The 84124-nt window shown below is 69.6% G+C and carries 86 protein-coding genes, 1 tRNA gene and 2 riboswitches (1 of these 89 running past the window's edge); of the genes, 51 read left to right on the top strand and 36 right to left on the bottom strand.

Annotated features, from left to right (window positions below):
* Nucleotides 1-110: 110 nt before the first annotated feature.
* Entirely contained in the window at nucleotides 111-263 is a 153-nt protein-coding gene (locus CVH10_RS25630) for a hypothetical protein (protein WP_181244410.1), read from the top strand.
* A 20-nt stretch (nucleotides 264-283) separates the two neighbouring features.
* On the opposite strand, the gene CVH10_RS12820 is transcribed toward CVH10_RS25630, so the two are convergent.
* The 6 genes from CVH10_RS12820 to CVH10_RS12795 all read right to left on the bottom strand — a co-directional run bounded on the left by CVH10_RS12820 (nucleotide 284) and on the right by CVH10_RS12795 (nucleotide 5463).
* On the bottom strand, nucleotides 284-805 hold the full coding sequence (locus tag CVH10_RS12820; RefSeq protein WP_035595358.1) for a gluconokinase: 522 nt from the start codon (nucleotides 803-805) through the stop codon (nucleotides 284-286).
* Nucleotides 806-904: 99 nt separating this feature from the next.
* Nucleotides 905-1747 carry a nitrilase-related carbon-nitrogen hydrolase gene (locus CVH10_RS12815; protein WP_106488887.1) on the bottom strand — a complete coding sequence of 281 codons (843 nt, stop codon included), beginning with the start codon at nucleotides 1745-1747 and terminating at the stop codon, nucleotides 905-907.
* Nucleotides 1748-1913: 166 nt separating this feature from the next.
* Entirely contained in the window at nucleotides 1914-2795 is an 882-nt protein-coding gene (locus CVH10_RS12810) for a glycine betaine ABC transporter substrate-binding protein (RefSeq protein ID WP_035595362.1), read from the bottom strand.
* A gap of 63 nt (nucleotides 2796-2858) precedes the next feature.
* A complete protein-coding gene (locus CVH10_RS12805) occupies nucleotides 2859-3590 on the bottom strand; it encodes an ABC transporter permease (protein ID WP_035595364.1) in 732 nt (243 codons plus the stop codon).
* Nucleotides 3591-3594: 4 nt separating this feature from the next.
* Entirely contained in the window at nucleotides 3595-4752 is a 1158-nt protein-coding gene (locus tag CVH10_RS12800; RefSeq protein ID WP_106488886.1) for an ABC transporter ATP-binding protein, read from the bottom strand.
* Between the two features lie 45 nt (nucleotides 4753-4797).
* Entirely contained in the window at nucleotides 4798-5463 is a 666-nt protein-coding gene (locus tag CVH10_RS12795; protein ID WP_035595369.1) for an ABC transporter permease, read from the bottom strand.
* Between the two features lie 392 nt (nucleotides 5464-5855).
* On the opposite strand from CVH10_RS12795, the gene CVH10_RS12790 reads away from it, so the two are divergent.
* The 7 genes from CVH10_RS12790 (at nucleotide 5856) to CVH10_RS12760 (ending at nucleotide 12843) form a co-directional block, all read left to right on the top strand.
* On the top strand, nucleotides 5856-6317 hold the full coding sequence (locus CVH10_RS12790) for an SUF system Fe-S cluster assembly regulator (protein ID WP_035595372.1): 462 nt from the start codon (nucleotides 5856-5858) through the stop codon (nucleotides 6315-6317).
* Nucleotides 6318-6386: 69 nt separating this feature from the next.
* Nucleotides 6387-7829, top strand: a complete 1443-nt coding sequence (gene sufB / locus CVH10_RS12785; protein ID WP_035595374.1) for a Fe-S cluster assembly protein SufB — start codon at nucleotides 6387-6389, stop codon at nucleotides 7827-7829.
* A gap of 79 nt (nucleotides 7830-7908) precedes the next feature.
* The gene (sufC, locus tag CVH10_RS12780; RefSeq protein WP_035595376.1) at nucleotides 7909-8661 is read left to right on the top strand and encodes a Fe-S cluster assembly ATPase SufC; all 753 of its coding nucleotides are present in this window, start codon (nucleotides 7909-7911) and stop codon (nucleotides 8659-8661) included.
* Entirely contained in the window at nucleotides 8658-10007 is a 1350-nt protein-coding gene (sufD, locus tag CVH10_RS12775; protein WP_035595378.1) for a Fe-S cluster assembly protein SufD, read from the top strand. The genes sufC and sufD overlap by 4 nt, the downstream gene beginning before the upstream one ends.
* Before the next feature lie 3 nt (nucleotides 10008-10010).
* Nucleotides 10011-11252, top strand: a complete 1242-nt coding sequence (locus tag CVH10_RS12770) for a cysteine desulfurase (protein WP_106488885.1) — start codon at nucleotides 10011-10013, stop codon at nucleotides 11250-11252.
* Nucleotides 11253-11332: 80 nt separating this feature from the next.
* Nucleotides 11333-11908, top strand: a complete 576-nt coding sequence (gene sufT / locus CVH10_RS12765) for a putative Fe-S cluster assembly protein SufT (protein ID WP_173834957.1) — start codon at nucleotides 11333-11335, stop codon at nucleotides 11906-11908.
* Between the two features lie 179 nt (nucleotides 11909-12087).
* Nucleotides 12088-12843, top strand: a complete 756-nt coding sequence (locus CVH10_RS12760) for an ElyC/SanA/YdcF family protein (protein ID WP_181244409.1) — start codon at nucleotides 12088-12090, stop codon at nucleotides 12841-12843.
* On the opposite strand, the gene CVH10_RS12755 is transcribed toward CVH10_RS12760, so the two are convergent.
* The 4 genes from CVH10_RS12755 to CVH10_RS12740 all read right to left on the bottom strand — a co-directional run bounded on the left by CVH10_RS12755 (nucleotide 12764) and on the right by CVH10_RS12740 (nucleotide 15723).
* On the bottom strand, nucleotides 12764-13210 hold the full coding sequence (locus CVH10_RS12755) for a hypothetical protein (RefSeq protein ID WP_035595387.1): 447 nt from the start codon (nucleotides 13208-13210) through the stop codon (nucleotides 12764-12766). The two genes, CVH10_RS12760 and CVH10_RS12755, sit on opposite strands and share 80 nt — an antisense overlap.
* A gap of 88 nt (nucleotides 13211-13298) precedes the next feature.
* The gene (rimK, locus tag CVH10_RS12750; protein ID WP_035595390.1) at nucleotides 13299-14207 is read right to left on the bottom strand and encodes a 30S ribosomal protein S6--L-glutamate ligase; all 909 of its coding nucleotides are present in this window, start codon (nucleotides 14205-14207) and stop codon (nucleotides 13299-13301) included.
* Nucleotides 14208-14237: 30 nt separating this feature from the next.
* Nucleotides 14238-14675 carry a RimK/LysX family protein gene (locus tag CVH10_RS12745; protein ID WP_035595393.1) on the bottom strand — a complete coding sequence of 146 codons (438 nt, stop codon included), beginning with the start codon at nucleotides 14673-14675 and terminating at the stop codon, nucleotides 14238-14240.
* Between the two features lie 19 nt (nucleotides 14676-14694).
* Nucleotides 14695-15723, bottom strand: a complete 1029-nt coding sequence (locus CVH10_RS12740; protein ID WP_106488883.1) for a DUF3549 family protein — start codon at nucleotides 15721-15723, stop codon at nucleotides 14695-14697.
* A 323-nt stretch (nucleotides 15724-16046) separates the two neighbouring features.
* On the opposite strand from CVH10_RS12740, the gene CVH10_RS12735 reads away from it, so the two are divergent.
* The 5 genes from CVH10_RS12735 to CVH10_RS12715 all read left to right on the top strand — a co-directional run bounded on the left by CVH10_RS12735 (nucleotide 16047) and on the right by CVH10_RS12715 (nucleotide 19144).
* Nucleotides 16047-16805 carry an amino acid ABC transporter substrate-binding protein gene (locus CVH10_RS12735; RefSeq protein ID WP_035595399.1) on the top strand — a complete coding sequence of 253 codons (759 nt, stop codon included), beginning with the start codon at nucleotides 16047-16049 and terminating at the stop codon, nucleotides 16803-16805.
* 15 nt (nucleotides 16806-16820) lie between these two features.
* A complete protein-coding gene (locus CVH10_RS12730) occupies nucleotides 16821-17495 on the top strand; it encodes an amino acid ABC transporter permease (RefSeq protein WP_035595402.1) in 675 nt (224 codons plus the stop codon).
* A complete protein-coding gene (locus CVH10_RS12725; RefSeq protein WP_106488882.1) occupies nucleotides 17492-18238 on the top strand; it encodes an amino acid ABC transporter ATP-binding protein in 747 nt (248 codons plus the stop codon). The genes CVH10_RS12730 and CVH10_RS12725 overlap by 4 nt, the downstream gene beginning before the upstream one ends.
* Nucleotides 18239-18303: 65 nt before the next feature.
* Complete coding sequence (locus CVH10_RS12720; protein ID WP_035595406.1) at nucleotides 18304-18636, top strand: YqcC family protein; 333 nt, start codon at nucleotides 18304-18306, stop codon at nucleotides 18634-18636.
* 7 nt (nucleotides 18637-18643) lie between these two features.
* Nucleotides 18644-19144, top strand: coding sequence for a gamma-glutamylcyclotransferase family protein (locus CVH10_RS12715; RefSeq protein ID WP_106488881.1), 501 nt, complete (start codon nucleotides 18644-18646; stop codon nucleotides 19142-19144).
* 81 nt (nucleotides 19145-19225) lie between these two features.
* Here CVH10_RS12715 and CVH10_RS12710 read toward each other — a convergent pair whose 3' ends face one another.
* Both CVH10_RS12710 and CVH10_RS12705 read right to left on the bottom strand, forming a co-directional pair.
* Nucleotides 19226-19840, bottom strand: coding sequence for an OmpW family protein (locus CVH10_RS12710; RefSeq protein ID WP_046079878.1), 615 nt, complete (start codon nucleotides 19838-19840; stop codon nucleotides 19226-19228).
* Nucleotides 19841-20004: 164 nt separating this feature from the next.
* Entirely contained in the window at nucleotides 20005-20613 is a 609-nt protein-coding gene (locus CVH10_RS12705; protein WP_106488880.1) for an OmpW family protein, read from the bottom strand.
* 369 nt (nucleotides 20614-20982) lie between these two features.
* Here CVH10_RS12705 and CVH10_RS12700 point away from each other — a divergent pair, with 369 nt between their 5' ends.
* Nucleotides 20983-21198, top strand: a complete 216-nt coding sequence (locus CVH10_RS12700; RefSeq protein WP_152561232.1) for a hypothetical protein — start codon at nucleotides 20983-20985, stop codon at nucleotides 21196-21198.
* A 94-nt stretch (nucleotides 21199-21292) separates the two neighbouring features.
* On the opposite strand, the gene putP is transcribed toward CVH10_RS12700, so the two are convergent.
* The 6 genes from putP to CVH10_RS12670 all read right to left on the bottom strand — a co-directional run bounded on the left by putP (nucleotide 21293) and on the right by CVH10_RS12670 (nucleotide 28250).
* The gene (putP, locus tag CVH10_RS12695; RefSeq protein ID WP_046079876.1) at nucleotides 21293-22774 is read right to left on the bottom strand and encodes a sodium/proline symporter PutP; all 1482 of its coding nucleotides are present in this window, start codon (nucleotides 22772-22774) and stop codon (nucleotides 21293-21295) included.
* Between the two features lie 43 nt (nucleotides 22775-22817).
* Nucleotides 22818-26009 (bottom strand): bifunctional proline dehydrogenase/L-glutamate gamma-semialdehyde dehydrogenase PutA, encoded by a 3192-nt coding sequence (gene putA / locus CVH10_RS12690; RefSeq protein WP_035595413.1) that lies wholly within the window; start codon nucleotides 26007-26009, stop codon nucleotides 22818-22820.
* A 189-nt stretch (nucleotides 26010-26198) separates the two neighbouring features.
* Complete coding sequence (locus CVH10_RS12685; protein WP_035595414.1) at nucleotides 26199-26999, bottom strand: AraC family transcriptional regulator; 801 nt, start codon at nucleotides 26997-26999, stop codon at nucleotides 26199-26201.
* A gap of 62 nt (nucleotides 27000-27061) precedes the next feature.
* A complete protein-coding gene (locus tag CVH10_RS12680) occupies nucleotides 27062-27433 on the bottom strand; it encodes a hypothetical protein (protein ID WP_035595415.1) in 372 nt (123 codons plus the stop codon).
* Between the two features lie 53 nt (nucleotides 27434-27486).
* A tRNA-Gly gene (locus CVH10_RS12675) sits at nucleotides 27487-27560 on the bottom strand.
* 282 nt (nucleotides 27561-27842) lie between these two features.
* Nucleotides 27843-28250, bottom strand: a complete 408-nt coding sequence (locus CVH10_RS12670; RefSeq protein ID WP_035595521.1) for a CBS domain-containing protein — start codon at nucleotides 28248-28250, stop codon at nucleotides 27843-27845.
* A gap of 251 nt (nucleotides 28251-28501) precedes the next feature.
* Here CVH10_RS12670 and CVH10_RS12665 point away from each other — a divergent pair, with 251 nt between their 5' ends.
* The 8 genes from CVH10_RS12665 to CVH10_RS12630 all read left to right on the top strand — a co-directional run bounded on the left by CVH10_RS12665 (nucleotide 28502) and on the right by CVH10_RS12630 (nucleotide 35342).
* The gene (locus tag CVH10_RS12665) at nucleotides 28502-29056 is read left to right on the top strand and encodes a YqaE/Pmp3 family membrane protein (RefSeq protein ID WP_106488879.1); all 555 of its coding nucleotides are present in this window, start codon (nucleotides 28502-28504) and stop codon (nucleotides 29054-29056) included.
* A 68-nt stretch (nucleotides 29057-29124) separates the two neighbouring features.
* Nucleotides 29125-29994, top strand: a complete 870-nt coding sequence (locus CVH10_RS12660) for a carboxylate/amino acid/amine transporter (RefSeq protein ID WP_035598778.1) — start codon at nucleotides 29125-29127, stop codon at nucleotides 29992-29994.
* Nucleotides 29995-30059: 65 nt separating this feature from the next.
* Complete coding sequence (locus CVH10_RS12655) at nucleotides 30060-30971, top strand: NAD(+) kinase (RefSeq protein WP_106488878.1); 912 nt, start codon at nucleotides 30060-30062, stop codon at nucleotides 30969-30971.
* Nucleotides 30972-30987: 16 nt separating this feature from the next.
* Nucleotides 30988-31974, top strand: a complete 987-nt coding sequence (locus CVH10_RS12650; RefSeq protein ID WP_035598787.1) for a metallophosphoesterase — start codon at nucleotides 30988-30990, stop codon at nucleotides 31972-31974.
* Nucleotides 31975-32148: 174 nt separating this feature from the next.
* Nucleotides 32149-33009 (top strand): rhomboid family intramembrane serine protease, encoded by an 861-nt coding sequence (locus CVH10_RS12645; protein ID WP_035598772.1) that lies wholly within the window; start codon nucleotides 32149-32151, stop codon nucleotides 33007-33009.
* A 63-nt stretch (nucleotides 33010-33072) separates the two neighbouring features.
* Nucleotides 33073-33357: a YeaC family protein gene (locus tag CVH10_RS12640; protein ID WP_035598769.1), complete on the top strand. Its 285-nt coding sequence runs from the start codon at nucleotides 33073-33075 to the stop codon at nucleotides 33355-33357.
* Nucleotides 33358-33388: 31 nt separating this feature from the next.
* Nucleotides 33389-34180: a DUF2797 domain-containing protein gene (locus CVH10_RS12635; protein ID WP_052052574.1), complete on the top strand. Its 792-nt coding sequence runs from the start codon at nucleotides 33389-33391 to the stop codon at nucleotides 34178-34180.
* Nucleotides 34181-34250: 70 nt separating this feature from the next.
* Entirely contained in the window at nucleotides 34251-35342 is a 1092-nt protein-coding gene (locus tag CVH10_RS12630) for a zinc-dependent alcohol dehydrogenase family protein (RefSeq protein ID WP_369335797.1), read from the top strand.
* Here CVH10_RS12630 and CVH10_RS12625 read toward each other — a convergent pair.
* Nucleotides 35281-36771 carry a CoA-acylating methylmalonate-semialdehyde dehydrogenase gene (locus CVH10_RS12625; RefSeq protein ID WP_106488877.1) on the bottom strand — a complete coding sequence of 497 codons (1491 nt, stop codon included), beginning with the start codon at nucleotides 36769-36771 and terminating at the stop codon, nucleotides 35281-35283. The genes CVH10_RS12630 and CVH10_RS12625 overlap by 62 nt on opposite strands.
* Before the next feature lie 48 nt (nucleotides 36772-36819).
* The gene (locus CVH10_RS12620; RefSeq protein WP_106488876.1) at nucleotides 36820-38163 is read right to left on the bottom strand and encodes an aspartate aminotransferase family protein; all 1344 of its coding nucleotides are present in this window, start codon (nucleotides 38161-38163) and stop codon (nucleotides 36820-36822) included.
* Between the two features lie 201 nt (nucleotides 38164-38364).
* Between CVH10_RS12620 and CVH10_RS12615 the strand changes: the two genes are divergently transcribed.
* Nucleotides 38365-39297 (top strand): LysR family transcriptional regulator, encoded by a 933-nt coding sequence (locus CVH10_RS12615; RefSeq protein ID WP_035598761.1) that lies wholly within the window; start codon nucleotides 38365-38367, stop codon nucleotides 39295-39297.
* A 21-nt stretch (nucleotides 39298-39318) separates the two neighbouring features.
* On the opposite strand, the gene CVH10_RS12610 is transcribed toward CVH10_RS12615, so the two are convergent.
* The 3 genes from CVH10_RS12610 to CVH10_RS12600 all read right to left on the bottom strand — a co-directional run bounded on the left by CVH10_RS12610 (nucleotide 39319) and on the right by CVH10_RS12600 (nucleotide 42224).
* Nucleotides 39319-40389: a PA0069 family radical SAM protein gene (locus CVH10_RS12610; protein WP_106488875.1), complete on the bottom strand. Its 1071-nt coding sequence runs from the start codon at nucleotides 40387-40389 to the stop codon at nucleotides 39319-39321.
* A gap of 67 nt (nucleotides 40390-40456) precedes the next feature.
* A complete protein-coding gene (locus CVH10_RS12605) occupies nucleotides 40457-40888 on the bottom strand; it encodes a hypothetical protein (protein WP_106488874.1) in 432 nt (143 codons plus the stop codon).
* Nucleotides 40889-40898: 10 nt separating this feature from the next.
* The gene (locus CVH10_RS12600) at nucleotides 40899-42224 is read right to left on the bottom strand and encodes a sulfite oxidase (protein ID WP_106488873.1); all 1326 of its coding nucleotides are present in this window, start codon (nucleotides 42222-42224) and stop codon (nucleotides 40899-40901) included.
* Between the two features lie 202 nt (nucleotides 42225-42426).
* Here CVH10_RS12600 and cobT point away from each other — a divergent pair, with 202 nt between their 5' ends.
* The 11 genes from cobT to CVH10_RS12545 all read left to right on the top strand — a co-directional run bounded on the left by cobT (nucleotide 42427) and on the right by CVH10_RS12545 (nucleotide 52752).
* Nucleotides 42427-43512 carry a nicotinate-nucleotide--dimethylbenzimidazole phosphoribosyltransferase gene (gene cobT / locus CVH10_RS12595; protein ID WP_106488872.1) on the top strand — a complete coding sequence of 362 codons (1086 nt, stop codon included), beginning with the start codon at nucleotides 42427-42429 and terminating at the stop codon, nucleotides 43510-43512.
* A complete protein-coding gene (gene cbiB, locus CVH10_RS12590) occupies nucleotides 43509-44489 on the top strand; it encodes an adenosylcobinamide-phosphate synthase CbiB (RefSeq protein WP_106488871.1) in 981 nt (326 codons plus the stop codon). Before cobT ends, cbiB begins: the two co-directional genes overlap by 4 nt.
* A complete protein-coding gene (cobD, locus tag CVH10_RS12585; RefSeq protein WP_106488870.1) occupies nucleotides 44486-45616 on the top strand; it encodes a threonine-phosphate decarboxylase CobD in 1131 nt (376 codons plus the stop codon). Before cbiB ends, cobD begins: the two co-directional genes overlap by 4 nt.
* Entirely contained in the window at nucleotides 45601-46155 is a 555-nt protein-coding gene (locus CVH10_RS12580) for a bifunctional adenosylcobinamide kinase/adenosylcobinamide-phosphate guanylyltransferase (protein WP_106488869.1), read from the top strand. The genes cobD and CVH10_RS12580 overlap by 16 nt, the downstream gene beginning before the upstream one ends.
* Nucleotides 46152-46910: an adenosylcobinamide-GDP ribazoletransferase gene (gene cobS, locus CVH10_RS12575; protein WP_106488868.1), complete on the top strand. Its 759-nt coding sequence runs from the start codon at nucleotides 46152-46154 to the stop codon at nucleotides 46908-46910. Before CVH10_RS12580 ends, cobS begins: the two co-directional genes overlap by 4 nt.
* Nucleotides 46862-47500 (top strand): histidine phosphatase family protein, encoded by a 639-nt coding sequence (locus CVH10_RS12570; RefSeq protein ID WP_106488867.1) that lies wholly within the window; start codon nucleotides 46862-46864, stop codon nucleotides 47498-47500. Before cobS ends, CVH10_RS12570 begins: the two co-directional genes overlap by 49 nt.
* Nucleotides 47452-47874: a bifunctional adenosylcobinamide kinase/adenosylcobinamide-phosphate guanylyltransferase gene (locus CVH10_RS12565; protein WP_035592530.1), complete on the top strand. Its 423-nt coding sequence runs from the start codon at nucleotides 47452-47454 to the stop codon at nucleotides 47872-47874. Before CVH10_RS12570 ends, CVH10_RS12565 begins: the two co-directional genes overlap by 49 nt.
* 76 nt (nucleotides 47875-47950) lie before the next feature.
* Nucleotides 47951-48152: riboswitch (cobalamin riboswitch) on the top strand.
* 71 nt (nucleotides 48153-48223) lie between these two features.
* Nucleotides 48224-50062: a TonB-dependent receptor gene (locus tag CVH10_RS12560; RefSeq protein WP_106488866.1), complete on the top strand. Its 1839-nt coding sequence runs from the start codon at nucleotides 48224-48226 to the stop codon at nucleotides 50060-50062.
* A gap of 41 nt (nucleotides 50063-50103) precedes the next feature.
* On the top strand, nucleotides 50104-50973 hold the full coding sequence (locus CVH10_RS12555; RefSeq protein ID WP_369335798.1) for a cobalamin-binding protein: 870 nt from the start codon (nucleotides 50104-50106) through the stop codon (nucleotides 50971-50973).
* Nucleotides 50960-51958 carry an iron ABC transporter permease gene (locus CVH10_RS12550; protein WP_181244408.1) on the top strand — a complete coding sequence of 333 codons (999 nt, stop codon included), beginning with the start codon at nucleotides 50960-50962 and terminating at the stop codon, nucleotides 51956-51958. The genes CVH10_RS12555 and CVH10_RS12550 overlap by 14 nt, the downstream gene beginning before the upstream one ends.
* Nucleotides 51955-52752, top strand: coding sequence for an ABC transporter ATP-binding protein (locus CVH10_RS12545; protein WP_369335796.1), 798 nt, complete (start codon nucleotides 51955-51957; stop codon nucleotides 52750-52752). The genes CVH10_RS12550 and CVH10_RS12545 overlap by 4 nt, the downstream gene beginning before the upstream one ends.
* 1 nt (nucleotide 52753) lies before the next feature.
* On the opposite strand, the gene CVH10_RS12540 is transcribed toward CVH10_RS12545, so the two are convergent.
* From CVH10_RS12540 to CVH10_RS12520, 5 genes are read right to left on the bottom strand one after another with little or no spacing between them, the layout of a single operon-like run.
* Nucleotides 52754-52930 carry a DUF1289 domain-containing protein gene (locus CVH10_RS12540; protein ID WP_106488864.1) on the bottom strand — a complete coding sequence of 59 codons (177 nt, stop codon included), beginning with the start codon at nucleotides 52928-52930 and terminating at the stop codon, nucleotides 52754-52756.
* Nucleotides 52930-53292, bottom strand: coding sequence for a hypothetical protein (locus tag CVH10_RS12535; protein ID WP_106488863.1), 363 nt, complete (start codon nucleotides 53290-53292; stop codon nucleotides 52930-52932). The genes CVH10_RS12540 and CVH10_RS12535 overlap by 1 nt, the downstream gene beginning before the upstream one ends.
* A gap of 46 nt (nucleotides 53293-53338) precedes the next feature.
* Nucleotides 53339-54103 (bottom strand): ABC transporter ATP-binding protein, encoded by a 765-nt coding sequence (locus CVH10_RS12530; protein ID WP_106488862.1) that lies wholly within the window; start codon nucleotides 54101-54103, stop codon nucleotides 53339-53341.
* Entirely contained in the window at nucleotides 54100-55155 is a 1056-nt protein-coding gene (locus tag CVH10_RS12525; RefSeq protein WP_106488861.1) for an iron ABC transporter permease, read from the bottom strand. Before CVH10_RS12525 ends, CVH10_RS12530 begins: the two co-directional genes overlap by 4 nt.
* Nucleotides 55156-55184: 29 nt before the next feature.
* Complete coding sequence (locus CVH10_RS12520; RefSeq protein ID WP_106488860.1) at nucleotides 55185-56201, bottom strand: ABC transporter substrate-binding protein; 1017 nt, start codon at nucleotides 56199-56201, stop codon at nucleotides 55185-55187.
* A gap of 254 nt (nucleotides 56202-56455) precedes the next feature.
* Nucleotides 56456-56681, top strand: a riboswitch (cobalamin riboswitch).
* 122 nt (nucleotides 56682-56803) lie between these two features.
* On the opposite strand from CVH10_RS12520, the gene CVH10_RS12515 reads away from it, so the two are divergent.
* The 8 genes from CVH10_RS12515 to cobJ are packed head-to-tail and all read left to right on the top strand — an operon-like array spanning nucleotide 56804 to nucleotide 68387.
* Nucleotides 56804-58597, top strand: a complete 1794-nt coding sequence (locus tag CVH10_RS12515; RefSeq protein ID WP_106488859.1) for an AAA family ATPase — start codon at nucleotides 56804-56806, stop codon at nucleotides 58595-58597.
* The gene (locus CVH10_RS12510; RefSeq protein ID WP_106488891.1) at nucleotides 58594-60012 is read left to right on the top strand and encodes a cobyrinate a,c-diamide synthase; all 1419 of its coding nucleotides are present in this window, start codon (nucleotides 58594-58596) and stop codon (nucleotides 60010-60012) included. The genes CVH10_RS12515 and CVH10_RS12510 overlap by 4 nt, the downstream gene beginning before the upstream one ends.
* On the top strand, nucleotides 60009-61109 hold the full coding sequence (gene cobW / locus CVH10_RS12505) for a cobalamin biosynthesis protein CobW (RefSeq protein ID WP_035599174.1): 1101 nt from the start codon (nucleotides 60009-60011) through the stop codon (nucleotides 61107-61109). The genes CVH10_RS12510 and cobW overlap by 4 nt, the downstream gene beginning before the upstream one ends.
* Nucleotides 61109-65035, top strand: a complete 3927-nt coding sequence (cobN, locus tag CVH10_RS12500) for a cobaltochelatase subunit CobN (protein WP_106488858.1) — start codon at nucleotides 61109-61111, stop codon at nucleotides 65033-65035. The genes cobW and cobN overlap by 1 nt, the downstream gene beginning before the upstream one ends.
* The gene (locus tag CVH10_RS12495; RefSeq protein ID WP_369335795.1) at nucleotides 65032-66246 is read left to right on the top strand and encodes a cobalamin biosynthesis protein CobG; all 1215 of its coding nucleotides are present in this window, start codon (nucleotides 65032-65034) and stop codon (nucleotides 66244-66246) included. Before cobN ends, CVH10_RS12495 begins: the two co-directional genes overlap by 4 nt.
* Nucleotides 66230-66859: a precorrin-8X methylmutase gene (locus CVH10_RS12490; protein ID WP_035599166.1), complete on the top strand. Its 630-nt coding sequence runs from the start codon at nucleotides 66230-66232 to the stop codon at nucleotides 66857-66859. The genes CVH10_RS12495 and CVH10_RS12490 overlap by 17 nt, the downstream gene beginning before the upstream one ends.
* A complete protein-coding gene (locus tag CVH10_RS12485; protein ID WP_181244407.1) occupies nucleotides 66856-67608 on the top strand; it encodes a precorrin-2 C(20)-methyltransferase in 753 nt (250 codons plus the stop codon). Before CVH10_RS12490 ends, CVH10_RS12485 begins: the two co-directional genes overlap by 4 nt.
* The gene (cobJ, locus tag CVH10_RS12480) at nucleotides 67605-68387 is read left to right on the top strand and encodes a precorrin-3B C(17)-methyltransferase (protein WP_035599158.1); all 783 of its coding nucleotides are present in this window, start codon (nucleotides 67605-67607) and stop codon (nucleotides 68385-68387) included. Before CVH10_RS12485 ends, cobJ begins: the two co-directional genes overlap by 4 nt.
* Here cobJ and CVH10_RS12475 read toward each other — a convergent pair.
* Nucleotides 68345-69109 (bottom strand): cobalt-precorrin-6A reductase, encoded by a 765-nt coding sequence (locus tag CVH10_RS12475; protein ID WP_106488857.1) that lies wholly within the window; start codon nucleotides 69107-69109, stop codon nucleotides 68345-68347. The genes cobJ and CVH10_RS12475 overlap by 43 nt on opposite strands.
* 1 nt (nucleotide 69110) lies before the next feature.
* Between CVH10_RS12475 and cbiE the strand changes: the two genes are divergently transcribed.
* The 7 genes from cbiE (at nucleotide 69111) to CVH10_RS12440 (ending at nucleotide 75563) form a co-directional block, all read left to right on the top strand.
* Nucleotides 69111-70331: a precorrin-6y C5,15-methyltransferase (decarboxylating) subunit CbiE gene (gene cbiE / locus CVH10_RS12470; protein ID WP_219924703.1), complete on the top strand. Its 1221-nt coding sequence runs from the start codon at nucleotides 69111-69113 to the stop codon at nucleotides 70329-70331.
* Nucleotides 70332-70363: 32 nt separating this feature from the next.
* Complete coding sequence (locus tag CVH10_RS12465) at nucleotides 70364-70786, top strand: cobalamin biosynthesis protein (protein WP_106488889.1); 423 nt, start codon at nucleotides 70364-70366, stop codon at nucleotides 70784-70786.
* Nucleotides 70783-71604, top strand: coding sequence for a precorrin-4 C(11)-methyltransferase (cobM, locus tag CVH10_RS12460; RefSeq protein WP_106488855.1), 822 nt, complete (start codon nucleotides 70783-70785; stop codon nucleotides 71602-71604). The genes CVH10_RS12465 and cobM overlap by 4 nt, the downstream gene beginning before the upstream one ends.
* Complete coding sequence (cobF, locus tag CVH10_RS12455; RefSeq protein WP_106488854.1) at nucleotides 71601-72392, top strand: precorrin-6A synthase (deacetylating); 792 nt, start codon at nucleotides 71601-71603, stop codon at nucleotides 72390-72392. Before cobM ends, cobF begins: the two co-directional genes overlap by 4 nt.
* Before the next feature lie 148 nt (nucleotides 72393-72540).
* Complete coding sequence (gene cobO / locus CVH10_RS12450) at nucleotides 72541-73146, top strand: cob(I)yrinic acid a,c-diamide adenosyltransferase (protein WP_106488853.1); 606 nt, start codon at nucleotides 72541-72543, stop codon at nucleotides 73144-73146.
* A gap of 204 nt (nucleotides 73147-73350) precedes the next feature.
* Nucleotides 73351-74076 (top strand): 5,6-dimethylbenzimidazole synthase, encoded by a 726-nt coding sequence (gene bluB / locus CVH10_RS12445; RefSeq protein ID WP_106488852.1) that lies wholly within the window; start codon nucleotides 73351-73353, stop codon nucleotides 74074-74076.
* Entirely contained in the window at nucleotides 74073-75563 is a 1491-nt protein-coding gene (locus tag CVH10_RS12440; RefSeq protein ID WP_106488851.1) for a cobyric acid synthase, read from the top strand. The genes bluB and CVH10_RS12440 overlap by 4 nt, the downstream gene beginning before the upstream one ends.
* A gap of 243 nt (nucleotides 75564-75806) precedes the next feature.
* Here the strand turns inward: CVH10_RS12440 and CVH10_RS12435 are convergent, their stop codons facing one another.
* The 6 genes from CVH10_RS12435 to ugpB form a co-directional block, all read right to left on the bottom strand.
* Nucleotides 75807-76514 carry an inorganic diphosphatase gene (locus CVH10_RS12435; RefSeq protein ID WP_106488850.1) on the bottom strand — a complete coding sequence of 236 codons (708 nt, stop codon included), beginning with the start codon at nucleotides 76512-76514 and terminating at the stop codon, nucleotides 75807-75809.
* 137 nt (nucleotides 76515-76651) lie between these two features.
* The gene (locus CVH10_RS12430; RefSeq protein WP_106488849.1) at nucleotides 76652-77383 is read right to left on the bottom strand and encodes a glycerophosphodiester phosphodiesterase family protein; all 732 of its coding nucleotides are present in this window, start codon (nucleotides 77381-77383) and stop codon (nucleotides 76652-76654) included.
* Nucleotides 77356-78492: a sn-glycerol-3-phosphate import ATP-binding protein UgpC gene (locus CVH10_RS12425; protein WP_106488848.1), complete on the bottom strand. Its 1137-nt coding sequence runs from the start codon at nucleotides 78490-78492 to the stop codon at nucleotides 77356-77358. The genes CVH10_RS12430 and CVH10_RS12425 overlap by 28 nt, the downstream gene beginning before the upstream one ends.
* A gap of 28 nt (nucleotides 78493-78520) precedes the next feature.
* Nucleotides 78521-79366, bottom strand: a complete 846-nt coding sequence (ugpE, locus tag CVH10_RS12420) for a sn-glycerol-3-phosphate ABC transporter permease UgpE (RefSeq protein WP_106488847.1) — start codon at nucleotides 79364-79366, stop codon at nucleotides 78521-78523.
* A gap of 16 nt (nucleotides 79367-79382) precedes the next feature.
* Nucleotides 79383-80258, bottom strand: coding sequence for a sn-glycerol-3-phosphate ABC transporter permease UgpA (gene ugpA / locus CVH10_RS12415; RefSeq protein ID WP_035599132.1), 876 nt, complete (start codon nucleotides 80256-80258; stop codon nucleotides 79383-79385).
* 98 nt (nucleotides 80259-80356) lie between these two features.
* The gene (gene ugpB / locus CVH10_RS12410) at nucleotides 80357-81673 is read right to left on the bottom strand and encodes a sn-glycerol-3-phosphate ABC transporter substrate-binding protein UgpB (protein WP_106488846.1); all 1317 of its coding nucleotides are present in this window, start codon (nucleotides 81671-81673) and stop codon (nucleotides 80357-80359) included.
* 230 nt (nucleotides 81674-81903) lie between these two features.
* On the opposite strand from ugpB, the gene CVH10_RS12405 reads away from it, so the two are divergent.
* Nucleotides 81904-82488: a hypothetical protein gene (locus CVH10_RS12405; RefSeq protein WP_106488845.1), complete on the top strand. Its 585-nt coding sequence runs from the start codon at nucleotides 81904-81906 to the stop codon at nucleotides 82486-82488.
* Nucleotides 82489-82525: 37 nt separating this feature from the next.
* On the opposite strand, the gene azu is transcribed toward CVH10_RS12405, so the two are convergent.
* Nucleotides 82526-82999 (bottom strand): azurin, encoded by a 474-nt coding sequence (azu, locus tag CVH10_RS12400; protein ID WP_035599124.1) that lies wholly within the window; start codon nucleotides 82997-82999, stop codon nucleotides 82526-82528.
* A 168-nt stretch (nucleotides 83000-83167) separates the two neighbouring features.
* On the opposite strand from azu, the gene CVH10_RS12395 reads away from it, so the two are divergent.
* Nucleotides 83168-84124 carry the 5' portion of an NADPH:quinone reductase gene (locus tag CVH10_RS12395; RefSeq protein WP_106488844.1) on the top strand. It continues 21 nt past the right edge of the window, so the window shows 957 of its 978 coding nt (coding positions 1-957); the start codon lies at nucleotides 83168-83170; the stop codon falls past the right edge of the window.

The following is an 84124-nucleotide window of genomic DNA, read 5'->3' as shown; positions in this document are numbered from 1 at the left end:
TGCCCTTCATCGCCCTGCAGCTGTGCGTGCTGTTCGCGCTGCTGTTCTGGCCGAACCTCGCCATGTGGCTGGTGTAAAGGCGCTGTCCATGGCGGGGCAACGACGCCTCGATGACCCGCCATGAAATGCTGATGTCAGCGCTCTGGAAACGCGCCATATCGCTATGCGATATGGCGCGTTTTTTATTGATGCGCCTTCATGAAGGTTTTCCGATTTTTCGGCAAAAAGAAAACGGCGCCGCGGCGCCGTTTTCTTGTGGTTGACTGCCTTTGGAGGGACTGGATCAGTCTGAGGCTTCACGGGATATCGTCGCGAGAAAGTCCTCGACGATTGCCTGGGGAGGTCGACGGATGTCGGCCAGGACGGCCTCGTCCTCGCCGGGCGGCTCCAGGGTGGCGAGCTGACTGTCGAGCATGTGGGCGCCGGCGAAGAAGTGATCGTCGCGGGAACCGAGGCGCTCCAGCAGCACCTCGCGGCTGCCCGCCAGGTAGAGGATCGCCAGATCGGGGGCGGCCTCTCGAAGCTGATCACGGTAGCGGCGCTTGAGGGCCGAGCAGCCGATGACCAGATCGCGGCCCTGGTCGCGATACTGGCGATACAGGTCGGCGAGGGTCGCCAGCCAGGCGGCGCGATCGTCGTCGTTGAGGGGCTCGCCGCGGCTCATCTTGGCGATGTTGTCCGGACCGTGATGGTCGTCCCCGTCGATGAAGGTAGCCCCGAGAGAGGCGGCCAGCTGGCGCCCGATATGGGACTTTCCCGATCCGGAAACGCCCATGACGAGAAGGCTCTTGGCGGTCGTCTTCATGCGCGAGTCTGCTTTTCATGGCGTCGAAAGAATGTCGGGAATTCTAGCATTTTTTGACGGGATGGGGAGTGAAAATAGCGCTCTTTGGTCAGGGATTGTTCAGCGGTATCCGGCCATCAGCTCGCGAATGAGCGGCGTATCGGCATCGCGATGAGTCGGCAGCTCGAAGCGGGCCTGGGCGATGGCGGTACGCGACAGGGTCGCGGTGATCAGCCCCTCGCCGTCCTCGGCCTCGGCCAGGGCCTCGCCGCGCGGGCCGAGGATGCGCGAGCCGCCCCAGAAGTGGCTGCCGTTTTCCGGCCCGAAGCGGTTGGCCATGATCACCGGGGTGCCGTAGGTCATGGCGTAGAAGCGCACGTTGAGCACCCAGTTCTGCTCGTTGGAGAAGTCCTCGCTGACGATGCCCGAGGCCGAGTTGATCGGCGCGCACAGCACCGTGGGGCGGGGCAGCAGGGCGGCGTGCACCAGGGCGGGATTCCACAGGTCGGCGCAGATCAGCTGAGTCGCGGACCAGCCGGGGAGGATCTCGGCCTGGGTGAGCTCGCTGCCGTGGGTGAACCACTTGCCTTCCTCTAGCCCGCCGTAGGTGGGCAGGTTGAGCTTGCGGTGCACGGCGACGATCGCGCCGTGCTGGAGGATCGCCAGGGCATTGTAGTACTCGCCGGGGCTGGCTTCCTCGACGAAGCCGACCACCGTCTGCATCTCGCCGCAGGCGCGGGCCAGCCGGGCCAGGCGAGGATCCTCGACCGGCATGGCGACGCGCATGACCTCGCCGCCGAGCCCGTAGCCGGTCAGCGAGAGTTCGGGGAAGACCAGCAGCGCCACGCCGCGCCGGCCGGCCTCGTGGATGATCTCGAGATGGCGTTCGAGGTTGGCGTCGACCTCGCCCAGCGCGGCGTTGATCTGGGCGGCGGCCACAGGGAGTTCGTCCTGATAGTGCATGTCACGGTCTCGTCGTTGCAGCAGGAAGGCGGGCGATGCCCGGAACGTCATTCTGCCCCGGGCGGGCCGAGCAGGGCGAGCAGGCATGGCGGTCTCGTGTCAGTGAAGAAACGACTGAGGCCGCCCTGGGGCGGCCTCCGAGGCGGTCACATGACGGGGCGCCGACTCACAGCAGCTCGTTGTCGTCGAGGAAGCTCTGGGCCACGTCCTCGATGGTCTCGCGCTCGACGTCGACCCGGGCGTTGAGGGTGGCCATGGTCTCGTCGTCGAGCAGTGCGGACAGGGTGTTCATCTGCTCGGCGAGGTCCGGGTTGGCCTCGAGGGTTTCCTCGCGTACCACCGGGGTCAGGGCGTAGGCCGGGAAGAAGGCCTGGTCGTCCTCGAGGACCTGGAAGTCGAAGGCCGGGATGCGACCGTCGGTGGCGAACACCAGGCCCACGTCGACCTGACCGTCGCGCAGCGCCTGGTAGACCAGGCCGGAGTCCATGCGCTTGACCTCACCGCGGCCGACGCGGAAGTCGTAGGCCTGCTGGAGCGGGCGCCAGCCGTCCTCGCGGGCGTAGAACTCGGCGTTCATGGCGAAGGTCAGCTCCTCGCCGTCGTTGACCGCCTGGGCCAGATCGGACAGCGACTCGATGCCGGTCTCCTCGACGCTCTCCTCGCGCATGGCCAGGGCGTAGGTGTTGTTGGCCGCCGAGGGCTCCAGCCACACCAGGCCCTTCTCGCCGTCGAGCTCCTTGACCCGTTCATAGGTCTCCTCGGGCGACAGCGACTCGGTGACGTCGTTGTAGTTGATCAGCGAGGTGCCGGTGTATTCCCAGTAGAGGTCGATCTGGCCGTTCTCCTGGGCCTGGCGCAGCACGGCGGAGCCCATGCCGGCACGGGTCTCGACGTCGTAGCCGAGCCCGCTCAGGTACTGGGACGTCATGCTGGCGAGGATCTGCTGCTCGGTGAAGTTCTTGCCACCGACCACGATCTCCTCGGCCTGGGCGGTGGTCATGGCGCCGGCCAGTGCCAGGCCGGAAAGCGTCATCATCAGGCGTTTCATGGTGATCTCCTTGTGGTTGCGTCGTGGCCGCCCGGAAGCGGCCGAATCAGGAAAGCGACTTGCTCAGCTGCGCGAGGGATTGACCCCGCGCGGTACCACCAGGAAGGCGGTGGTGGCCACGATGGCATCGACCACGATCGCCAGCAGGGCGGTGGGAATGGCGCCGGACAGCATCATCACCGGGTCGTAGAGGTCGATGCCGGTGAAGATCAGCTCGCCCAGGCCGCCGGCGCCGATCAGGAAGGCCAGCGGCACGGTGCCCACGTTGATGGTCAGCGCCGTGCGGATGCCGGCGAAGATCACGTAGAGGGCGTTGGGCATCTCGACGCGCAGCAGGCGCTGGGCCGGCGACATGCCGATGCCCGAGGCGGCCTCCTTCAGCGCCGGGTTGACCCCCTTGAGACCGGCGTAGGTGTTGCGGGTGATCGGCAGCAGCGTGGCCACGAACAGCCCGAACACCGCCGGCACGGTGCCGATGCCGAGAAAGCTCATCGACAGCGCCAGCACCGCCAGCGTCGGGATGGTGGTGCCGACGTTGAGCACCTGCATGGCCGATTCGGCGACGCGCGCCATGCTGGGGCGCGACAGCAGCACGCCCAGCGGAATGGCCACCAGGATGGCCAGGCCGCCGGAAATGAGGGTCAGCCACAGGTGCTGCACGGCCAGGAACTGGACGTCGGGCAGATAGAAGATGAAGTCGTCGATGACCCCGCTGGACTGGCTCCACACGCCGAGAAAGAAGATGGCGATGAGCAGCGCAATGCGCAGGGCCCCCTTCAGGCTCCGGATCGGCATCGGCTTACTCCTTGGTGGCCGGTTCGGCGGTCGCGGCGGGTTCCGTGGGGCGGAACCGCGAGCCCAGGTGGTGGGTCATGGCGCGCTGGGTGATCTGGCCGCAGACCCGGCCGGCCTCGTCCACGCAGGACAGCCAGGTGATGTCGTTGGAGAACATCAGCGAGGCGACCTTGCGCAGGTCGTCGTCCAGCGACACGGTGGCCGGCACGTTCTGGAAATGGTCGCGGCAGTAGCCCTTGGTGGTACGCGCCTGGGAGCGGCTGATCAGCCCCACCGGCTGGCGGCGATCGTTCACCACCAGGATCGCGTTCTGGTAGCCGAAATCGTCGATCCGGGCCAGGGCGGTTTCCAGGGTGTCGCTGGGTGACACGGTGCCGATCTCGTCGGACACCACGTCGCGCACCTTGACCAGATTGAGGCGCTTGAGCGCCCGGTCCTCGCCGAGGAAGGACTCCACGAACTCGTCCTTGGGATTGGCCAGCAGTTCGTCCGGGGTGGAGTACTGCTCCAGGCGGCCGGCGCGGAAGATGGCGACGCGGTCGCCCATCTTGATCGCCTCGTCGATGTCGTGGCTGACGAACATGATGGTCTTGTTGAGTGCCTGCTGCATCTTGAGGAACTCGTCCTGGATCACCGCGCGGTTGATCGGGTCGATGGCGCCGAAGGGCTCGTCCATCAGCATCACCGGGGGATCGGCCGCCAGCGCCCGGGCCACGCCGATGCGCTGCTGCTGGCCGCCGGACAGCTCGTTGGGATAGCGCTTGAGGAAGGCGTCCGGGTCCAGCGCGATCATGTCCATCAGCTCTCGGGCGCGCTCCCGGTACTTCGCCTTGTCCCAGCCCAGCAGCTTGGGCACCACCGTGATGTTGTCCTCGATGGTCATGTTGGGGAACAGGCCGATCTGCTGGATCACGTAGCCGATGTTGCGGCGCAGCTCCTGGGTGTCCAGGCCGGTGGTGTCCTCGCCGTTGATGAACACCTTGCCCGAGGTGGGGCGCACGATGCGGTTGATCATCTTCAGGGTGGTGGTCTTGCCGCAGCCGGAGGGGCCGAGCAGGATGCAGATCTCGCCGGCCGGCACCTCCATGTTGATGTGGTCGGCGGCGGTGACCGCGCCCTTGGGGGTGTCGAAGACCTTGGTCAGGTTGTCGAGTCGAATCATGCAGGGGAATCCTTGTGTGATGTGCCGGAGTCGCGCGGGACGGGATCAGGCCGTCTCGGCGGCGCGCTCCATCCCGAGGGGCGTCAGGCGCTTCTGCAGCGCCAGCAGGCCGTAGTCGACGATGATGGCCAGCAGGCTGACCGCCACCGCGCCGACGATCAGCTGGCGGGGGTCGGACTGCGAGATGCCACGGCTGATGAAGGTGCCGAGCCCGCCGGCGCCGATGTAGGCGGCGATCGCCATCACGCCGATGTTGAGCACCACGGCGGTCCTGACGCCGGCCATGATTACCGGCACCGCCAGCGGGATCTCGACCATGCGCAGGCGCTGGTTCTGGCTCATGCCGATGCCGCGGGCCGCCTCGCGCAGCGCCGGATCCACGTTGTGGATGGCGGTGTAGGTGTTGCGGATGATCGGCAGCTGCGAATACAGCAGCACGGCGATGACCGCCGGCAGATAGCCGATGCCCTGGCCGATCAGCGACAGCACCGGGATCATGATCCCGAACAGCGCGATGGACGGCACCGTGACGATGATGGACGCCGCATAGAGCACCGCCTTGGCCAGGCGCTCGTTCTTGGTGATGGCGATGCCGATGGGTACTCCGGTGAGGGTGGCGATGCCGACGGCGACCCCGACCAGCGCGATGTGCTCGAGGGTTCTCGAGAGCAGCAGGTCGAGGTTGTCGATAGCGTATTGAATGAGTTCCAAGTCCCTATCTCCTGGTCGTTCCCATGCCGATACAGCATAGCGCTCAAGGCGCAGTGACGGCGTGGGTGGCGCCTCCGGCGGTGGCAGGGCCGCGATGGAAGGCCGTGAAGCGGTGACTCAGCTTAGCAAAGCTCCATATCTATTTGTTTTTCCATGGATGACGATGCGCAATGGGATAAATTGCGGGGGCTGATGCATGCGCTGGGCCGCGGGTTCGGGGCATAGTCCCTCCCAATGAGAACGATTGTTGTTTTTGATGTGAACGGTGTCGAACGTGTCGCCAACGGCGTGTTCGGCGGCGCAATACGGCACGGCGAGGGTTCACATCGTCGACATACAGGACTAAAATGGTCCGCAATCGATCACCAGGGGTGTTCCCGGGGAGGCCTGTCTTGCTGAAGCTGTCCAGACTGACCGACTACGCGGCGGTGGTGATGGCGCAGATCGCCCGTCACCCCGAGCAGCCACACGCGGCGGCGGAGCTCGCCGAGGCCGTGCAGGTGCCGCACCCGACGGTCAGCAAGACCCTGAAGATGCTGGTGCGCGCCGGGCTGCTGGAGTCCCGCCGTGGCGCCCAGGGCGGCTACTCCCTGGCGCGTCCCGCGTCGCAGATCACCGCCGGCGACATCATCGCGGCGATCGAGGGGCCGGTGGCGATGACCGAATGCAGCCAGGCCGAGGGCGACTGCGAACTGGTGGACACCTGCGGGGTGTCCGACAACTGGCAGCGGGTGTCGCTGGCGATGCAGACCCTGCTCCACAGCGTGACCCTGGCCCACCTGGCCGACACCACCCCCATCAAGCTGCCGGTGCAGCTGCCCATACAAGGCGTGAGTCTGGCCGCCGAGGCCTGATCACCCGCGGATTCACCACCCGAGGCGAGCCCGGCTCGCCGACCCAACCAGCCCGGGAGGGGAGACATCATGGCAAGTCAGGAAATGGAACAGCTTGTCCGTCGCGAATACAAAGAAGGTTTCGTGACCGACATCGAGAGCGATACGGTACCGCCGGGTCTGGACGAGAACACCATCGCCTTCATCTCCAAGAAGAAGGGCGAGCCGGAATGGATGCTGGAGTGGCGCCTCCAGGCCTACCACCAGTGGCTGAAGATGACGCCGCCCTCCTGGGCGCATCTGAACTACCCGCCGATCGACTACCAGGCGATCTCCTACTACAGCGCGCCCAAGCGCGACGAGGACAAGCCCCAGAGCCTCGACGAGGTCGATCCCAAGCTGCTCGAGACCTACGAGAAGCTGGGCATTCCGCTTCACGAGCGGGCGGCGCTGGCCGGCGTGGCGGTGGACGCGGTGTTCGACTCCGTCTCCGTGACCACCACCTTCAAGGAGAAGCTGCACGAGGCGGGCGTGATCTTCTGCTCGATCTCCGAGGCGATCCGCGACTACCCGGAGCTGGTCAAGCAGTACCTCGGCAGCGTGGTGCCCCAGGGCGACAACTACTTCACGGCGCTGAACTCCGCGGTGTTCACCGACGGCTCCTTCGTGTTCGTGCCGGAAGGCGTGACCTGCCCCATGGAGCTGTCCACCTACTTCCGCATCAACGCCGCCAACACCGGCCAGTTCGAGCGCACCCTGATCGTCTGCGAGAGCCGTGCCCAGGTCTCCTACCTGGAAGGCTGCACCGCGCCCCAGCGCGACGAGAACCAGCTGCACGCGGCGGTGGTCGAGCTGGTGGCCCTGGAAGACGCCTCCATCAAGTACTCCACCGTGCAGAACTGGTACCCCGGCGACGAGGACGGCAAGGGCGGCATCTACAACTTCGTCACCAAGCGCGGCGACTGCCGCGGCGACCGTTCCCACATCAGCTGGACCCAGGTCGAGACCGGCTCCGCCATCACCTGGAAGTATCCCTCCTGCGTGCTGCGCGGCAAGGACAGCGTCGGCGAGTTCTACTCGGTGGCGGTGACCAACGGCCGTCAGCAGGCCGATACCGGCACCAAGATGATTCACATCGGCGAGGGCTCGCGCTCGACCATCGTCTCCAAGGGCATCTCCGCCGGCCGCTCCGAGCAGTCCTACCGCGGCCTGGTCAAGGTGGGGCCGCGGGCCAAGGGCGCGCGCAACTATACCCAGTGCGACTCGCTGCTGATCGGCGACACCTGCGGGGCCCATACCTTCCCCTATCAGGAGATCGGCAACAGCACCGCCACCGTGGAGCACGAGGCGACCACCTCCAAGATCGGCGAGGACCAGCTGTTCTACTGCCAGAGCCGCGGCATCTCCGAGGAGGACGCGGTGAACATGATCGTCAACGGCTTCTGCAAGGATGTCTTCCAGGAGCTGCCGATGGAGTTCGCCGTCGAAGCCGAGGCGCTGCTCAACGTCACCCTCGAAGGGGCGGTCGGCTAGGCCACGTCTAGTGCGGGTTGGAAACGAATCAACTTATTGCGAGCCGCCGCGGCGGCCCAAAGATCGAAAGGTAGTCAAGATGCTCGAAGTCAAGGATCTGCACGTCACGGTCGAGGGTTCCGAGATCCTCAAGGGCCTCAACCTGACCATCGGCGCCGGTGAAGTCCACGCCATCATGGGCCCCAACGGCGCCGGCAAGTCCACGCTGTCCGCGGTGATCGCCGGCAAGGACGGCTACGAGGTCACCGCCGGCTCGATCACCTACGAGGGCCAGGACGTCCTCGAGATGGAGATCGAGGAGCGCGCCCGCGTCGGCCTGCTGCTGGGCTTCCAGTACCCGGTCGAGATCCCCGGGGTGAAGAACATCTACCTGCTCAAGGCCGCGCTCAATGCCAAGCGCGAGGCCGAGGGCCTGGGCGAGATTCCGGCGCCCGAGTTCATGAAGCTGATCAAGGAGAAGATCGCCTTCATGAAGATGGACGCCAGCTTCCTGCAGCGCGCCGTCAATGAAGGCTTCTCCGGCGGCGAGAAGAAGCGCAACGAGATCCTGCAGATGCTGGTGCTGCAGCCGAAGCTCGCCATGCTCGACGAGATCGACTCCGGCCTCGACATCGACGCCCTGAAGGTCGTCGCCGAGGGCGTCAACTCGCTGCGCGCCGAGGATCGCAGCATCCTGCTGGTGACCCACTATCAGCGCCTGCTCGACTACATCGTGCCGGATCAGGTGCACGTGCTGGTCGACGGCCGCATCGTCAAGAGCGGCGACGCCGAGCTGGCGCGCGAACTCGAGGACCGCGGCTACGACTGGCTGCTGGAGGGCTCCGCGGCATGAATGACGACGTGCAACGCTTCCTCGATCGCCTGAGCGAGCGCAGCGCCAAGCGCGGCGACGAGCCGACCTGGATCGCCGCCCGGCGCCAGGCCGGTGCCGCCCGCTTCGAGGCGATGGGCTTCCCGCATCGTCGCGTCGAGGCGTGGAAGTACACCGACGTGCGCGACATCGCCCGCACCGACTTCGCGCTGACCGACGACGCCGAGTTCTCGCCGGCCGCGGCGGCGGCGCTGACCCTGCCGCTGGACGCGCATCGCCTGACCTTCGTCGACGGCGTCTTCGCCCCGGCGCTGTCCGACCTCGGCAACCTGCCGGCCGGCGTGCAGGTGCTGCCGCTGTCCCAGGCCCTGGAAGAGAACCACGAAGCCGTGGGCGGCCCGCTCGGCCGGCTCACCGGCGTCGACTTCTCGGCCTTCGCCGCGCTCAACACCGCCTTCTTCGAGGAGGGCGCCCTGGTCCGCCTGGCGCCGCGCACCGTGGTTGACAAGCCCATCGTGCTGCAGTTCCTGTCCCGGGCCGGCGAGCAGCCGGTGATGAGCCATCCGCGCATCCTGGTCGAGGCCGGCGGTCGCAGCGAGGCGACCCTGATCGAGCACCATGCCGGTGAAGAGGGCGCGGCCAACTTCACCAACCTGGTGGAGGAGATCATCCTCGACCGCGGCGCCATCCTGACCCACTACAAGCTGCAGGAAGCGCCGCTCAAGGACCGCCACATCGCCAGCATCCAGGTGGAGCAGGGGCGCGACAGCCGCTATACCTCGTTCAACCTGAACCTGGGCGGTGGCCTGGTGCGCAACGACGTGGTCAGCGACCTCAACGGCGAGGGCGCCGAGGCGACCCTGCACGGCCTGTTCTATGGCCAGGGGCGCCAGCATGTGGACAACCATACCGAGGTCAACCACAACGCGCCGCACACCCGTTCCAGCGAGAACTACAAGGGCATCCTCGATGATCGCGCCCATGGCGTGTTCAACGGCCGGGTGGTGGTCAAGCGCGACAGCCAGAAGATCGAGTCCGAGCAGAGCAACGCCAACCTGCTGCTCTCCGACCGCGCCGAGGTCGATACCAAGCCCGAGCTCGAGATCTACGCCGACGACGTCAAGTGCGCCCACGGTGCCACCACCGGCCAGCTCGACGAGGAGGCGGTCTACGCCCTGCGCGCCCGCGGCATCGACGAGCAGACCGCACGCGGCCTGCTGACGCTGGCCTTCGCCGGCGAGGTGATGGAGCTGGTCGACCTCGACGCCGTGGCCGAGCGGGTCGAGCTCACGGTGGCCGGCAAGCTGCCGGAACGCTTCAACCTGGCCGGGCTGGTGGAAGCCGCCGCGGCGCTCAACGAGGACTGATCCATGGTCGACTTCAGCGATCTGCTGCTCGACGTGGCGCGGGTTCGCCGCGACTTCCCGATCCTCGATCGGGAGGTCCACGGCAAGCCGCTGGTCTATCTCGACAACGCGGCCACCAGCCAGACCCCGCGTCAGGTGATCGAGGTCTTCGACGAGTACTATGGGCGCTACAACGCCAACATCCATCGCGGCCTGCACACCCTGGCCGATGAGGCCACCGCGGCCTACGAGGGCACCCGGGACACCGTGCGTGCCTTCCTCGGCGCCGCCGAGAGCCGCGAGATCGTCTTCACCCGCGGCACCACCGAGGCGATCAACCTGGTGGCGGGGAGCTGGGGCCGCGCCAACCTGGGCGAAGGCGACGAGGTGCTGATCTCGCGCCTGGAGCACCACTCCAACATCGTGCCCTGGCAGATGCTGGCCGCCGAGAAGGGCTTCACCCTCAAGGTGATTCCGGTCGACGAGCGCGGCGTGCTCGACCAGGCCGCCTACCGCGATCTGATCTCCGAGCGCACTCGGCTGGTGGCGGTCAATCACGTCTCCAACGCGCTGGGCACCGTCAATCCGGTGGCCGACATGGCCAGGGTGGCCCACGAGCACGGCGCGCTGATCCTGGTCGACGGCGCCCAGGGCGCGCCGCACCAGAAGGTCGACGTGCAGGCGCTCGGCGTCGACTTCTATGCCTTCTCCGGCCACAAGGTCTATGGCCCCACGGGCGTCGGCGTGCTCTACGGCCGCGCCGAACTGCTCGAGGCCATGCCGCCCTGGCAGGGTGGCGGCGAGATGATCGCCACCGTGTCCCTCGAGGCGCCCACCACCTTCGCCGGCATTCCTCACAAGTTCGAGGCCGGCACCCCGGCCATCGCCGAGGTGATCGCCCTGGGCCGCGCGATTCAGTGGGTCGAGGAGATCGGCCTGCCGCTGATCGGCGCCTGGGAGTCGCGGTTGCTCGAGCACGCCACGCGCAGCGTGTCGCGCATCGACGGCCTGCGCATCCTCGGCACCGCGCCCGAGAAGGCCGGCGTGCTGTCGTTCGTGGTCGAGGGTGCCCATTCCCAGGACATCGGCCTTTTGATCGACCAGCTCGGGGTGGCGATCCGCACCGGACACCACTGCGCCCAGCCGCTGCTGTCCTCGTTCGGCGTCGATGCCACCTGCCGCGCCTCCTTCGCCGCCTACAACACCCCCGAGGAGGTCGATGTCTTCGTCGACGGCCTCGAGCGGGTCGTGGGCATGCTGCGCTGAGCGCCGCTCCCGGGTCACGGCCGCGGCGAGCACCCTGAAGGCTCGCCGCGGCCGCTGTGAATGAAGCTCCAAGGAGTCCTATGAGCGAGATCGACGATCCCCTGGCGAGCCTGCACAAGGGCCAGGTCCTGCCCCTGCAGCGCGACGTCGAGGTCATCTCCATTCCCTTCGGCAAGACCATCACGCTGCCCGAGGACAGCGAGGTCAGCGTGATGCAGGCCAAGGGCAACTCGGTCAGCGTGGGCCACGAGGGGCGGCTCTACCTGATCGAGGGCAGCAACCTCGACGCCCTGGGACTCGAGGCCGTGCCGCGCCCGACCCTGCCCGAGGACGCCTCCGAGGAAGCGATCGAGCAGTTCGTCTGGGATCAGCTGCGGACCTGCTTCGACCCCGAGATCCCGGTCGACATCGTCGAACTCGGGCTGGTCTATGGCTGTCGTATCGAGCGTCTGATCACCGGCGAGCGTATCGTCACCATCCGCATGACCCTGACCGCGCCGGGCTGCGGCATGGGTGACGTCATCGCCGCCGATGCGCGCCACAAGATCCTCGGCGCCCCGCAGATCAGCCAGGTGCACACCGAGATCGTCTTCGACCCGCCCTGGAGTCGTGAGATGATGAGTGACGAGGCCAAGCTCGAGCTCGGCATGTTTTAACCAAAACACGATTCATGGCTGCGCTTGATATCCTGGCCGCCGAGCGGTGCCGAGGCGTCGGACCGTCACCATCCTCCTCGAGCCAGCTGTCGACGGCGGTTGCTGCGCTCCGGCGACGGCCAGCCTCTCGTCGCTCGCTACATGAATCGTCGCTTTGGTAGGCCAATCAGGTAAGGCGGATGCCCATCTCATTGTGGAAAGGTGTCAGGGGACTGCTGATGTCGCTGGGGGGGCTCGCACTCCTGGCGATTCTGCTTTTCGTGGGCGCCAACCTGTGGGTGCTGGCCGAGACCCGCGGGCGCATCGACCACGGACTTCAGCAGTGCGGCCCGGAGCGGGTGGGCATCGTCTTCGGCACCTCCCACTGGACGCGCAGCGGCCAGCGCAATCCGCATTTCGAGGGCCGCATGCAGGCGGCGGCGCGGCTGTACCGCGGTGAGCGGGTGCAGCACCTGCTGCTGTCCGGGGACAACAGCACCCGTTACTACAACGAGCCGGTGACCATGTGGCGTGACCTGCGCGGTCGCGCCGTGCCCGACGCGGCCATGACACTGGACTACGCCGGCTTCAGTACCTTCGATACCCTGTCCCGGGCGCGCGGCGTCTTCGGCGTGAAGCGGGCGCTGCTGGTCACCCAGTCGTGGCACCTGCCGCGGGCGCTGTTCATCGCCGAGGCGCTGGGCATCGAGGCGCGCGGCTGCGCGGCGCCGGAGCGACCGTCGGAGGGCGTGCTGCGGCTGAAGGCGCGGGAGTGGGCCGCACGAGTGGCGACCCTGGGCGATCTCTATGTATGGGGGCGTGAGCCCCATTTCCTGGGGCCCGAGGAGCCGCTGCAGATCGTGCCGCGGGCGGCGCTCAGCGCCGCTGATGCTTCTTCTGCTGCCGATACAGCTCGCGAATCAGCGAGCGACAGTGCTTCCAGCACTCCTCGATGACCGACTCGATGGCGTCAGGAAGCGGGTGGGTGTACAGGGTCGACAGCGCCTGCATCAGCACCCGCTCCTGTTCCAGCAGCTCGTTGATCAGCACCTGGCTGTCGTCGCCGACGAAGCTCTTCAGGCGACTCCACAGCCACATGTAGTCGTCGCGCTCGACGTCGGCATCGCGGGGGAGGAGGGCGAGGTGCCGGCGGGCCAGTTCCTGCAGATCGCGCATCAACGCTTTCCGGGTATCGAAATAGGGCTGCAGGACGTCGCGCAGGCTGGGCCGCAGGCGCTCATGGTTGTCCTGGAAATAGTCGATGCTGTCGGCCAGCGCCTCGAGGACGCTGTCCATCGCCACCTGGCGATTATCGAGAAACATGGGCGGTCACCTCCTCCGGTGACGCAGATTGTGGGGGTGTCGTCGGCCTTTTGCCACCCCCAGCGGTCAAATATTTCGGCGTCCTGGCTTAGCCTTTCGGCTTGGGCGGTGCCTTGCGTCGCGGGGTCGAGCTCTTCTCCAGGTGCTCGATGATCAACCCGGCGATGTCCTTGCCCGTGGCGGTCTCGATGCCCTGCAGGCCGGGCGACGAATTCACCTCCATGATCACCGGGCCGTGGTTCGAGCGCAGCAGGTCGACCCCGGCCACGCGCAGGCCCATGGCCTTGGCGGCGCGAATCGCCGTGGAGCGCTCCTCCGGGGTGATGCGGATCACGCTGGCGCTGCCGCCGCGATGCAGGTTGGAGCGGAACTCGCCCTCGGCGGCCTGGCGCTTCATCGCCGCCACCACCTTGTCGCCGATCACCAGGCAACGGATGTCGGCCCCCTTGGCCTCCTTGATGTACTCCTGGACCATGATGTTGGCCTTCATGCCCATGAAAGCCTGGATCACCGACTCCGCGGCCTGGTTGGTCTCGGCCAGCACCACGCCGATGCCCTGGGTGCCTTCCAGCAGCTTGATGACCAGCGGTGCGCCGCGGACCATGGTGATCAGGTCGGGAATGTCGTCCGGGGAGTGGGCGAAGCCGGTCACCGGCAGGCCGATGCCCTTGCGCGAGAGCAGCTGCAACGAGCGCAGCTTGTCCCGCGAGCGGGTGATCGAGACGCTGTCATTGAGCACCGGGATGTTCATCATCTCGAACTGGCGCAGCACGGCGCAGCCGTAGAAGGTGATCGAGGCGCCGATGCGCGGGATCACGGCATCGAAGGGTTCGAGCTGTTCGCCCTTGTAGTGGATCGAGGGCTGGTGGGAGGCGATGCTCATGTAGCAGCGCAGGGTGTCCACCACCCGGGTGGTATGGCCTCGCTGCTCGGCGGCCTCGATCAGCCGGCGAGTGGAATAGAGCCTGCGATTGCGGGACAGCAGCGCGATATGCATAGGGCCTCCGATGCCAGGAGATGGCGGGGATCAGGGTTCGCCGTGCAGGAAGCCGGCGCCCGGGGCCACCAGCAGCCGCCGCAGGGCGCGACGCCCGAGCAGCATGGGGTGGCGCATCTGGCGACGGTCGGCGAGGGTCAGCTCGACGGGGAACTCCAGTTCGCCGAGCTGCATCGGCGTGCGGATCACGTAGCGCCACTCGGCCTGGCCGTTGGAGCTGGTGACCTGGCGCCGGTCGTACAGGTGCAGGCAGTGCACGTGGGCCGGGCTCGTCGGCCCGCCGCCACGGGTGGTGAAGCTGACCCACAGGTGGCCGTCTTCCTCGAAGGATTCGATGTCCTCGGCGTGCAGCGACGAGGTGCGCGCGCCGGTGTCGGCCTTGGCGCACAGCGTCAGGCCGAGTTCCGGCAGGGTTACCATCTCGCGGCGGCCGATGACCGCCTTGGCCTGATAGGGCAGCTCCTTCATGGCATCCTTCCTCATGATGTCATCCGCGGGACAGATCGCCCAGGCGTCGTCCGATGGCGGAGTCCGTGTCGGCCTCGCGCAGCGTCATCAGCACCGGCAGCCGCAGGCGCGGAATCAGCGCCAAGTCGCGTGCCACGGCAGCGAAGTCCGCGCGCGGCGTGTCCGCCAGCCGGGTCAGGAAGCGCGGCAGGCGTTCGCCGTCTTCCAGGTGACGCCAGCTGCGCCCGGCGATGGCCGCCAGCAGGTCCGGGCCGCAGGCCTCGGGATCGTCGAGCAGGGCATCGAGCCAGGCGCCGGCGACCTCGCGTTCGGCGCCGGACACGGCGCGCACGCAGGCGCAGAAGGTCTCGATGTCGCCGGACTCGGCGGCCGTCTCGCCCCGGGCGCGCAGCGCCTCGGCCAGCGGCCGGGGAACGTCCACATGTTCCAGACAGTAGCACAGCGAGACCAGCACTTCGCCAGGCAGGGTCGGCAGACGCGCCGCCAGGCGCTGGGCCTGGGCGTCGTCCATGCGTACGGCGACGTCGGCCAGGCCCTGCAGGCCCAGGGCTCGCCAGTCCAGCGCCTGCTGGCCTTCCAGGTAGGCCTCGGCGGGTTCCATGTGCTGGCTGGCCGGCCGGTCCATGTCGCGGCTTGCCCGGGCGTGCAGCACGGCTTGGAAGGGCAGGGAGGGCGTGAAGGCCAGCGGATTGTCCTTCATCAGGTTGTCGATCGCCTCCCCGTCCTCGCGGCCGAGACCCTGGACGTTGCGACCCAGGGTCTCCAGCAGGCGCTGCAGGAAGGCGTCGCGAGGCGCCGGGTCGAGCCGGCCCTGTTCGTCCAGCGGCAGTGCCAGGAACCAGATCAGCGGGTCTTCCATCTCGCCGAGACGAAACACCATCGCCAGTCGGGCCTTGCCCTGCCAGGGTTGCGGCCAGGGCTGCTCGTCCCGCTCCAGTGCCGTCAGCGTCTCCAGCCCGCAGGGTTCGACGCCGCGCCCCATGTGATAGAGCCAGGTCTCGGCCCCGGTGCGCGCGAAGAAATCGTGAAAGCTGTCGATCGGCTGCATGCGGTTTCCCTCTGTGACGAGCGTGCACTCTACCGTGGTGCCCCGACGCTGTCAGCCCGTGGCGACGGGCGATGATGAGCAGGCTGATCAAATCCTGAACGATCATGCTTCGCGCCCACCGTATCGGCCTCGGCGACGGCTTTCCAGTGGTTATCCACAGGAACATTCAGCGCTGCTGTGAATGAATGATCCGCTTGGCCGCTATGGCGCCCATAATGGGCCACTATTGGTCCATGACCGAGATTTCCACTATGGTCTGTGCGAAAATGAAATATTAAACAGTCGTTTTTATTCCAAAAACAGAATCCAAACGGAGGCACATCATGCTTCGTCGCTTCACTCTGACGTTTCTCGCCGCCGGCGCCATCGCCTTCTCCGGCGGCGCCTTCGCCCAGGACACGACGCTCCGGGTCGGCATGTCGGGCGGTTATTTCCCCTTCACCTTCGTCGAGCAGGACACCCTCAAGGGCTTCGAGGTCGATGTCATGAACGCGGTGGGCGAGGAGATGGGCGCCGAGGTGACGTTCGTGACCGCCAATTTCTCCGGCCTGTTCGGCATGCTGGAGTCCGGTCGCATCGATACCATCGCCAACCAGATCACCATCACCGAGGAGCGCGAGGCGAAGTATGTCTTCACCGCGCCCTACGTCTATGACGGCGCCCAGGTGGTGGTCAAGGAGGGCAACGACGCGATCGACGGCGTCGAGGACCTTCGCGGCAAGCGCGTGGCGGTGAACCTCGGTTCCAACTACGAGCAGCTGCTGCGCGAGCTGCCCTATGCCGACGACATCGATATCCGCACCTACGAGAGCAATATCGAGCAGGACACCGCGCTGGGCCGCGTCGATGCCTTCGTCATGGATCGCGTCAGTGCCAGCCAGGTGATCCAGGAGAAGCCGCTGCCGCTGCAGCTGGCCGGCCAGCCGTTCTCCGAGATCCACAACGCCCTGCCGTTCCGCGACACCGAGCAGGGACGTGCCCTGCGCGACGAGGTCGACGCGGCGCTCGAGGCCCTGCGCGAGGACGGCACCCTGGCCGATATCTCCGAACGCTGGTTCGGCAACGACATCACGCGGCCCTGAGGCGCAGCACCCGACATGAGCGTGCTCGATTTCGACTACATGCTGGGGCTCGCGCCCATCCTGCTCAGCTATCTGCCGCTGACCCTGGCGATGGCCGCGGCGGGGATGGTGCTGGCCCTGGCCCTGGCCTGCGGACTGGCTGTGATACGGGTGCTGAAGCTTCCGGGGCTGAATGGCATCACCCTGCTGTTCATCTCCTTCTTCCGCGGCACCCCGCTGCTGGTGCAGCTGTTCCTGTTCTACTACGGCCTGCCCCAGGTGCTGGCTTTCCTGACCCAGATCGATGGCATCACCGCCACCATCATGGGGCTGACGCTGCACTTCTCGGCCTACATGGCGGAGTCGATCCGCGCCGCCATCGTCGGCGTGGACCGCAGCCAGACCGAGGCGGCGCTGTCCATCGGCATGACCAACGGCCAGCTGATGCGGCGGATCGTGCTGCCCCAGGCCACCCGGGTGGCCGTGCCGACGCTGATGAACTATTTCATCGACATGATCAAGGCCACCTCCCTGGCATTTACTCTCGGCGTCACCGAGCTGATGGGGGCCACCCAGAAGGAGGCGGCGGGCAGCTTCCTCTATTTCGAGGCTTTCATCACCGTGGCGGTGATCTACTGGGCCATCGTCGAGCTGCTGGCCTGGTGCCAGCGGCGCCTGGAACGCCGACTCAACGAGGCCTATCGCCGATGATCAAGGTCAACCAACTCGTCAAGCGCTTCGGCGACAGCACAGTGCTGGACGGCATCGATCTGGAGATCGAGCGGGGGGAGATCATCGTGGTGATCGGCCCGTCGGGCACCGGCAAGTCGACCCTGCTGCGCTGCCTCAACTTCCTGGAGCGGCCCGACGCCGGCCGGCTGACCCTGGGCGACCTGGAGGTCGACGTGACCCGGGCCAGCCGCGCCGACATCCTGGCCGCAAGACGGCGTACCGCCTTCGTGTTCCAGAACTACGCGCTGTTCGCCAACAAGACGGCGCTGGAGAACATCGCCGAGGGGCTGATCGTGGTCAATCGCTGGCCCAAGGCGAAGGCCCACGCCCGGGCCAGGGAGATCCTCGAGCGCATCGGACTGGCCGACAAGGCGGACGCCTATCCGGCCTCGCTGTCCGGCGGCCAGCAACAGCGGGTCGGCATCGGCCGCGCTATGGCTGCCCAGGCCGAGGTGATCCTGTTCGACGAGCCCACGTCGTCGCTGGACCCGGAGTGGGTCGACGAGGTGCTGGCGCTGATGAAGCAGCTGGCCGCCGAGCGCCAGACCATGCTGGTGGTGACCCACGAGATGGCCTTCGCCCGGGACGTCGCCGATCGGGTGGTGTTCATGGAAGGCGGGCGCATCGTCGAACAGGGACCGCCCTCGCGGCTGTTCCAGGCGCCCGAGGACCCTCGCACCCGGGACTTCCTGCGCAAGGTGTTGCCCGCCGCCCCGGCCTGACGGGGGTGGCCCGCATCGCGCAGGCGCGGGATAATGGTCCCCTAGTCAGACCAGAGGTATCAATCATGACCGTTCACGAGGAACTCGGGCAGGCGCTTCGCGAACTCGAGTCCACCATGAAGGCATCCGAGCTGTGGCGCATGGAGCGTCCCGCGCCGGAGGCCTTCGACAGTTCCCAGCCGTTCTGCATCGACACGATGTCACTGCCCCAGTGGCTGCGTTTCGTGTTCATCGCCCGGCTCGAGGCGCTGGTGGAGGCGCGCGCGCCGATGCCGGCGAGCTGCGACGTGGCGCCCGCGGTGGACGCCTACCTGATTCAGGAAGGGGCGAAGGCCAGCCAGCGGGTGCTGATGGGCAAGGTGGTGGAGCGGATCGACCAGCTGGTCACCGAGAACTGAGTCGCCCATGCCCTATTACTTCGCCTACGGCAGCAACATGAACGCCGCCCGGATCGAGGCGCGGATCGGCACGACCCGGCGTGCCCTGCCCGGGGTGCTGCGCGACCATGCCCTGCGTTTCGACAAGGCCTCGCGGGTGCCCGGCATCAGCCACGCCAACGTGGTGCCCGCCGACGGTGAGCGGGTCGAGGGAGCGCTGTTCGAGCTGCTCGCCCCGGAGCAGATCGAGTGCATGGACCCCTTCGAGGGCTTCCCCCACGACTACGATCGGCTGCGCCTGCCCATCCACACGGGGCAAGGCCCCATCGAGGCTTGGGTCTATGTGGCCGCGCCGGGTACCACCGGCGAGGCGCTGCGGCCGGCGCGAGAGTATCTCGACCACCTCCTGGCCGGGAAGCCCTTCCTGAGTGCTGACTATCACGCCCGCCTGGCCGATGTGGAAGCCATCCACGGCCTCGACGACGAGACGCTCAAGGCGCTGGGGCTGTCGCGCCATACCGCCCGCTAGCGGCGCCGACACTCGCCACGCGGCTCGCACGCCAAAAGGCCCGCCGTTCGGCGGGCCTTTTGCATGGCATGTCGACGCGGCTCAGAAGCGGAAGCTGATGCCGCCCATCACCACCAGCGGGTCGATCTCGACGTTGCCGATGTCGGTGCCGCCGAGCTCGGCATCGGTGTCGATGTCGAGATACCAGGCGGCGGCGTTGAGGGCCCAGTGTTCGTCGATCAGGAGGTCGACGCCGAGCTGGGCGGCCGCGCCCCAGGAGTCTTCCAGCTCCAGATCGCCGCCATCGATGTGCTCGTCGGAGAAATGGGTGTAGTTGACGCCGACGCCGGCATAGGGCTGCACGCGCGCCTGGGTGCCACCCAGCGGATAGTACTGCAGGGTCAGCGTCGGCGGCAGGTGCTTGGTGGAGGCGAGGTTGGCGCCGTTGAGCTGAATGTCGTGCTCGAAGGGCTCGGCGGCCAGCAGCTCCATGCCCAGCTTGTCGGTGAAGCGATAGCCTAGGGTGAAGGCGAAGCCGTTGTCGTCCTGAACGTCGACCTCATAGGTGCCGCTGGCGAGATCGCCGTTATCGCTCTTGGGCGCGACCTTGGCCACGCCGACGCGGGTGTAGATATCGCCGGCGCCATAGGCGAGCACCTGGCTGCTGGCGGCGAGGCCGGTGGCGACGATCAGGGTGGAAATCAGGGTGCGGCGCATGAGGCTGGCTCCTCGGTGAAGGTAAGCGAGGGCTCCAGTCTACGGGGTGCGCCGCGGCGCCGATTTGACTCAAGGCAAAATGGTTCGCGGCTTGAATTGATGCACGTCAAAACAGGACGCCGGGCACGGGGCCCGGCGTCCTGGTGGTCATGGCGTGGCGCGGATCAGAAGCGGTAGGTGAAGCCGCCGCCGACGGTGACCGGGTCGACGTCGATGTCGCCGGCATCCTGGCCGTTGATCTCGATGTCGGGGCTGACATCGGCGTAGTTGGCGAAGGCGCCGACCAGCAGGTGGTCGGTCAGGGCGAAGTCCACGCCGAGCTGGGCGGCGGCGCCGTAGGAGTCATCGACATCCAGGCCGGCAACCGTCACGTCGTTGAAGTCGGTGTAGTTGAGGCCCGCGCCAGCGTAGGGCTGGATGCGCGATCCGGTGCCGCCCAGCGGGTAGTAGTTGAGCATCAGGTTGATCGGGCGGCGGTCCACGGAGCCGACGTTGGCGCCGCCGATGGCCACATCGTGCTCGATGTCCTGAGTGCCGTTGAGCTCGACGCCGAACTTGTCGTGGAACTGATAGCCCAGGCCGTAGGAGAAGCCGCGCTCGTCGGAGACGTCGATATCGTCGCCGTTGAGGGAGCCGATGTCGTCGTTGACTTCGGACTTGGCGATGCCGCCGCGCACGTAGATGTCGCCGGCCTGGTAGGCCATGGCGGACTGGGCACCGACGAGGCCGGCGGCGGCAATGGCGGTGGCGGTGATCAGACGGGTCATCTTCATGGGGAAACCTCCCTGGTTCGTCCTGGATGCCGACGCCGACCGATTCGGCGTCATCGCATGGAATGTGGTCAGTATAAAAACACTGTTTCTAAATGTCTTGTAGGATTTTTCTATCAAACCCCTGGCGGATTTCTCCTGCTTTAACGAAAGCGCCTGCCGACAGGGACTTATGATGTACAGGAGGCGTATAGCTTTCACATTTCCTGCACGGATTCGCCGATCTCGAGGTTTTCGGCTTCACTGGATCGGTGAGACAGGCGACGGCGAGAGGGAATGGCCATGCGCTTCGAGACGCGGTTTCCCGCCAGGCCGGGGGCGGGCGACAGACCGCTGGTCGCGCTGCTGACGGCGGCGGGGCTGTCGGTATGGTTGCTGTATCAACCCGCGCTGGTGCAGGGGCTCGACTGGCCCTGGCGGGCAGTGCTGGTGCTGCTGGGCATCTGGGCGCTGGGTGGCGCCTTTGCGCGGCCGGTGGCCATGTCGGTCGGTGGGCGGGGGCTGTGGCGACTCTCCGGCACGACCTGGAGCCGGGCGGCCCTGCCGCTGTTTGCCCTGGCGCTGTTGGGCAGGGGGCTGATGGGGTGATCTCGCCGCCCCGGGGACGTGACGACGGGATGACGAAACGAAAGAAGCCGCCCGCAGGCGGCTTCTTGCTTGCTCTCTCGTCCGGATGCCGCGATCAGGCGGCTTCCTCGAGGCTGTCGAACTCGGCGGTGATGTCGTCGGTCGGCGCCTCGGTCACCAGGCTCACCACCACGATGGCGATGTAGGCGAAGATCACGCCGGGCACGATCTCGTAGAGATCGAAGATGCCGCCGGAGATCTGGGCCCAGGCCACCACGGTGACGCCGCCGACGACGATGCCGGCCAGCGCGCCCCAGGTGTTCATGCGGCGCCAGAACAGCGACATGATCAGCGCCGGGCCGAAGGCCGCACCGAAGCCTGCCCAGGCGTAGGACACCAGTCCCAGCACCGTGGAGTCGGGGTTCAGCGCCAGCAGATAGGCGATGACGGCGATACCGATGACCGCGAAGCGGCCCACCCACACCAGTTCGCCCTGGGTGGCATCCTTGCGGAAGATGGCCTTGTAGAAGTCATCGGTCAGCGCCGAGGACGACACCAGCAGCTGGGAGTCGGCGGTGGACATCACCGCGGCCAGGATGGCGGCCAGCAGCACGCCGGCGATCACCGGGTGGAAGATGGCGTTGACCATGACCATGAAGATGGTCTCGCCGTCGCCCAGGTCACGCGCCATGTAGACGGTCCCGAGCAGGCCCACGGCCATGGCACCGAGCAGGCCCAGGGCGCTCCAGCTCACCGCGATGCGGCGTGCGGTGGGGATGTCCTTCTCGCTGCGGATGGCGGCGAAGCGGGCCAGGATGTGCGGCTGGCCGAAATAGCCGAGGCCCCAGGCCAGCGAGCTGACGATGCCCATCACCGACAGCGCCTCGCCGGTGGACGCGTCGGTGAACCACTTCAGCATGTCCGGGTTGGCCGCCAGGATTTCCTGGGCGCTGCCGCCCAGGCCACCCATCTCGGTCAGCGCCACGACCGGCACGATCAGCAGCGCCGCGGCCATCATCAGGCCCTGGATCAGGTCGGTCCAGGACACCGCGAGGAAGCCCCCGAAGAAGGTGTAGGAGATGATCGCCAGGGTGCCGATGGTCAACGCCAGGGTGTAGTCGAAGCCGAACACCGTGTCGAACAGCTTGGCCCCTGCCACCAGGCCGGAGCTGGTGTAGAACATGAAGAACAGCAGGATGAACACCGCCGAGATCACCCGCAGCAGCTGGCTGTTGTCCCGGAAGCGCTTGGCCAGGAAGTCCGGGATCGTCAGGGCGTCATCGGCCCGGAAGCTGTAGACGCGCAGCCGACGTGCCACCAGCAGCCAGTTGAGCCAGGTGCCGGCCAGCAGGCCGACGGCGATCCAGCCCGCGGACAGGCCGCTGGCGTAGGCCGCGCCGGGCAGGCCCAGCAGCAGCCAGCCGGACATGTCCGAGGCCCCGGCGGAGATCGCCGAGGTCCAGGGGCCCAGCGAGCGCCCGCCGAGGATGTAATCGGAGAGGTTGCTGGTGCGCTTGTAGGCGATGATCCCGATGCCGAGCATCACGATCAGGTACAGCGCGAATGTAAAGCCTATGGTGGCGTTGTTTTCGACCATGAGGGACTTCCTTCAGTTTGTTGTCGTTACCGACGAGCGGGGATCACTCGTCTCCCAGCGCAAGCAGTGACGCATTGCCGCCGAGTGCGGCGGTATTGATCGTTACCGTCTTTTCCGTGGCGAACCGCAGAAGATAGTGGGGCCCACCCGCCTTGGGGCCCGTTCCGGAGAAGCCCTGGCCGCCGAACGGCTGGACCCCGACGACGGCCCCGATGATATTGCGGTTGACGTACACGTTGCCAACGCGAATTTTCTGCGCGATCTCCTCGGCGAAGGATTCGTTGCGGCTGTGCACGCCGAACGTCAGGCCATAGCCGCGCCCGTTGATCGATTCGATCACCCGGTCGAGGTCCTGGGCCTTGTAGCGCACGATGTGCAGTACCGGGCCGAACTGCTCGCGCTCCAGGGCGTCGATGCCGTCGATCTGGAAGGCGCTGGGGGCAATGAAGGTGCCCTCGGCGGTATGCGCCGGGTCGAGCCGGGTCTCGGCCAGCAGCCGACCCTCGCCCTTGAGCCGGTCGATGTGCGCCTGCAGGCCCCGGCGGGCGTCCTCGTCGATCACCGGGCCCACGTCGGTGCCCAGGTCGCGCGGGTCGCCCACGTGAAGCTCGGCCATGGCGCCTTCGAGGATTTGGATCACGCGGTCGGCCACGTCGTCCTGGAGGTAGAGCACGCGCAGCGCCGAGCAGCGCTGGCCGGCGCTCTGGAAGGCCGAGTGGATGACGTCGGCCACGACCTGCTCGGGCAGGGCGGTGGAATCGACGATCATGGCGTTCATGCCGCCGGTTTCGGCCACCAGGGTCGGCAGCGCGGCGTTCTCGCGGTTGGCCAGGGCGCGGTTGATGACCTGGGCGGTGTCGGTGCCGCCGGTGAACACCACGCCGGTGACGCGCGGGTCGCTGGTCAGCACGCTGCCGACGGTGGGACCGTCGCCGGGCAGCAGCTGCACCACGTCGCGGGGCATGCCGGCCTCGCGCAGCAGCTCGACGACGCGATGGGCGACGATCGAGGTCTGCTCGGCGGGCTTGGCCAGCACGGTGTTGCCGGCCACGGCGGTGGCGACCATCTGGCCGCAGAAGATCGCCACCGGGAAGTTCCAGGGGCTGATCGCCGCGAACACGCCCTTGCCGCCCATCATCAGCTCGTTGGACTCGCCGGTCGGCCCCGGCAGGCGGGTCGGTTCGGCGAACAGCTCCTCGGCGCGCACGGCGTAGTAGCGGCAGAAGTCCACCGCTTCGCGGATCTCGTCGACGCCGTCGGTGAGCAGCTTGCCGCCCTCGCGGGAACACAGCGCCATCAGCTCCGCCATGTTCGCCTCCATCAGGTCGGCGAAGCGACGCAGGATGTCGGCGCGCTCGCCCACCGGCGTCGCCTCCCAGCGCGGGAAGGCCGCCCAGGCGGCGTCCAGGGCCTGCTCGGCCTGTGTCTTGGTGGTCCACAGCACCGTGCCGACGCGCTGGCGGCGGTCGTAGGGCGCGGTCACCTCGTGGGTCTGCGCCGGGTCGCTGGCCACGTCGAAGGCCAGCAGCGGGCGCGCCTCGTACACGGTGTCCATGTGCGTCGCCATGGCATCCATCAGCGGCTGGTACTGGCTGCGGATGTTGAGGTTCGCCCCCTTCGAGTTGGGGCGGCCGGGCCCGTAGAGATCGCGGGGCAGCGGAATCTGCGGGTTGGCCAGGCTATCGTACTGGCGTAGGGTCTCCGCCGGGTGCACGCACAGCGATTCCACCGGCACCTTGGGATCGACCAGCTGGTGGACGAACGACGAGTTGGCGCCGTTCTCGAGCAGCCGGCGCACCAGGTAGGGCAGCAGGTCCTTGTGGGCGCCGGTGGGCGCGTAGATGCGGCAGTAGGTGCCCTGGGGGGCGCGCTTGAGGGCCGCATCGTAGAGTGCCTCGCCCATGCCGTGCAGGCGCTGGAACTCGAAGGCCCGGTCGGCGGCGTTGGCCTGCTCGAGGATGCTGGTGATGGTATGGGCGTTGTGGGTGGCGAACTGCGGGAAGATCCGGCCGCGGGTGGCGTCGGAGAGCAGGAAGCGCGAGCACACCAGATAGGCCACGTCGGTGGCGGACTTGCGGGTGTAGACCGGGTAGCCGTCCACGCCCAGCTGCTGGGATTCCTTGATCTCGCTGTCCCAGTAGGCGCCCTTGACCAGGCGCAACGGGATCTCGTCGCCCTGGTGCTCGGCCAGGCGATTGAGGTAGTGCAGCACCGGCAGGGCGCGCTTGGAGTAGGCCTGGACCACCAGCCCGAACTTGCCCCAGCCGCGGCAGGTCTCGCTTTCGTAGACGGCGCGGAACACCTCCAGCGACAGCTCCAGGCGGTCGACCTCCTCGGCGTCGATGGTCACGGCCACGTCGCGCTCGCGGGCCATCTGGGCCAGTTCGCGCACGCTGCCGACCAGCTCGCGCAGCACCTGCTCGCGGCGGCCGAACTCGTAGCGCGGATGCAGCGCCGAGAGCTTGATCGAGATCGACGGCGTGGGCGTCTTGGCGGACAGCGTACGGCTGGTCTTGCCGACCCGCTCGATGGCGCGGGCGTAGTCGTCGAAGTAGCGCTTGGCGTCACGGCGGGTGCGGGCGGCCTCGCCGAGCATGTCGTAGGAGTAGGTGTAACCCTTGTCGAACAGCGGCTTGGAGCGCTTGAGCGCCTCGTCGATATCGCGGCCGAGGACGAACTGCTTGCCCATGACCTTCATGGCCTCGACCATGGCGCGGCGGATCACCGGCTCGCCCATGCGGTTGACCATCTTGTTGATGAAGCCGGAGGGACGGCCTTCCTGGGGCTTGTCCAGGGTCACCACGCGGCCGGTCATCAGCAGACCCCAGGTGGAGGCGTTGACCATCCAGGATTCGCTCTTGCCCAGGTGTGCCTTCCAGTCGGCGGGGCCCAGCTTGTCCTCGATCAGGGCGTCGGCGGTGGCCTTGTCGGGGATGCGCAGCATGGCCTCGGCCAGGCACATCAGCATCAGGCCCTCGTGGGTATCCAGGCTGTACTGCTGGAGCAGCTCGTCGATGGTATCGACGGCGGTATCCATCTCGCGGATCTCGCGTACCAGCTCGGCGGTCTTCTCGGCGGTGCGGGCGAAGTCCTGGCGGCCCGCGCCGAGGGCCTGAATCAGCTCCTCGACGAAGTCGTTCTCGTCGACCACGTAGTGTTCGCTGATGCGGGCGAAGAGGGTGTCGAGATCCTGACGCCAGGTGGCGTCTTCCAGCATGTTGTTGGCGTTGAGCATGTCGTTCCCCGATGGAAGCCGATCGTCACAGGGTCGTGTGTCCGCCGCCGCGTCAGGGGGAGCGCCGACGGATTCACGGTATCCTGCAAGCGTAGGGCGCCAGAGAAGGCTCTGCTTGTCGATTCCGTTGGGGGATTTGACGAATTCGCGGATGTTGCCGTCGGGTGACAGCTTTTTTACGACCTTGGTCTAAGGCATCGGTGCGTTGCTGGCGAGTCGCCTGGCGCCCGGGCGTCGCAGCTGGCTGGGGGGGTGGCCGTAGTCGCGGCGGAAGGCGCGGGAGAGGGCGCTCTGGTTGGTGAATCCGGTGAGCGCGGCGATCTCGGAGAGCGGCAGATGGCTCTCGTGGATCAGGCGTCGGGCCGTCTCCAGGCGCCGACGCATCACGTAGCGCCACGGCGAGAGGCCGGTCTGGGCGCGGAAGCGTGCCGTGAAGTGGGCTTCGCTGAGGCAGGCCTGGGCCGCCAGGTCGGCGACCCGGAGCTGGCCGCTCAGGTGCTGGTCGATGTAGCGGTCCAGGGCCGAGAGATCCAGGGGGCGCCCCGTCGACGAGGCGTCGCCGGACAGCCGGGCATGCAGCGAGCCGAGCAGGGTGGCGGCCAGGCGGTCCTGCTGCAGGTCGCTCAGGGCGCCTTGACTGGCCAGCAGGCGCAGCTCCTGGAGCACGAACTCGAGATAGCGGGCCAGCGAGGCATCCAGGTCGAAGAAGCGCGGGGCGTCGAACAGCCGGGCCAGTTCATGGTGATGGCCGGTCAGCGACAGCGCGTCCTGCGGCAGGTCGAGGACCAGCTGATGGTTGTCGCCGGTACCGGCGTAGTAGTGCATGTGATTGGCCGGGACGATGCAGCCCGAGAGCGCCGAGATCGAGCCGCCGAGGCCCTCGATCTCGAACTCCGCCTGTCCATTGAGCCCGATCACGATCTGGTGGAAGTCGTGGGCATGATGGTGGATGGCGGTATCGAGAGGAAACTGGCGGATCGCGCTGGTCATCGTCGCCCTCCGGCGCGGCGGTCACGGGATGACGCCCAGTGTACCGAATTCGTCGCCAGGCCTCATTCCCGCTCTTCGCCGTGGCGCAGGGCCGTGCGCGCGGCGAGGTGATCGCGCAGGGCGCTGAGGTCGGCGTGTCCTTCGTCGTCCAGCAGCGGCTTGCCGCGGGCCACCCGGCCATGGCGGCCGTGCTCGTCCATCAGCCGCTGGGCGCGGCGCCGCACGCCCTCCAGATAATCGTCGTGGCGAATCGGATAGCCGACCACCGCGTTCCATTCGGTCTCGCTGACCCGGCTTTCGAGGGCCTGATCGAACAGCTCGAGCAGGTGTTCGGGCTCGGTGCGATAGCGGGGCGTGCGTGCGGTCATCAGAATGGCGACCATGCCGCCGATGATCAGCAGGCAGACGGCCAGTACGGTCAGGAAGAGGGCCATGGCGGGACCTGGCGGTTCGGCTCGCGGGCGCGAGTCAGGATGTGAGAGGCCTGTGGAGCGGGTGAAGGGAATCGAACCCTCGTCTTAAGCTTGGGAAGCTTCTGCTCTACCATTGAGCTACACCCGCGAGGCGATTTCGATACTATCGCCAATGGCTTAACGCTGACAACCCCGGTCGTCAGCGGGCACCGGATAGGGAGCGTGGAATTTTTTCGTCGCCGTCTGAACTTTTCCTGCCAAGACTGTCAGAACAGGTGCAGACAACAGTAGCGATGGCAGTCGCTAGCACTGTTGATCTAGCTTGCGATTCGATCCTTGACCGCCTCATCACCGATGAGGCGGTTTTTTTATGTCCGCAAACGACGACACCCGGCGGCGCCGGGTGTCGGAAGCGAGGAGCGGTGAAGGGTCAGGAGTGGCGCATGCGCAGGATGGCGCTGAGCACGTCGCGCCGGGTCACGATGCCGACCAGGCGACCCTGTTCGGTGACCGGGTAGATCTTGGGCTTGGCGCCCAGCATCTCCTGGGCCAGGTCGGTGATGCTCTTGGACGGGGCCACGGACAGCACCTCGTTGCGCATCAGTTCGCTGACCAGCGGCGGCTCGTCGTCGAGGTAGGCGCTCTCCAGCAGCTTGCCGAGCACGTCCTGCTCGGAGATGAAGCCGATCAGCTGGTCGCGCTCGTCGACCACCGGCGCCCCGGGCAGCCGGTGCAGGGCCAGGCCCTGGGCCAGGGTGGTGGCCGACGTCTTGCCGGTGACCCGATAGCAGTCGCGCGACATGATCTCGCGTACGATGGTGGGAGCCTTGCTGGGCATGGCGGTTCTCCTCGTCCCGGTGGAACCTCGTGCCTGGTGGCCCGGCCCGGGCGCACGTCCCTTGTGATGGTTGCGTGCTGCGCCCGTCGGTCGGCCGGAGACCGCGGCGTGTCTCGCGTTCATCATAGTCGACTCACGGCGCGCCGCCTGCCGACCGCCACCAACGGTTGCTGCCCCGCCGGGAACTGGCCCCTTGAGACACCGTTCCAATGAGGCACAATGCCGCCACCGACGAGTGATGGAGTTTCACCATGGATGCCCGTGAATACCTGGCCCGCAAGGGGCTGGACGGAGAGCGTGACCGCGAGCGCCCCAATACCCTGGAAGAGAAGGCCTGGGAACGCGCCCGTGAATCCGGAGACCATCGTCCCCGGGCGGGCACCCCTCACGACTGGGAGGACTGGGAGCGCTATCACGACGAACTCGCCGAGGGCGCCGACGAGCTGACGCAGAAGATCGATCACGAGGCCCATCGTCAGGCCCTGGAGCATGAGTCGGCGCCCGCGCGGCCGGCGGCCGCCGAGGTCGGACAGTGGACGCCGGAGGCGCCATCCACGGCCTCGAGCGAGCCCGCCCGGCCGGACGCGGAACCGGCCACGCCGCCGGCCGTCGAGTCAGCCCCGACCGGCCGCGCCGAGCCCTTCGCCGCCCTGGTGGCGCTGGCGGTGCTGCTGCCGCCGCTGGCGATGGGGCTGGCCGGCGGCGGCGCGCGCCGCGTGTGGATCGCCCTGGGACTGACGCTGCTGGGCTGGCTACCCGGGGTGGCCTACGTGCTGCATGCCCTGCGGCAGCGCCGCCGGGGCTGAGCCGCTTGGCAGGCGGGATGCCGCCGGTATAATCCTCGACGCCTTGCTTTTCCAAACGGAGTGGAACCTTGGGCTATCTCGTCGGCATCACCGTCCTCTGGGCGTTCTCGTTCTCGCTGATCGGCGTCTACCTGGCCGGTCAGGTAGACAGCTACTTCTCGGTGATGACCCGCATCGTGCTGGCGGCCCTGCTGTTCCTGCCGCTGCTGCGGCCGCGCCTGCTGCGCGGGCGCCAGCGCCTGGCCCTGATGGGGCTCGGCGCCGTGCAGCTCGGCGTGATGTACATCTTCTTCTACCAGTCCTTCCTGCTGCTCTCGGTGCCCGAGGTGCTGCTGTTCACGGTGCTCACGCCGCTCTACATCACCCTGCTCGACGATCTGCTGTTCAAGCGCTTCTCGCCGTTCCACCTGCTGACCGCGGCGATGGCGGTGCTGGGGGCGGCGGTGATCCGCTATCGCGGCCTGGACGGTGACTACTGGCTCGGTTTCCTGGTGGTCCAGGGCGCCAACCTGTGCTTCGCCCTGGGCCAGGTCGGCTATCGAAGGCTCTCGGCGGGCCTGCCCGACGACCTGCCCCGCCTCTCGGTGTTCGGCTGGTTCTACCTCGGCGCCGTGGCCGTGGCCGTGCCGGCCTTCCTGTGGTGGGGCGATGCCTCGGCGCTGCCCGCCACGCCGCTGCAGTGGGGCGTGCTGGCCTGGCTCGGACTGGTGGCCTCGGGCGTGGGCTACTTCCTGTGGAACCTCGGCGCGACCAAGGTCGATGCGGGCGCGCTGGCGGTCATGAACAACGCCCTGGTGCCGGCGGGCCTGCTGGTCAACCTGTTGATCTGGAACCGTGACGCCGACCTGCCTCGCCTGGCGCTGGGCGGGGCCATCATCCTGGCCTCGCTGCTGGTCAACGACTGGTGGCAGCGCCGCCGCGCGCCGCGTGCCGCCTGAGCGGCGGTTTGCCCGGCCGGGAGCCAATCGCCATAATGAGCCGTCGCGAAGCGAAGGACCCGCTCATGCCCGCTGCCAACAACAATGTCGTCAAGCATCAGGCCTTCAGGAATATCGGCCTGATCGGCCGCCTGGGGAGCGCCAAGGTGGTCGAGACCCTCAAGCGGCTCAGCCGCTTCCTCGACGATGCCGGCTACCACGTCATCCTCGAGGATCGCACCGCCACGGTGCTGCTCGGCCACGGCCATCCCGAGGCCAGCCGCCGCCGGCTGGGCGAGCTGTGCGACCTGGTGATCGTGGTCGGCGGCGACGGCAGCCTGCTCGGCGCCGCCCGCACCCTGTGTCACAGCGGCACCCTGGTGCTGGGCGTCAACCGCGGCCGGCTGGGCTTTCTCACCGATATCTCGCCCGACGAACTCGAGGAGCGCGTCGGCGAGGTACTGGCCGGCCAGTACGAGCTCGAGGAACGCTTCCTGCTCGACGCCGAGCTCTACCGCGACGGCGAGCGGGTCGGCGACGGCGATGCCCTGAACGAGGTGGTGCTGCATCCCGGCAAGGCGGTGCGCATGATCGAGTTCGAGCTGTTCATCGACGACCAGTTCGTGCACAGCCAGCGCAGCGATGGCCTGATCATTGCCACGCCGACCGGTTCCACGGCCTATGCGCTGTCCGGCGGCGGGCCAATCATGCATCCGCGGCTGGACGTCATCACCCTGGTGCCGATGTTCCCGCATACCCTGTCGAGTCGTCCGATCGCCATCGACGCCGCCAGCGAGATCCGCATTCACATCGGCGAGACCAATCAGACCTATCCGCACATCAGCTGCGATGGCCAGACGCGTGCGGTGGCCAAACCCGACGACGTGCTGGTGATCCGTCGCAAACCGGAGCGCGTGCAGCTCGTCCACCCCGTGGGGCACAATTTCTACGAGGTCCTGCGCAGCAAGCTGGGCTGGAGCAACCGCCTGGGAGACTGAGGTGAGCAGAGCGCCCCTGGAAGGCTACGACCTGATCGGCGACGTGCACGGCTGCGGCGCGACGCTGGCGGCCCTGCTCGAACGCCTCGGCTATCATCAGCGTGGCGGCGTCTATCGCCATCCGCGACGCAAGGTGATCTTCCTCGGCGACCTCATCGATCGCGGGCCCCGCATCCGCCTCGCCGTCACCATCGCGCGGCGCATGGTGGAGGAGGGCGAGGCGCTGATCGTGATGGGCAACCACGAGATCAACGCCCTGGCCTATCACCATCGTGCGCCCGCCGAGCTGGGCCGGGAGTGGCTGCGCGAGCACACCCCGCGCCACAACCGTATCGTCCGCGAGACCCTGGAACAGTATCGCGACCATCCCCAGGAGTGGGACGAGACGCTGGCCTGGTTCCTCGACATTCCGCTGTTCCTGGAACGCGACGGCCTGCGGGTGGTGCACGCCTGCTGGGATCAGTCACGAATCGACGAGCTGCGCGCCTCGCGCCCGGACGGTCGCATCGATCTCGATTTCCTGACCGCCGCCGTGCGTCACGGCACCCGCGAGTTCGAGATCCTCGACCGGCTCACCCGCGGCAGCCACATCACGCTGCCCGAGGGCGTGCAGATCCAGTCCGGCGACGGTTTCACCCGACGCAGCTTCCGCGCCCACTTCTGGGCGCATCGGCCCCGGACCTGGGGCGACGTGGTGTTCCAGCCCGACAATCTGCCGGGCGACCTGGAGCTGCGACCGCTCAGCGCGGCCGAGGCGGAACGGCTGACGTACTACGGCCCCGACGAGCCGCCGCTGTTCATCGGCCACTACTGGTGCGAGGGCATTCCGGCCCTGCCGGCGCCCAACATTGCCTGCCTGGACTACAGCGCGGTGAAGTTCGGCCGATTGGTGGCCTATCGCTGGAACGGCGAGGCGCGCCTCGATGCCGACCGCTTCGTGTGGGTCCGCGTGCCCCGGGAAGAGCAGGCCCGGCCGCAGCCCTGGGAAATCGATTTCGACTGATACAAAACGTTACCTAACTACCGCTCAATGTTGCGAACTTGCCGCATGCGGGGCCGTCAGAGTAAGTGTTCCCTTGAACGATCCCTTGCTCTTGTCCGGCGGCCCCTTCCGCCGGACTTTTTCTTTGCGTGTCCGGCCGGCGCGGTTCGCCCCCGATTCCCCCGAGGAGACGCCATGCATCGGGTGATGCTGCTGCCCCGTGACACCGATACCCGCGAGCTGCGAAAGGCCCTCTGGGCCGAGCGCATCGGTCACTTCTTCACCGACGAGGAGGAAGGGCAGGTGCTGTGGCTGGTCGATCCCCGGCAGCAGGAGGCCATGCAGCGTCTGGTGATGCGCTGGCAGCGGGGTGAGCCACTGATGCCCGAAGGCGGCAGGGCGCGTCGCCTGCATGGCGCCGCTGGCAGAGCGGCCTGGTTGGCGCCGTTCCGCCAGGCGCCGGTGACCGCGGCCGCCATGGCGCTGTGCCTGGCGGTGTTCGCGGTGATGAGCGTGCTCGGCGATCTGGTGACCGCCGCCCTGACCATCGTGCCGGTGGGCGTGGCGGGGGGCCAGCTGGTCTTCGGCGACCTGGGCGAAACGTTGGCCTCCGGGCAGGTATGGCGCCTGCTGTCGCCGGCTTTCCTGCATTTCGGCTGGATGCATCTGGTCTTCAACATGCTGTGGCTCTGGTACTTCGGCCGCCAGGTCGAAGCCTTCCATGGCCGCGGGCGCATGCTGACGCTGCTGCTGGCCGCGGGCATCGGCGGCAACCTGGCCCAGTATGCCACCGGCACGGTGCTGTTCGGCGGCATGTCGGGCGTCGACTTCGCACTGCTCGGTTACGTCTGGCTGATGTCGCGCCGGCGCCCCGGCGACGGCTTCTTCGTGCCCCAGATGCTGGTGGTGTTCATGCTCGGCTGGATGGTCTTCACCATGACCGACGTGGCCGAGCTGTTCGGCTTCGGCAACGTGGCCAACGAGGCGCACCTGGGCGGGCTGGTCGTGGGTTTGGTGATCGGCTGGTATCATTCCCGCCACGTCCAGCGACACTGACCACCGGCTCCGCATGCCGGCGACCCGTCGCGTCCCGACCCGTTTCTTCCGAGAGAGTCCGCCATGAGCGATATGACCTTCGAGCGCATGATCCAGCAGATGACGCCGGCCATCTACGAGAGCCTCAAGCAGTCGGTGGCCCTGCGCAAGTGGCCGGACGGCCGCTTCCTGACGGCCGAGCAGACCGAGCTTTGCCTCGAGGCGGTGATGCGTTACGAGGCCGAGAACAACGTGCCCGCCGAGGAGCGCGTCGGCTATCTGGAGCGTCGTACCTGCGGCGCCGACAGCAGCGGCGCCGGCGTGTCTCCGGAGCAGGCCGGCCTCGGCCGGGACGTCGGCCGTGACTGATGCCATCGCCCTGACGGGCTGTCTGACCAAGATGGCCGTCGAGCCGGGCGCCCCGGCGCGCTACACGCTGCGCGCCGGCGACGAGCGCCTCGACCTCAATGCCCGGCTGGGTCAGCCGCTGCGGCTGACCTGGACCGGCGCCATCGCCTGCACCCACTGCGGGCGGGCGACGAAGAAGAGCTTCGGCCAGGGCCACTGCTATCCCTGCTTCAAGAAGCTCGCCCAGTGCGACAGCTGCATCATGAAGCCCGAGCAGTGCCACTACTTCCAGGGCACCTGCCGCGAACCGGCGTGGGGCGAGACCCACTGCTTCCGGCCCCACGTGGTCTACCTGGCCAACGCCTCCGGGCTCAAGGTCGGTATCACCCGGGACACCCAGGTGCCGACCCGCTGGCTCGACCAGGGCGCCGTCCAGGCGCTGCCGATCCTCGAGGTCGATACCCGTCAGCAGTCCGGTTTCGTCGAGGTGCTGTTCAAGGACGAGGTCTCGGATCGCACCAACTGGCGTGCGATGCTCAAGGGCGAGGCCACGGAGCTAGATCTGCCCGGCGAGCGCGACCGCCTGCTCGAACGCCTCGCGCCGGGGCTGCTCGAGCTGCGCGAGCGCTTCGGCCATGACGCCATCCGCGAGGTCGATGCCGCGCCCTACGCTTTCGAGTACCCGGTGCTCGAGCATCCCACCAAGGTGGTCTCCCACAACTTCGACAAGCAGCCCGAGGTGGCCGGCACTCTGCTCGGCATCAAGGGCCAGTACCTGATCCTCGACAGCGGCGTGATCAACCTGCGCAAGTTTACGGGCTACGAGGTCACCGTCGAGGCCTAGGCACCGCCAGGCCCGAGTGAGATGTGTGGCTGCGCTATGCTCGGGAGGTGATCCGCACGAGGAGCCTCCCATGAGCGAGATGCGCGCCATGCGCCTGCACGCCGCCCATCAGCCGCTGCGCCTCGAACGCGTGCCGATTCCCGAGCCCGGCCCCGGCGAGGTGCGGGTCCGGGTGCTGGCCTGCGGGGTGTGCCGCACCGACCTGCATGTGGTCGATGGTGAGCTCGCTGAGCCCCGCCTGCCGCTGGTGCCCGGCCACGAGATCGTCGGCGAGGTGGATGCGCTGGGGGAGGGCGTCGCTGGGCCCGAGACAGGGCTCGAGACAGGGCTTGAAAGAGGCCAGCGGGTCGGCGTGCCCTGGCTGGGGAAGACCTGCGGCGAGTGCGAGTCCTGCCGGGCCGGGCGCGAGAACCTCTGCGAGCGCGCCGAGTTCACCGGCTACACCCGCGACGGCGGCTACGCCGAGTACTGCGTGGCCGACGCCCGCTACTGTTTCGCGCTCGACGTCGACGATGCCCAGGCCGCCGCGCCGCTGCTGTGCGCGGGACTGATCGGCTATCGCACCTGGCGGCTGGCCGGCGGCGACGTACCTCGGCGGCTGGGCCTCTACGGCTTCGGCGCCGCGGCGCACATCCTCGCCCAGCTGGCGCGCTCCCGCGGCCAGACCCTCTACGCCTTCACCCGCCCCGGCGACACCGAGGCCCAGGCCTTCGCCCGTCGGCTCGGTGCCGCCTGGGCGGGCGGCAGCGACCAGGCCCCGCCCGAGCCGCTGGACGCCGCCCTGCTGTTCGCCCCGGTGGGCGAGCTGGTGCCGATCGCGCTGTCCCACGTGCGCCCCGGCGGCACCGTGGTCTCCGGGGGCATCCACATGTCCGACATCCCGTCCTTTCCCTACCGGCTGCTGTGGCAGGAACGCAGTCTCAAGTCGGTGGCCAACCTCACTCGCCGCGACGGCGAGGAATTCCTCGCACTCGCCCCGAAGGTGCCGATCCGCACCGAGACCGTTGCCTACCCGCTGGAGGACGCCAATCGCGCCCTCGACGACCTGCGCGCCGGCAGGCTCTCCGGCGCCGCTGTGTTGGCGATGCGTGCAGAGTGGATCAGGAGGGGAAGGAGAACTGCGCCCCTTCACGAACGCCGGTCGACGGCCAGCGCTGGGTGACGGTCTTGCGCCTGGTGTAGAAGCGCACGGCATCCGGGCCGTAGGCGCTGAGATCGCCGAACAGCGAGCGCTTCCAGCCGCCGAAACTGTGGTAGGACACCGGCACCGGCAGCGGCACGTTGATGCCGACCATGCCGACCTGGATGCGGTCGCTGAAGTAGCGGGCCGCCTCGCCGTCACGGGTGTAGATGCAGGTGCCGTTGCCGTATTCGTGGTCGTCGATCAGCCGCATGGCCTCTTCCATGGAGCCGGCGCGGACCACCAGCAGCACCGGGCCGAAGATCTCCTCGAGGTAGCAGGTCATGTCGGGGGTCACGCGGTCGATCAGGGTGCCGCCGACGAAGAAGCCGTTCTCGTGCCCCGGTACCTGCACGCCGCGGCCGTCGACGACGATCTCGGCACCCTGCTGCTGGGCGCTCTCGATGTAGCCGCAGACCTTCTCCTGGTGGGCCCGGGTGATCACTGGGCCGAAGTCGTTGCCGGCGTCATGGAAGGGGCCGACCTTCAGGGTCTTCATCTGCGCCTGCATCTTGTCGATCAGCGCGTCGGCGGCCTCGTCGCCGACGGCCACGGCCACCGACAGCGCCATGCAGCGTTCGCCGGAGGAGCCGAAGGCGGCGCCGGTCAGCGAGCTGACCACGTTGTCCATGTCGGCGTCGGGCATCACGATGGCGTGGTTCTTGGCCCCGCCCAGCGCCTGGCAGCGCTTGCCGTTGGCGCTGGCGCGGGCGTAGATGGCCTCGGCGATCGGGGTGGAGCCGACGAAGCTCACGGCCTGGACGCGGCTGTCGTCGAGCAGGGTGTCGACGGCTTCCTTGTCGCCGTTGACCACGTTGAGCACCCCGGGCGGCAATCCGGCTTCCAGGGCCAGCTCGGCGATGTAGAGGGTCGAGCTAGGGTCACGCTCGGAGGGTTTGAGGACGAAGGTGTTGCCGCAGGCGATGGCCGCCGGATACATCCACAGCGGCACCATGGCCGGGAAGTTGAACGGCGTGATGCCGGCGACCACGCCCAGGGGCTGGAACTCGCTCCAGGAGTCGATGCCGGGGCCGGTGTTCTTGCTGTACTCGCCCTTGAGCAGCTCCGGGGCGCCGCAGGCGTACTCGATGTTCTCGATGCCGCGCTGCAGTTCGCCCCGGGCGTCGTGGACGATCTTGCCGTGTTCCTGGCCGATCAGGCGGCAGATTTCGTCGGCGTGCTGCTCGAGCAGCGCCTTGAAGCGATACATGATGCGCGCCCGCTTGGCGGGCGGGGTGTCGCGCCAGGCCGGGAAGGCGTCCTGGGCGGCGGCAATGGCCTGTTCGACGGTGGCCTTGCCGGCCAGGGCGACCTGGCCGCCGACCTCGCCGGTGGAAGGGTCGTAGACGTCCTGGGTGCGCGTCGCGTCGTCGACGCGCGCGCCGTTGATCAGATGGCCAACCGTGCTCATGGAGATTCCTCTCAAAATGTCTTGTGGTGAAAAGTCGTGGTGGCGATGTCAGTCGAGTTCGTTGATGGCGTCGCCAAGGACATTGATCAGCCGGTCGATCTCTTCCCGCTCGACGGAGAACGGCAGGCCGAGCTGGATGGTGTCGCCGCCGTAGCGGACATAGACGCCCTTCTCCCAGCACTTCATGGCGATCTGGTAGGGGCGCAGGGCCGGCTCGCCCGGCGACGGTGCGATCTGCAGGGCGCCGGCCAGCCCGTAGTTGCGGATATCGCTGATGTAGCGCGTCCCCTGCAGGCCGTGCAGGCTGGCTTCGAAGACCGGTGCCATCTCGCGCACGCGATCGATCAGACGATCCTGCTCGAGCACGTCCAGGGCCGCGAGGGCCGCGGCACAGGCCACCGGGTGGCCGGAATAGGTGTAGCCGTGGGGTAGTTCGAGCATGTAGTCGGGGCCGCCCTGTTCCATGAAGGTGCGGTAGATCTCGCGCTGCACGATCACCCCGCCCATCGGCACCGCGCCGTTGGTCAGCTGCTTGGCGACGTTCATGATGTCCGGCACCACGCCGAAGGCCTCGGCGCCCGTCATCGCGCCCATGCGGCCGAAGCCCGTGATCACCTCGTCGAAGATCAGCAGGATGTCGTGGGCGTCGCAGATCTCGCGCAGCCGCTGGAGATAGCCCACCGGTGGTGGAATCACCCCGGCGGAGCCGGCCATGGGCTCGACGATCACCGCGGCGATGTTGGAGGCATCGTGCAGCGCGATCAGTTCCAGCAGATCGTCGGCCCGCTCGGTGCCGCGCTCGGGCATGCCACGGGTGAAGGCGTTCTCCGGCAGCAGGGTGTGGGGCAGATGATCGGCATCCACGCCCTGGCCGAACAGGCTGCGGTTGGCGCCGATGCCGCCCAGGCTGAAGCCGCCGAAGTTGACCCCATGATAGCCCTTGGCGCGGCCGATCAGCTTGGTCTTGGTCGGCTGGCCCTTCTTGCGCCAGTAGGCGCGGGCGATCTTCAGCGAGGTGTCGGCACTCTCGGAACCGGAACCGGTGAAGAACACGTGGTCGAGCCCGTCGGGCGTCAGCTCTCGCAGGCGATGCGCCAGCTCGAAGGCCTTGGGATGGCCGTATTGAAAGGCTGGGGCATAGTCGAGCTCGGCGAGCTGGCGCGATACCGCCTCGGTGATCTCCGGGCGGCAGTGGCCGGCGCCGCAGGTCCAGAGGCCGGAGAGGCCATCGAAGATCTGACGTCCCTCGGCATCGGTGAAGTAGTGGCCCTTGGCGCCGGTGATGATGCGCGGATCGCGCTTGAACTGGCGATTGCCGGTGTAGGGCATCCAGTAGGCATCCAGCTGTTCCGGGCTCAGGCCCGCACCGCGTGACGGGTCTCGATCCGACATGGGCTCCCTCTCTTGTTGATCTGTGACGGGCTGGTCTGTTCTGGGTGTGGCTGTTCGGATGGAACGCTCTGATGTCGACGTTAGGCCGTGCTATCGATCAGTTAAACCTATGACGTCTTACCTTCATGAAAGCATCTGGTTAACTTTGTGGTCGGGCGGCGCTATGCTCGATGTCTCCGCCATGAACACGGGAATACCGCCATGTCGCAGCACAAGCCGGCCTTCACGGGGCAGCCCAGCGATGCCGATCTTCGCCTGCTGCGGATCTATCGCAAGGTCGTGGAGTGCGGCGGCTTTTCCGCCGCCGAGGTGGAGCTGAACATCAGCCGCGCGGCGATCAGCATGGCGATGAACGATCTCGAGACGCGGCTCGGGCTGCGCCTGTGCCAGCGGGGGCGAAGCGGCTTCGCCCTGACCGACGAGGGCAGCGAGGTCTATGAGGCCACCCTGCAGCTGCAGGCGGCGGTGGAAGGATTTCGCACCCGGGTCAATGGCCTGCATGCCCGGCTCAAGGGCGAGCTCAACATCGGCATCACCGACAACCTGGTGACCATGCCCGAGATGCATATCACCCACGCGCTCAGCGCCCTCAAGGCGCGCGGCGACGAGGTGCGCATCAATATCCGCATGATCCCGCCCAACGACATCGAGCTGGCAGTGCTGGACGGTCGCCTGCATACCGGCGTGGTGCCGGCCTTGAAGACCCTGCCGGGGCTCGAGTATCGCTCGCTCTACGAGGAGGTCTCACGGCTTTACTGCGCCGAGGGCCATCCGCTGTTCGATGTCGCCGACGTGACGGAGCACCAGCTGGCGGAGTGCGATGCGGTGCTGCCCGCCTATGCCCAGGCGCCGGAGATCAAGGCGCTCCATGAATCCCTGCGCGCCTCGGCTTCGGCCACCGACCGGGAGGGGATCGCCTTCCTGATCCTCTCCGGCCGCTATGTCGGCTATCTGCCGACTCACTATGCCGAGCGCTGGGTGCGTGACGGCCGGATGCGAGCCCTGAACCCGGCGAGCCGTCAGTACCTGACCCGCTACAGCGCCATCACCCGCAAGGGCTCGCCGCCCAACCTGGTGCTGGAGAGCTATCTGGAGGAGTTGAATCGTCAGATCGAAGGCGAGGGGCGGGCCTAGTCAACAAGGCGATGGGCGGGCCTAGTCGAACAGGTCGCCCTGGCGGCGCGGCGGTCGGAAGGCATCGGTATCCAGCGCCGGCAGGCCGGGGAAATCGAGCCGGCGATAGGCCTTGCGAAAGCGCTGATCGAGCAGGTCGGCGAACACGCCCTGGCCGCGCATGCGATGGCCGAAGCGGGCGTCGTAGTCCTCGCCGCCGCGGCACTGGCGGATCAGGCTCATCACCTTGGCGGCGCGGTCGGGGTAGTGCTGTGCCAGCCAGTCCTCGAACAGCGGCGCCACTTCCCTGGGCAGGCGCAGCAGCATCCAGCGCGCCTCCATGGCGCCGGCGTTCCTTGCGGCGTCCAGCAGTCGCTCCAGTTCGTGATCGGTCAGCCCGGGAATCACCGGCGAGACCAGCACGCCCGTCGGCACCCCGGCGTCGGTAAGCCGCTCGATCATCTTCAGGCGCGTCGCCGGGGCGGCGGTGCGGGGCTCCAGGGTGCGCTTCAGGTCGGCGTCCAGGCTGGTCAGGCTGATAAGCACGCGCACCAGCCGCCGCTCGGCCAGTTCCGCGAGCAGGTCGCGGTCGCGCAGCACCAGCGCGCCCTTGGTCACCAGGGTGACGGGATGGCGGCAGGCGAGCAGGAAGGCCAGCAGTCGGCGGGTGGTGCCGCGCTCGGCCTCCAGTGGCTGGTAGGCGTCGGTGTTGCCGGCCAGATTGATCGGGCGGCATTCGTAGCCGGGGCGGGCCAGCTCTTCCTCGAGCCGCTCGACCAGGCCGTGGCGAGCGATCAGCCGGGTCTCGAAGTCGAGCCCGGGAGAGAGGTCCCAGTAGGCGTGGCTGGGGCGGGCGTAGCAGTAGATGCAGCCGTGCTCGCAGCCGCGGTAGGGATTCAGCGAGCGGTCGAAGGGCAGGTCCGGCGAGCGGTTCCAGGCCAGCGCGCTGCGGGCCTGCTCCTCGGTGACCCGGGTGGCCAGCCGCTCGGGCACGGCCTCCTGCCACCAGCCGTCGTCGACCGCCTCCACCCGCGTGGGGGCGAAGCGGTTGTCGGGATCGAAGGTGGCGCCGCGGCCCTTGCGGGCCACGGCATCCGAGGGTGACGTCGCCATGCCGGCTTCCTTTTTCTGTCTATATATACAGTATAGCGGCGATGGCGACGTCGTTCAGCCCGCTGTCCTAGCCGGAAGCCGAACCGCTCTCCGCCGGGCTTGAGTAGGGATTGTCCGGCATCAGCTGGCGCGGCAGCGGCGCGCGTCGGGCGTCTTCCTTGGGGCCGTAGTGCTCGGCCAGATAGTCGAGGATGGTGGCCTCCATCTCGGGCTGGAATGGCCACAGTCCCTGGGTGTCCTGCATCCAGCGGATCAGGTGCTCCCAGTGGTTGCGCGAGCCACTGTTCTGGGTGATCAGCCTGGCGGAGTGGCACACCGTGCAGTTCGCCTTGACCACCTGCCAGCCCTCGGCCTGGACCAGGCCGCTGTCCGGATCGGTGGCCGGTGCGTCGTCCTGGGCCCAAGCCCCTTGAAAAGTGCCTCCCTGAAAGGAGACCCCGATGGACAGCAGCAGCGCCGCGGCCAGCGCCGGATGCCGCCGGGAGTTCGTGCGTGTCATGGCATCCCCCCTAGGCCACCTGGACGGCGATGCGGTGGCAGGCGTTGTTGAGATAGCCCTTGGGATTCCAGCCCGGCACGACCATGGGTTGCGCGCGTCCCTGGCTGTCGGTGGCCTTGGCCCAGACCTCATAGTAGCCGGGCTCGGGGAAGTCCAGGGCGCTGGTCCAGCGCTGCCAGGCCAGGCGGTTGGGCGCGGCGCTGAGCTCGGCCGGCTGCCAGGTGGCGCCGAAGTCGATCGAGACGTGGACCGCCTCGACCGCCAGGTCGCCGGCCCAGGCGTGGCCGCGCACCGTCAGCGGCTCGCCCAGCGCGTGGGTGATGCCGGACTTCGGAAAGGTCACCAGCGACTTCACCGGCATCGACTGGATGGTCTCGAAGTCCTCCAGCGGCACGTCGGTGCCGGGCGCGACCGGGTGCTTGGGCACGCTGTAGGAGGGCGCCCCCATCTTGGTGCCGTCGTGCTTGCGGTTGCGGATCACGATGCGGTCCAGCCACTTGCCCGACACCGAGCCGGGCCAGCCGCCGCATACCAGGCGCAGCGGATGCCCGTTCAGGTAGGGGATGTCGGCATCGTTCATCGCCCAGGCGATCAGCGACTCGTCCTCCAGCGCCTTCTCCATCGGCACCCCGCGGGAGATGGGATCGCGATTCGGATCGCCGCTGGCATGGGCGTCGGCGCCGTAGTAGCCGACATAGACGGCGTCGTCGGCGATGCCGCAGGCCTCCAGCACGTCGCGCAGCCGCACGCCGGTGAAGCGCGGGCAGGCCACCGCGCCGGTGGTCCACTGGTTGCCGCTGGCCGCGGGCACATATTCGCTGCGGCCGTTGCCGCCGCACTCCACCTGCAGCTGGTAGGTGTGATGCGCGAAGCGCTCCTTGAGCTCGGCGATGGAGAAGGTCGTGGGCGTCACGCAGGCTTCCCCGGCGACCTCCAGCCGCCAGGCGGCGACGTCGATGGCGTCCATCGCCGGCGGAATGCCATTGTTGCGCACGAACATGCGCTCGGCGGGGGTGACGTCGTCGTCGAGCAGGTGGGCCGGCGTCTCGGCGTTGATCGGCCGATCGTTGAGCACCGTCAGTCCCTCCTTGCCCTGCAGCGTGAAGGGCTCGTCGCTTTGGGCCAGGGCGGCGGGAATCAGCCCGCCGGGCATGCGATCGGCGAAGGGGATCTGGGCGCCCACCGCCGCGGCCATCGCCAGCAGGCTGGAGCGCTTGAGAAAACCGCGTCGGGTGACGGGATCGACGTCGCGATCCCAGAGCAGCCGGTCGGCCCGTTGCGGGTCTTCGGCGTAGAGCTCATGGAGGCCGCGAGTGGGGGGAAGCTTCCTGGTCATGGCGCTGACTCCTGAAGCGTCCGGCGGGCGGCGCAGGCGTCGTCGGCCGGGCGGATGTCGTGAGCTGTTGTTAGGAAAGCGCGTGATGAGAGCGAGTCGGGCACGCTCGGCGTCACGGTCTGGCCTTGATCAGCTTAGGCCCGCGGAGTCAGCTCTGCCTCTGGTAGAATGCCCGCCTCGACAAGGACGCCCGGAGCCCGCCGTGAACGACCTCCTGCCCCAGATCGCCCCGCCCGATGCCGCCTGTGCCGCGCGTGTCGCGCGCTATCTCGACACCCTGACCAAGCCACCGGGCAGCCTGGGGCGTCTCGAGACGCTGGCGGTGAGCCTGGCCGCGATCACCGGCGAGGACTTCCCGCGCGTCGGCCCGCCCGCGGTGGTGGTGTTCGCCGCCGACCACGGCGTGGCGGCGGAGGGCGTCTCGGCCTTTCCCCAGGCGGTGACGGCCCAGATGGTGGCCAACTTCGTCGCCGGCGGCGCGGCCATCAACGCCTTCGCCCGCCGCATCGATGCCCGGCTGGAGGTGGTCGACGTGGGCGTGGCCAATGCGCTGCCCGCCGAGGGCGTCGTCCATGAACGCATCCGCCCCGGCACCGGCAACCTGGCCCGCGAGGACGCCATGAGCCGCGACGAGGCGCTGGCCGCCATCGCCGCCGGCCGCCGCGCCGCCGTGCGGGCCGCGGTGGCCGGCGGGCGCTGCCTGATCGCCGGCGAGATGGGCATCGCCAACACCACCGCCAGCAGCGCCATGCTGGCGGCGCTGACCGGGGCGCCCGTCGCCGAGCTGGTCGGCCCCGGCACCGGCGTGGCCGGCGAGGCGCTGGCCCACAAGCGAGCGGTGATCGAGGCCGCGCTTTCCGCCCGCGCGGCCGATCCCGCCGATCCGCTGGACGTGCTGGCGAAGCTCGGCGGGCTCGAGATCGCCGCCATGGTCGGGGCCTACCTGGAAGCGGCGGCGAGGCGCCTGCCGATCCTCGTCGACGGCTTCATCGCCACCGTGGCCGCGCTGACCGCCTGCCGGCTCGATCCGGCGCTGCGCCCCTACCTGGTCTTCGGCCATCGCTCCCACGAGCCTGGCCACGCCCATGCCCTGGCGGCGCTCGACGCCGAGCCGCTGCTGGCCATGGAGCTGCGCCTGGGTGAGGGCAGCGGCGCGGCCCTGGCCTTCCCGCTGCTCGAGGCAGCCACGGCGATGCTCGCCGAGATGGCCACCTTCGACGGCGCCGGCGTCGATGACCGCAGCGAGCACAACGATCGTGAAGAAAAAAGCGAGAGGCCTCGAGCATGACGCTGGATCCGCTGTCCTGGGAACTGCTGGTGCTGGTCGGTGCGGCGTTGGCCATCGACCTCGCGCTGGGTGACCCGGCCTGGCTGCCGCATCCGGTGGTGGGCATCGGGCGGGCGATCGCCAGGCTCGAGCGGGCCTGGAACCACGGCCCCGCCGAGGCCCGCCGTCGGCGCGGCGTATGGTTGGCGGCGGCGGTGGTCGGCGGCACCTGGGCGCTGGCCTGGGGCCTGCTGACGGCGCTGGCCTGGCTGTCGCCGGCGCTGTCGCTGGCCGCCGAACTCATCCTGCTGGCCACCGCCTTCGCCACCCGCGGGCTCGCCCAGGCGGCCCGGGCGGTGGCCGAGCCCCTCAGGCAGGGCGACCTGCCGGCGGCCCGCCGCGCGCTGGGGGGGATCGTCGGCCGCGACACCGAGGCGCTGGACGAGTCTGGCCTGGCCCGTGGCGCGGTAGAGACCGTGGCCGAGAACACCGTGGACGGCATCACCGCCCCGCTGTGCTGGGCGCTGATCGGCGGCGCGCCCCTGGCGCTGGCCTACAAGGCGATCAACACGCTGGATTCCATGGTCGGCTATCGCAGTCCACGCTACGAGGACTTCGGTCGCGCCTCGGCGCGCCTGGACGACGCCGTCAACTGGGTGCCGGCGCGGCTCACGGTCCTGGCCATGTGGCTGGCCGCGCGGCTCGTCGTCGGCGGCCGCACCCAGGGGGCCATGGCCGCCACCCGCCGCGAGGCGCCGCGTCACCCCAGCCCCAATGCCGGCTGGCCGGAGGCCATGGTGGCGCATCTGCTGGGCGTGCAGCTCGGCGGGCTCAACCACTACGACGGCCGCCCCTCGCATCGCGCCGTCCTCGGCCGCGCGCTGGAGCCGCTGAAGGTTTCCCATATCGAGCGGGCCATCCGCCATATGCACGGCGGCTGGATCGGCGTGCTGGCGCTGCTGGCGCCGCTGGTGCTGCTGCGGGAGTGGCTGGCATGACGGCACACGCAGGACCGGATGCGAACAGCACACCGGGCTGGCCCGCCCACGGCGGGCGCATCGCGCCGCTGCTGGCGCGCCATGGCCTGCCGGCCGACCACCTGGTGATCGATTTCAGCGCCAACCTCAACCCTCTTGGACCGCCGCCCTGGCTCGGCGGTTGGCTGAGCGATTGGATGAGTGAGCCGCCGGGCGATGCCGCGTCGCTGGCCCGCTATCCGGACCCGGACGACGACCGGGCGCGCCGGGCCATCGCCGATCACGACGGCGTGGCGCCGGCGCGGGTACTGGTCACCAACGGCGGCATCGAGGCGATCCATCTCGCCGCCGCGCGGCATGCCGGCGGCCGGGCGCTGGTGATCGAGCCGACCTTCTGCGAGTACGCCCTGGCCTGCGGTCGGCACGGCCTCGAGGTCGAGCGGCTGGGCCTGTCGATGCCCGAGTTCCGGCTCGACCTCGACGCCGCCGAGGCCGCCCTGGCCGGCGTCGAGATCGCCTTCCTGTGCCGGCCCAACAACCCCAGCGGCACCCTGGTGCCCCGCGCCGACGTCGAGCGCCTGCTGGCCAAGGCCGACCAGACCGGTACCACCCTGGTGGTGGACGAGGCCTTCGTCGACTTCACCGAGCACGAAGAACGGCTGACGCCGCTGCTCGAGCGTTCACCGAACCTGCTGCTGCTGCGCTCGCTGACCAAGCTGTTCGACGTGCCGGGGCTCCGGCTCGGCTACCTGCTCGGCGCCCCCGAGGCCGTCGCGCGGCTGGCCGCGCTGCAGATGCCGTGGAGCGTCAACGCCCTGGCTCTGGGGCTGGCGGCGCCAATGCTCGCCGACCGTGACTATCTGGCCCGTACCCGGGCCTGGCTCGCCGCCGAGCGCGACCTTCCCGAGCGCGTGCGCGCGCTGGGCTACACGGTGCCCCGGACCCACGCCAACTTCCTGCTGCTGCGCGGCGGGAGCGACGCCGAGGACGCGGGGGCGCTGTTCGCCTTCCTGCTCGAGCGCGGGCTGCTGGCTCGCCACACTCACGGTTTCCCCGGCCTCGACGGCGCCTGGCTGCGCCTGGCGCTGCGCGGCGGCGACGACAATGCCCGGTTGCTCGAGGCGCTGGCAGCATGGCGGCGCCCATGATCGCCTTCGTCTCCGGCGGGGCCCGCTCCGGCAAGAGCGGCGTGGCCGAGGCGCTGGTCGACGAGTGGCAGTCGGCCCGCGGCGGCGCGCGCTTCTATCTCGCCACTGCCACCGCTCGGGCCGGCGACGACGAGATGGCCGCCCGCATCGCTCGCCACCGTCGCGAGCGCGGGGACGGCTGGCTGACCCTGGAGCCGCCGCTGGCCTTCGCCGAGGCGCTCGCCGCGATGCCCCCGGGCAGCACGGTGCTGCTCGACTGCCTGACCCTGTGGGCCAGCCGGGTGATGTTCGAGGCCGGGTTCTCGCAGGCCGAGGGCCGGGCGATGCTGGCGGCCGGGCTCGACGAGGCCCGCCGCCGCGACTTCGCCCTGGTGGTGGTCTCCAACGACCTCAACGAGGAACTGCTGCCCCGGGATGCCCTGGTGTGGCGCTATCTGGCCTTCCTGCAGGCCCTGCATCGCGATCTGGCCGCGGCCTCGAATCGCGTGATCGAGGTGGTGGCGGGCCGCGCCATCGACTGGAAAGGAGGCGATTCATGAAGGACGCGGGCTTCGGCGTGCTGCTGGCCATCCAGTTCCTGACCCGGCTGCCGGTGACGCTGTCCTGCCCCTGGACGCCGGCCACCCGGCGCTGGGCGGCGCGGGCCTATCCGCTGGTGGGTGCGCTGGTGGGGGCGATCGTGGCCGCCGCCGGCACGCTGCTCGAGGGCCTGCTGCCTCTGCCGCTGCTGACGCTTTTGCTGCTCAGCCTGTGGGTGGCGCTGACCGGCGGGCTGCACCTCGACGGCCTGATGGACCTGGCCGACGCGCTCGGCAGCAACGCTCCGCTCGATAAGCGCTGGGCGGTCATGAAGGACCCGCAGGTCGGCAGCTTCGGCATGCTGGCGCTGGTCTTCCAGCTGGCCTGGAAGGCGGCACTGCTGTGGGCGCTGCTGGCCGCCGGGGCGAGCCCCTGGTGGCTGGTGCCGGTGGTGGCGCTGGGCCGGCTGGCCGCGGTCGGCCTGCTGGTGAGCCAGCCCGCCGCCCGCGCCGAGGGCCTGGCCCACGCCTGGCAGCAGAGTCTCGGTCGGCGCGACCTGGTGCTGGCCGCGCTGCCGGCGCTGGCGTGTCTGGTTTTCGTGCCCGGGCTGGGCTGGCTGCTGGTCGGCCTGGCGGGCTTCGTCATCATCTACGGCCGGGCGGTGCGCCGGGCCTTCGGCGGCATCAACGGCGACATCGTCGGCGCCGCCATCGAGGGAGGAGAACTATGGCTGCTGCTGATCGCCTGGAGCTGGTGGTCGTTCGTCATGGCCTGACCAGTTGGAACCGTGAGCGCCGCTACCAGGGCCATCGCGACATTCCGCTGCTGCTGCCGGACGCCGAGGCGGACCTGGATCGGCTGCGCGAGGCGCTGGCCGACGTCGCCTTCGACGCCGTGCACTGCAGCGACCTGACCCGCTGCCGCCAGACCCTGGCCCACGTGCTGGAAGGTCGGGAAAGCGGCGCACCACGCCTCGATGCCCGGCTACGCGAGCTGGCCTTCGGCGACTACGAGGGGCGGACCTGGGCCGAGCTCAAGGACGATCCCGACTATCGTGCCTGGGTCGACAGCCAGGGGCGGCTGGCCACGCCCGGCGGCGAGTCCGCCGACGATCTGTGGGCGCGGCTTTCGGCCTGGCTCGAGGAGGTGATGGCCGAGGCGCGGAAGGTGGGCCATCGCCGCGTGCTGGCGGTCAGCCATGGCGGCGCCATCCGCGAGCTGCGCCGGCGTCTGGAAGACGCGGACTTCTGGGATGGCGTGGTCGGCCAGGCCCAGGGGCGGCGTTTCACGTTCACATTCGAGGAGGACGGCTGGTCATGCAGCTCTTCATCGGCGGTGCCTGCGCCGGCAAGCGCGATCTCGTAGCGGCGCGCTTCCCCGACGCCGGCTGGTCCCGGATCGACGAGCTGGGACTCGACGGCCGCGAACATGACCTGCGCCCGGGCGCGGTACGAGTAATGACCGGCTGGACGCGCTGGCTGGAAAGCGCGCTGGCCACGGAGCCCGACGACGACCGGCTGCGCGCGCGGCTGGTCGCGGCGCTCGACGCGCTGAGAGACGCCGAGCGCGAGGCGAGGGGAGAGATCGTGCTGATCCTGCCCGAGATGGGCCGCGGCATCGTGCCCATGGACGCGGCGGACCGACGCCTGCGCGACCTGGCCGGCTGGCTGGCCCAGGACGCCGCCGCCCGCGCCGAATCGGTCTGGTATGTGCGCCATGGCCTCGCGCGCCGGCTGTGAAGGCCCATGCCGCGTTGACGCCCCGGTAGGCGATTGCTAGCTTACGCCGCACTCTCGGGTGACCCGCCAGTCTGCCCTGTCGGCAGGCGCAACAGGCCCCGACAAGAAGGGCGAGGGTAAACGGGAAGTCGGTGATCCATTCCGACGCTGCCCCCGCAACGGTGATCGAGTCACGCACCGCCATATGCCACTGTGCCACGCACGGGAAGGCGGCGGTGTGGAGGCGCACAGGCGCTTGCTCGTCAGCCCGGAGACCGGCCCGAGAGCCAGCGCCGCAATGGGCGAGACAGCCCGCGGCGGGATAACAACCGATACGCCGTGCGGGTGAGCACGGTGAGCAAGGACTCCCATGAACAAGCCCTATCCTTCCCGCGGCCTGGCCTTTGCCCTGGCCGCGCTGCCGCTGGCCGTCCAGGCGCAGGGTCATGCTTCCGCCGCCGATGACGCCGCCGCCGAGACCCTCAATCCGCTGGTGGTGACCGCCGCCCTGTCGCCGCGCACCGCCGACGAGAGCCTGGCCTCGGTCACCGTGATCGACGAGGACCAGCTGCGCCGTCAGGACCCGACGGACATCACCGATGTGCTGCGCGCCCGGCCCGGCGTCGACGTGACCTCCAGCGGCGGCTTCGGCAAGACCACCAGCGTCTACCTGCGCGGCACCGGCAGCCAGTCCACGCCGCTGATGATCGACGGCATCCGGCTACGCTCCGCGACGCTCGGTAGCCCGGCCTGGCAGTTCCTCGAGCCGCGCATGTTCGAGCGCGTCGAGATCGTGCGCGGCCCCCGCGGCAGCCTCTACGGCGCCGACGCCGTGGGCGGCGTGGTACAGCTGTTCACCCCTGAGGGCGAGGGCGAGCCGGCCCCGCGCATCACGCTCGGCGGCGGCAGCTTCGATACCCGCCGCGCCAGTGCCTCGCTGTCCGGCAGCGAGGGTGGCACCCGCTACTATGTGTCCGCCAGCCGACTGGAGAGCGACGGCTACGAGATCGTCGACGGCGAGGGCGACAAGGGCTACGACAACACCACCGGCCTGATGCGGCTCTCGCACACCTTCGCCGGCGGCGCCGAGCTGGGCGTGCTGGCACTGCGGGCGCGCGGCAATACCGAGTTCGACAGCTTCGGGTCGCCCAGCGACACCGATTACGTCCAGCAGGTGGCCGGCGTCTACGGCGAGCTGCCGATCACCGAGTATTGGTCCACCCGCCTGACGCTCAGCGAGGCGCGTGACGAAGAAGACAATCACTACACCACCAGCTCGAGTACGTTCGAGACGCAGACGCGGACGGCCCGCTGGGAAAACACCCTGACATTCGGCTCGCACGAGCTAGTCGCCGGCACCGAGTATTCCCGCGATGACGTCGACTCCACCACCACCTTCGACGAGGACAGCCGCGACAACACGGCCGTCTTCACCCAGGCGCTGATGGATTTCTCGCCGCTGACCGTCCAGGCCTCGCTGCGCCACGACGACAACGAGGCCTACGGTGAGGAGACGACCGGCAGCCTGGCGCTGGGTGTCGCCCTCGACGATATCCATACCCTGCGGGCCAGCTACGGCACCGCCTTCCGCGCGCCGACCTTCAACGACCTCTACTATCCGTTCGATGGCTTCTTCGTGGGCAATCCGGATCTCGATGCGGAGACCTCGGAGAGCTTTGAGCTGGGCATTCGGGGGCAGTTGGGCCGCGGCTTCTGGGACCTGGCGGTCTACCAGAGCGATATCGACGACCTGATCACCAATATCGACAGCGACGGCGATGGCTTCGTCGATACCACGGACAACGTCGACCGGGCCCGGATTCGCGGCGTGGAAGTCGCCACCGGCGCCGACGTTGAGGACTGGACGCTGCGCGCCGCCCTGACCTACGTCGACCCCGAGAACCGCGAGACCGGCAAGCGCCTGCAGCATCGTGCCTCGCGCAGCCTGCGCTTCGACGCCGACCGCGCGCTGGGCGACTGGACGCTGGGCGGCTCGGTGATCGCCCAGGACCATCGCTATGCGGATGAGGCCAACGAACAGCGCCTCGGCGGCTTCGCTACTCTCGACTTGCGCGCCGGCTGGGACTTCGCCCCGGGCTGGTCGACGCGCCTGACGCTGGAGAACCTGCTCGACAAGCAGTACCAGACGGTCGGTGGCTACAACAGCCCTGGCCGCGCGGCCTTTGTCAGCGTGAGCTTCGGCGGCTGATGCCGATCCGGCGACACCCGGCGCGGTGGGCCGTCGTGGCCATGCTGTGGCTGACGGCGGGGCTGTCTTTCGCGCAGGCCCAGGCCGATGAGCCGATCTGCGTCACCGACGATGCCGAGCGTGAGGTCTGCCTGGCCGCACCGGCGACGCGCATCGTGGCGCTCTCGCCCGGCGTCACCGAGCTATTGTTCTCTGCCGGCGCCGGCGAGCGAGTGGTGGGGGCGGTGAGCTTCAGCGACTATCCCGCCGCGGCCGAGGATCTGCCCCGGGTCGGCAGCTACGACCGCCTGGACCTCGAGGCGCTGCTGGCCCTCGACCCCGACCTGATCGTGGCCTGGGCCGGCGGCAATCCCCGCGAGCAGGTCGAGCGCCTGGCCGCGCTGGGCCTGCCGGTGTATTTCTCCGACGCCGGCGACTTCGCCGCCATTGCCACGAGCCTCGAGCGCCTGGGCGCGCTGGCCGGCAGCGAGGCAGAAGGCCGGGCCGCGGCCAACAGGCTGCGCGGTGAGGTGGCCGAGCTGCGCGACCGCTACGCCGACGCCGCCCCGGTGTCGGTCTTCTACCAGGTCTGGGACGAGCCGCTGATGACGGTCAACGGCGAGCACTGGATCAGCCGGGCGCTGTCGCTGTGCGGCGGCGAGAACCCGTTCGCCGACGAGTCGCCGCTGGTGCCGCGCATCGGCCGCGAGGCGGTGCTGGCCCGCGATCCCGAGGCGATCATCACCGGCGGCATGGGCAAGGCCGACTCCCGCTGGCTCGAGGCCTGGCGCGACTTTCCCGAGCTGACCGCGGTGCGCCGCGACAACCTGTTCTTCGTCGACCCGGACCTGGTGCAGCGTGCCACGCCGCGGCTGGTCGAGGGCACCCGGGCGCTGTGCGCTCACCTGGAGACGGCCCGTGAGCGGCGCTAGGGCGTCGGAGCGGCTGAGTAGCGCCCGCGGCCCGCTGGTCGGGCTGGCGCTGGCCGCGCTGCTGTCTCAGGGCCTGGCGTTGTCCCTCGGCAGCGTGGCGATCGGCCCGGATGAGCTCGTCCAGGTGCTGGCCGGCGGCGGCGAGGCACTGCATCGCACCCTGGTGCTGGAGCTGCGCCTGCCCCGTGCACTGGCGGCCTTCGGCACCGGCGCGCTGCTGGCCATGGCCGGCGCGCTGATGCAGATCCTGCTGCGCAACCCGCTGGCCGACCCCTACGTGCTGGGGCTTTCCGGTGGGGCCTCGGTGGCGGCGCTCGCCGCCATGCTGGCCGGGCTCGGCGCCACCCTGGTGGGCGGCGCGGCCTTCGCCGGAGCGCTGGCCTCGACGCTGATCGTGTTCGGCCTGGCCCACGGCGGCGGCAGCTGGACGCCGACTCGGCTGCTGCTCACCGGGGTGGTGATGGCCTCGGGCTGGGGCGCGCTGATCAGCTTCCTGCTGGCGGTCAGCCCGGTGGAGCGCCTGCCCGGCATGCTCTACTGGCTGATGGGCGACCTGGCCTACGCGGGCAGCCCCTGGCCGGTGCTGGTGACCGCCGCGGCCGCGCTGGCCGTGGTGCTGCCGCTGGGGCGCACGCTCAACGTGCTGGCCCGGGGCGGGCTGCAGGCCGCCGCGCTGGGCGTGGCGGTGCGGCCGCTGGAGTGGGCCCTCTTCCTGCTGGCGAGCCTGGTCACCGCGGTGGCGGTGACCACCGCCGGCAGCGTCGGCTTCGTCGGCCTGATGGTGCCGCACATGCTGCGTCTGCGGCTCGGCAACGACCAGCGGCGCATCCTGCCGGCGAGTCTGCTGGCCGGCGGCACCCTGCTGACCCTGGCCGATACCCTGGCGCGTACTCTTATCGCCCCGCAGCAGCTGCCGGTGGGCGTGATCACCGCGCTGATCGGGGTGCCGACCTTCCTCTTCCTGCTGCAGCGGAGCCGGCGATGATGGGCCCGGCGGCGAAGGGGCGGAAGGCGCAGGGGCTGGAAGCGACAGGCCTGGTGATCGACGTGCCGGGGCGGCCGGACGGCCGGGCGCTCGACCTCGCCATCGAGCCCGGCCAGCGCTGGGGCGTGCTCGGGCCCAACGGCGCCGGCAAGACCACGCTGCTGCATACCCTGGCCGGGCTACGGCCGCCGCGGACGGGGGAGGTGCGCCTCGACGGCCGCGGGCTGTCGCACTGGCGGCGCCGCGCGCTGGCCCGACGGCTGGGCGTGGTGTTCCAGGAGCGCCACGACGACTTTCCGGCCACGGTGCGCGAGACGGCCCTGATCGGCCGCCATCCGTTCCTCTCGCCGTGGCGTCAGGAGGGCCCCGAGGATCATGCCCGCGCGGCGGCGGCGCTGGAGCGCCTCGAGCTCTCGCACCTGGCCGAGCGCGAGCTTTCGACGCTCTCCGGCGGCGAGCGCCAGCGGGTCAGCCTGGCCACGGTGCTGACCCAGGCGCCGGACGTCTGGCTCGCCGACGAGCCCACCAATCACCTCGACCTGCACCACCAGGTGGCGGCCATGGCGCTGCTCGCCGAACAGGCCGACCGCGGCCACGGCGTGATGATGTGCCTGCACGACCTCAACCTGGCGGCGCGCTGGTGCAGCCATCTGCTGCTGCTCTATCCCGACGGCGAGGCCTGCTGGGGGGAGGCGCAGGCCATGCTGACGGTCGAGACCCTCGAAAGCCTCTATCACCAGAAACTGATGTGTGTCGAAGTCGACGGGGCGCCGGTCTTCGTGCCGACCCGCTGACTCAGTCCTTGTTCAGCTTCTTCAGCCGCTGCGCCGCGAGCTGGTTGGTCTTCATGCGCTCCGGGCGCTTCATCGACTGCCAGCGGGTGATCTCCTCGGTGGTGCGGCCGCAGCCCACGCACAGCCCGCCCTTCAGCTGGCAGATCGAGACGCAGGGGCTCTCGATGCGCTTGGCCATCAGTGCCGCTCCAGCACGGCCAGCCGCCGCTCCCAGTCGCCACCGTGCATGCGGCGGCACTCTTCCTCGCTGTCGGCGTCCAGATGGGCGTCGATGTCGCGGACGTCCACGTCCACCTCGAACAGGGCGGCTTCGGTGAGCTCGCGCATGCGGCGGCGGCCATCGCCCTTGAGCGCGCGGGCCAGGTCGTCCTGGGTCTCGAACACCCAGACCACCCGCAGGCTGTCCGGGAAGCGGCGGTAGTCCACCAGATGGGTCAGCCAGGCGAAGCCCGGCAGCAGCGGCTTGGCGGTCTCGCAGGCGTCGGTCAGGGCCTGGGTCAGCCGGCGTTCCATCTGCCGGCTGGCTTTCTTGTCGAGCATGTCGAGCCCTCTCGTGTCATGTCGTGTGGTGGGGCAGCGTAGCGATCTACAGGGCGCGGCGGAAGCGCAGCACCGGTCGATCCTGTTCGGGATCGTCGAGGAAATCGGCGTGCACGCCGAAGGTGTGGCGCAGCCGCTCGAGGGTCAGCACCTCCCGGGGCGGGCCGATGTCGACCAGGCGACCGCCGTCCATCACCCCGATGCGGTCGCAGTCCATGGCCTGGTCGAGGTCGTGCAGGGCGACGACCACGGTGATCGGCAGCCGCCGCACCAGGCGCAGGATCGACAGCTGGTGGCGGATGTCCAGGTGGTTGGTCGGCTCGTCGAGCAGCAGGGCGCGGGGCCGCTGGGCCAGGGCGCGGGCGATGTGCACGCGCTGGCGCTCGCCGCCGGAGAGGGTATGCCACAGGCGCTCGTCCATCGCCTCGAGGCCGACCTCGGCCAGCGCCCGGTCGACGATGGCGTCGTCCTCTTCGCGCCAGGGACTCAGCGGCGACAGGAAGGGGGTGCGGCCCAGCGCCACGGCCTCGCGCACCTGGAGGCGGTCGAGGGTGTCCGCCTGTTGCTCGACGAAGGCGATGGCGCGGGCGATCTCGTGAGGCTTCATGGCGTGCATCGGCCGGCCGTCGGCCAGCGCGCGGCCGGTCTTCGGCCGCCGCAGACCGGCCAGCACGCGCAGCAGGGTGGTCTTGCCCGAGCCGTTGGGGCCGACCAGGCCGAAGGTCTCGCCCGGTTCCACCGTCAGGTTGACGTCGTCCAGCAGCCGGCGTCCGTGGACCCGCCAGTCGACGCGTTCGGCGCAGAGTCTCATCGCGTCCTCGCCCCGCGGATCAGGATCAGGGCGAAGGCCGGGGCGCCGATCAGCGCCGTGACCACGCCGATCGGCAGCACCTGGCCGGCCACCAGGGTGCGCGACAGCACGTCGGCGCCGATCAGGAAGACCGCCCCGGCCAGCGCCGAGGCGGGCACCAGCCGGGTGTGGCGGCTGCCGACCAGGAAGCGCATGGCATGGGGAATCACCAGCCCGACGAAGCCGATGGCGCCGACCATGGACACCATGGCGGCGGTGACCAGCGCCATGGCGGCGATCAGCACGCCGCGCACCCGGCGCACGGGGATGCCCAGCGAGGCGGCGCTGTCGGCGCCGAAGGTGAAGGCGTCCAGGGCGCGCCGGTACCACAGGCAGATCGCCAGGCCGGCCAGGGCGGCGGGCAGCCCCAGGGCGACGTCGCCCCAGCGCACGCCGGAGAGGTTGCCCATCAGCCAGAACATGATGCCGCGGGCCTGCTCGGCGCTCGCCGACTTGGCGATGATCAGCGCGGTGAGGGCGTTGAACAGCTGCGAGCCGGCGATGCCGGCGAGGATGATGGCGCCGGCGGCCTGGGTCGCGCGGCCGCCGCCGGTGCCGCTGCCGGCGGCATGGGCCAGCAGCACCACCAGACCGAAGGCCAGGCCGGCGCCGGCGAAGGCGCCGAGCGGCAGCGTCAGGGTGCCGGCGCCGACACCGAGGATGGCCACCGACACCGCGCCGGTGGAGGCGCCGGCGGAGATGCCCATCAGGAAGGGGTCGGCGAGCGGATTGCGCAGCAGCGCTTGCAGCACCACGCCGGCGAGCGCCAGGCCGGCGCCGCAGCAGGCGGCGAGGACCGCCCGACTCAGACGGTATTCCCACACGATGCCGGCATCGATGCGATCCACCGCGAAGGCCGCGCCACCGAGATGGTTGGCCAGCACCTTGAGGATGGTGTCGAGCGGAATCGCGGTTTCGCCGATGGCGGTGCCCGCCATCACCGCGGCGAACAGCAGCAGCGGTGCCAGCCAGCCCCAGTGCCAGGCGGAGTGCGAGACGCTTACCCTGGCCATGGGCGGGCGCGATAGTCGAACGGCGTCGCTCATCGTGAGAAGGACATCCCGGACAGGGCATCCACCAGCGTCTCGAGGCCGTGGATCGTGCGCATCGTCGCACTCATGGCGTGGGCATCCATCTCGATGATGTGGTCGTTTTTCACCGCCGACATCTGGCTGGCCACGGGATCGTGGTGCAGGAAGTCGCGCTTGGTCTCGACGCTGTCCGCTGCATAGCGGCGGCGATCCATGGTCGCGATCACGATGAGGTCCGGATCGGCGCGGGCGATCGTTTCCCAGCCCACGGTCGGCCATTCCTCGTCGGATCGAATCACGTTCTGGATGCCGAGCTTGTCCATCATGTAGCCGGGAGCGCCGAGTCTTCCGGCGACGTAGGGGTCCGATGATCCGTCGGGAGAGGAAAACCAGAATACCGCCGAAAGATCGTCAGGAAGCGACAGTGATTCGGCGCGGGAAATGGCATTTTCCTCGCGCTCTTTCAGCTCATCGATCAGCTCGTCCCCGGCATCATTGGCGTCGAAAATGGTGGCCAGTTCCTGGATGCCCTTGTACACCGAATCGGTGGAGAAAGCAGCGGTACGAGTGCCGTCGCCGCCGGTGGCATTGTCCTTGGTATCGCAGTCGGCAGGCATGATGTAGGTGTCGATGCCGAGATCCTGGAACTGGTCGCGGGTCGCCACGCTGCCGGTGGGGCCGATGTGCCACTCGTACTGGGCCGTGACAATGTCCGGCCGCCTGTTCACGACCGCCTCGAAGCTCGGGTCATTGTCGGCGATGCGCTCGATATCGGCGTTGGCTTCGCGGAATTCCGGCAGCACTGGCGTGAACCAGACCGATGTGCCGACGACGCGATCGGCGAGCCCCAGGGCGTAGAGAATTTCGGTCGCCGACTGACCGACGGTGACGGTGCGATCCGGCGCAGCATCGACGTGAATGTCGCGGCCGCAATTCATCATCGTCAGCGGATAATGTGTCGTCTCCGCCACGGCGGATGACGCCGTAATGAGTGAGAGCACTGCCAGTAGTCTACGAGCGAGAGTCATGCGTCGGTGTCCAGGTGGGAGATGGGAAGTGGCCGACCGGCGACGGGAGATTGCCACGAGTTTCGAGGCGTTTTCCACTCTCTTCGACGTCCATGTCGTGGCCGACTTCGATGAGAGACCGGCTGCCTTCGCGCGAGGCTTTCCTTCGAAAAGTGGTGTTATGTTATAACGTAACAAAGCAGGCTGGCAAGGGGCTCGCGCGGCGGCGACGGACTATGGCACGGTCGATTGCGCGGGGGATGGCCGGTCCATTACGATACCCTTCCGAGACAGGTGCCCCTGAGGTTCAGGGGATAATCGGGAAGTCTGGTAAGGCCACGGCCGATCCCAGCGCTGCCCCCGCAACGGTAATGAAGCGCGATCCGCGACGACCACTGGCGACATGCCGGGAAGGTGCGGATCACGGCACGACGCCCACGGCCATGCCCCGGCGAGTGCCCCTTCCGAGCCCGGAGACCGGCCTGTCACGTCGAGTCATTCCATGCCGGTGCGGTGGGCACCGAGAGGATCACCATGCCCGTGTCTTTCGATTCTCCCTCCCGGCGGAGCCTCCGCCGCGATGCGCGACCCGCGTCCGTCTGCCGTTTCCCGGCCGTGACGCCATGAGCGCCGTTCCTGAATTCCCCTTCGTCGCCGTCGTCGGCCAGCCGGCGCTCAAGACCGCGCTGCTGCTCAGCGTCGTCGATCCGCGCCTCGGCGGCGTGCTGATCAGCGGTCCCAAGGGCAGTGCCAAGTCGACCCTGGCCCGGGCGCTGGCGGAGATTCTGCCGCGTGACGCCGAGGGCCGGCGACCGTCGCTGGTGACCCTGCCGCTGGGCGCCAGCGAGGAGCGCCTGACCGGCAGCCTGGATCTGCAGCGGGTGCTCGCCGACGGCGAGGCGCGCTTCCAGGAGGGCCTGCTGGCCCGCGCCCACGGCGGCCTGCTGTACGTCGACGAGGTCAACCTGCTGCCGGATGCGCTGGTCGACCTGCTGCTCGACGTGGCCGCCAGCGGCGTCAACCGCGTCGAACGCGACGGCCTGAGCCACGCCCACGCCGCGCGCTTCAGCCTGATCGGCACCATGAATCCCGACGAGGGCGAGCTGCGCCCGCAGCTGCTCGACCGCTTCGGCCTGTGCGTCGAGCAGGCGGCGAGCCCCGGCGTGGCCGAGCGCGTGGCGATCATGCGCCAGCGCGAGGCCTTCGACCGCGACCCGCGCGCCTTCGTCGACGCCCACGAGGCCGAGCAGGCGGCGCTGACCCGGCGCCTGGCCGAGGCCCGCGAGCGCCTTCCCGACATCGTCGCCGACGATGACATCTACGAGCGCATCGCCGAGCGCAGTGAGGCCGCCGGGGTCGAGGGGGTGCGCGCCGACGTCACCTGGCACCGCGCCGCCCGGGCCCATGCGGCCTGGCGCGGTGCGGCGCGCGTCGAGCGTGAGGACCTGGACGTCGTCGAGCCCTGGGTGCTGGCCCATCGCCGCACCGCTGCCCCCGACGACAACGGCAGCGGCTCCGACTCCGGCGCCGGCGGGAACGGGGCTGGCGAGCCTGACACGGGCCGCGGCAGGGCGAGCGGCGACGATTCACGCAAGCCGGCCCCCGACGGCGCCCAGGCCCCCGGGGCCGATTCGCAACCTCAGGGCCAGTGGGGCGCCATGCCGCCGGTGGCGCAGTCGAGCGTCAGCACGCCGATGCCGTCGCTGCCCGAGACGACGTCCGCGCCCAAGGCCGCTGGGGCCTCGGCTTCGGTCTCATCGAGCCGGCGCCCCGGCCGCCAGGTCGGCCGCCGCCGGGATCGTCGCCAGAGTGAGCCCACCGCTCCCGCGCCGCGCCCGGACTGGTTCGCGACCCTGGTCGAGCATCGTGGCCGTCGGCCCTGGCGTCGCCTGTGCTATCGCCGCCCGCGCAGCGGCCAGCCGATGCTGCACCTGGTGCTGCTGGACACCTCCGCCTCGACCCTCGGTCGGCGCCTGCTGGGCCGGGCCAAGGGCGCGGTCGATGCCCTGGCGCGCCGGGCCTACGCCGCCCGCGAGCAGATCGCGGTGCTGGGCTTCGGCAACGACGGCATCGAGACCCTCCAGCCCCGGCGCCGCGCGCCCAGGGACCTGCTCGAACGGCTCGACGCCGTGCCCGGCGGTGGCGGCACGCCGCTGCGCGAGGCCGTGCGCCACGCCGCCCGGCTGGTGCGCCGCTGGCGCCGCCAGGACGCCGGCCTGCAGGTGCGCACCTACCTGATCACCGACGGCCGCACTCGCCAGCCGCTGAGCGGCCTGCCGCCGCTCGGCGACTGCGTGGTCGTCGACACCGAATCCGCCGCCGTGAAGCGCGGCCGCGGCCGCGACATCGCCCGGGCGCTGGGCGCCGATTACCGGCCGCTGGCCGGCCGGGAGGCCGGGGGATGGGCATCGACATGAACGTCAAGGAAGCGAACGCGATGCACGAGCACGACGACGCCGTCAGCTGCCCGGCGGTGTTCGTCGCCGCGCCGGCCTCGGGCCAGGGCAAGACCACCGTGACCTCGGCGCTGGCGCGGATGCTGCGCCGCCAGGGCAGGGTGGTGCGGGTGTTCAAGACCGGCCCGGACTACCTGGACCCGCGGGTGCTGGCCCAGGCCTCCGGCCAGCCGGTGGACCAGCTCGACCTGTGGATGGCCGGCGAGGCCTACTGCCGCCAGCGGCTGTTCGAGGCCGCCCGGGAGGCCGACCTGATCCTGGTCGAGGGCGCCATGGGCCTGTTCGACGGCGAGCCCTCCAGCGCCGATCTGGCCGCGCTGTTCGGCCTGCCGATGGTGATCGTGATGGACGTCAAGGGCATGGCCCAGACCGCGGCGGCGCTGGTGGCCGGCATGGCCGGCTTCCGCGACGACGTGCGCATCGCCGGGCTGATCGCCAATGCCTGTGGCTCGGCGCGCCATCGCGAGCTGATCGAGGGCGCGCTGCCGGCGAGCGTGCCGCTGCTGGCGGCGGTGCCCCGCGACCCGGACCTGGCGCTGCCCGAGCGCCACCTGGGGCTGGTCCAGGCCGAGGAGATCCGCGACGATCTGGAGGCGCGCTTCGACGCCGGCGCCGAGGCGCTCGCCGCCGAGGGCCTGGCCGAGGCCCTGCTGGCGCTGCCGCCGGTGGCCTTCACGCCCGCGCCCACCGAGGCCTCCGCGCCGCCGGCCTGGCTCGCCGGCCGCACCATCGCCGTGGCGCGCGACGCCGCCTTCAGCTTCGTCTACCAGGCCAACCTGGACCTGCTCGAGCGCATGGGCGCGACGCTGCATTTCTTCTCGCCGCTGGCCGATACGAGCCTGCCGGCCTGCGACGCCCTGTGGCTGCCGGGCGGCTACCCGGAGCTGCACGCCGAAGGCCTCGCCGCCAACGCCGCGCTGCGCGACGACCTCCGGCGGGCCTTCGAGGACGATCTGCCGATCCTCGCCGAGTGCGGCGGGCTGCTCTACTGCCTGGAGACCCTGACCGATCAGGACGGCGAGACCCACGCCATGCTGGGCCTGCTGCCCGGCGCCGGCGCCATGCGCGGGCGCCGCGGCTGCCAGGGCATGCAGACCGCCGAGCTGCCCGAAGGGCCGGTGCGCGGCCACGCCCATCACCGCTCCCAGGCCAGCGGCACGCCCGAGCCCATCGCCCACGGTCGCCGCCAGCGCCATCCCGCGCCGGGCGAGGCGATCTACCGCGCGCGAGGCCTGACCGCGTCCTACCTGCACCTGTTCTTCCCCGACAACCCCGCCGCCGTGGCCCGCCTGTTTGGCGCGGCCGCGGTCGCTGACGATTCGTCTTTTTCTTCCGACGCTCCGCCGAGCGATCTGACAAAGGAATGCCACGCATGAAACTCGACAAGATTCCCGCCACGGTGGTGACCGGCTTCCTCGGCAGCGGCAAGACCACGCTGCTGGCCGGCATCCTGCGCCGCATCACCGGCAAGCGCATCGCCGTGATCGTCAACGAGTTCGGCGAGCAGGACATCGACTCCAGCCTGCTGCGCGGCTGCGCCATCGGCTGTGATGAGGACGGCGCCCAGGCGCTCGACGAGGACGGCAGCATCTTCGAGCTGGCCAACGGCTGCATCTGCTGCACTGTGGAGGAAGAGTTCCTGCCGGTGATGAAGAAGCTGGTGGCCCGCCGCGACGACATCGACCACATCCTGATCGAGACCAGCGGCCTGGCGTTGCCCAAGCCGCTGGTGCAGGCCTTCAACTGGCCGGAGGTGCGCCAGCACTGCACCGTCGACGCCATCATCACCGTGGTCGACGGCCCGGCGGTGGCCGCCGGCCGCTATGCCAGCGACGTCGAGCAGGTCGAGGCCCAGCGCCGCGCCGACGACAGCCTGGATCACGATCCCAGCCTGCGCGAGCTGCTGGACGACCAGCTGAGCGCCGCCGACCTGGTGCTGGTCAGCAAGAGCGACCTGCTCGCCGAGGACGAGCGGGCGCGGGTCGAGGCGCTGGTGGCCGACAAGGTCCCCGGGTCCGTGAAGACGCTGTTTATCGATCCGAGCCTGACCGACGATCCGGCCCGTCTGGAGGCGCTGATGGGCATCGGCGCGGCGAGCGAGGAGGGCATCGACCGCATCGACAACCACCACGACCGCCATCACGCCGAGGGCGCTCACCACGACCACGCCCACGATCACTTCGACGGCCTGGTGATCCGCCTGGGCGAGGTCGACGCCGAGGCGCTGGAGGCGCGCCTGGCCGCGCTGCTGAAAGAACACGAGATCTATCGCGCCAAGGGCTTCGCGGCGATTCCCGGCAAGCCCATGCGCCGGGTCATCCAGGCCGTGGGCGAGCGGCTGGACGGCTACTACGATCGGCTGTGGGCCCGGGACGAGCCGCGCCACACCGAGCTGGTCATCATCGGCCGGCACCTGGATCGCGAGGTGCTGGAGGCGGCGCTGGCCGGTGCCGAGAGCGCGACGCCCGCCTGATGCACCTGTTCGCCGCCAAGCCCGGAGGCTTCGTCGACGACGAGGGCATCGTCGACCTGCAGCAGACGCCCGCCGAGGTCGTGATCCTGTCGGCCGCCGACAGCAGCCTGTCGGCGCTGGCCCAGGCGGTCGAGCGGCTGGGCGACGCCTATCCCTCGGTGCGCCTCGCCAACTGGATGAACCTGGTCAAGCCCGCCGCCTATGACCTCTACGAGGATCGGGTGCTGGAGCACGCGCGGCTGGTGATCGTCTCGCTGCTCGGCGGCAGCGCCTATTGGCAGTACGGCTTCGATCGCCTGCGGGCCTGGGCGGCGGCGGACCCGACGCGGCAGCTGATCCTGGTGCCGGGCTGCGACGCTCCCGACGATGCCCTGCTGGAGGCCTCCAGCGTGCCGGTCGAATCGGCCCGTCGGGTGTGGCGCTACCTGCGCGAGGGCGGCACCGACAACGCCGAGCAGCTGCTGCGCTTCGTCGCCGCGGAATGTCTGGCCCTGGATCGGGGCACGGCGGCGCCGCTCGACTGGCGCGAGCCGCGGGCGATTCCCCCGGCTTTAGTCTATCTCTCTCAGGCGCCCGAATCCGCGCCGCGGGTCGGGCAGGAGGCGTCGCTGGCGGACTGGGAGGCGCAGCGCGATCCCGCGCGCCCTGTCTGCCTGCTACTGTTCTATCGCAGCCACCTGCAGGGGGCGAACACCGCGGTGCTAGACGGCCTGATCGTGGCGCTCGAGGCCGAGGGCCTGGCGCCGCTGGCGGTGGCGGTGGCCTCGCTGAAGGAAGACGCCTGCGTCGCCTTCGTCGATCACCTGATCGAGCGCACCGGCGCCGGCCTGGTGGTCAACACCACCGGTTTCTCGGTCAACCGCGAGCCCGATGAGGGCATGCTCGCCGCCGGCGCGTTCGGCGAAGACGGCGAGGACGCGGCGGGCCTGTTCGCCGGCCGGCCGGTGGTGCTGCAGGCGATACTGGCCAGCAGCCCCGAGGACGACTGGCGCGACAAGGCCGCCGGCCTGCACAGCCGCGACGTGGCCATGCAGGTGGTGCTGCCGGAGATGGACGGGCGCGTCATCACCCGGGCGGTGGGCTTCAAGGCCGAGGCCCACTACAGCGAGCGCTGCCAGCTGTCGGTGACCCGCCATGAGCTGCACCCCGAACGCGCCGCCTTCGTCGCCGAACTGGCCCGGCGCTACGCGCGGCTGCGCCACACCGCCAACGCCGACAAGCGCCTGGCGCTGGTGCTGGCCAACTATCCGACCCGGGACGGGCGCATCGGCAACGGCGTCGGCCTCGACACCCCGGCCTCGACGGTCAACCTGCTGCGCGCACTGAAGGAGGCCGGCTATCCGCTGGCGGACCTGCCCGAGGACGGCAATGAGCTGGTCCGGCGCCTCCAGGCCAGCGTGACCAACGATCCGCAGTCGCTTGCCTGGCGCGGCAGCTGGCAGAGCCTCGGCGTCGACGACTACCTGGCCTGGTTCCGCACCCTGCCGGCCTCCTTGCAGCAGGCGGTCTGGCGGCGCTGGGGCGCCCCCGAGGACGACCCCAAGCATCGCCAGGGCCGGCTGCTGATCGCCGGCATCCGCCTCGGCGAGACCTTCGTCGGCATCCAGCCGGCGCGTGACATCGATGCCGGTCCGGATGCCGATCCGGTCAGGAGCTATCACGACACCGAGCTGGTGCCGCCCCACAGCTACCTGGCCTTCTACCTGTGGCTGCGCGAGCACTACCGGGTGGATGCGGTGATCCACGTCGGCAAGCACGGCAACCTGGAGTGGCTGCCCGGCAAGAGCACGGCGCTCTCCGCCGAGTGCTGGCCGGACGTGGCCCTGGGGCCGCTGCCGCATTTCTATCCCTTCATCGTCAACGACCCGGGCGAGGGTGCCCAGGCCAAGCGTCGCAGCCAGGCGGTGATCATCGACCACCTGATGCCGCCGCTGGCCCGGGCCGAGCTCTACGGCGAGCTGGCCGAGCTCGAGTCGCTGACCGACGAGTACTACCAGGCGCTGGGCATGGACCCGCGCCGCGAGGCGCTGCTGCGCGAGCGCATCCTCGAGCACCTGAAGCGCACCGGCATCGACGCCGAGCTGAATCCGTCGGCGGGCGAGGGAGAGGATGCCTGCCAGGGCGACGACGAGCGCCTGCTCAACGAGCTCGACACCTTCCTGTGCGATATCAAGGAGGCCCAGATCCGCCACGGCCTGCACGTGCTCGGCACCCTGCCGCCGGCGGACAAGCGGGCCGCGACCCTGGTCGCCATCCTGCGGCTGCCGCGAGGCGAGGGCCCCGAGCGCCAGGGCCTGCTGCACGCCCTGGCCGACGACCTGGGACTGCGCGAGGCGGATGGTCAAGACAAATGCTTCGATCCGCTGACGGCCGGCGCCGAGCCCTGGCAAGGGCCGCGGCCGGCGGCCTTGAGCGAGCTGGCCGAGCTGGATGACGCACCCTGGCGCAGCGCCGCCGACACCCGCGAGCGCCTCGAGACGCTGGCCGAGCGGCTGGTCGAAGGGCATGTGCTGGAAGACGGCGATCTCGAGGCGCTGGCGCGAGACTGGCCGGCCACCGCGGCGCTATGCCGCCACGCCCGCGACGGCCTCTGGGCCGCCATGCGCCACGGTGCCGAGCGCGAGATCGGCGCGCTGCTCGACGGGCTGGACGGCCTCGCCGTGCCGCCGGGGCCGAGCGGGGCGCCCAGCCGAGGCCGGCTCGACGTGCTGCCCACCGGACGCAACTTCTTCAGCGTCGACAACCGCGCCGTGCCGTCGCCCGCCGCCTGGTCGCTGGGCGAGGCCTCGGCCCAGGCGTTCGTCGAGCGCTACCTGCAGGACCATGGCGACTACCCGCGTCGGCTGGGGCTGTCGATCTGGGGCACCGCCACCATGCGCACCGGCGGCGACGACATCGCCCAGGCCCTGGCGCTGATGGGCGTGCGGCCGATCTGGTCGCTGGGCTCTCAGCGGGTGGTCGACGTGGAGGTCATTCCCAGCATGCTGCTGGGCCGGCCGCGGGTGGACGTCACCCTGCGGGTCTCCGGCTTCTTCCGCGACGCCTTCCCCCACGTCATCCGGCTGTTCGACGCCGCGGTGAGGGCGGTGGCCGACTACCACGAGCCGGGCGACGGCAACACCATCCGCGCCGCGGTCGAGGCGCGCCGCGGCGAGCTGGAGGCCGCCGGGCTCTCGCCCGAGGTGGCCGAGCAGGAGGCGGGGTTCCGGGTGTTCGGCAGCAGGCCCGGCGAGTACGGCACCGGCCTGGATCGGCTGGTCGACACTCGCGCCTGGGACGACGCCGACGAGCTGGCCGAGGCCTACGTCGCGGCCGGCGCCTATGCCTACGGCCAGTTCCCCGAGTCCGGCGCCGCCGCGCGCCGCGCCTTCACGCATCGGCTCGAGGGGCTGCAGGCGGTGCTGCACAACCAGGACAACCGCGAGCACGACATCCTCGACTCCAGCACCTATTACGCCTTCCAGGGCGGCATGGCCAATGCCGGCCGGGCCCTGGGCGGCGAGGCGCCGGCCGTCTACCACGCCGACCATGCCAACCCGGCGCGGCCGCGCATCCGCACCCTGCAGGAGGAGATCACGCGGGTGGTGCGCTCCCGGGTGCTCAATCCCAAGTGGATCGAGGCCATGCGCGAGCACGGCTACAAGGGCGCCTTCGAGATGGCCGCCACCGTGGACACCCTGTTCGCCTATGACGCCACCACCGACCTGGTGCCCGACCACCAGTACGCCCAGGTGAGCGATGTCCTGGTGTTCGACGACGCCAACCAGCGCTTCCTGCGCGAGCACAACGCCGCGGCGCTGGAGGAGATGGCCGAGCGGCTGCTCGAGGCCGTCCAGCGCGGCCTGTGGGAAGACGCCGGCGAGCGCGCCGAGGCCCTGCAGGACCTGCTGCTCGAGTTCGACGAGCGACGGGAGGGCATGTCTTGAAAGAACAGGGCGTGAAGGAGAAGCGCTCGAGCGCCTCGCCCCGCGTGCGCGGCTGGTGCCCCGGCGCCTGGCGGCCCATGGCCACCGGCGACGGCCTGCTGGTGCGCGTGCGCCCGCCGCTGGGCCGGCTCACCCGGGCGCGGATGCTGTCGCTGTGCGAGGCCGCCGAGACCTGGGGCAGCGGCCTGATCGAGCTGACCCGTCGCGCCAACCTGCAGCTGCGCGGCGTGAGCGAGGCCGGCTGGCCCGAGCTGATGGCGTTTCTGGTCGAGCACGGCCTGGCGGCCCAGGACGCCGCGGCTGAGCGCCGCCCGGCGCTGCTGCTGGCTCCGGAGTGGCGAGAGGGCGACGCGACGCACGAGGCGGCGCGCCTGCTGGAGCGTCGCCTGGCCGACTGGCCGGCGCTGCCGGACAAGTGGGGGCTGGCGCTGGACGCCGGCCCGGCGCCGGTACTGGGCGACGTGCCCGCCGACCTGCGCCTGGAGCGCTCGGTCGAGGGCGGCCTGATGGTGCGGGCCGACGGGCGCGATCTCGCCACGCCGGTCGCCGACGTCGAGGCCGCGGTCGCGCTGTTGACGCGGCTGGCGCACTGGTTCGTCGACAGCGGCGGCCTCGCGGCCGGGCGGATGCGCCGCCTCACGGCGCCGCTGCCGGGCTGGGCCGCGGCGACGGCCGCGCGGGCCGAGTCGTCCGACGACACGCCGATCCTGCCGCCGGGAACACATCCGCATGGTCGGGTGGTGGGGCTGCCCTTCGGCCGGGCACCGGCCTCGGCGCTGCGCGCTGTCCTCCACGACGACATCACCGGCGTGCGCGTGACGCCCTGGCGGCGCCTGCTGCTGGAAGGCGAGCACGCGAGCACGCGCGACGCCGCGCTGATCCATGACGCCTGCGATCCGCGCCTGGCCATGGACGCCTGCCCCGGCGCGCCGTTCTGTGCCCAGGCCAGCGTGGCGACCCAAGGCCTGGCTCAGGCGCTGGCCGAGCGGCGCAGCGAGGGCCCGGGCGAATCAGCCGCGGGCCGGCTGCATATTTCCGGCTGCGCCAAGGGCTGCGCCCGCAGCGGCCCGGCCGAGGTCTGCCTGACGGGGCGCGACGGCCGCTATGACCTGATCCTGGGCGGACGCGCCGACGACACGCCGGTCGCGACCGGCCTCGGCGAATCCGACGCCATCGAATACTTGGAGACACGTGATGCCTTACGTCTATGAAACCGACGGACCGGCGATCTATCGGGAGTCCTTCGCCATCATACGGCGCGAGGCCGAGCTTTCACGCTTCTCGCCCGAGGAGGAGCCCGTCGCCGTGCGCATGATTCACGCCGCCGGCCTGGTGGCGCTGGCGCCCCACGTCCACTTCCGCGACGACGCGGTGGCCCGGGCCCGGGCGGCGCTGGAGGCCGGCGCGCCGATCCTGTGCGACGCGCGCATGGTCGCCGAGGGCATCACCCGCAAGCGCCTGCCGGCGGACAACGCCGTGATCTGCACCCTGCACGACGAGCGGGTGCCGGGGCTGGCGCGCGAGATGGGCAACACCCGCTCGGCGGCGGCGCTGGAGCTGTGGCGGCCCCGGCTCGAGGGCGCGGTGGTGGCGATCGGCAACGCCCCGACCGCGCTGTTCCACCTGCTCAACATGCTCGAGGATCCGGACTGCCCGCGTCCGGCGGCGATCGTCGGCTGCCCGGTGGGCTTCGTCGGCGCGGCAGAGTCCAAGCAGGCGCTGTGGGAGAGCGGGGCGGCGCCCTGCGCCATTGTCGAGGGCCGGCTCGGCGGCAGCGCGGTGACGGTGGCCGCCATCAATGCCATGGCGGATCGCAGCGAATGACGATGCCCGAGTCTCTCTCCCGCGCTGTCCCCGGCACGATTCACGGCGTCGGCCTCGGCCCCGGCAGCCAGGACCTGATGAGCGTGCGCGCCGACCGGCTGATCCGCGGCGCCAGCCACGTGGCCTACTTCCGCAAGAAGGGCCGCACCGGCCACGCCCGCACCATCGTCGAGGGCATGCTGGCGCCCGGCGCCGTGGAGCTGCCGATGGAGTATCCGGTCACCACCGAGATCCCCTTCGACGATCCGCGCTACAACGCGTGGCTGTCGGCCTTCTACGAGCGCCAGGTGGCCCAGCTCGCCGAGATCGCCGGGGCGGGCCACGACGTGGCGGTGCTGTGCGAGGGCGACCCCTTCTTCTACGGCTCCTTTATGCACCTCTATACCCGCTTGCAGGGCAGGGTGGCCGTGGAAGTGGTGCCCGGCATCACCGGCATGTCTGCCGCCTGGACGGCCACGGGCCGGCCCATCACCTGGGGCGACGACGTGCTGACCGTGCTGACCGCGACCCAGCCCGAGGAGCGGCTGGCCGAGCGCATCGCGCGCACCGACGCCCTGGTGGTGATGAAGATCGGCCGCCACCTCGACAAGCTGCGCCGTGCGCTGACAAGCGCCGGCCGTGAAGACGACGCCTGGCTGATCGAGTACGCCTCCATGGGCCGGCAGCGGGTGGTGCCGCTGGCCGAGGTCGGCGAGCAGGTGCCCTATTTCTCGATCCTGGTGATCCACGGCAACGGGAGGCGGCCATGAGCGATCAGGGATGGCTGAAGATCATTGGCCTGGGTCCCGGGAGTGAGGCGCTGATCACCCCGGAAGCGTCGAGCGTACTGATGGATGCCACCGACGTGGTGGGCTACGTGCCCTACGTCGAGCGGGTCGCGCCGCGCCCGGGGCTGACCCGCCACGGCTCTGACAACCGCGAGGAGATCCGCCGCGCCGAGCAGGCCCTCGAGATGGCCGCCGCCGGCCGCCGGGTGGCGGTCGTGTCCTCGGGCGACCCCGGCGTGTTCGCCATGGGCGCGGCGGTGTTCGAGGCGCTGGAGGCGGGCGAGCCGGCCTGGCGGGCGCTGGACATCCAGGTGCTGCCGGGGGTCTCGGCGATGCTCGCCGCCAGCGCGCGCCTCGGCGCGCCGCTGGGCCACGACTTCTGCTGCATCAACCTCTCCGACAACCTCAAACCCTGGGCGCTGATCGAGAAGCGCCTGCGGCTGGCCGCCGAGGCGGACTTCGCCATGGCCTTCTACAACCCCCGCTCCCGCTCGCGGCCGGAGGGCTTCGCCCGCGCCCTGGAGGTGCTGCGCGAGGCCTGCGGCGACGCGCGTCCGATCATGTTTGCCCGCGCGGTCTCCACGCCCGAGGAGCGCCTGCGGGTCGTCACCCTCGGCGAGGCGGCCCCCGAGATGGCCGACATGCGCACCCTGGTGATGGTGGGCTCGAGCCTGACGCGGCGCATGCCGGCCGCCAGCGACGAGGCGGGCGAGTGGGTCTATACGCCGCGGTCGGTGCCGTCATCCGTGGTGGATCGATGACCCAGCCAGTCCAGCACCGCATCGGGGCTATGGGCCTCGCGGCGGGGCGGCAGCGCCGGGCGGTCGATCATCAGCACCGGAATCCCCAGCGCGCGGGCGGCCTCGAGCTTGGCCGCGGCCCCTGCGCCGCCGGCGTTCTTGCACACCAGGCGCTCGACGCCGTGCTCGCGCATCAGGGCCAGGTCGCCCTCCCGGGTGAAGGGGCCGCGATCGACGGTCAGGGTATGGCGCGGCAGCGGCGGCGCCTCCTCGGGCAGGTCGACCAGCCGCAGCACGTAGTGGTGCTCGGGCCGGGCGGCGAAGGCCGCCAGATGCATGCGGCCGATCGCCAGCAGCACCCGTTCGGGCGGGCCGGCGAGCGCCGCCACCGCCGCCTCGATGCTCGGGACGCGCTGCCAGCGGTCACTTTCCTGCGGCGCCCACGGCGGCCGGGTCAGGGCGATCAGCGCGGTGCCCGTCTGCTCGGCCGCGGCGACGGCATGGTGGCTCATCTGTTCGGCGAAGGGATGGGTGGCATCGACCAGATGGGTGATGCGCTGCGCCGCGAGAAAGGCGGCCAGCCCGTCCGCGCCGCCGAAACCGCCGATTCGGGTCGGCAGCGGCTGGGGTTTCGGCGCGGCGACGCGGCCGGCGTAGCTGAACAGCGCGGGGATCTCGCGCTCGGCGAGCGCGCGGGCCAGGGCGCTGGCCTCGGTGGTACCTCCCAGGATCAGGACCTTCATGATGACTGACGCGGACGACGCTCCCTGGCTGACGGTGGTGGGCTGGGGCGAGAGTGGCACGGCCGGGCTCACGCCGGCAAGCCGCGAGGCGCTTCAGGCCGCCGAGGTGGTGTTCGGCGCCCGGCGCCATCTGCGCTTGCTGCCGCCGCTCGCCGCCGAGGTGCGCGAGTGGCCGGTACCCTTCGCCGACGGCATTCCCGAACTGCTGGCCGAGCGCGGCCGGCGCACGGTGATGCTGGCCTCCGGCGACCCTTTCTGGTTCGGCGCCGGCACTACCCTGGCGCGGCATCTCGCGCCGGGCGAATGGCGCTCGCTGCCGACGCCCTCGACCTTCAGCCTGGCGGCATCGAGGCTCGGCTGGTCGCTGGAGGGCGTGACCTGCCTCGGCCTGCATGCCCGGCCGCTGACGCGCCTGCGCCCGCACCTGCATCGCGGTCGCCGGCTGCTGGTGCTGCTGCGCGACGGCCCGGCGGTGGCCGCGCTGGCCGACTGGCTCGGGCGCGTGGGCTTCGGCGCTAGCCAACTTCATGTGTTGGAGGCCCTGGGCGGCGATGAAGAACGCGTGCGCTGCCTGCGTGCCGACGCCGAGCTGCCGGACGACATCGCCCATCCGGTGGCGGTGGGGCTCGAGGTTGCCGGCGACGGGCCGGCGCTGCCGCTGACGCCCGGGCGGCCGGATGGATGGTTTTCTCACGACGGCCAGATCACCAAGCAGGCGGTGCGCGCCGCCACGCTGGCCGCCCTGGCCCCGATGCCGGGCGAGCGTCTGTGGGACATCGGTACCGGCTCCGGCTCGGTGGCCATCGAGTGGCTGCTGGCCCACCCGGACAACCGCGCCCTGGGCCTCGAGCGCGATGCCGAGCGGGCCGAGCGCGCCCGCCACAACGCCCGGGAACTCGGCGTCGACTGGCTCGAGGTGGTCGAGGGCGACGCCGCGGCGCTGCTGGCGGATGAGCTTGCGGATGCGCCGTCGCCGGATGCGGTCTTCATCGGCGGCGGGCTTTCCGAGGCGCTGCTCGACGCGCTGTGGCTGCGCCTGCCGGCGGGCACGCGGCTGGTGGCCAACGCGGTGACGCTCGAATCCGAGGCGCTGCTGGCCCAGCGGCAGCGCGAACTCGGCGGCGAGCTGGTGCGCCTGGAGCTGTCGGCGGCGACCGCCCTCGGCAGCCGCCGCGGCTGGAAGGCCGCCTATCCCATCGTGCAGTGGCGGGTCGTGAAATGAATAGCGAAATGAATGGCGAAATGAACGGCGGGATGAGAATCGCGGGCTTCGGCATGCGCCGCTCGGCCACGCTCGCCTCGCTGGCCGAGGCGCTGGAGCGGCTCGAGGCTCGCCACGGCCCGGCCGACCGGCTGGCGGCGGCCGACAGCATGCGGCCAGCTGTTCAGGCCCTTGGCGAGGCGCGGGGCCTCGAGACCCTCGCCGTGCCCGACGCGGCGCTGGCCTCGGCCGAGACGCTGACCCGCTCCCCGCACAGCCGGCGGGCCCGCGGCACCGGCAGCGTCGCCGAGGCCGTGGCGGTACTGGCGGCGGGCCCGAGCGGCGAGCTGCTCGGCCCGCGGAGGGTTTCCCGGGATCGATGCGCCACCGCCGCGATGGCCAGCGCAGCGCTTACACAAGACGCGCCGGCAAGAGACATCAAGACAAGCGACACCCCGGCAGGAGACACGACATGACCGTTCATTTCATCGGTGCCGGCCCCGGCGCGCCGGATCTCTTGACCCTGCGCGGGCGCGACCTGATCGCCGCCAGTCCGGTGTGCCTCTACGCCGGTTCGCTGGTGCCCGAGGCGATCCTCGACCACTGCCCGGCGGACGCCCGGATCATCAATACCGCGCCGCTGTCCCTCGACGAGATCGTCGACGAGATTGCCGCGGCCCACGCGGCGGGCCAGGACGTGGCCCGGCTGCATTCCGGCGACCTGTCGGTGTGGTCGGCCATGGGCGAGCAGCTGCGCCGGCTGCGCGCGCTGGGTATTCCCTATGCCATCACGCCCGGGGTGCCGGCCTTCGCCGCGGCCGCCGCCACCCTCGGCCAGGAGCTGACGCTGCCGGGCGTGGCGCAGTCGGTGGTACTGACCCGCACGCCGGGCCGCGCCAGCGCCATGCCGGATGGCGAGACCCTGGCCAACTTCGCGCGCACCGGGGCGACGCTGGCGATCCATCTGTCGATTCACAATCTGCAGCAGGTGGTGGCGGAGCTCGCGCCCCGCTACGGCGATGACTGCCCGGTGGCCATCGTCTGGCGCGCCAGCTGGCCCGACCAGAAGGTGATCCGCGGGCGGCTCGACACCATCGCCGCGCGCCTCGATCCGGCCATGAACCGCACCGCCCTGATCCTGGTCGGTCCGGCGCTGGCCAGTGACGACTTCGACGACAGCTGCCTCTACGCCATCGGCTACGACCGCCGCTTCCGGCCCCAGTCGGCGGACTCGCCCTTCGCCGAAGGCGGCGCCTTTGAGGAAGAGCGCGCGGCACGAGAGGGCGGCGCATGATTCATCTGTCGCTGATCGGCATCGGCACCGGCAACCCCGATCACATCACCCTGGCCGGGGTGCGCGTGCTGCGCGAGGCCGAGCTGATCCTGCTGCCGCGCAAGGGCGAGGCCCGCTCGGACCTGGTCGACCTGCGTCGCCTGCTGTGCCGCCAACTGCTCGACGAGACTGCGCTCACCCGGGTGGTGGAGTTCGACCTGCCCCGTCGCGACGGCCGCGACGACTACCTGGGCGCGGTGGACGACTGGCATGCGGCGATCGCCGAGACCTGGCATGGGCAGATGACGCAGCGCCTGCCCGAGGGCGGGCGGGTCGCGATGCTGATCTGGGGCGATCCCTCGCTCTACGACAGCAGCCTGCGCATCGCCGCGCGCCTGAAAGGGCCAGAGCAAGATAGTGGCATGGCGCTCGAGGTGGAGGTGGTGCCGGGCATCACCAGCCTGCAGGTGCTGACCGCCGAGCATCGCATCCCCTTGAATGCCCTGGCCGAGCCGGTGCAGATCACCACCGGGCGGCGCCTGCGCGAGCGCGGCTGGCCGGGTGACGCCGCCAGCGTGGCGGTGATGCTGGATGCCGGCGGCGCCTTCCAGACGCTGGCCCCGGAGGGCCTGCATATCTGGTGGGGCGCCTATCTCGGCATGGACAAGCAGTGCCTGATCGACGGCCCGCTGGCCGAGGTCGGCCCCGCCATCGTCGAGCGCCGTGCCGCGCTGCGCGAGCGCCATGGCTGGATCATGGACGTCTATCTGCTGGCGCGTACGCCGCTGCTGCCAGGGCCTATCGAATGATTGATATAGGGGACAAGCCGCAGCGGAGCTCCTGCGCCAGGGATGGCGTCGGGAGCTACAAGGATGTATTCATCGCGTCTCCGCGTAGGCTTGTTCCCGGCATTCTCCCAGAACCATCACGCTATTCCCTCGATCGCTGGAGAACTCGATGAAGCACGTCGACCCCGAGCGCCATGCGGTGCGCATGGCCCACAAGCAGAAGATCATGAACGAGCGGATCAAAGCCGCCGACAAGGAGCAGGGCGTGCTGCTGGTGCTCACCGGCCCCGGCAAGGGCAAGAGCAGCTCCGGCTTCGGCATGGTCGCACGCGCCCTGGGCCACGGCATGAAGGTCGGCGTGGTGCAGTTCATCAAGGGCAAGTTCCAGACCGGCGAGGAGGCCTTCTATCGCTCGCTGCCGGGCGTGGACTACCACGTCATGGGCGAGGGCTACACCTGGGACACCCAGGATCGCGAGCGCGACGTGCGCGCCGCCGAGGCGGCCTGGGCCGAGGCCAGCCGCATGCTGGCCGACCCGGACTATGCCCTGGTGCTGTTCGACGAGCTCAATATCGCCCTGCGCCACGGCTATCTGGAGCTCGACCGGGTGCTCGACGACCTCCAGGGGCGCCCGGCCATGCAGCACGCCGTGGTCACCGGCCGTCACGCCCCCGAGGCGCTGATCGAGCTGGCCGACACCGTGACCGAGATGAAGGTGGTCAAGCATGCCTTCAAGGATCAGGGGGTCAAGGCTCAGAAAGGCGTCGAACTCTAGGCCGGCCTGATAAGTGGCTGCGCTCGGCAATACGGCGTTAAAAATCAGCTCAAAGTCCTCATTTAGGGCCCCTAAACTCCGGCTTTTCGCTGATTTTTGCCTTGTCTAGCCTTCGCTCGCCGACTTTCAGGCTCGCTTTAGCCTTGCTTTCGTCCCGCTGCCACGCCAGCCACCTCACTATCGACCTTTCCAGGAGACCGCCGCATGGCAGACCCGACCGGGCGACCCGATCACGCCTTCCCCGAGGCGCAGCGCGAGGGCCTCTACCGGGCCATCTTCGAGCGTCGCGACGTGCGCGCCCAGTTCCGCCCGGATCCAATCCCCTCCGAGGTGCTGGCGCGGCTGCTCGAGGCCGCCCACCACGCGCCCTCGGTGGGCTTCATGCAGCCCTGGGACTTCCTGCTGATCGACGACCGCGCGGTGCGCGAACGCGTGCACGCCATCTTCGAGCGCGAGAACGCCAGGGCGGCCGAGGCCCACAGCGGCGAGCGCGGCGCGCTGTATCGCCGCCTCAAGCTGGAGGGCATCCTCGAGAGCCCGCTCAACCTGTGCATCACCTGCGACCGCAGCCGCGGCGGCGAGCACGTGCTGGGCCGCCAGAGCATCGTCGAGATGGACCTGTTCAGCACCTGCCTGGCGGTCCAGAACCTGTGGCTGGCGGCCCGGGCCGAGGGCATCGGTGTGGGCTGGGTCAGCATCCTCGATCAGGACGAGCTGGCCGAAGTGCTGGGCCTGCCGGAGAGTGTCTATCCGCTCGCCTACCTGTGCCTGGGCTACGTCGACGAGTTCCTCGACCGCCCCGAACTGGCCCGCGCCGGCTGGCGCCAGCGCCTGCCGCTGGCCGAGCGAGTGCACGGCAACGGCTGGGGAGAAGCGGCCGATGCGCCGGCGCTGTTCGAGGCACTCTCGGCGCGGGAGGGCGAGCGATGAAGGCGCTGATGATCCAGGGCACCACCTCGGACGCCGGCAAGAGCACGGTGGTGGCGGGGCTGTGCCGTCTGCTGGCGCGGCGCGGCGTGTCGGTGGCGCCCTTCAAGCCCCAGAACATGGCGCTGAACAGCGCGGTGACGCCGGAGGGCGGCGAGATCGGCCGCTCCACGGCGCTGCAGGCGGCGGCCTGTGGCCTCGCGCCCCACGCCGACATGAATCCGGTGCTGCTCAAGCCCGAGACCGACCGCGGCGCCCAGGTGATCCTCGACGGTCGGGTCCACGGCCACATGGACGCGCTGGATTACCACGCCTTCAAGCGCCAGGCCCGGGAGACCGTGCTGGCGGCCTGGGAGAGGCTGACTTCACGCCATGATCTCGTCATTGCGGAGGGGGCGGGGAGTCCTGCTGAAATCAATCTTCGTGCCAATGATATCGCCAATATGGGCTTCGCCGAGTCGGTGGACTGCCCGGTATGGCTGGTGGCCGACATCGACCGCGGCGGCGTCTTCGCCCAGCTGGTGGGCACCCTGGAGCTGCTGAGCGCATCCGAGCGCGCGCGTACCACCGGGCTCGTGATCAATCGCTTCCGCGGCGACATCGCGCTGCTCGAGCCGGGACTGGACTGGCTCACCGAGCGCACCGGCAAGCCGGTGACCGGCGTGCTGCCGCACCTGAACGGCCTGCTGCTGGACGCCGAGGACGGACTGGGGCTGACCGAGAGCGCCGCCGAGGCGCCGGGGCTGCGCGTGGTGGTGCCGGCGCTGCCGCGGATCAGCAACCACACCGATCTCGACGCGCTGCGCCTGCATCCGCGGGTCGAGCTGACGCTGGTCGGGCCGGGCCAGGCCATGCCGCCCGCCGACGTCATCCTGCTGCCCGGCAGCAAGAGCACCGCCAGCGACCTGGCCTGGCTGCGCCGCGAGGGCTGGGAACCGGCGATCCGCCGCCACCTGCGCTACGGCGGGCGGGTGCTCGGCATCTGCGGCGGCTTCCAGATGCTCGGCGAGGCCATCGACGACCCGGACGGCCTGGAGGGCGAGGCCGGCAGCGTGCCGGGGTTGGGGCTGCTGGCGATGCGCACCCGCATGGTGGCCGGCAAGCAGCTGCGCAACGTGCGCGGCACGCTCACGGCCCTTCATGCGGGCACCCCGGCCGGCGAAGGCGTGGCGGTGAGTGGCTACGAGATTCACAACGGCGTCAGCGAGGGCCCGGCGCTGGCGCGGCCGCTGCTCGACCTGAACGGCCGCCCGGACGGCGCGGTGAGCGAGGACGGCCAGGTGATGGGCACCTACCTGCACGGCCTGTTCGACGAGGCGCCGGCGGCGGCCGCACTGCTGGCCATGCTGGGACTTGCCGGCGAGGGCGCGGCCGTGGATCTGGCCGCCCACCGCGAGCGTCAGCTCGACCGGCTGGCCGATACCCTGGAGGAACATCTCGACCCGGCCGCCATCGAGGCGCTGATCGGGTCCGTGATGAGGGGGGAATGAATATACCGTGGCGCATTCGCCGCGGTTCGGCGCACGTTGATGGCACGCACGCCTGTGGCGATGGACCGAGGTCTTATCCGTTCAGCGCTTCGAGTCTTGGCTCGGGCGCCGGGTGGTAAGGAAGGTTCGGGGATCCGGCCCCGGGGGCTCGGGAGCCGGATAGCCATGCCGGATGGGCGGCGCCCGGCCACCCGATCCGGCATGGTCGATCCATGGGCCGTCGTTCGAGGCGCCGAGCTGGGGTCACGGCTGCTGCTGGAAGTTCTCCGCTGCCGTTTCCAACACGTTCAGGGCGACGTCGGCGTCCTCGTAGCCGAGGCCTTCCATGCCACCGTCCGGCCCTTTGTAATTGGCGAACCACAGGTCGATGATCCGACTCACGCCGGGGAATTCGCGGTCCAGCTGTTCGATCGTCTCGACGTGGGAAAACGGCGAGTCGTGCGCCAGTACCGCAATGAGCTTGTCGTCCTGTTCGCCGTCGTCCAGCATCTTGAGCACACCGATGACGCTTACCTCGGCCACCTCACCGCGCGGGATGGCCTGGCCGAGGACGATGACATCCAGAGGATCCCCATCACCGCCCAGCTCTTTCGGCAGGGCCGTGCCGGGAATGGCGCCGTAATTGCCGGGATAGCCCAGGTAGTCGACGACGCGCGGAGCACCGTCTTCATATTCCCAGTAAACGGCATGCGGATCGTCCTTGCTCACTTCCCACTTGGCGGACGTTCCCGCCGGAATTTCGATGATGGCATTGGCATGCCCGTTGGCGCTGATGGCCTCCATGGCCATCAGGTCGCGATCGCCCACGATGGTGTAGGCATCCTGCTGCGTCATGCCGGCGGTGACAGGCGTCGTATCCGAAAAGGCAAGGTTGCCGAGCGAATCGGCCTGCGCAGTGACCGATAAGAAGGGCAGGCAGGCCATGCCGGCCAGCAGGAAAGAACGTCGCATCACATATCTCCAGAGTCACGGTGCTTGTCATCGAGTTGCCGTTGTATCAGCGAGACATGACAGAAAGGTGATGGCGCCGGTGAGAGGGCCCGCCGGGTTCGAGACTATCGACGCGCAGACCGACCGCCGTGCGAGGCTCAGCGAAAACGCGTGGGGTCGTCGCTGATCACCGTATTGACGCCCCAGTCCCAGCGTGGGGCGAAGGCGGCCGGGTCGTTGGCGGTGTAGCAGACCAGCGCGTGGCCGGCGGCCTTGATGGCCCGGGCCCGCTCCGCCTTCAACGGTTTCCAGTTGGCGTGCACGCTGACGGCCTGCAGCGCCTCGGTGCGGGACTGCCAGTCCCGGGGCACGCGGTCGAACAGCGCCCCCAGGGCCAACCGTTCGGGGCCGGCCAGCGCGCGACTGACCCTCAGCGCCCGCTCGTCGAAGGACGACACCAGCCGACGCTCGTAGGGCAGTGCCTCCATCAGCGTGGGCACGGCGGCTTCGGCCAGCGCCACCGGGTCGTGGCCGCGGTTGACCTTGAGCTCCAGATTCACGCCCATGCCGAGTTCGGCGATCAGCACGAGCATCGCGTCGAGGGTGGCCATTCTCTCGCCGGCAAAGGCGGGGGCGAACCAGGCGCCCGTGTCCAGCCGTCGGGCCGCGGCCAGGTCCATGGCCGCCAGCCGGCCGCGGCCGTCCGAGCAGCGCGACACGTCGCGGTCGTGCCAGATCACCGGCGTGCCGTCGCCGAGCAGCTGCACGTCGAGCTCGACCCAGATGATGCCGGCCGCATGGGCCGCGCGCACCGCCGCCAGGGTGTTCTCGGGGGCGCGGGCGGAGAGGCCGCGATGGGCGATCAGGCGGGGAAGGTCGAGTGCTGGCATTCGGGCTCCAGGGGGTCCAGGCGCCGCCCTGTGTCGGGGGCGAAGAGATGCAGGCGGCCGGCATCCGGCCGCAGGGCCAGCCTATCGCCTTCGGCCACCGCGCGGATACCGTCGACGCGCGCCACCACCAGATCGTCCTGGCCTTCGAGCCGGGCATGGACGAGGGTGTCGGCGCCCAGCGGCTCGACCAGCTCGACCCGGACGGACAGGTCGCCGTCGATGACGTCGACTTCGGGCACCACGGTCAGATGTTCCGGGCGGATGCCCAGGCAGACCGGAGCTTCGCCGGCGGTTGCCGATGCGGGCAAGGGGGCGGCCAGCCGGGTACCGCAGGGCAGCGTCAAGGTGTCGCCCGCGCGGCGGGCATCGAGACGGGCGCCGAGAAAGTTCATCGCCGGCGAGCCGATGAAGCCGGCCACGAAGCGGCTGGCGGGGCGCTCGTAGAGATGCATCGGGGTGCCGACCTGCTCGATGCGCCCGCCGTTCATCACCACCAGCCGGTCGGCCAGGGTCATGGCCTCGACCTGATCGTGGGTGACGTAGACCGCGGTGACGCCGAGGCGCTTCTGCAGGCGGCGGATCTCGAGGCGCATTTGCACGCGCAGCTTGGCGTCGAGGTTCGACAGCGGCTCGTCGAACAGGAACACCCGGGGCTCGCGGACGATGGCGCGGCCCATGGCCACCCGCTGGCGCTGGCCGCCGGAAAGCTGTTTCGGGCGCCGGTCGAGCAGGTCCTCGAGGCCGATCAGGCGCGCCGTTTCCTCCACCTTGCGGCGGCGCTCGGCCTTCGGTATGCCGCGGTTCTTCAGCGCGTAGGCCATGTTGTCGGCCACGCTCATGTGCGGGTAGAGGGCGTAGTTCTGGAACACCATGGCGATGTCGCGCTGGGCGGGCTCCAGGTCGTTCACCCGGCGGTCGTCGATGACGAGCTCGCCGTCGCTGATCGATTCCAGCCCGGCGAGCATCCGCAGCAGGGTGGACTTGCCGCAGCCCGAGGGGCCGACCACCACGATCAGCTCGCCGTCGGCGATCTCGAGGTCGGCGCCGTGCAGGCCCGTGAAACCGTTGGGATAGGTCTTGCGCAGGGCGCTCAGGCGAAGCGTGGCCATAGGCGTCTCTCGTGTCCGTTGGAAAGCGTCATTTCTCGGCGTCGACCAGGCCCTTCACGAAGTAGCGCTGCATCAGCACGATCACCGCCACCGGCGGCAGCATGGCCAGCAGGGCGGTGGCCATGACCGTCTGCCAGGGGACCAGGTTGTCGGCCGAGGAGAGCAGGCGCTTGAGGCTGACCACGATGGTCATGTGATCGGATTCGGTGGTGATCAGCAGCGGCCAGAGATACTGGTTCCAGCCATAGAGGAACATGATCACGAACAGGGCGGCGATGTTGGTCGTCGACAGCGGCAGCAGGATGTCCTTGAGGAAGCGCCAGGGGCCGGCGCCGTCGACCCGGGCGGCCTCCAGCAGCTCCGGCGGCACGGTGAGGTAGAACTGCCGGAACAGGAAGGTCGCCGTGGCGCTGGCGATCAGCGGCAGGATCAGCCCCACGTAGGAGTTCAGCAGTCCCAGATCGGCCGCCACCTTGTAGGTGGGCATGATGCGCACTTCCACCGGCAGCATCAGGGTGATGAAGATCAGCCAGAAACACAGCCGACGCAGCGGAAAGCGGAAGAACACGATGGCGTAGGCGGCCAGGATGGCGATGGCGATCTTGCCGACGGCGATGCCCAGTGCCATGACCGTGGAATTGAGCAGCAGCCGGGTGACGTCGGTGCCCAGCCGGCCGACCGGTTCGGTGAGCACGGCGCGGAAGTTGTCGAGCCCTTCCGAGCCGAACCACAGCGGCGCGGTGCCGGTGTACAGCGAGGCCTGGTCGTGGGTGGCGGCGGTGATGGCCAGCCACACCGGCAGGCAGAAGGCGATCAGGGCCAGGATCAGCAGCGCATGGCTGGCGATGTCCAGGCCGGGGCGGCGGTAGCGCATGGGCGTCTCTCCGGTGTCAGTACTGGACCTTGCGCTCGAGGTAGCGGAACTGCAGCAGGGTGAGCAGGCCCACCAGTCCCATCAGCAGCACCGACTGGGCGGCGCTGGCGCCCAGGTCGTAGCCGATGAAGCCGTCCTCGAAGACCTTGTAGACCAGGGTGCGCGTAGCACCGCCGGGGCCGCCGGCGGTGGTGGCGTCGATGGTGCCGAAGGTCTCGAAGAAGGCGTAGACGCTGTTCATCACCAGCAGGAAGAATGCGGTCGGCGACAGCAGCGGGAAGGTGACGGTCCAGAAGCGCCGCCAGGGGCCGGCGCCGTCGATGGCGGCGGCCTCCAGCAGGCTCTTCGGGATCGCCTGCAGGCCGGCGAGGAAGAACACGAAGTTGTAGCTCATCTGTTTCCAGATCGAGGCCATCACCACCAGTGCCATGGCCTGGCCGCCGTTGAGCTGGTGGTTCCAGTCGATGCCGAGCGCGCCCAGGCCGGCGCTGACCAGGCCGAGTTCGGGGTCGAGCATGAAGCCCCACAGCACGCCCGCCACCGCGGGCGCCACCGCATAGGGCCAGACCAGCAGGGTCTTGTAGGCGCCGGCGCCCTTGATCACCCGATCGGCGAGCACCGCCAACAGCAGCGCCAGGGCCATGGCGCCCAGCGCCACGGCGACGCTGAAGGTCACGGTGATGCCCAGCGCGCGGTAGTACTCGGCCGAGGCCAGCACCCGGGCGAAGTTCTCGAAGGCGACGAAGGTACGGCCGAGGCCGAAGGGGTCCTCGACGTAGAAGGCCTGGAACATGGCCTGGGCGGCGGGCCAGAAGAAGAAGATCGCCACGACGGCCAGCTGCGGGGCGAGCAGCAGCCAGGGCGTGACGCGGTGATGCCGGAAGGTCGCCATGGTCGTCTATCGCTGGAGAGGAAAGGAAGCCGGCGCGCCCGGACGGCGCGCCGGCAATGGGACAACGGCCAGGGCCTCAGGGCCGCCGGCCAGGCGGGTCAGCCGTTGGCCTGCTGGAAGCGTTCCAGCAGCTCGTTGCCGCGGCGCACGGCCTCGCTCAGGCCTTCCTCGGCGCTCGCGTCGCCGTTGAAGATGCGCTCCAGCTGCTCCTCGATGACGTCGCGGATCTGCGGCATGTTGCCCAGGCGAAGCCCCTTGGAATTGGCCGTGGGCGTGACGCCGGTCATCTGCTCGATGGCCACGGCGCTGCCCGGGTTCTGCTCGTAGAAGCCTTGCTGCTGGCCGAGTTCGTAGGCCGCCTGGGTGATCGGCAGATAGCCGGAGAACTGGTGCCAGTCGGCCTGGACCTCGGCGGAAGAGAGATAGTCGAAGAAGCGCGCCACGCCCTGATAGACCTCGTCGCTCTTGCCGGCCAGCACCCACAGCGAGGCGCCGCCGATGATGCTGTTCTGCGGCGTGTCGACCAGGTCGCTGTCGTAGGGCAGCGGGGCGACGGAGAAGTCGAAGTCCTCGGCGTTGGCGCGCACGCCCGCCAGCGAGGCGGAGGACGCCATCAGCATGGCGCAGCGGCCGGTGTAGAAGGCCGGGGCGGCATCGTCGAAGCGGCCGCCGTAGTCGAAACGGCCGTCCTGCTGCCAGTCGGCCAGGCGCTGGATGTGATCGACGGCGGCGGTGTCGGCGATGCTCAGGCGGGCCTCGAGCCCGCCGAAGCCGTTCTGCTCGGTGGCGAAGGGCAGGTCGTTGCGCGCCGAGAAGTTCTCGAGCTGGATCCAGGACGGCCAGGTGGTGGTCATGCCGCACTCGGCGGCGCCTGAATCGACGATCCGGCCCAGGGTCTCGCCGAGCCCCTGCCAGGTGGTCGGCACCTCGTCCACGCCGGCCTGGTCGAGGATGTCGCGGTTGACGTAGACCACCGGTGTCGAGGAATTGAAGGGCATGGACAGCATGCGGCCGTCGGCGTCGGTGTAGTAGCCGGTCACGGCGGGCAGGAAGGCGCCGGGATCGACGTCCTGGCCCGACTCGCTCATCAGCTCGTGGACCGGCACGATGGCGCCCTCGGCGTTCATCATGGTGGCGGTGCCGACCTCGTAGATCTGCACGATGGCCGGGGCCTCGCCGGCACGGAAGGCGGCGATGGCGCCGGTCATGGTTTCCGAGTAGTTGCCACGGAAGGACGGCTCGACGACATAGTCGTCCTGGGAGGCGTTGAAGTCGGCGGCGATCTCGTCGACCTTGTTGCCCAGTTCGCCGCCCATGGCGTGCCACCAGGCGATCTCGGTGGCCCCGTGGGCGGACAGCGACAGGCCGGCGGCGGCCATTCCCAGGGTCAGTGCTCCAGCGTACAGGCGTGGCATCGGAATCTCCTTGTCCATCGAGTCTTGGCTGAGAGAAGGCCCGGGCCGTGCATGTGCCGACGGCCGGCGAGCGACAAATACATTAGGAAAACTCGATGACAGCCTCGTGACCGTTTGGCTGCCCGGTGCCGAGCGGGGCGAGAGCGAAGGGCGCGTCTATGCTAGGCTGCGCGCTTTCAGGCTCGGCTGCGCCGGGCATCGAAGGCAGTCATGAAGGAGAGCCGGAAGCGATGAAAGTGGTGCATATCAAGAACGCGGCCCAGCGTGAGGCCTGTCTGGCGCGGCTGTGCGCCGAGGCCTATGGCCAGGACGCCGGCATCGCCCCGCTGGTGACCTTCGCCGGGGTGACGGGCGTGCTGTTTCCGCAGGAGGCCGCACGTCTGCTGGCGCTGGCCGACGATCAAGGGAAGCCGCTGGCACTGGCGCTGCTGGCGCTGGACGAATCCGGTGAGGGCATGACCGTGATGCAGCTGGCGGATCTCGACACCGAGACGGTGAAGGCGCCGTCGATGCGGCTGGTGGGCGAGCTGGCGATGCGCGCGCCGCTGCGCGTGGACGCCACCGACGAGACGCAGGAAGCCCGCTTCCGCGAGGCCGGTATCGAGCGCTGGTTCAGCGGCAAGGCGGGCGTACGCATCGGGCTGTCGAAGCGTCATCCGGCCACCGGGCTCGATGACCTTCCGCGCACGCTGACGGTGGACGAGCAGGGCGTGGTGCAGTCGTTCAAGCGCGACCGGGCGCAGTTCGACGACTACAAGCAGCGCTTCGTGAACGGCCTGGAGAACTTCCCCGCCACCCTGTCGGCGCGGCACTGAGGCGGGAGGCGCGCCGCCTTGGCGGCGCGCACTGGGATCACCCTTCGACGGTGAAGGTGCCCTTCATCAGGCTGGAGTGGCCCGGGAAGGAGCAGAAGAAGGTCAGGTCGCGACCGGCCAGGCCTTCGGTGTCGAAGGTGACGCTGGTGCTCTCGCCGCCGCCGATGACGTCGGTGGCGGCCAGCACGCGGTCGTCGTCCGCCGGCAGATAGTCGCTCTCGAGGCCGGTGCTCATGCCGGCCTGGGCCACGCCCTGAACGTCGGACGTCTCGCTGAGCACCCAGTTGTGGCCCATCACGCTGGCCTGCATCTGGCCGGTGTGCTCCAGCGTCACGGTGACCTCGTCGCAGCTGGCCGGCACGCTCATGGCGTCCTGGTTGAACTGCATCTGGTCGTTGCCCTCGATGGTCAGCTGGCACTGTTCGCCGTCCTGGGCCATGGCGGGGGCGGCGGTCAGGGTCGCGGCCAGGGCGGTGGCGGCGAGCAACCAGGTAGCGTTGGTAGCTTTCATAGCGGCATCCTTCCTGTCGTCACTTTGGTGATGTTTCTGTATACACTTTGCATTCTTCGCCGAGCCTTCCAGGGCTGTCAAGCCCTGTCGGTCGCGGGGACGCTTGACCGCACGGTAAGGTAGCGTTTGACTGACGGTTCCTTCATTAGCGGTTTAAGGGTATCCAACATGGCCAAGCGCATCCAGTTCGCCCGCACCGGCGGGCCCGAGGTCCTCGAGCTCGTCGACGTCCCTCCCGTCGAGCCGGGGCACGGGGAGGTGCGGGTCCGCCATCAGGCGGTGGGCCTGAACTTCATCGACATCTATTTCCGCACCGGGCTGTATCCGGCGCCGGCGTTGCCGTCGGGGCTCGGTACCGAGGGCGCGGGCGTCGTCGAGGCGGTGGGCGAAGGCGTCGAGCACCTGGCGGTGGGCGATCGCGTGGCCTATGCCCAGGGGCCGCTGGGTGCCTACGCCGAGAGCCACGTGCTGCCGGCGGAGAAGGTGGTGACGCTGCCCGACGGCATCGATGCCGAGACCGCGGCGGCGGCCATGCTCAAGGGCCTGACCGTGCAGTACCTGCTGCGTCAGACCTACCCGCTCCAGGGCGGCGAGACGATTCTCTTCCACGCCGCGGCCGGCGGCGTCGGCTCCATCGCCTGCCAGTGGGCGAAGGCGCTGGGCGTGAAGCTGATCGGTACGGTGAGCTCGCCGGAGAAGGCGGCGCTGGCCGAGAAGAACGGCGCCTGGGCGACCATCGACACCACCCGCGAGGACGTGGTGGAGCGGGTTCGCGAGCTGACCGGGGGCGCCATGTGCGACGTGGTCTACGACTCGGTGGGCAAGGACACCTGGGAGACCTCGCTGGACTGCCTGAAGCAGCGTGGCCTGATGGTCAGCTTCGGCAATGCCTCGGGCCCGGTGGAGGGCGTCAACATCGGCATTCTCAACCAGAAGGGCTCGCTGTTCGTGACCCGCCCGAGCCTCAACGGCTATGCCGATACCCGAGAGCGACTGGAAGCGATGGCCGCCGACCTGTTCGCCCGGATCGAAAGCGGCGAGGTCGTGATCGACATCGGTCAACGCTATCCGCTCGCCGAGGCCGCCCAGGCTCAGGAGGCGCTGGCAGGCCGCAAGACCACCGGC

Source organism: Halomonas sp. ND22Bw (assembly GCF_003011945.1).
In the GTDB taxonomy this organism is placed as follows: Bacteria; Pseudomonadota; Gammaproteobacteria; order Pseudomonadales; family Halomonadaceae; genus Halomonas; species Halomonas halophila.
This window is presented reverse-complemented; position numbering and strand designations above follow the sequence as displayed.

What these genes read in the sequence shown, in the direction of transcription:
- cobJ (WP_035599158.1), top strand. Translation starts at nt 67,605, where the DNA reads ATGAGCGATCAGGGATGGCTGAAGATCATTGGCCTGGGTCCCGGGAGT.
- CVH10_RS12755 (WP_035595387.1), bottom strand. Translation starts at nt 13,210, where the DNA reads ATGTTTCTCGATAATCGCCAGGTGGCGATGGACAGCGTCCTCGAGGCG.
- CVH10_RS12745 (WP_035595393.1), bottom strand. Translation starts at nt 14,675, where the DNA reads ATGAAGGAGCTGCCCTATCAGGCCAAGGCGGTCATCGGCCGCCGCGAG.
- CVH10_RS12665 (WP_106488879.1), top strand. Translation starts at nt 28,502, where the DNA reads ATGGATGCCCGTGAATACCTGGCCCGCAAGGGGCTGGACGGAGAGCGT.
- CVH10_RS12475 (WP_106488857.1), bottom strand. Translation starts at nt 69,109, where the DNA reads ATGAAGGTCCTGATCCTGGGAGGTACCACCGAGGCCAGCGCCCTGGCC.
- sufC (WP_035595376.1), top strand. Translation starts at nt 7,909, where the DNA reads ATGCTCGAAGTCAAGGATCTGCACGTCACGGTCGAGGGTTCCGAGATC.
- CVH10_RS12540 (WP_106488864.1), bottom strand. Translation starts at nt 52,930, where the DNA reads ATGGCCAAGCGCATCGAGAGCCCCTGCGTCTCGATCTGCCAGCTGAAG.
- CVH10_RS12510 (WP_106488891.1), top strand. Translation starts at nt 58,594, where the DNA reads ATGAACGTCAAGGAAGCGAACGCGATGCACGAGCACGACGACGCCGTC.
- CVH10_RS12530 (WP_106488862.1), bottom strand. Translation starts at nt 54,103, where the DNA reads ATGAGACTCTGCGCCGAACGCGTCGACTGGCGGGTCCACGGACGCCGG.
- CVH10_RS12770 (WP_106488885.1), top strand. Translation starts at nt 10,011, where the DNA reads ATGGTCGACTTCAGCGATCTGCTGCTCGACGTGGCGCGGGTTCGCCGC.
- sufD (WP_035595378.1), top strand. Translation starts at nt 8,658, where the DNA reads ATGAATGACGACGTGCAACGCTTCCTCGATCGCCTGAGCGAGCGCAGC.
- CVH10_RS12670 (WP_035595521.1), bottom strand. Translation starts at nt 28,250, where the DNA reads ATGCCCAGCAAGGCTCCCACCATCGTACGCGAGATCATGTCGCGCGAC.
- cobN (WP_106488858.1), top strand. Translation starts at nt 61,109, where the DNA reads ATGCACCTGTTCGCCGCCAAGCCCGGAGGCTTCGTCGACGACGAGGGC.
- CVH10_RS12570 (WP_106488867.1), top strand. Translation starts at nt 46,862, where the DNA reads ATGGCTGCTGCTGATCGCCTGGAGCTGGTGGTCGTTCGTCATGGCCTG.
- CVH10_RS12740 (WP_106488883.1), bottom strand. Translation starts at nt 15,723, where the DNA reads ATGCAGCCGATCGACAGCTTTCACGATTTCTTCGCGCGCACCGGGGCC.
- cbiB (WP_106488871.1), top strand. Translation starts at nt 43,509, where the DNA reads ATGACGCTGGATCCGCTGTCCTGGGAACTGCTGGTGCTGGTCGGTGCG.
- CVH10_RS12645 (WP_035598772.1), top strand. Translation starts at nt 32,149, where the DNA reads ATGCATCGGGTGATGCTGCTGCCCCGTGACACCGATACCCGCGAGCTG.
- CVH10_RS12810 (WP_035595362.1), bottom strand. Translation starts at nt 2,795, where the DNA reads ATGAAACGCCTGATGATGACGCTTTCCGGCCTGGCACTGGCCGGCGCC.
- ugpB (WP_106488846.1), bottom strand. Translation starts at nt 81,673, where the DNA reads ATGCCACGCCTGTACGCTGGAGCACTGACCCTGGGAATGGCCGCCGCC.
- CVH10_RS12520 (WP_106488860.1), bottom strand. Translation starts at nt 56,201, where the DNA reads ATGACTCTCGCTCGTAGACTACTGGCAGTGCTCTCACTCATTACGGCG.
- putP (WP_046079876.1), bottom strand. Translation starts at nt 22,774, where the DNA reads ATGGTCGAAAACAACGCCACCATAGGCTTTACATTCGCGCTGTACCTG.
- CVH10_RS12625 (WP_106488877.1), bottom strand. Translation starts at nt 36,771, where the DNA reads ATGAGCACGGTTGGCCATCTGATCAACGGCGCGCGCGTCGACGACGCG.
- CVH10_RS12565 (WP_035592530.1), top strand. Translation starts at nt 47,452, where the DNA reads ATGCAGCTCTTCATCGGCGGTGCCTGCGCCGGCAAGCGCGATCTCGTA.
- CVH10_RS12485 (WP_181244407.1), top strand. Translation starts at nt 66,856, where the DNA reads ATGACGATGCCCGAGTCTCTCTCCCGCGCTGTCCCCGGCACGATTCAC.
- CVH10_RS12800 (WP_106488886.1), bottom strand. Translation starts at nt 4,752, where the DNA reads ATGATTCGACTCGACAACCTGACCAAGGTCTTCGACACCCCCAAGGGC.
- CVH10_RS12805 (WP_035595364.1), bottom strand. Translation starts at nt 3,590, where the DNA reads ATGCCGATCCGGAGCCTGAAGGGGGCCCTGCGCATTGCGCTGCTCATC.
- sufT (WP_173834957.1), top strand. Translation starts at nt 11,333, where the DNA reads ATGAGCGAGATCGACGATCCCCTGGCGAGCCTGCACAAGGGCCAGGTC.
- CVH10_RS12405 (WP_106488845.1), top strand. Translation starts at nt 81,904, where the DNA reads ATGAAAGTGGTGCATATCAAGAACGCGGCCCAGCGTGAGGCCTGTCTG.
- CVH10_RS12635 (WP_052052574.1), top strand. Translation starts at nt 33,389, where the DNA reads ATGGCCGTCGAGCCGGGCGCCCCGGCGCGCTACACGCTGCGCGCCGGC.
- cobF (WP_106488854.1), top strand. Translation starts at nt 71,601, where the DNA reads ATGATTCATCTGTCGCTGATCGGCATCGGCACCGGCAACCCCGATCAC.
- CVH10_RS12560 (WP_106488866.1), top strand. Translation starts at nt 48,224, where the DNA reads ATGAACAAGCCCTATCCTTCCCGCGGCCTGGCCTTTGCCCTGGCCGCG.
- CVH10_RS12465 (WP_106488889.1), top strand. Translation starts at nt 70,364, where the DNA reads ATGAGAATCGCGGGCTTCGGCATGCGCCGCTCGGCCACGCTCGCCTCG.
- CVH10_RS12705 (WP_106488880.1), bottom strand. Translation starts at nt 20,613, where the DNA reads ATGAAGATGACCCGTCTGATCACCGCCACCGCCATTGCCGCCGCCGGC.
- bluB (WP_106488852.1), top strand. Translation starts at nt 73,351, where the DNA reads ATGGCAGACCCGACCGGGCGACCCGATCACGCCTTCCCCGAGGCGCAG.
- CVH10_RS12725 (WP_106488882.1), top strand. Translation starts at nt 17,492, where the DNA reads ATGATCAAGGTCAACCAACTCGTCAAGCGCTTCGGCGACAGCACAGTG.
- sufB (WP_035595374.1), top strand. Translation starts at nt 6,387, where the DNA reads ATGGCAAGTCAGGAAATGGAACAGCTTGTCCGTCGCGAATACAAAGAA.
- cobO (WP_106488853.1), top strand. Translation starts at nt 72,541, where the DNA reads ATGAAGCACGTCGACCCCGAGCGCCATGCGGTGCGCATGGCCCACAAG.
- CVH10_RS12515 (WP_106488859.1), top strand. Translation starts at nt 56,804, where the DNA reads ATGAGCGCCGTTCCTGAATTCCCCTTCGTCGCCGTCGTCGGCCAGCCG.
- CVH10_RS12610 (WP_106488875.1), bottom strand. Translation starts at nt 40,389, where the DNA reads ATGGCGACGTCACCCTCGGATGCCGTGGCCCGCAAGGGCCGCGGCGCC.
- CVH10_RS12735 (WP_035595399.1), top strand. Translation starts at nt 16,047, where the DNA reads ATGCTTCGTCGCTTCACTCTGACGTTTCTCGCCGCCGGCGCCATCGCC.
- CVH10_RS12710 (WP_046079878.1), bottom strand. Translation starts at nt 19,840, where the DNA reads ATGCGCCGCACCCTGATTTCCACCCTGATCGTCGCCACCGGCCTCGCC.
- rimK (WP_035595390.1), bottom strand. Translation starts at nt 14,207, where the DNA reads ATGCATATCGCGCTGCTGTCCCGCAATCGCAGGCTCTATTCCACTCGC.
- CVH10_RS12655 (WP_106488878.1), top strand. Translation starts at nt 30,060, where the DNA reads ATGCCCGCTGCCAACAACAATGTCGTCAAGCATCAGGCCTTCAGGAAT.
- cobS (WP_106488868.1), top strand. Translation starts at nt 46,152, where the DNA reads ATGAAGGACGCGGGCTTCGGCGTGCTGCTGGCCATCCAGTTCCTGACC.
- ugpA (WP_035599132.1), bottom strand. Translation starts at nt 80,258, where the DNA reads ATGGCGACCTTCCGGCATCACCGCGTCACGCCCTGGCTGCTGCTCGCC.
- ugpE (WP_106488847.1), bottom strand. Translation starts at nt 79,366, where the DNA reads ATGCGCTACCGCCGCCCCGGCCTGGACATCGCCAGCCATGCGCTGCTG.
- CVH10_RS12715 (WP_106488881.1), top strand. Translation starts at nt 18,644, where the DNA reads ATGCCCTATTACTTCGCCTACGGCAGCAACATGAACGCCGCCCGGATC.
- CVH10_RS12820 (WP_035595358.1), bottom strand. Translation starts at nt 805, where the DNA reads ATGAAGACGACCGCCAAGAGCCTTCTCGTCATGGGCGTTTCCGGATCG.
- putA (WP_035595413.1), bottom strand. Translation starts at nt 26,009, where the DNA reads ATGCTCAACGCCAACAACATGCTGGAAGACGCCACCTGGCGTCAGGAT.
- CVH10_RS12600 (WP_106488873.1), bottom strand. Translation starts at nt 42,224, where the DNA reads ATGACCAGGAAGCTTCCCCCCACTCGCGGCCTCCATGAGCTCTACGCC.
- cobD (WP_106488870.1), top strand. Translation starts at nt 44,486, where the DNA reads ATGACGGCACACGCAGGACCGGATGCGAACAGCACACCGGGCTGGCCC.
- CVH10_RS12555 (WP_369335798.1), top strand. Translation starts at nt 50,104, where the DNA reads ATGCTGTGGCTGACGGCGGGGCTGTCTTTCGCGCAGGCCCAGGCCGAT.
- CVH10_RS12815 (WP_106488887.1), bottom strand. Translation starts at nt 1,747, where the DNA reads ATGCACTATCAGGACGAACTCCCTGTGGCCGCCGCCCAGATCAACGCC.
- CVH10_RS12545 (WP_369335796.1), top strand. Translation starts at nt 51,955, where the DNA reads ATGATGGGCCCGGCGGCGAAGGGGCGGAAGGCGCAGGGGCTGGAAGCG.
- CVH10_RS12730 (WP_035595402.1), top strand. Translation starts at nt 16,821, where the DNA reads ATGAGCGTGCTCGATTTCGACTACATGCTGGGGCTCGCGCCCATCCTG.
- CVH10_RS12630 (WP_369335797.1), top strand. Translation starts at nt 34,251, where the DNA reads ATGAGCGAGATGCGCGCCATGCGCCTGCACGCCGCCCATCAGCCGCTG.
- CVH10_RS12440 (WP_106488851.1), top strand. Translation starts at nt 74,073, where the DNA reads ATGAAGGCGCTGATGATCCAGGGCACCACCTCGGACGCCGGCAAGAGC.
- CVH10_RS12760 (WP_181244409.1), top strand. Translation starts at nt 12,088, where the DNA reads ATGCCCATCTCATTGTGGAAAGGTGTCAGGGGACTGCTGATGTCGCTG.
- cobM (WP_106488855.1), top strand. Translation starts at nt 70,783, where the DNA reads ATGACCGTTCATTTCATCGGTGCCGGCCCCGGCGCGCCGGATCTCTTG.
- CVH10_RS12535 (WP_106488863.1), bottom strand. Translation starts at nt 53,292, where the DNA reads ATGCTCGACAAGAAAGCCAGCCGGCAGATGGAACGCCGGCTGACCCAG.
- cbiE (WP_219924703.1), top strand. Translation starts at nt 69,111, where the DNA reads ATGACTGACGCGGACGACGCTCCCTGGCTGACGGTGGTGGGCTGGGGC.
- CVH10_RS12680 (WP_035595415.1), bottom strand. Translation starts at nt 27,433, where the DNA reads ATGGCCCTCTTCCTGACCGTACTGGCCGTCTGCCTGCTGATCATCGGC.
- cobW (WP_035599174.1), top strand. Translation starts at nt 60,009, where the DNA reads ATGAAACTCGACAAGATTCCCGCCACGGTGGTGACCGGCTTCCTCGGC.
- CVH10_RS12615 (WP_035598761.1), top strand. Translation starts at nt 38,365, where the DNA reads ATGTCGCAGCACAAGCCGGCCTTCACGGGGCAGCCCAGCGATGCCGAT.
- CVH10_RS12430 (WP_106488849.1), bottom strand. Translation starts at nt 77,383, where the DNA reads ATGCCAGCACTCGACCTTCCCCGCCTGATCGCCCATCGCGGCCTCTCC.
- CVH10_RS12580 (WP_106488869.1), top strand. Translation starts at nt 45,601, where the DNA reads ATGGCGGCGCCCATGATCGCCTTCGTCTCCGGCGGGGCCCGCTCCGGC.
- azu (WP_035599124.1), bottom strand. Translation starts at nt 82,999, where the DNA reads ATGAAAGCTACCAACGCTACCTGGTTGCTCGCCGCCACCGCCCTGGCC.
- CVH10_RS12685 (WP_035595414.1), bottom strand. Translation starts at nt 26,999, where the DNA reads ATGACCAGCGCGATCCGCCAGTTTCCTCTCGATACCGCCATCCACCAT.
- CVH10_RS12525 (WP_106488861.1), bottom strand. Translation starts at nt 55,155, where the DNA reads ATGGCCAGGGTAAGCGTCTCGCACTCCGCCTGGCACTGGGGCTGGCTG.
- CVH10_RS12620 (WP_106488876.1), bottom strand. Translation starts at nt 38,163, where the DNA reads ATGTCGGATCGAGACCCGTCACGCGGTGCGGGCCTGAGCCCGGAACAG.
- CVH10_RS12720 (WP_035595406.1), top strand. Translation starts at nt 18,304, where the DNA reads ATGACCGTTCACGAGGAACTCGGGCAGGCGCTTCGCGAACTCGAGTCC.
- CVH10_RS12425 (WP_106488848.1), bottom strand. Translation starts at nt 78,492, where the DNA reads ATGGCCACGCTTCGCCTGAGCGCCCTGCGCAAGACCTATCCCAACGGT.
- CVH10_RS12490 (WP_035599166.1), top strand. Translation starts at nt 66,230, where the DNA reads ATGCCTTACGTCTATGAAACCGACGGACCGGCGATCTATCGGGAGTCC.
- CVH10_RS25630 (WP_181244410.1), top strand. Translation starts at nt 111, where the DNA reads ATGACCCGCCATGAAATGCTGATGTCAGCGCTCTGGAAACGCGCCATA.
- CVH10_RS12640 (WP_035598769.1), top strand. Translation starts at nt 33,073, where the DNA reads ATGAGCGATATGACCTTCGAGCGCATGATCCAGCAGATGACGCCGGCC.
- CVH10_RS12435 (WP_106488850.1), bottom strand. Translation starts at nt 76,514, where the DNA reads ATGCGACGTTCTTTCCTGCTGGCCGGCATGGCCTGCCTGCCCTTCTTA.
- CVH10_RS12605 (WP_106488874.1), bottom strand. Translation starts at nt 40,888, where the DNA reads ATGACACGCACGAACTCCCGGCGGCATCCGGCGCTGGCCGCGGCGCTG.